Below are 83,893 nucleotides of genomic sequence, written 5' to 3'. Positions count from 1 at the left end.
GTTTCAATCCTCAGTGAGCAGCTAAGCCCACTGCAACGGCCTACAAAACCCACTCGTGTAGAACAGCTTTTCAGGCTTTATCTGCGCGAACCAGGGTTTTGAAGCCCGTCCCCGCAAGGGGGGTAGTCCATAGTATATTCGAATTTTCAAGGTTCCCGAGCCACAAAACGGCCCTGCGCGAACCCCTCCAGGTTTTCACACTTGCTTGGGGTTCGCACTAGATCACCAGCGGGTCGTCAAAGTCCTGGTAGCGGTCCTGGCCATGCGTGCGCAAACACTTGTCCCGTCCACCAACCAGGGTATAGATACGAAGGCTATCCTTGTCAGGTTCAATCACCTTGAGCAATTTAGCCTCCATCTCCTCTAGCTGAGCCCGAGTGACGCGGCATTCGAACACCGACATCTGGACCCGCTGGCCATAGTTCTTACAAACCTTGGCCACTCGAGCCAGCCGTGCTTTCCCCTCCTCGGAAATTGTGTTTACATCATAAGTGACCAGGACATCCAGACGCTCCATCCTCAACCCCTACTTGCCTATGAACGGTGGATACTCTGGCAGATCGCCCCGCAAATAGCGGGCAAGCAGGCGAGCCTGAATGTGCGGCAGGAGACCGATGGGCACCTGCTCTTTGAAAAGCGGATGTTGCACCGTTTCCTGACGACGCTTCTGGAAAGCAACAATCACCTCCTTACGACCCTCTTCCGAAAGCAGCACCGCCCCACCAGGACGCTCCTCGAAGTGTTTTGAAGTCACTTGCTTACGGTTGATCAAGGCTAAAGCCAACCGATCCCCCCACCAAGCACGGAATTCCTCGATCAAGTCGAGAGCTAGGGCATTCCTCCCCGGACGCAGGGCATGCAGGAAGCCCACCTGTGGGTCCAGGCCCACCCCCTCCAGAGCTGCTGTACACTGGGTAGTGAGCAGAGCATAGATGAAGCCCAACAACGCATTTACCGGATCGCGCGGAGGACGTTTATTACGCCCATCAAAGCGAAACTCGCCCGAGAGCAAGAGGTCGCCAAAGGCCGCAAAATAAGCACTAGCGGCCTGACCCTCCAGGCCCCGCACCTCATCTACCGTACGGGCCTGGGGCAGCATTCGCAAAGCGGCCTCGTGCCCGGCTAAGGCAGCGCTCAAAGCCTCGGTCTCCCCCCGCTCGCGCACCGCCCGCTGGAGCACCAAACGGCTGTTTTTGAGCTTGGCCTCCACAAAGCGCCCAGCCAGGTAGAGGGTGCTTGAAGGATTGTCGAGGGCCCTGTGCTGAGCCCTTCTAAGAAGCACATTACCCGAGACCGGCCCCGCCAATCGCCCCTGAAAGCGGCCCGATTCGGTAAACCAGGAGACCTCGAGGCCCTCTTCAGCACAACGGTGGAGTAAAAAGGGCGAGATGAGCACGTTGCCAAAGGCCGCGACCCCGCCCAGGTGGTGCAACGGAACGTTCCTTAGGGTTACCTCCTCGTGCTGGATGCGCAGCGTATCGCCCTCGAGGCGCAGGTAAACCCCTTGGGTTTGTATATAAAGGGTGTTCAGAAGCTCACTGGTCATGGTTGCTGGGCCTGCTGCTCTAGGAGCGCTTGGGGCACGTGGGGCATACAGATAGAGATAAGGGAGCAGTGCTTGCAGCGCTCGTCGGCGGCAGGGGGAGGCAGGCGGTCTTGCTGCATGAGTTTACGCAGGGCGCTTGCAGTAGCCAGGGTAGTGGCGCGCAGCTCCGGGCTAAGGGGCACCACCCGCCGGCGCTGGCTGGCTTTGGAGAAAAGGGCCCCTTCCGGCACGCCCACCCCAAACATCTCTTCCAGACACAAAGCCTGGGCGCAAAGCTGCACCTCAGCGGCCCGGCGGGCCAGCTCCTTGGGCCAGCGCTTGCCCACCTTGTACTCCACCGGATAAGGCGTACCATCCACGAACTCCACCACATCCGCCCGACCTACCAGCCCCAGCCACTCCGACCAGATGGGCAAGGCCCGCTCCACCCAGACCCCCTCGCGCAAAAGCCCCTCCGGGATGTCGGCCTGCTCGTGGGCCCGCGCGCCGCGCAGGGTGTACTCGTTGTCCTCCCACTCGCCTTCCAGCAGAATCAGCGCGGCCCGGCGGGGGCAGTAGGTGTACTGGGCCAGGGCGCTGATGGGCAGGGGCTCCAGCTTCTCGGCTGGAGCGGGGTCGGTCTCGGGCAAAAGTTCGTCGAGCTCGTCCATCTAACCCTCCCAGGGGGTGAGGATAACGCTGCTCATTGGTCTAGCATCTCCTGGATCTTGGCGTGTTGCGGATTGCTTAGCTTCCAAATCCTCCAGTCCTGAAGGTGCTTCTTGATAGCCTCCAGCACGGGCTTGCGCATCGCCGGAGGTTTATCGGCCAGCTCCCGCAGGAAGAAATCCAGTTCTCCTCGCTCGTTGTTCGGCTTGATGCCCTCAATACGCCTGCGGTAGCTTTCCAACATCTCCTGGCCTAGCTCACTTTCGCTCTTGGGCCTCTCCGGTAGCTTCACCGTAAAGTACCCATACCCCGCGTTGGTCTTACCCCCAAGACCAAGATTCTCCAAACCCCAGGCCAGCAGCTCGGCAGCTTTGTAGGGCCAGTCCTGGGCGTCTTGGGCGGGGCAGGAGATGGGAATGTGGAATTTGACTCCTGGCTTGACCGACAAAAAGGCAACTGGGTTGGGGTCGTCGAAGTCGGTGGGCCAGACCGCGCCTTTTTTCCCGTAGTAGTCGCGGTGATGCACGGTGATTACGTCGAGCTGGAAAGGCTGGGTGCTGGTTGGCTCGAGCCAGCCGTCCCAGTAAACCAGGTAGGCCGCATTGCCTTGGGTTTTGCGCTTTGGGTCTGGCCCTTTGCCCAAGAGTACCGCTTTTTCTGCCTCGTTCAGGCCAAAGCGTTCGGCCACCCGCTGCAACAGCCCTTTGAGGGCGCTGCCGGGCAGGTAGGGCACCCCGTAGGTGTGGTGGATGGTCAGGCCGTTTTCGATGGGGCTCGAGTTCCCTAAGCCAATAGCCAGAGGCGTGCGGGTGGTGGCCTCGAGCCAGACCCCATCCTTCAGGGTCTCCCGCCAGCGCGTGAAGGCGTGGCGGTACACTTCGGGTACCTGGCTTTGGGCGATGTGATCGAGCAACTTCTTGGCCGAAGAATGGTCCTCGTCATGCTGCTTCAGGTAGCGCTGCAAGGCCAGCCCGGCGTGGGTGGGCGGAGGAAGGATAAGTCTACTGGCCCTCATCGCGGCCTCCCGTGTGTACGCCCAGCACGCTAGCGGCGAAGCGCTTGAAGTAAACCCAGGCCGCAAGCACCCGCCGGGTGTGGTGCATGTAGGCGATGGCATCAGTATTTTGCACGGCCTCGAGTGCGTTTTTTACTCCTAGGATGCTTGCCACGTGCTCGAGCAGCTTTTGATGCGCCTTGGCTCGGTTGCCCTCACCTGCCGCTTTATCCGCGCTGAAGGCCAGCGCCTGGCACAGCCCGCTCTGGCGCACCAGGATGGGGAAGTTGTGGCAAAGACCGCCGTAGATGTTTTTGAACTCGTCGTCCTCCCTCTCCAAGCTTTGCACCAGCTCGAGGGCTTTCTTCATGTCCTGCTGCGCACGGGTAACCAAGCTCATCCCTCACCCCCCAACCGCCGCAACAGCCCCCGCCCCACGCTGGCCTGGCCGCCGAGCTGGAGGTAGGGCCGGTTGAGCTCCTCAAAGCCGCTTTTGCCGATGGCGAAGCTCGAGAAGACCGCCTCGGCAGGGATGGCCTCCTCGTACCAGAGTCCACCCTGCTCCACCGTTTTGGAGTCAGAATTGAGTCGTACTCTGGCGATAATCTCCATGCCCATCTCGCAGAAATAGGCAAACACGTCGTTGGAAACCAGAGCAAAGCGCCTTTGGAAATAGGCCGCCTCGGGGCCAAAGACCATCTGACCAAGTTCTTGGGCCAACGCCTCGGCCTTTCCTTGCTGCGCGGTGAGGTCGATGTCCTCGAGGATGACCTGCTTTTTACCTTTTTCCTTGTCCTCGAATACAATTTCGGTCTTTTCTGGCAACAGGGCCTCGGTCTGCTGGGGTCTGGGAATAGGAGCCTCTAGTGCGGGTAGCCCCAATGCTCGCAAATCCCGATTGAGGCGCTCGAGCACCAGCGGGCAGGTCAGGAAGGCAAAGGTGCCCGCATACGAGCGCACCGGCAGGAATAAAATCCGGGCGTCGGTTAGGGTCAGCTCGGCAGCCTGGCTGATGTCTTCCTCCTCCCCGGAATCCTTTTTCTTCTTCCTCCCAGCAAATCCAAAAACCTTACGTGCGGCCAAGGCAGCCTCACTTTCGTCCTCCGCATCCATGCCGCGCCCGTCGCGCAGCACCCCCTTGAGGCTGCTGGCCGGAATCACCGGGAAGCCCGTGGCCGCCTCGCGGGCTACCGGAAGGTCGATCACGCTGCTAGAGTCCTGCCCCGTGCCAGGGTGCACAGGTGTGAGGGCCTGCCAAAAGATCAGTTTCGCCTTCATCCTTACCACACTCCCCATAGCGCAAGGCCAAAGCCGTCCTTGCGGTCTTGTTCGTTGTCGCTCACGGGCCTGAGCCAGCTTTCCAATAGGTCGGCGGGGTTGCCGTCCTCTACCTCAAAGAAGTACACGCTGCCCGCCGGCACCATCCAGCGCACCGCCTTGGGCCGGTTTTGCCGCAGGTTCCAGCCGCTTACCGGCTCGCGCCGGCCCACCGCTGCCGCAACCAGCTTCAGCTTTACCTTGCTCAGGCCACGGGGCAGGTGAAACTCGCCCGTACCCGACTTCTCAATCCAAGCGGGCTTCCAGCCGTGTGCAAAGAGCGCCGGGGTAGCCAGTACCAGCCGTACCTTAGCGCCCTTGCCTAGACCGGCAAAGTGCTCTTTGATGGACTTTGGGCAGTCAAACCAGGAGTCAGAAAGGCTTTCCTTCACCTCCACCGCTACCGGGCGCCGCTCGCCCCCCAGATGGCCGATGGGGACTGGAACTTGGCCGTTGGGCAACGAAAGCCGCACCCGAAGGCTGGCGGGCTGGTAGTCCTCTGGGCTTTTGCCCATCTCCAAGGGCCGGTAGGCCACGCTGAAAAGCTGCCCTTCCCGGGCCTTGCCCTTCTGCGGGTCCATGGCCACGTGCACCCGGGTCTCGGTGGGGAGGCCCGGGATTTTTTCGGGCACAAAGTCCTCTCCCAGAAGCCAGCGCTCCATGTCCTTCGCTGTCCAGAAGTTGTAGCCGCTCTCGGGCTTGACATCTTGGGTGACTTGGAGGGGTTGAAGCTCCTCTGGCAGGTCGCAGCCCGCGCCCTCGGGTGGGATAAAAGGCCGGAGCTTCATCACCTTAGGCTTATCCCCCTTCTTGTAAATCACCGCATCGCGCGGGGCCGGAAGCAGAATTTCGCTGCCGCGGATCAGAAGCGGCCCACAGACTTGCAGGCCGTGCAGGTTCTGAAGCTGCTCGTAGTCAAAACCCTTGCCCATGGCCAGACCGATCTGGGTGCGCACAAAGCCGGCCAAGGTGCTGGGCAGGGGCAAGGGCAGGCTGCGGGCAGCGGTCTCGCTGCCGTCGGCGGCACTAAAGGGCCGGCCATCGCGGAAGAGCAGTGGGCTTAGGGCGTGGATTTCAAGTACCCGTTCCGGCATGGGTCTCCTCCTCTTTAATGCCGCTCAGGAAGCGGGCGATGATGAGCTGCTCCACAAAGGTTAGCAGTTGCTTGCGGTAGCTCACGGGTCTAGGAATTTTTAGCTCTCGGGCTTCCTTACGGGCCAAGACCCGCTGGGCCTCCTTGTAGAGGTACTCATCTAGCATTTCGTCTTGCCACTCCAGCGCCAGCTTATATAGCTCGTGGGCTAGCCCGCGGGCAATCTTGTGGTTTTTATAGGCAGCGAGCAGCTCGTCCCATATAAGGTCGGCCCATCGCTGAACCACCGTTACCGGGGTGCCCCCTCGAGTGTGCAGCGCTACCGCCAGGGCGTTGCGCCCCCCGTTCTTGGCGGCTTTTTCTGCATTTCGGGCATTCTCTAGGGAGATGGAGAGGGGCTCCCGGTAGTGCACGATGGCAATCCCCGCCGAGAGCGTGCCCTTCACTTGGTGCCGGAAGGTTTCGGAAAGCTCCTGGGCGCACTCCACCGCCCGGTTCACCGGCAAAAAGGCCAGCACGTCGTCGCCCCCGGAATACACCATGAAGCCGCGGTACTTGGGGACGATCTCCCGGGCTTTCTGGGCAAACTCGTCCAGGGTCTTTGAGAGCTGGCGGTGGGCCTCGCGGTTGTCCTGGCGGCTGATTAGTTCGCCCATACGGTCGCCGTCCGCGACCAGGATGGCGAAGTAGGGCTGGGGCTCTTGGATGTGATCGTCTTCCTTGCCATAGCGCTCATCCGGTTCAGCTTCCGGTTGCCAGGAGCGCCTGGCCATGATGTGGGTGTCCACCACCTTGTCCGACTTTAGCGCCCCGTAGCAGCGCTTGAGCAGCGAGATGGCATCGAGGTACTCGGTGGGCTTGATGCGCAGGGGCCGGTAGCCTCCGCCTTCTAACCGGACGCTGGCCTCGCCCCACTGGCGCGGGTCTATGACGGCGGCTCGAGCGGGGTCTAGCGGAGACTTCGGTACCCCGTCATCGTTTTGTTGCGTGGGACTGAAATCGCGTAGGGCCTTGCGGCCCGCCAACAGGCGCTCCACCGCCAGGCGGGCGCTGGAGTATTCACTCTCTTTCTCTAGGGGCACCCAGGCGGCGTAGAACTCGAGGAAGTGGTCAAGCTGCTCTTCAGCTCGGCTTTGGTCTATCTGGCTTCGGTACTCCTGGGACAGTTTGTCGATGGTTTCTTTCCAGAGCTGGTGTAGCTTTTCCCGAACCGCCTTTTTTACCCCTTCAGCCAACCCCTTGGGGTCGCCGTCTACCTGGGCCAGAATCTTGTTGGCGCCGTCAGCCTCCTTATCAGCCGGGAAAATCAGCTCCACGCTGTTGTTGGCCAAGTACCGTGCGGCTACCTTACTCAACTCCTGCAAAATCTGCGACCCCGCGTACAGGTCGGCGGTGCGCCGGGCGGCAGTGATGAAGTCCTGCACGGGGCCGATGGAGATGGAGAGGAGGTAGATCATAGGCGTATCTCCGTAAGCTGTCGGAAGTGAATGTGAGCGGCCTTGCGGACAGCCTCGATGGGCACAGCGGCCTCGAGCGCCTGTAGCACCGGGTCGTCTTCAGGAATCTCCAACGCTAGCTCTTTACCGTTGACCCTGATACGGCTAGGTGCAGGCGCTTGCAGAATAATGACCGCAGGTCGCACGTTACCATCGGCGAAGGCTATGGGTTTGAGGATTACCGGAGATGCCATGCGCTTGCCCTGAGCATGGACAGCCTCGAGGGTTCCCGCGAAGGCATCCGAGTTGCGAAAACGCTGATACACGATGGGCAGGCCATACGCGGGCTTAACCAACGCGATGCGCCCATGTTCTTGGCGCAGGGACTTCAGGGTTTGGTGGTCGCGCCACTTTCCCCCGGCCATGGGGGTATAGGGCATGGTTTTGCCGCTCACGGGGTCTTCGACGAAATGCCCCTTACGAAAACGTGCCCAAAACCGGCCCAGTTCCTGCCAGGCAGCGTGACCTTTGTAAAGGTCTTGGTTCCCCGGTTTGCGCGGCTGGCCCAAACAAATCACCGCCCCAGCTAGGGTGGCGTGCTCAGGGTTGTTGGCAGGGCCTGTGGAAAACCAAGATTTGAGCTGATCGGGGCTCGAGGGCAACCATTCCTTGGCATTTTCGGTGACCTCGAGGGCTCCCACCCCCCGCCGGGTGCGGGCCCCGATGCCGCCAAAAGCGATCCAGGCCCGGATAGCGCGCCGCAGGGCCTCTTGCTCTTCTTCAGAAAGTTTAAAGGCGATCTCAAGGGTGAACTCCACCCACATCAGTCCGCAGGCCTCAGGTAGGTTTTCGCTTTGGTTGGGGTTGAATGGGTGCAGGAAAAAGCGCTCCATGGGGCCGGTTCTGGCTGTGCCCCGGTCGGGCACAAGCTCAGAAGGTCTCACACTTTGACCGGACGAATGAGTAAAAACGCGCAGAGCCACCTTTCCGTACTTCTCTGCGCTCCCCCAAATCGCTTCCTCGGCTTCGAACAGCTCCTTCGCCGAGCCGTATTGCGCTCCCGCCGTAGCCCGCCACCAAAACCGCAGGTGCCCCCGCACGCTCGCTGCCCGTACCGGGTTGGCCGGGTCTACCTCGCGCGGGGTGGCGCTGCCGCCGAACATGGGGGTAATGGTCTTGAGCTTCAGCGTCCAGGTGGTAAGCTCGGGCTTTTTGAGCTCCGGTGGGGGAAGGGGAACCGCCCTAGGCATTGGCCCCTCCCATCCAGGCGTCAAACCGGGCCTCGTCCCAGGCGTCTAGCTCGAGCATCCGCACCCCCTTGGGGAGCTTGGTGGGGTCGGCTTTCACCTCGTAGTCGGCAAAGCGGCGCGGGGGCCTGCTTTCCTCCAGAAGCCGGGCGGAGACTACCTGGCCCAGATCCAAAAGGCGGTGCGCGGGGGCGCAGCCCAGCATGGCCTGGCGCTTGTTCTGCTCGGGGTTATTGGGATCCGTGCCCACATGTTGGAAGAGGTAGAGCCGGCGGGTGGACATCAGGCCCTTGGAGGCGCTGCGGTCGTGCTCAAACATGTTCATCAGGGCTTCCACCAAGAGCTTCAGGTCGGCCTGGCTGAAGCCGGTGCCCTGGGCCAGGTGGGCGCTGATGAAGCCCTTGGCCAGGTAGAGGCCGTAGGGCACCTGGCTCTTGCGGCCCATGGTGCGCAGCTTGTCCTCGGGCTGCTCTTTCTCCCAGCGCAGGTAGTCTTCCAGGGTCTTGGCGTTCTTCACGTCCTCGGCCACCGCCCCCCGGGTGATGCTGAACTCGGCAGGGAAGATGGGGCCCAGGCTACGGGCAAAGGTGATCTGCACCGGCCCCCGCACCTGGCCGGCGTTGGCCCCGGTGCTCATCACCGCGCCAAAAGTGCGCACATCGAAGAAGTTCTGGCACATCCAGCGACGGGCGGCTTCCACTTTGTCCTTGGTTTTTGCTCCCGTAAAGCCGCCGGTGCGCTCGTGGGCCTCGAAGATGGGACGGTTCAGGTTGGTGCCGTGCTGGACAAAAATGGGGGCCCCGGTGGCCTGAGCGTAGTTGCGGATGCGCCGCTTCAGGGCCACGTCGCTCACCAGGCCGTGGCCGTCCTCGGGGTCGATGCGCGGGGCGTTGCCCGAGTCGGGGTCGCCGTTGGGGTTGCCGTCTTGCACGTCGAAGAAGAGCAGGAACTCGTAGCGGTTCTGGATGGGCTGGGACATGGAGTATCTCCTTTCGGGTTAGGGCTAGCCCTGGAAAAGGGGGTCTTGGGCGGTTTCGGGGCCGGAGGGCTTGTCGTCCTTTTTGACCCGGCTGGCCGCGAGCTGCTGGTAGTAGCCCAGGGCAAAAAGGCTCTGCTCTTCCAAGCTCAGGGTGCGGGGCAGGGTGGGGCCCAGGACCTTCCAGACCTCGGCGAGCTGGGTGTTGAACCAGTAGGCCAGACCGGGCGAGTCCTTGGCCAGTTTGCTCAGGTGGTGCTGCGAGAGCCGCGTGAGGCGGCCCAGCACCATGGCCGGGGTGCTGCTGGCCGCGCCGTAGTAGCGCTGCACCACGCCGGCGTTGATCTCGGACTCGGCGGAAGCCTCCTGAATCTGGGCCAGCAGGCACATCAGGCGACCACAGTGGTAGGCCGGGCTGGGGTGGTTGGGGTCTAGCGCCATACCTATCGTTCCTCCTTTTCGGATGTGATAAGCCTTCAAAAGCCCCATGCGGGCGTAGATGCGCCCCAGGGCAGCGGCATCGGACTCTTTGGCGCTGAGGGCCTTGGTAAAGTCCCCCTTCATCACCTCGGCGATGTGGGACTCCATGATGCGGGCTAAAGCGCCGTAGGGAATGGGCAGGCTGGGGTTCAAGGCCGCGCGCCAGAGGGGGACTTGCAGGGTTTTGATGGGCTTGAGGTAGTCGTCGAGCTTTTGCTCGGGGGACTTGGGGCGTTGCAGGCTTAGGAAGAGGCGGTTCAGACCCGGCAGACTGGCAGCCCGATCGCCGCTTCTGCGCACGATGGCGAGGTGCTCAAACCACGTCTTGACCGCGGTGATGAAGTCTTCTAAGGAACCCGTCTGCCAGTCGCGCACCATCACCCGCCCCGAGGCCGGGCTCAACGCCGCGGCGAAGAAGCGGGCGCCCTGCAGGCTGGGCGGAGCCTCACCGGTTTTGAGGGCTTGGAGTACCTTGCGGGCGCGCTCCAAGGCCTGGGCTTCCTCGGCCTCGCTGCTGCTGGGGGCGAAGAGGTCGCGGAAGAAGTCGTCTTCCTGGGGGATGGCCCGGTCGTACCAGACCACTACCTTCATCTCGCCCAGAATCTGGGCCTTTTCCAAAAGTGCATCCAACCCAGCCCGGTAGGCGGTGGCGGCCAGCTCCTCCACGGCAGCGTTCTCACCCTGGGAGAGACCGTAGGACTCAAAGGCGTCTTTATCGTAGGTGACCAGGGCGTGCCCAAAAGCACTGCCGCCCAGCTTGGTTACCTTGGGGTGGGTAGAGGCCGGTGACACCAGTTCCCCGCTGGCAAACGAACGCATCCCGCCAGTGCTCTTTTGCGCGGGGAAGGCCTGGGCGCGGAACCCCCGCCACCAGCCGTGCCAGTCGGGGTAGTCCAGCACGCATTGCCCCTGGATGAAAAAGGAGATTTTGTCGGTGGGCTTGAGTTTATCCGAGCCCTTTTTCTGGGTTTGGGCCTCGAGCTTCTGCACCATCTGCGCCATCTGCGCCGGGTCGGAGAGGGCCTGGGCGATGGGCAAAAGCAGGGGCACCTCTTTTGCGGCGAGCCCGATGAGCAACCGGAAGGTCTCTCCCTTTTGCAGGTTCTTCTGGTGGTCCTCGGGGTTTTTGACCCTCCCCTCCTTATCCCGCTCCGGCAACCCGAACACCACCGCGCAGGTATCGGCCAGGAAGTGGGCGGCCTGCTCGGCGGTGTACCCCATGGCCCTGAGCGCGTTGGGCATTCCGATCATCTCGGGCTGGGAGAGGTCGGGGGCGGGTTTGGCCTGGTTAAGGGGAATGAGCTCGGTGAACGCTCCTTGGGAGCTCACCCCCACCAGCCAGCGGATTTCCTTCTGGGTGAAACCCGGTTCCGCACCCAGCCCCTTTTGCCGGGCATACTCCACCAACTGCGAGAGCATCAGCCCACCCCCTTGCGCACCCGCTCGTCCCAATAGGGGGGCACCTCGAGCACCCCCTCCACCACCTCGGCCTCGAAGAGGCTCACGCTGGGCTTTTCGCCCTTGTCGGTGCGGAGCGGAGCCCCCGGCTTGGAGAGGTCGAAGACGTCGTAGAGCATCCAGCCGATTTTTTCGCTGTAGGGCACGGGCTTGGCCTCCTCGCCCTCCACCAGGCGGAAGTAGCCGGTGAACTCGCGGCAGCCCAGGTAGGGCTGGTAGACGCACTGCCCGGCCCGGGCCCGGCGCTCAAAGCTGTGCTCGATCTTCTGGCGCAGGGCGGGGTCCTCGCGGTAGAGCACCGCGTGGGCGGTCAGGCGGTAGCCCACGTCCTTGAGGGCCATGGTCTGGCGCTGGGTGCGGCCCTTGGTGTCCTGGCCGGTTTCTTCCTTGGTGGCATCGGCATAGAGGGGCTCGAAGGTGCTGGGGTCTCTCATCCAGCCCTGGACGCTGCGCAGGCTCACCTTGTCCTTCACCTCGTTGCGCATCAGGGCGATGTAGCGCACCGGACGCAGCACCTCGATGCGCTCCATCTGCCAGTACATGAGGGGCTTTTTGCTCTGTGGGTCGAAGTCCAGGTAGATGGCGTCGAAGATGCCCCGCGCGGCGCTGGGGGTGATGACGGGGTAGCTGAAGCGCTCGACCTTGAACTCGGGCCGGGTAAAGCAGGCCAGCTCGCCCCAGACTTCCAGGCAAAAACTTCGCATGAAGCCTCCTTTCAGGGTTACAATCTAAGCAATGTCCCCGAAAACTCCCGGTTTATACGACCAACCCCACCTCACCCCCTTCCTCGGGCGTGAAGCCCAGCCTTGGGTCGTAGAGGGCCTCCTCCGGGCACAAGTACCAGTCGGGGGCCTCGCCCCGCCCGTAGCGCAGGAAGACGCGCTCGAGGAAGGGGGGCGGCCCCCCTTTGGGCAGAAAGAAGGGCACCGTGTAGGGCCTGGCGCGGTGAATCCAGTCGGCGGCGATGCCCCGGTCGCGGGCCACCTGCATAAGCGCCTTGGCCTCGTTGTTGTAGGGCACCACCACGTTCACCGCCGGCGACTCGATGATGCGGTAGCGGCGGGCAAGCTCGGCGTAGTTTTGGGTCAGGATGAAGTTCTCAATCTCCGGGTCGCTCAGGCTTTGCAAGCTGTAGAGGCTCTGGTAGTAGCGGCGGAAGGTGGTGGGGGTGAGCTCGAGCGGCCCTTCGGCCTGCAAGGCCCGGGTGAGCTTGGCGGCCTGGGCGTAGGCTTGGTCGGGGTAGGCCTCGTCCTCGGGCAAGAAGACCACCAGCCGCCCTTCCTTGCGCAGGCCGTGCCGGTTGACCCGGCCCGCGGTCTGGGCGATGGCCTCGAGGGGCCCCAAGGCCCGGTAGCCCACGGGGAAGTCGAGCTCTACCCCGGCCTCCACCACCTGGGTAGCGATCAGGCGGCAGGGGAGGCCTTCGCTAAGCCGGGCCTGCACCTCCCCCAGCACCTGTAGCCGGTGGGCCGGGCACAGCGCGGTGGAAAGGTGAAATAGCCCCTCCAGGCCCTGCGCCTCGGCCAGGCGGAAGAGGGCATGGGCCTGCCGCTTGAGGTTGAGCACCACCAAAGCCTGGGGGTCGGCCTCGAGCAGTGTCAGCAGATAGGGGAAGGGGGTGGGGTTCTTGAGCCACCAGTCCACCCCCACCCGCTGGCTCTGCTGGAAGAGCACCTCGGGCGCAGGGGCTATCTCCACCGGCTGCCAGCCCTGGGGCTCGCCCGCTCTGACCTGTTCGTGCAGGGTATCGAAGGCCGGCTGGGTGGCGGTGGCGAAGACCACCACCGCGCCGTACTTCTCGCTGGCCAGGCGCGAGAGGGTTTTGAGGGTTGGCACGGCCAGGTGGGTGGGCAGGGTCTGCACCTCGTCAAACAAGAGCACGCTCCCGGCCAGGTTGTGCAGCTTGCGGCAGGCCCCGGGGCGGTTGGCGTGCAGGCTCTCCAAGAGCTGCACGTGGGTGGTGAGGACGATGGGGGCCTCCCAGTTTTCGCTCAAGAGGCGGCGCTCGAGCTCGGCCACATCCTGCTCGTCGGAAAGCTCTTTACGCAGCGGACGGTAGGCCAGGCTGTGGTCTTCGAGGATGTAGTGCGGGCCAAAATCGGCGAAGAGGTCGCGGTAGATTCCGGCGGTCTGGTCGAGGATGGACAGGTACGGAAGCACCACCACGATGCGCCGTATGCGCGGGTCGCGCAGGGCCCGCCTGAGGGCGAAGCGCAGCATGGCCAGGGTCTTGCCGGAGCCGGTGGGGGCGGTGAGGGTATAGAGCCGGGTGCTTTGTTCTGCAGCCATCGCGCAGGCCTCGGAGACCTGCTGGCGAAGCTGGCGGATGGATGGGGGCAGTTCCTCGTTGCGGGCCAGTGCTTGGAGGAGGGCCTCGAGCCGCTCGAGCGCCCTTTCGGCCTGCAAGGGGGGCGCAGAGGGGCGCGCCTCCCCCCGCATGTGCTGCTCGGTGTCCAGGAAGTCGGCGTCTACCAGGGCCGAGAAGAGCATGCGGGTGTCCAGCATGGCGGCGGCGCTCTGGGCTATGGCAATTTGCCCCTGGCTGGGGGGTGGTAACTCTATGCCATCGGCCAGAAAGCGCTCTTTGAGCCGCTCGAGGTTGGCCTCGCTCAGACGCAGCTCGGGTGGGAAGCCCTGGCCGTCCTCCCGCAGTTTCATCTCCTTGAGGCTCTCCTTGGCCCCGCTCTGTAAGCCGATATGGTGCCCCTGGATGGCCAGTGCTACCGCGGGTAGGCGGTATTCAAACAGCGCCACGTGGGCCCCGGCCGACCAGTGGTCGAGGCCTTTTTCCTTGCCCTCCAGGCGACGCTGGAAAAGGTCGCCATACTTGCCCAGGTCGTGCAAAAGCCCGCCCAGGCGACCCTTCTCCGACTCGCCAAAGGGGGCGGCTTTTTCTGCTGCCCGCCGGGCAACCTCGGCTGCATGCTCGCGCATGGGCTGCCAGCGGGCGCGGTCTTGGTGGGTGTGGGCCCAGTAGGTTTTGGGGGAAGCCAAGCTTTGGGCGTCGTACTGCGCCAGCAACTGCCGGGCCTCGGCTAACCAAGTCTGCCGCAGCTTTTCCGGCTCCAGCACCTCTACCCGGGGCCCCCAGCTTTGCACCCACGACAGCAGCTCGATGGGGAAACCCTCCTCGTCGGTGCCTACCGTGACTTCCACCACCAAACTGCCGTCGTCTTGCTGCTGTAGCTCCCTGAGGTTGGGATAGCCCCCCTCCCGGATGCGCTGAACAGCCTGTGGCAGGAAGCGCAGCTTCACCCGGAGCGGCTGCCCCCCGCCCCCCACGATGCCCCAGGCGTTGGAGAGGTACTCGCGGGGGTCGAAATTAGAGGGGATCTCGTAGGCCTCGGTCGAGCCGACCAGAGTGACAAACCGCATCCGTGCGAGCTTAAAGGTGCGCACTGCGTTCTTGTAGCTGCGCTCACGACCAATGACGTAAACAGCCATGTTGGCCCGTGAGACCTCGATGAAGTAGGTCTCCAGCTCGAATCTGGTAGGATCACGCCGCCCAGGAAGCTGGTACTCGAAGCGAACGAGCTGCCGACGGAACCAGGCGTTGGTGATCTTCTCGAGGTTGCTGCCCTCGAGGCCGGGCCCTCGCGTAGCCATGGCCTCGGCACTGCGCTGCGCAATGGCCCGTGCCGGCTCGGGCAGGCCACGGGCCAGCTTGAGCATGGCCTCGAGGTACTGCTGGTTGTGGCCGGGCGAGTGGTGGTAGAGCATGCGCAAGGCGGTGTGCGCCACCACCTTGTCGATGTCGCTCAGCATAACGCCGGCGCTCAGGGCGTAGGTGTGCCGAATTTCATCGTGCAGCAGGCGGAAGCCTAAGTGGGGCTCGAGCTCCTTGAGATCTTCGAGGTAGTACAGCACCGCCCGCTTCTTGACCCCGAGGGCGGCGGCGAGTTGTTGCGCGGTCCAGGGCTTTAGCTTGAGCAGCTCGAGGATCCGCACCAATCGCAGGGCTTTTTCATGAGAGGCCCTGAGTGATTCAGCATCGCCCTTCTCCATAAGGATCGTGGATATGAATCTACCAACGCCCATCTACCGACCATCCATATCGGCGTGTGATCGATATGAATGCGCAGGAAATCTAAGTCCGTTATCTGAGGTCGCTCAGACAACCCAGGGAGAGATTCCCCGTCGCTCCTGAACCCAGTTGGCGTAGTGACCCACCATGAACTCGCCCGCCCCTTGGGAAGGCTGGTCCCGATAAACCCACTCGGCAGCGGGGTCAAGCCGGTAGATACCCCCTTTAACCTGAACACTCCCCTTCCATCCCAGCACTTCCCGCAGCCGCTCGGCGGTTTCCCAAAGAGCTTTACGGTCTTGGGGTCGGTTCCCGTGGTAAAGCTGGTCGAGAAGGTGCTCCACCCCGGCGCTCCCGCCGTTCTCCAGCAAAAACACCAGCAGTTCTCCCGGCCTGCCGGTGGGGTTTATCGGCACCGGACGGCCATTCACCTTGACCTCGAGCGAGCCGAAGGGGTTGACTTCCACCCAGTGCTTCTGCTGCCCCAGTTCCGGCAGGCCCAAGGCGGCCCTCAGCTCGGGGAAGCAGTGAAGCTCCTCCCGCACCCAGAGGTTGGTGGGCTCGAGGCCACCCAGAAGGGAGCGGGCAGCTTCCGGTGCCCCAGCGCGGTGCTCGAGGGCCGCTTGCACAACCGTCAGCACGATCTTTCCGCGCTCACCCAGCGAAAGCGTTTGGCCCAGGGCCTCCCGGGCTCCGGTTGCGTCCCCCAACATCAGCCGCGCCGCGGCGATGTCGGCATTCAGCCAACTCGTCGCCGGAGAAGGGTCAAGCTCCAGCGCCAGCGTGAGCTGGGCCAGGGCCTCCTCGAGGCGACCCAGCAGGCGCAGGGTATGACCGTAGCCCCATAGGGCCTGCTGGCGGTCATCCCGCTCACAGGCCACCCGAATGGCTTCCCGATAGCTGCTCAGCGCTCGTTCCCACTCCCCGAAGGAGCGACGAACGGCGCCCAGGCCGCACAGAGCCCTGGCATGGAATTCCCGCGCCACTGCCTTGCGGCTGAGGCGGACGGCCTCGAGCAAATGCCCCTCGGCCTCCTCCGGGCGGTCACCGATGAGGGCCATCCCCAAGCTGTGTCGGGTCCAGGCCAGGTAGTACGGGTCGTCGCGCAAGTAGGCCAGGGCCTCGGCCCAGACTACCCGCGCCGCGGAGCGCTGACCCGAGAGGTAGAGCAACCCACCTTCGTCCAGCAAACTGCGGCCCAGCGCCGAACCCTTCAGGTACCCTCTCGCCTTCAGAAAAGCCTCGCGCCAGTCGGCCCGACCTAGGCGGAACAGCACTTCCCCCCTGGTACGCCAGTAGAGTCCCCAGTCGACAGATTCACAGCCCTGAAGGGTCTCGAGCTGACACAGGGCCTCCTCACAGCGCCCCTCCCGCAGCAAAGCCCAGGCCCAGTACGTGCGGAGCGCCTCAGGGATCGGTGGGGTCAAGCCACCGAGGTATGCCAAAAGCCTGCCAGACTGCCGAGAACGGCACAGCACCATGGCGTAGAGCCGCTGGAAGGAAGCATCCTGCTTCACAAGATTTTCGGGCAATAGATCAAACAACTGCGCCACCTGCTCCACAGCTTGGTGAGTAGAAGCCTGGCTTACAAGGCCCTCAAGCAACCTGAGCGCTAGGGCTGTTCGAGCGGTCTCCAACAGGGCCGTGAGGCTGACTCGAGCGTCTTCGACGGGAATTTTTCTCACGCCAATCTCATTGTACAAATCGGGGAGGCCAGACGCCTCCCCAATCCAGGCCAACTGCTAGCCGCCGGTACCGATCTTGGGGTCATCGCCGTCGGCGATGACCTGGGGCTGGCTTAGCGCCTGCTGGGACGAAGCCAGTACCAGGCCCACCGACAGGAGCAGCGCCAGTAGAAGGCCCACACCTCCCTTCACCAAGACAGGATGCTTAAAGCCGAATTTGCCGACCGGTTGGGTGAGAGAATCGTTGCTCACGCCCTCACCCTCGCTCCACCCCGCGCATGATCTTTGCGCGGTGTATCAGGTCGGCGATACGGGGCTGGGGACAGGGGTCAAATAGAAAAAGACGCGGTCAGAAAACCGCGTCCCAGACTGGAGCCGGTGGTCGGATTTGAACCGACGGCCGCTCGATTACGAATCGAGTGCTCTACCGCTGAGCTACACCGGCCCGCAGACAGCTATGTTAGTCGCTTTTGCCCCGTGGGGCAAGCGGTGGCTTGACGTGCGCTGCCCCGAAGGGGGATGCTGTGGGCTGCCGTGAATCCCCCTGCCGATACCAAAAGCAGCCGCAAGGACGGACGCGAGCCCCTGCAGATGCGCCCGCTCAGGCTCGAGCTGGGTTACAACGCCTACGCCGAGGGCTCGGCCCTGGTCGAGCTGGGCCTGACCCGCGTGCTGGTGACGGTCTCGCTCACCGATGGCGTTCCGCGCCACGTCTCGGCCAAGGAAGGCTGGCTGATGGCCGAGTACAACCTGCTACCCCGCTCGACCAAGGAACGCAAGGAGCGCGAGCGTCAGAAGCTCTCGGGGCGCACCGCGGAGATCCAGCGCTTCATAGGACGGGCTTTCCGGGCCGCCCTGGACCTTTCGCTACTGCCCAACAAGACCGTGATCATCGATGCCGACGTGCTCCAGGCCGACGGGGGAACCCGCGTGGCCTCGCTGCTGGGCGGGTATGCCGCGCTGTACACGGCGCTGGACCGACTGGTGATGCTGGGCAAGATCGACGAGTGGCCGCTGAGCGAGTTTGCCGCGATCAGCCTGGGCTGGTTCGGGGAGGAGCGCATCCTACTCGACCTCACCCACCAGGAAGACGAGAGCGCCTGGGCCGACCTCACGGTGGTGGCGACAAGAGAAGGCGACGTCATCGAGGTTCACGGCGGTGGGGAGGGCCGCCCGATCCCCCAGGCGATTTACCGGAAGATGCTCGAGACCGGCCTGAGCCAGATGCCCGAATTGATCAAAACCGTTCACGCGCAACTGCGAAAACCCCTATCCTGATGTAAACGGCCATGCGCGTACTGGTTGCCACCAACAAAGAACCCAAGCTCGCCAAACTGCGCGAGTTACTGGCCCCGCTGGGTTGGCAGCTCGAGCCCATCGGCAGCTACGCCGGGCTGCTGCCCACCCCTGACGCCTCCGGTGAAGACCTCACCGAGCGTGTGCCTGTCGTGGCTGCGCACCTCGCCGACCTCAGCGGCTTGCCCACCCTGCTCGACGAGAGCTGTTTCGAGTACACCCACGCCGGGCAGCGGGTGTTTTTCTCCTTGCAATTTGGCCCCGGCTCTTCCGAGGAGGAACGCCGCAACCTGCTATTGCATAAGCTGCGCGGCCTCCCGCCGCAAGAGCGCGTGACCCGCTTCATGACCGTGCTCACCCTGGCCTACCCACAGGGGAAAACCGAGACTTACGTGGGCGAAACCCCAGGGGTCTTGCTGCATAAACCTAGGGGGGAGGGTGGGGTCGGTTACGACCCGCTGTTCCTCGTGCTCGAAGCGGGAAAGACCCTGGCCGAGATGTCCCCTGCCGAGCGCGAGCGCTTCTCTCCCTGGGAGCGGGCGGTGCGCCGCCTGCTGGGGCATCACATCATCGACCATCTGCACCCCACGGTCGAGCTGCCGCCACAAGGGCCATCGGCTACACTCGAGTCGGCTCCAGGAGCGGCCAGGCCCTCCTCGCGCCCTACCCCTATGCGCCTACTGGTTGCGACCAATAACCCTGGCAAGTACCGCGAGCTACGTGAAGGGCTCGCCCCGCTGGGCTGGGAGCTAGCCTCCCTGCTCGACTACCCTTTCAAGATGCCCCCCGAAGAAGGAGCCTCTTTCGAGGACAACGCCATGCTCAAGGCGGCCTTTGCCTGCCGCCAGACCGGCCTGCTGACCCTGGCCGACGACTCGGGCCTCGAGGTCGATGCCCTCGAGGGCGAACCCGGGGTGTACTCAGCTCGCTTCGGAGGGCGCAAGAGCGACCTCGAGCGCAATATCTACCTGCTCGAGCGGCTCAAGGGCGTCCCCGCCGAAAAACGCACCGCCCGCTTCGTGGCGGTGCTGGCAGTGGCCCACCCTCAGGGCTTCATGCAGCTCTTCCGGGGCGTCACCGAGGGCCTGATCCTCGAGGCACCGCGGGGAGAAAACGGCTTCGGTTACGATCCCCTGTTCTTCGTGCCCGAAGCAGGCAAGACCTTCGCCGAGATGAGCCTGGAGGAGAAGGCGCAGTACTCGCACCGGGGCAAGGCCCTGGCCGAGTTGCTCGAGGCCTACAAGGACGGATTCAGAATCCCCGAAGCCAGTTCTTCGGAGTGAACCCCCGCTCCAGGCAGCGGCGGCTTTCAGGCCGCTGGCTTTCTCCTGGCTGAATCCGGCGTACTCCCACCTGCGTATCTGCGGGTGGAGGTGTTTATGAAGGTAAAACCCTGGACGTGGGGAGTCTTTTTGGGAATAGCCACGGTGGCCGCCCTGGCCCAGATGCAGGGCCAGGGGCCTCAGATCCGCTATGCCGAGCTTTCGGGAAGCGGGAACCTCAAGGGCACGGCGGTGATCCTCACCTGGCCCAGCGGGGATCACGAGGTCTTCCTGCGCCTCGAGGGGCTTAGGCCCAGCTCGGGGGTCTACGTCAACCATATCCACTCCAACGCCGCCGGCAACGCCCGTTGCCAAGCCCAAAACGGCGATAAACTCATCGGGCTGGCCAACCTTCAGCCCGACGACAAGGGGGTGGCCCTGGCCTACACCCGCCTGCCCGCCAGCGTGAAGTACCCTGAGGGAGAGACCTACGTAAATGTCCACGCCAACACCCCCAATCCGGTGGGGGCCAGCATTGCCTGTGGTCAGGTAGAGGAGGCGAAATAGCCCAGGCCGACCCGGCCTGGGCAAGCTGAGGGGGATGCCCGTGCGGTTGGCTTTGTCCTTGGCCCTGAGTTTAGCCCTCACAGGATGCCCCAGCATCCCGCACACCGCCCCTTCCGACTCCGGAGCCTTCGACACCGAAACGCTGGGGCAGAGCCAGACCTCGGCGCCGGCACCTTCCCCTACCACTGCGCGATCCATCCCAGGATGAAGGGCACCATCATCGTCAAGCCCTAGAGGTGAGTTATGAAGCGAACGGTAATCTGGCTTTGTGCGGTCGGGCTGGCCCTTTCCCTCCCCATCGCCCTGGGCCGCCCCCCCTACCGCCTGGCGGCCATCGCCCAGCTCCACCTGACCCCCGACCAAGGGGATACCCGCAGCGTCACCTGCCAGTTCTGCCACGTCAACCCCGGCGGTGGCCCCCCCTGGAACCCCTTCGGCGAGTTGGTGCGCTCGAACTTCAGAGGTAGCATCAATCAGGCCCTCTACGACGCGCTCAGGGCCATGAAGGACTCCGACGGAGATGGCTACCTCGACGTGCTCGAGGTCTTCGCGGGTACCTGGCCGGGTAACCCCGACAGCAAACCCCTGGTAGACCCCACCTTCCTCAAAGCCAACTTCGAGAAGGCGGGCGGGGTGGACCTCTACAAGCCTGCGCAGTAGGCCCTGGCGAGGAATGCTGGGGCTTGGCCCGGTCCAAATCCGCCCTGAGAATCGGAGCGGGCTGGGTATACTGCTTTAGTAATGAGGGTCGAGGTCTCCTTGTTGGATGTGGCGGTCTTTTTCGTGATCGCCCTGTCGCTGGCCTACGGGGTGCGCAAGGGTGCTCCGTTTGCCCTCGCGGCGGTGCCCGCGCTGGCGGTCTACGTGGTGCTGGCGCAATTCCTGCCCATACACGAGAACCCCTGGCTAGGCACCGTTCTGGCCGTGATTTTAGGAGTCGGTTCAGGTGCGCTGTCCCAGCTGGTCCCCCTACCCCGCTTCTCCAGCATGACCGAGGGCGTCATCGGGGGAGTGGGGGGGGTGATCTGGGGATTGTTCCTTGCAGTGTGCATCTGGGTGTCCTTCCCCGCGCAGTACAAGGCTTCCACCGGATCGCTGCAATATCCCTCCGATCGCATCTCCGACCTTGTCGCCCAGAGCATCGAGGACAGCGGCTTCGCCCAGCCCCTGTTCAACTGGGTTATCAAGAACCCGGCCATTCAGCGGATCTTCCCGCCGAATTTGCAGTGATGGCTGATGGTCGATGGCCAAACGCAGGTCGTGCATCATAAGGCGCCTTGTCGGAACCACGATAAGGGTTTTTGAATCCCGCTATCAGCCTTCCGCTTGTTCCTCCAGCAGCAGGCTCTCCCAGCTCTGCCGTTGGCGCAGCACCTCCCACTCCTCGCCCGTCCACAACAGCTCGAGCGGCCTGGGGGTGTCGAGGTAGTTGCTGCTCATGCTGCTGCCATAGGCCCCCGCCTGCAAAATCGCCAGGGCATCGCCCTCCTTGGGGGTGGGCAGGGTCAGGTCCTTAGCCAGGATGTCCCCACTTTCGCAAGCAGGTCCGGCTAGGTCGAAGCTTTGAAGGGCTCCCCCCTTGTAAAGAGGCTCCACCGGATGCTGGGCACCATACAGCATCGGGCGTAGCAAGTGGCTCATCCCCGCGTCCACCAGCAGGAATTTGCGTCGGGTTCGCTTGAATCCCCAGGTGCGGGTGACCAGCACCCCGGCTTCGGCCACCAGGTAGCGGCCCGGCTCGAGCCACAACTCCACCCCTAGGCGCTCGGCCAGCCCGAGCGCTTCCGGAGCCAAGCGGGTGAGGTCTAAACCCAGGCCAAAGCCCCCGCCCAGGTTGAGCACCTCGAAGGGGCCGTGTTCCTGATACAGCCGCTCCATGAGCGCGTATCCGGCGTGGAAGTCCTCGACGCGCTCGAGGGCCGAGCCCAGATGCACGTGCAGCCCCAACACGTCGAGGTCTCCAGCCCGCGCGATCTTGAGGGCCTGCCTTATGTCCTGCGGCAAGATGCCAAACTTGCTCTCACCCCGCCCGGTGGCCAGGTGATCGTGGGTGAGCACCGGCAGGTCGGGGTTGACCCGCAAGATGACATGGCTGCCGGGCAGGTGTCGGGCCACCCGCTCGGCGTCGGGCAGGGAGTCCAGGCCCAGGATGGGCACGCCGATCTCCTTGAGCTCTGCGAGCATGGCGGGGGTCTTGAGTGGCCCGTTGAGCAAGACCTCCTTACGCTTGAAACCGGCGGCGTAGGCTCGGCGCACCTCCCCCAGGCTCACCGCCTCGAGAAAGACCCCCAACCCCAGCAACCGCCGCAAGATGCCCAGGCGAGGGTTGGCCTTCATGGCAAAGAACAGCTCAGCCTGGGGAAAAGCCGCCCTGAAGGCGCTCACCCTAGCCTGAATCGAAGTCAAGTCGTAGGCATAAAAAGGCGTCTCGTAGCGCTCGAGGGCCGCTTGCAGCGCCTGGCGAAATCGAGGGTTGAGGGCGCTCATGCGTCCCAGATTACCCGAGCATCCTGAGAGCGATGTGCCAAATGCACGGGTTGTGCGAGAATACGGCCATGCTCATCGGCGTCGCTGCCCAGTACCGCACCACCGGCGAACTCGTCCGCAGCAAGATCTGGGGCCTGCTCGAGCCCTACGTCAGGGCCCTCGAGGCCCAAGGAGCGGATGTGGTGGTGATTCCGCCCCAGGCCCGCCCGCTCGAGATCGCCCGCAGGCTCGACGGCATCCTGCTGCCCGGCGGGGTAGACATAGACCCCGCCCACTTCGGCGAAGACCCCATCCCCGAGATGGGCGAGGTCTCGCCCGAGCGCGACACCCTCGAGCTGGAACTGGCCCGCTACGCCGCCCAGCGCCGCATCCCCTTGCTGGGCATCTGCCGGGGCATCCAGGTGATCAACGTGGCGCTGGGTGGCAGCCTTTACCAGGACCTACCCGCCCAGGGCTTTAAAGCCATTCAGCACTACCAGAAGTCGGAGTCGGGGGTGCTGGGGCACAGCCTCGAGCAGATCTCCAGAAGCCCGCTGGAGGCTTTGTTCCCCCGACGCTTCCGGGTCAATTCCTACCACCACCAAGCCCTCAGGGACCTGGCCCCCGGCCTGCGTGCAGTCGCCGTCGCCCCCGACGGTGTGGTGGAGGCGGTGGTGCTCGAGGATCACCCCTTCTACCTGGGCGTGCAGTGGCACCCCGAGCTCTTGCCCGAGCAGTGGGACATCTTCCGGGCGTTCGTCGAAGCAGCCGGTGTGGTCAATCGCCAAACGACGTAGGGCATACGGTACGATACCCCCGTGAACCTCGGTTTTCTCGCCTCAGGACGGGGTAGCAACCTACAAGCGGTGATCGATGCCTGCAAGCGCGGGCGGCTTTGTGCCACACCACGGGTGGTGATCTCCAATAACAGCGCTTCGGGGGCGCTAGAGAAGGCCCGTCAGGAGGGTATCCCCGCCTATCACCTCTCGAGCCACACCCACGGCGAGGGGCTCGACGAGGCCATCTTGAAGACCCTGCAGCGGCACGAGGTCGAGCTGGTGGTGCTGGTGGGCTACATGAAGAAGCTGGGGCCGCGAACCCTGGCGGCCTACCGCAACCGCATCGTCAACATCCATCCAGCTCTGCTGCCTAAGTTCGGCGGGCAGGGAATGTACGGGATAAACGTGCACAAAGCGGTGATCGAGGCGGGCGAGCGCGAGAGCGGCGCGACGATCCACCTCGTAGACGAGGAATACGACCACGGAGCCATCCTGGCCCAGACCCGCGTCCCCGTGCTCCCGGACGACACCCCCCAGACGCTGGCCCAGCGGGTGCTCGAGCGCGAGCACGCTTTCCTGGTCGAGACCTTGGGCAAGATCATCAGTGGAGAGATCCGCCTCGATTGACCCACAAACCCTCTGGAGGTTCGAATCATGCCCTTTCGCCTCGAGACCCCCCGCCTGATCCTGCGCCGTTTTGAACAGCACGACCTGGAAGCCCTCATCGCCTACCGCTCCGATCCCCAAGTAGCCCACTACCAGAGCTGGGACGCGCCCTACCCCAGGGAGAAAGCCCTGGCTTTCCTCGAGTGGGCTACGCAGGCCCAGCCCACGCCGGGACAGTGGTTCTACGCGGCCATCGAATCCAAGGGCAGCGGCGAGACCCTGGGTGAGTGTGCGTTTTTGTGGCTCGAGGACGGCCAGCAGGCCCGAATCGTCGTCACCCTGGCCACACAGCATCAGCGACAGGGCTATGCCCGCGAGGCGCTGCAGCGGCTGCTGGAGTACCTCTTCGAGGACTTGAAGCTGCACCGGGTGCACGCCAGCTCCGACGTGGAGAACCATGCCGCCTGGCACCTGATGGTCCAGTTGGGGATGCGGCTGGAGGGGCAATCGGTCGAGAGCCGTTGGCTCAAGGGCCGCTGGAGCAGCGAGTACCACTACGCCATCCTGCAGCGGGAGTGGCGCGAGCGGCGGGGTTGAGCGGCATAACCCGATCGGCACGAATGTAAGCGGGTGGTTCTGGCAAGCGGCCAGGGGCAAGATGCCGTATCTATAAGCGATATGACGCAGGGTAAGGAGGGAGCGGGGTGCCCAGTATTGACAACCCCAATCACCACAGCTAACATAGCGGTTGCTGTTCGGGGCTGTGGCGCAGCTGGGAGCGCGTCTGAATGGCATTCAGAAGGTCAGGGGTTCGAATCCCCTCAGCTCCACCAAAAGACTCCGGCCATGCGCCGGGGTTTTTTCTTTTGGGCTTGATATATGAACCAGCAGCCGCTATAGTTGATCGTTGGCTGGGCTAAAAGCCCAAGGCTTGCCATTGCCAAGCCTGCGCGGAGGAAGCTTAAATGTTCGCAATCATCGAGACCGGAGGAAAACAATACCGGGCCGAACCTGGCGCGAAGCTGCGCGTGGAGAAGCTCGAGGCCGAAGCAGGTCAGACCGTCGAGTTCGACGCCCTCCTGCTGGGCGGGGAAAAAACCGTGGTGGGCAACCCCATCGTGCCCGGTGCCAAGGTAGTGGCTGAGGTGGTGGGTCACGGCAAGGGCAGGAAGATCCGGGTGATGAAGTTCAAGGCCAAGGTGCAGTACCGCCGTAAGCGGGGCCACCGCCAGCCTTACACCGAGATCGTGGTCAAGGAGATCCGCGCTTAAGCGCCCGTAGGCGGTGGCCCAACTGCTATCCGCTACGGACCATCGGCTACAGGCACTCTGAAGGAGCTTGTTATGGCACACAAGAAAGGTCTGGGTTCGACCAAGAACGGGCGCGACTCCCAAGCCAAGCGCCTGGGCGTGAAGAAGTTCGGCGGCGAGGTGGTGCGGGCCGGTAACGTGCTGGTGCGCCAGCGCGGCACCAAGTTCCGCGCGGGAGCAGGCGTGGGCATGGGCCGCGACTACACCCTCTTCGCCCTGGTGGATGGGGTGGTGGAGTTCGCGGACAAAGGCCGCATGGGGCGCTTCGTCTCGGTGAAGCCCGCCGAAACAGCCACCCAAGCCTAAGCTTGGCGAAGGCCGAAAGCTGAAGGCCGCCAGCCTTTAGCCTTCGGCCTCGAGTTTTTAGTCTTGTAGCCATGTTCAGGGATACGCTCGAGATCACGGTCATAGCCGGGCGCGGGGGTGACGGGGCCATCAGCTTCTGGCGCGAGAAGTACATCGCCAAGGGCGGCCCCGACGGGGGCGATGGGGGCGACGGGGGCTCGGTCATCCTGCGGGCGCTAGGGCAGGTGGACTCCCTTTCCACCCTCTCCAAACGCATCTACCGCGCCGAGGACGGCGAGCACGGCCTGGGCAAGGGCATGGACGGGCGCGCAGGCCGCGATCTGGTGGTGGAGGTGCCGCGGGGAACGCGGGTCTTCGATGCGGAGAGCGGGGAGTTGCTGGCCGACCTGGTCGAAGAAGGCCAGAGCGTGGTGGCGGCCCAGGGCGGTCAGGGTGGGCGGGGCAACCGCCACTTTGTCACCCCTACGCGCCAGGCGCCCCGCTTCGCCGAAGGGGGTCTGCCCGGTGAGAAGCGGCGGCTGCGGCTGGAGCTGATGCTGCTGGCCGACGTGGGCTTGGTGGGCTACCCCAACGCGGGCAAGAGCAGCCTGCTGGCCGACCTCACCGCGGCCTCGCCAAAGGTGGCCGCCTACCCCTTCACCACGCTGGCTCCCAACCTCGGCGTCATCGAGCGCGCTGAGGGCGAGCGCATCACCATGGCCGACATCCCCGGCATCATCGAGGGGGCTAGCCAGGGCAGGGGGCTAGGGCTCGACTTCCTGCGCCACATCGGGCGCACGCGGGTGCTGCTGTACGTGCTCGACGGCAGCGACAAACCCACAGAAACCCTGCGCACGCTGCAAGGGGAACTGCGGGCTTACGACCCCGAGCTCCTGAAGCGGCCCTCGCTGGTCGCGCTCAACAAGATCGACCTGCTCACCCCCGAAGAGGTTGGCAGGCTCGAGGCCGAGCTCGCCACCGTTGGCCTGCCGGTGCTGGCCATCTCGGCGCTCAGTGGGGAGGGCCTCGAGCCGCTGGTCGATGCCCTCTTCGCCCTGGTGCAGGCCGCGCCAAAGCCCGTCCTCCAGACCCCCGCGCCCCCTCCCCCACCCGACACCGGCATCCGAATCGAGGAGGTCGAGGAGGGGGTCTTCGAGGTCAGGGCCCCGCAGCTCGAGCGCCAGCTCTCGCGCATGAAGGGCGAGGTGAGCGAGATGGCGGGGTACTTACAGGATTTGTTCAGGCGCTATCGTGTAGAATCGGCGCTCGAGGCCCGCGGTGTCCGCGCGGGCGACACCGTAAGGCTCGCCGGGGTGGAATTCGAGTACATCCCGGAGGTGTGAGTACGCGGCAAGCTCTTAGCGTACGACCCCTACCGTTCGACACTTAGCGTTTAGCCTTCGGCATCGGTCTTATGCGCATCGGTATCTTCGGCGGCAGCTTCGACCCCATCCACCTGGGGCACCTGCTGGCGGCCTCGGAGGCGGCAGCGGCGCTGGGGCTCGAGCGGGTGCTCTTCGTCACGGCGGCCCGTCCGCCCCACAAAACGCCGGTGGCCCCGCCCGAGGCCCGGCACGAGATGGTGCTGCTGGCCACCGCCCGCGACCCCCGCTTCGAGGCCAGCCGCCTCGAGCTCGACCGCCCCGGCCCCAGTTACACCGTCGATACCCTGCTCGAGGCTCAGCAGCGCCACCCGGCTGCTGAGCTTTTTTTCATCACCGGAGCCGATGCCTACAACGACGCCGACTCCTGGTACCAGGCCGAGCGCCTCGACGACCTGGCCCACCTGGTCGCGGTGACCCGCCCCGGCCACACCCCCGAGATCCACCCCTTCTTCCGGGAGCGCACCCGCCTCCTGGAGATTCCCGGCTACGACGTTTCCAGCAGCGAGATTCGCAGGCGGCTGCGCGAAGGCCGCACAGTGCGCTATCTGCTGCCTTTGGAAGTGGAGGTTTACATTGGCAAACACGGCTTTTACCGAGTGGGCTGAACGGGTGCGCCAGCTGGTCAGCCCCGAGCGCTTCGCCCACATCCTGCGGGTGGCCGAGCTGGCCGAGCGCATCGCCGCGGCCAACGGGCTCGAGCCCGAACGGGCTTACCTGGCGGGCATCCTCCACGACGCGGCCCGCGAGTTCGCCCCCGAGCGCTTAGCCGAGCTGGCTCCCCCGCAGAACGAGGTCGAGCGCGAGCACCCCAAGGCCCTGCACGGGCGGGCCGGGCGGCGTCTGGCCGAGGAGTGGGGCATCGAGGATGAGGAAGTGCTCGAGGCTATCGAGGGTCATGTCTACGGCGCACACCCCAAACACGCCATCGCGATGGCGGTTTATGTGGCCGACGTGTCGGAGCCGGGGCGCGGGGTCAACGCCGAGATCCGCGATCTGGCGCTGGGAGGGCAGTTGCTCGAGGCCTACCGCCAAGCCGTGCGCAGCAAGGTCGAATACCTTCAGCGCAAGGGCATTCCCGTTCATCCCCGCACCCTCGAGGCCTACCGGGAGCTGATCAGCGAGCCCAGACCAGGCTTCAGGCTTTAGCCTCATCCCTTCTTTTTCACGATTGGCAAGGTTCTATCGGCTATGTTTGTCGGGAAACGTCCATGCGCCGACCTCGAGCTTCCCTGATCCTTCTGAGCCTGGGCTTCTTCGGCCTGGCGGCGGCTATCCATTTTGCCCCTACCCCCGGCGACTTGCGCTACGGTGGCGGGGGCAGCGGTTTTCGGGCGGGTGGTGAGCTCGAGATGAACCTGGTGATCGCCGCCCGTGACATCGAATATTGCGGCTACCACACCCCTTGCGGGGCGGGCGAGCGCACCGACACCATCTTCTACGCTGCCGTCAGGGGCAGCGAGGTGAGCCTGCTGGCCATACCCCGCGACCTCTACACCCCCCTGACCGGTGGCAAGATCAACGGAGCCTATGCCAGGGGCAAAGCCCAGGGGCTGGTGGACGCCGTCGAGGAAGCGCTGGGGCTGCCGGTGGATCACTACCTCATCCTCACGCTCGACGTGGTCAAGGTGCTCGTGGACGCGGTGGACGGGGTGGACGTGGTCTTGAGCGAGCCCATGAAGTACAGCGACCGCGCCGCCGGGCTCTACATCGACTTTCCCGCCGGTCCCAACCACTTCGACGGGGCCGACGCGGTGAAGTACATGCGCTTCCGCCACAGCTACGGCAGTGATTACAGCCGCCTCGACCGCATCAAGGACCTGTTGAGCCACGTCGCCGAGAAGATCAAGCAGCCTAAATACTGGGGCCGCCTGCCGGGGCTGGCCAACCAGGTCTGGAGCAGGCTCGAGACCGACCTCAGCCTGCAGGACGCGCTGGCCTGGCTCCCCTATCTGCGCAACGTCTCGCTGCGCTCGGCCACGCTGCCCACCTACGAGGACGGCTTCTTCCTGCGTTACGATGAGCAAGAGCGCAACCGCTTCCTCAACGATTTTCTCTCGCTCAAGCTCGACCTGCTCACCGGCATCGCTCCCGAGGGCAAGGTGGCGGTGCTGGCGCCCACTGCCGCAGATTCGGAGAGCGCTCGGCAAAACGGCACCGACCCCCTCGAGGGCTTCCGTCGCCTGGGCCTGCCCCTGCCCGAGGTAGCCGAGAACACCCTGGCGCTGGGGCCGGGGGTCTACATCCGCACCGGCAGCAGCTCGGTCGAGGTGGGCCGCTATTACGCGGAGTTGCTGCACCTGCCGCTGTTCACCCGTTACCAGCTCAGCCCCTCAGGCTACGACGCCCTGATCGTGCTGCCCAAATGTGGTTCCTGCGGATAGCGCTTACGGCTGCTTCTTGCCGCAAGGGCTATTGGTAGGAACCACCCTCCGGTCCGAATGGCGGCCAACATGAAGCTGGGATCAGGCCGTGCCGACAGGAGTACGGCCCCGCAATTGCACGTCGATGTTGCAGATGTGCCCTACCAGCCAGTTCTTCAGCGTCCCGTGCAGTTCGCGCAGCATCTCGACGCTGGCCCCTCCACGCGCTTTGTGCTGCTGGGTGAAGTCGGCGTAGAGGGCCAGGAAGCGATCGTGCGCCTCCTTGTTCTTGCGGGCGATGGGGCAACCCCGCAGCGTCATGCACAGCTCCTCGTAGGCGAAGTGGGTGTTGACGTAGCTCTCCAAGAACGCCAAGAGATTGTCCACCTCTTCGCGGTTTGGGGGGCTGCCGGGCGGGGTGGACTCGAGCAGGCGCTCGAGGCGGTTGACGTAGTCGAAGAGGTTGCGGTGCTGCCCGTCGATGCGCGCTTCGCCGGTTTCATAGCTCGCGTTCCACTCGATCGCCATAGTCACGCTCCAACGAGCCGAGTGTAACGAGCATGCCGGAGAGGAATGTCCCCGGTTGGCATGCTTTGGCTATCGACCATCCACCACCGATGTACCCCGACCCTCGACAGCCTCCTCCTTGTGCAGCTCCAGTGCCCGCTCAGCCAGGCGCTCACCGGCCTCGGCAAAGGGATGGAAGATGCAGTTCACTCCTGCTTTCTCGAACAGCGGGTCCTCCTCGAGGTGATAGCTGGTCACGGCGATCAGGCCGGGGAACCCCCGGCGACGCAGACCCTCCACCGCACGCAGCTTGGCCTCGAAGTCGGGCATGGTCAGCAGCACCCCCCTGATCCCCGAGAGCTCGAGCCGCTCCCACAGCTCGGGGTCCTCGGCGTCGCCGTAGAGCACCCGGCGGCCCTTAGCGCGGTGGGCCTCCAGCTTGGCCGGGTCGGCGTCCAGCCCCACCACCCGCTCCCCTTCGCGCTCGAGCAGCTTATAGGCCGCCCCACCCGTGCGTCCCATGCCCACCACCAGCCAACGGGCCTGCCCCAGCCGGGTGGGCTCGCGGTCGGGGTGGTCGCCCGAGCGCTCGAAGCGCAGCAGGTAGGGCTCGAGCCGGTCGTACAGCCGGTGGACCCGGCGGTTGAGCGGAGCCGCCAGCACCAGCGAGGCCGCCACCACCAAGGCCAGCAGCGTGCCCCAGGACTCATCCAGCACCCCATTGCGCACGGCGGCGCTCGAGGTGATGAGGGTAAACTCACTGAAAGTTCCCAGCGCCACCGCCGAGACGAAGGCCGTACGTGCCCGCAAGCCAAACAGCACGAACAGCACGAAGAAAATCGCCAGTTGCAGCGGCAGCGAGAGCAAGATCAAAAAGCCCACCCCCAACAGCTTCAGTTCAGGGAAACCGCCCAGCCCGATCTCGAGGAAGAAGGCCACCAGGAAAGCTTCTTTCAGACCCCACACTGTACGCGAAAGCTCGGTGGTCTGGGCGTGGCCAGCCAGGAGGGCTCCCATCAGCAAAGCCCCCAGCTCACCCGAAAGCCCCACCGCCTCCGCCAGGCTGCCCCCACCCAGGGCTAGCCCGACCCCGAAGAGCAACAGCAACTCGTCGTGGCCGCTCTTCTCGAGCACCCAGACCACCAGCGGCCGCAACAGTGGCAATAGCAGCAGCAACAAGGCCCAGGGCGTGGGGGTCTTGACCCCGGCCAGCGCCAACAAGGCCACCGCCACCAAATCCTGCAAGACCAGGATGCCCACCACCACCCGCCCGTGGTAAGTGGAGAGTTCGCGCTTTTCCTCCAGCAGCTTGATCGCCAACACCGTGCTGGAAAACCCCAGCCCCAGCCCCACGTACCAGGCCGCGCTGCCCAGCCAGTGCCACAGCAGCAGCGTGGTCAGGCTCCCGGCCAGCAACAGATGTAGGCTCCCCACCCCCAGCACCTCGGGGCGGAACAGGCTGGCCAGCCGCAGCTTCAGCCCTACGCTGAACAACAGCAGCAGCACGCCCGCGTGGGCCAGCTTGTGCAGAAAATCCCCGCCGTGCAAACCCAGCGCACCCAGGCCAAACCCTGCGGCCAGGTAGCCCACCAGGGGCGGCAGCCCCAGCGCACTCGCCCCCAAGCCCAACACATAAGCTCCCAGCACCCAAAGGGCTTCCATGTAGCGAGTTTATCGGGTAGGCCAGCAATCGGAAAATGACCCGAAGCGGCTTGGCAAAGCGCACACATTTCTCCGGCTCAACTGCGCTACACTAGGGGCAGATGGTGAAAACACTGGATGCTACCCGGAAGATCGAGTTGATTCGCCAATCCCTGGAAGACAAGAAGGCCGAAAACGTGGTGGCTCTGGACCTACGGCAGGCATCCGAGAGCCTCGATTTCTTTGTCATCGCCTCCGGCACCAGCCGTCCCCACCTCGAGGCCCTCGAGCGCGCGGTGCGCGAACGCCTGGAGGACGAAGGCCTCTTTCCCCTCCACGTCGAAGGCCCCAGCCAGCGCTGGATCCTGCTCGATTACGGCGAGGTGCTCGTGCACATCATGACCCCCGAGGCCCGTGAGTACTATGACCTCGAGGGCTTCTGGACCGACGCTCGGCGCCTGAGCGCCTAACCCCGCTGCCTCCCTCCACGCTTTTTGGCTCTCCCTGCGCTCAAGCGCTGAGCAAGAACTGGAAGGCCACCATCGCCGTCACCGAGAGGGTGAGGGCGGTGGCTACGCTGGAAGCCGGGGCGTCCTCGAGGGCCTCGGGCAGGATCTCCGCTATAGCCAGCCAGATCATGGCCCCCGCTGCAAAGCCCAGCCCAAAGGGCAGCAGCGGTTTGAAGGCCTCGACAAACAAGAACGCGGGTACCGCCATGAGGGGTTGGGGAAGAGAGGAAAACACGCTCCACCAGGCGGCCTTGAGCACCGAAACCCCTTTGGGCACCAGCACCAGGCTGATCGCCAGGCCCTCGGGGATGTTGTGCACCGCGATGGCCAGGGTGATGAACAAGCCCAAAGCCTCTCCTCCACCGAACGAAACCCCCACACCCACCCCTTCGGCAAAAGAGTGCACGGTCATGATCCCCACCAGCAGCAGGGCCTTACGCGAATCCAGCGCACCCAGGTTGCCCAACTGAATGTCGTCGTAACGGCCCAGGAAGCGGTGTGCGGCCAGGATGAAGGCCAGGCCCGCGAAGACCCCCAGCAAGGTGCGCGCGAGGCTGTAGCTTACCCCCTCATAGATCAGGCCAAAGCTGGCCGCCAACATCAGCCCGGCCGCTACCGAGTTGGCAATGCCCAGCGCCCGGCGGCTGAGGCCACGCCATAACAGAAAAGGCAGGGCCCCCAAACCCGTGGCGATGGCGGTCAGCAGAGCGTAGAGGAATACACTCAGGGTCATCGGCTCCACCTCGTCATCTTATTGCAAATGATTATCAGTTGCAATAAGGACATACGTCACCTGTCCCAAGGCGCACTGCCTACGATGCAAGTCCGATCACCTTCGGCCTTCAGTTGCAGTTTACACACACATATAGGCGGTATTCGTGGGGACCGCTCAGGCCAACGGCTACCGATTTTGCGGTGGGAACACCCGCTTCAACCAGGCGTTCACGTCCTGGGCAACCTCGTCGGCCCTGGAGTCGAGCAGGAGGTCGTGTTCGCTGTCGTAGGCCTTGTATTCCTTGCTCGAGCTCCCCAGCAACTGGTAGAAGCGCCTGACCGCTGCTTCGGGGATGGTGCTGTCGTGCTGGGCCTGGAGCACCAGCGCCGGAGCGGTAATCCGGGGCAGCAAGGGGGGAACCTGCCGGCATAGCTTGAGCACCTCCACGAAGGCGCCGGTGGGGAAGTAAGGGTAGTTGGGGTTGTTCTTCTTGCGCTGGGGGTCGCGCACCGAGTTGGTACCCTTGAAGGTCGGGATCACCCAGCGCAGGTAAGGGGCCAGGGGGGCCAGGGGGTTGACGAAGCCCAGGGCCGGCACCATCGCCACAAATGCCGAAGTGCCCTCCTCGGCGGCAAGCTTGGCCCCGACCAAAGCGCCCATCGAGAGCGTCACCAACGCCCTGGGCTCGGGCAGCGAGCGGTAGGCCTCCAGCGCCACCCGATACCAGTCCTCCCAGCGCACCCCCACCAGGTCTTCCGGACGGGTACCGTGGCCGGGGAGCGTGGGCTGCAGCACGGTATAGCCCGTCTGACGCAAAACGTCGGGGAGTGGGCCCAAGGTGAGGATGGGGTGCGAGGTAAAGCCATGCAAGACCAGAACATTGGACATAGCTTAAGAATACCGCCCGAGAGCCCACCCACACCCACCGCCAGGGGGCGAGGGCATCCGCTGGCCCTTTCGGATACCTCCCTCAGCCTAAGCGATACCCTCATACCAGATTCGGTCAGTTCGTTCCCGAATGGGAACGAACTGACCCCGAAGGGAGTGCTCTAGGATTCAAAAAGATAGCCTCTGAAGGTCTTTGGTTTGGGTGATTATCTTTTTGAATCCGGTATCACACGTCTGAGCCTGTGAGGATGGTCGTGCGAAACTCCAACCAGACGTAGTTGGTTGTGGGTAGTTCATTGAGGCCTACCAGAGGAAGGCCCCAGGAGGCTGATCCAAGGCGCAAATGCCCTGGGCGCAGGCGCTATACTGGCCCTTTGGGTATTCGTATGCGCGACGCCCTCGAAGCCCTGGAATTTCAGCGCGTTCGCCAGGCCCTGGCCGAGCGGGCCTCGACCCTGATGGGTCGGGAGGCTGCCCTGCGCTTTGGTCCTAAGATCAGCCTCGAGGAGGCCCTGGCTCAGCAAGCCACCGTCGCCGAGGCGGTGGCCTACAGCTATCGCCTGGGAGGCATCCGCGACCTGCGACCGGCGCTGGCGGCGGCGCAGGAGGGGCGACGGCTGGAGGGCATCGACCTGCTGAGCGCGGCGCACAGCCTCGAGGCCGCCAGCGAGCTCAAGCACGAGCTCCTGAAGATCGGCGAGCGGCTGTCGGCCCTGGCGGCACGCATCGGCGAGCACACCCTGTTTCGTCGGCGGGTCAGGGAGTGCTTGGATGACGGGGGTAACGTGCGCGACTCGGCCAGCCCACGCCTGCGGGAGATCCGCTCCTCGCTGAGTCCCCTGCGCGCTCGCATCCAGGAGCGGCTCTACAGCATCATGGACCGACAAGCCAGCGCCATCCAGGACCGACTGATCACCATCCGACGCGACCGCTACGTGATTCCGGTCAAGGCCAGCTTTCAGAACCAGCTTCCCGGCATCGTGCTCGACCAGTCGGACAGCGGGCTCACGGTCTTCATGGAGCCCGCCAGCATCGTGCCGCTCAACAACCAGCTCGCCAGCTTGCGCCTGGAGGAAGAAGCCGAAGTAAACCGCATCCTCTTCGAGCTGTCGAGCCTGCTGGCGAGCGACCCCGAGTTGCCGGCGACCCTCGAGGCCTTAGTCGAACTCGACTTAGCCCGCGCCGCCGCCAACTTAGCCCAGGACTGGGGCCTAACCCGGCCCCGCTTCGAGCCAGGCACTTACCGGCTGCTCCAGGCCCGCCATCCGCTGATCCAGGGGGCCGTGGCCAACGACATAGAACTCACCGGCGAGCACCGCATTCTGCTGCTCACCGGGCCCAACATGGGCGGCAAGACCGCGCTGCTCAAAACGCTGGGCCTGGCCGTGCTGATGGCCCAATCCGGGCTCTTCGTGGCAGCCCAGAGTGCGGTGCTGGACTTCCCCACCCAGCTCTTCGTGGACATCGGCGACGAACAGAGCCTGCAAGAAAGCCTCTCGACCTTCGCCGCCCACCTGCTCAGGCTCAAAGAGGTGCTCACACACGCCGATTCTCAGAGCCTGGTACTCATCGACGAGCTGGGCTCGGGCACCGACCCCGAGGAGGGCGCGGCGCTGTCGCAGGCCTTCCTCGAACAACTCCTGGCGCTGGGAGCGCGGGGCCTCATCACCACCCACCTCACCCCCCTCAAGGCCTTCGCCCAGGAGCAGCCCGGCATACGCAACGCCTCCATGCGCTTCGACCTGGAGAAGCTGCGCCCCACCTATCACCTGACGGTGGGCTCACCAGGTCGCAGCTACGCCCTGTCCATCGCGCGGCGGCTGGGCTTCCCGGCTGAGGGCGTGAAGCGGGCCGAGGAACTGCTGGGGCCGGAAGGGGGCCGGGTGGAGCGCCTGCTGGCGGCCCTTGAAGCCGAGCGCGAGGCCGCGAGGAGCGAGCGAGAGAAGGCCGCAGCCGCCGCCAGCCAAGCCGAAGCCCTACGGCAGAAGCTCGAAGAGCGGCTGGGCGAGCTCGAGGCCCAACGCGAAAAGCTGCTCGAAGAGGCGCGCGAGAAGGCCGAGCGGGTGGTACTCGAAGCCCAGCAGCAGGTGCGCCAGGCCCGCGAAAAGGCCAGAGCCCAAGGCCAGGGCCAGGCCCTGCAGGAGCTGCTGCAGTTGCGCAGCCGCTATCATAAAGCCCCCAAGGGCCAGCCTCCCCCCCAACCGGGCCTCCAGGTCGGCGCGGTGGTAGAGGTGCCCGATTACGGCAAGGGCAGCATCGTCGAAATCCGCGGCAGCGAGGCCGTGGTGCAGATGGGCGCGGTGCGCATGAGCTTCCCCCTCTCGAGCCTAAAGCCCAAGGAGGAGGAAAAGCCCAAGGGCTCAGGCAGCAGCCGCCAGCGCTCGAGCTTCGACACCGAGCTCAACCTGCGCGGCCTGAGTGTCGAGGAAGCCCTCATCGCCGTGGACGATTACCTCGAGGAGGCCAGGGCCGTGGGGGCTACCCCCCTGCGCCTGCTCCACGGCAAGGGCACCGGGGCTCTGCGCAAGGCCCTGCGCGAAGCGCTCAAGCGCGACAAGCGGGTGCAGAGCTTCCACGACGCCGTCCCCTACGAAGGGGGCCACGGGGTGACGGTGGTGCATTTGAAGTAGGGTGCGTGGCCATGGTTCGCCGCATACCTCCAGACCAACGGCATTTCCCTTGACTCCAAAGCTCATTCAGTCGGGCAAAGCCTAGAGCGCTCTTCACAAATATCGAGCCATCCGGGACTAAGAATCCTTTGTCCTAGTGGCCGCCGGGATGGGCGGCCACGTCTGTGAAGAGCGCTGTAACAGCCTCATGACACACCCTCTCTTATGACCAGCTAGAATGGGTTCACGTGAGTTCCAGGAGGCGACGTGAAACGAGTGCTGGTGTGGACAATGGTGTTCATGGGCCTGAGCCTGGCCCAAGTTGAGGTGAGCTTTTGGCACGCGATGGATGGGCCGGCGGGGCGGGCCATCGACGAATTCGCACGAGAGTTCAACAGCCGGCAGCGCGAGTACAAGGTGACGCCGCGCTACGTGGGCGACTACCGCGAGGCCGAGAGCAAGCTGGTGGCGGCGCTGCGCTCGGGGTCGGGGCCCACCCTTTACCAAGCGGAGGTGGTCTTCTTTCCCAAGCTGGTGGCCGAAGGTTCCGCGCTCGCCCTCGACGAAGCGGTAGCCAGTGTGCCCAAGGCCCTTACTGACGACCTATACGAAGCGGCCTGGGACTACGGCATCGTCGGCGGCAAGCGTTACGGGCTGCCCTTCAACACCTCGACGCCGGTGCTGTTCTTCAACGAGGACCAGCTGCGGGCCAAGGGCCTAAAGGTGCCGGGCAACTGGGCCGAGTTCGGCAACGTAGCCCGCGCCCTCACCAGCCGCTCCTCCAAGGGCTTTATCGCCCTCTCCGAATCCTGGACTTTCGAGGCCATGGTGACCAGCCGGGGTGGCAACCTCGTCACCCCAAGCGGCAGGCCGGCTTTTAGCTCCAAAGAGGTCGTGGAGGCGCTGGAGTTCCTCCAAAGCCTCAGCAAAAGCGGCTCCATCACCGCCCGCAACCTCGCCGAGAGCACCTTCGCCCAACTCGACTTCGTACGCACCAAGGGCATGATGGTCTTCGCCTCCATCGCTAACTGGCCCGCCGCCGAGAACTTCTCCTTCGCCTTCAAGCTCGGCGTGGCCCCGGTGCCGCGCGAGCCGGGCGGCAAGGTGCCGCTAGGTGGAGCCCAACTGGTCGTGATCAAAGGAGCTAAGCCCGAAGAACTCAGAGGCGCAGTGGAGTTCTGGAAATACCTCATGGAGCCGGAGGTCATCGCCCGCTGGGTGCAGGCTTCGTACTACGTACCCCTGCGCAAATCCGCCACCCCGCTGCTGGAGCAGTTCTACCGCGAGAACCCCTACCGCAAGGTGGCCTTCGAGCAGATCGCCTACGCCCAGCCCCGTCCCCGCGTACCGCAGTTCGCCACCTGGCGCAACTTCCTCGAGGAAGCCCTCGAGCGCGCCCTCAAGGGAGGAGTCCCGGCACGGCAGGCCCTCGAGGAGGCACAGCGCAAGGCAGAAGCGGTGCGTTGAGGAAAAGCGACGAATGCGCTGCGCACAAGGCGCCGTAGGCGGTATCCGTAGAATCGCTCTAATCATCAAAGCGCATAGTCGATGACCACCGGGGCATGATCGGAGAGCAAGGGCTCGGGGTGGATGCGCGGGCTATGGGCCACCCCTGCAAGGCCCGGCGTGCTGAAGTGGTAGTCCAGCCGCCAGCCCACGTTCTTGGCCCTGGCCTGTCCGCGCTGCGACCACCAGGAGTAATGCACCGCCTCAGGGCCGACCAGCTCGCGAAAAACGTCTACGTAACCTGTGTTCAGCAAGTCGTCGATCCAGGCCCGCTCCTCGGGCAGGAAACCGGAGTTCCGTTGGTTGGACCTCCAGTTCTTGAGGTCGATAGGCTTGTGAGCGATGTTGAAGTCGCCGCAAACGATGTGCTCGCCCTCGAGCCCCCCCAAGAAGGGCAGAAGCTCGTCCAGGAAGCGCATCTTTTCAGCCTGACGCACCGGCCCAGACGAGCCCGAGGGCACGTAGACCGAGACCACACTGTAGCCATCGAAGACGGCCCGCAGGAAGCGCCCCTCGCGGTCGAAGTCGGAGCCCATGCCCACCTGGAGGTCTTTGGGCTTTTCCCGGCATAGCAAAGCCACCCCGCTGTAGCCCGCTTTCTCGGCGGGATGCCAGTAAGCGTAGTAGCCCTCGAGTTTCCCCAACTCCCGCGGCAGCTGCTCCGGCAGGCAGCGCACCTCCTGCAAGCAGATGACGTCGGGTTCCTGGTCTTTGAGCCAGTCCGCCAGGCCCTTGGCTACCGCCGCACGAATCCCGTTGACGTTGAGGGTGACAACCCGCATGAAGGACAGATTACGAGCCTGACATGACTATTCGCCAACCTAGTGAGGCAGCCGCTTTTGCAGCAGGCCGTAAGTGAAAGTTCCCAGCAGCGCCCCCAACAGCAGCACCGCCACGCTCAGGAAGCCGCTACCGATGAGGGCGTAGATGGGACCGGGGCAGGCCCCCACCAGCCCCCAGCCCAGACCAAAGATGGTTCCACCATAGATGTAGCGCCGCCAGCCCGGCTCACGCTCCTCGACCCTCAGGGCCCTCCCCTGCTTGTCCTTCAGACCCAGACGGCGGATGAGCCACAAGGAGACCATCCCGGTAAGCACCGCGCTGCCGATCACCCCGTACATGTGGAATGAACCAAAGCGGAACATCTCCTGGATGCGATACCAGGAGGAGATCTCCGAGCGGATGGCGATGACCCCAAAGGCCACCCCCGCCAGGAGATAGGGAGTGTAGGCCAGGACCTGGCTAAAGCGCCGCGAAGGATGCGTGGGTTTGAGCGCCTGTTGCATGGGTTACCTCAGAATCAGGGGCAGGAGCCAGTGGGCCGAGACCAGCCCGCCGATGAAGAAGCCGATCACCGCGATCAGTGAGGGCAGTTGCAGCGCCGAGAGCCCGGTGATGGCGTGACCCGAAGTGCAGCCACCCGCCCACCTCGAGCCGAAGCCGATCAGAAAGCCCCCACCCAGCAAAAGCAAGAGGGTTTTTGGGTTCAACAAAGAGGCCAGGCTGAAGAGTTCGGGGGGCATGTAAGCCTGGGTGGCCTCGAGGCCCATCCTCTGCAACTCGGCGGTCACCTGAGGGTTGATCTGGGGAGGGTGGCTGTTGGGCCACACCACCCCTGCCAGGAAGCCCCCAATCACGACGCCCAGCACGAAAGCCAGACTCCAGGCTTCAGCACGCCAGTCGTAGTGGAAAAAAGGCACTCGACCTCGCACGGCGATGGCGCACAGGTGCCGCAGACTGGAGGAGATTCCGAAGCGGCGGTTGCCAAGGAGCAGCAGTAGGGGAACCGTAAGGCCAATCAGAGGACCGGCCACGTACCAGGGCCAGGGTTGCACGAGCCAGCTCATAAACCATATACTGCCGCAAAAGTAAACAACAATTGTAAACTAGTATGAATTCTCCACAGGGCATGAGGCGCAAGCTGCCCGGTACAGCGGGTTGGGAAACCTCCTTTCGTATCGACGCGCTAGCCGATGATCTCTTCGGGCTTGAAGAAGATGCCGATCTCACGGGCGGCGCTTTCGGGGCCATCGGAGCCGTGGATGATGTTCTCGTCCACGGTAGTGGCGAAGTCGGCGCGGATGGTGCCGGGAGCGGCCTCCCAAGGACGGGTCGCGCCCATGAGGCGGCGCATCTCGCTGATGGCCTGGGGGCCTTCGACCACCATGGCCACCACGGGTCCGCTGGTGATGAAGTTGACCAGCCCCTCGAAGAAGGGTTTGCCCTTGTGCTCGCCATAGTGGATCTCGGCGGTCTCGCGCGAGATCACCATCTTCTTCATGGCAACGATCTTGAAGCCCTTGCGCTCGATGCGGCTGATGATCTCGCCGGTGAGGCCACGGCGCACGCCATCGGGTTTGACCATGATATAGGTGCGTTCCATACCGCCCAAGAGTCTACCGGCCTAAGCAGGTCGTGGGAAGGGGCGGCGGCAGGATGGGGTAAGGGTGGGGGTTTTGCGAAGAAGGCTACCGCTGGACCTCGAGCTCGAGCTTGACGTTGCCCCGCTTGGTCTGGCCAAGCATCCGCTTTACGCGCAGCACCCCCAGCCCCTCGGCCACCAGGGTGTCGCCCTCCTTCACCTCGTCCTTGGCGCTCACCGTTTTGCCCGCGATCCTGACCCTCCCGGCCTTGACGCCCTGGGCGAAGTAGCTGCGTGAGACGCCGAAGCCCTTCGAGCCCACCGCGTCCACGCGCAAGCTGGGCACCACCACGCTGCGGGTGCGCTCACGGGACTTGGGCAGCTCCTCCGGCAAGGCCTCCCGCACCGTGAACCCAGCCTCCAGAAGGGCCTTGATCCCTTTGGGCAGCGTGACCAGCAGGAAAGTCTCCCGGGCTTCCTCGAGGTCGCCCAGCAGGCCGGGCTCGAGCACGCCGCGCAGCCGGTCCTCCAGGGCCTCGAGGTCGCCCTCGAAGCACAGCACGGCGACTTTGGTGGGGTCGGAGACCCTGGGCACCTCGGGTGGAAACAGCACCGCCACCTGGCGAAGGGCCATGGGCAGGCCGCCAAAAAACTCCACTTGCAGGCCCTCGGCCTTGGCCAGGCGGCGCAGTTCGTCCTGCTGGTCGGGCTCGAGGAAGGGGGTCTGCACGACCCGCCCACCGCGGGCCTTGCTCACGTAGCTCTGCATAGGCTCGATGATAACAAGTTGTGCGCCTAAGGGCTCTCCAACGAGTGGCCCGTGTTGTGCTCGGTTAGAAAGCTCTCAGCCAATCCCCAGGCTCTGCTCAAGATAATCCGAGGGTTGTGATAAAAGCCTGGCTTCGCGGACGCCCGCTTGATCTTTCTATCTAGTCAGACTAGACTTATGAGGTGGAACGCACCTGGCAGCTTCAAGAAGCCAAGGCCCGCTTCTCCGAGGTGGTGGAGCGGGCGCTCGGAGGCGAACCCCAGGCCGTGACCCGGCGGGGCCGTCCTGCGGTGGTGGTGCTAGACTGGGCCACCTATACCCGCCTGCGGGGGAAGGAAGCCTCCCTCCTCGAGGCCCTCCGTCCTTCGGAGCCCCTCACCGACGAGGAGGCCGAGACCCTCTTCAACCGCTCGCCGGTGGAGTACCGGGAGGTGGGCCTCTGAGCTACCTGCTGGACACCAACGTGGTCTCCGAGGCCGCCCGGCGTCAGCCCCACCCCAGGGTGGTGGCCTGGCTGGAGGGGCTTTCGGTGGGGGAAGCCTACCTTTCGGCGCTGACCCTGGGCGAGCTGGTGCAGGGAGCCGTTCGCACCCCCGAGCCGCGCAGGCCGGTGCTGGAGCGGTGGATCGCGGACCTCAAGCGCCGCTTCGCCGGGCAGATTCTGCCCCTGGATGGCGAGATCATGGAAACCTGGGGCCTCCTGAGCGGCCAGGCCCTGAACGAAGGCCGCCCCCTCTCCCCTCTGGATGCCCTGCTGGCCGCCACCGCTCTGCGGCGCGGGCTCACCCTGGTCACCCGCAACACCGCCCATTTCCAGGGCCTGCCCCTTCGGCTCCTGAACCCCTGGGAGGGCTGAGCAAAGGCAAAGGGCCTGCCTGTTATACCAGATTCGGTCAGTTCGTCACCGAATGGGAACGAACTGACCCGACCGAAGGGAGTGCTCTAGGATTCAAAAAGATAGCCTCTGAAGGTCTTTGGTTTGGGTGATTATCTTTTTGAATCCGGTATTATACCAGATTCGGTCAGTTCGTCACCGAATGGTGGCGCCGCCCCGCCAAGGCGGGGCGGTCGACCGTCAGGGAGGGGTGTGCCCTGGGTTTTGGTTTTGCAGAGTATCTTTTTGAATCCGCTATTATGCGACCACGCGGGCCTTCAGGCTTTGGGCCAGGGCGTCCAGGTCGGCCTGGAAGCGGTCGAGGGTAGAGGCTTCCTCAGGCCTCAACCCCAGATGGGCTTTCTCCAGGACCTCCTCGAATTGCTCTACCGCAATTGCATCCTCCGGTCGGGTGAGTAGTTCATGGGAGCCATTCGCTTCACGCTGAGGTCGTGAGGCACTCATACCCGGCCCCCGCCCTGCCGCCAGAGCTGGGCGTAGAGCCCCCCACACGACAGCAGTTCGGCGTGACGACCCTGCTCGACCACCCGCCCCCCCTGCAACACCGCGATCTTATCGGCGGCCTGCACCGTGGAGAGCCGGTGAGCCACCACCAGCACCGTGCGCCCCGGGCGAACGGCCTCGAGCGCCTCCAACACCCGCGCCTCGCCCCTGGGGTCGAGGGCGCTGGTAGGCTCGTCGAGCAACAGGATGCGCGCACCGCGCAGCAGGGCCGCGGCCAGGGCCAACCGCTGGCGCTGGCCCACCGAAAGGCCACCCCCCTCCTCGCTCAGCTCGCTGGCCAAGCCTCGGGGCAATTCGTCCAGCAGGTACACCTGGCGCAGAACGGTCGCCATGGCCTGGGGAGATGCCCCCGGAGCCAGGGCCTCGAGGTTCTCCTGCACGGTGCCGCCAAACAACAGCGGTTCTTGGGGAACCCAGGCCACCTGGGCCCGCAGGAACGCGGGGGCATAGGCTTGCAACGGCCTGCCATCCAGCAGCACTTGACCCGAGTCCGGGCGGTACAGGCCCAGCAGCAAGCGCAGCACCGTGCTCTTCCCCGCCCCCGATGGCCCCACCAGTGCGGTGAGGGTGCCGGGCTCGAGGCTGAGGTCCAGGCCGCTGAGCACCGCCTCGTCGCCATAGGCAAACCATACCTGCCGCAGCTCGAGCCGTCCCTCGAGACCCTCGGGACTCAGGGAGCCCGCGGGAATGGCCCCCCTCAGCCGCAGCAGTCCCATCACCCGGCCCGCCGCCCCCTCGGCCTGCGAGAGCAGCATCCAGCCGCGCGAGAGGGTCTGGAGGGGGGTGATGGTCAGGGCCAGCAAGGTCAGGTAGGCCGTGAGATCGCCCAGGCTGAGCTTTCCTGCTTCAACCTGCCCCACACCCAAGAAGAGCAGCAGCACCACGATCGCGCCCGTCGCGAGCTGGGAGAGGGGCAGGTAGAGCGAGCCGGTGAGCACCCGCTGCAACCCCATGGCGAAGTGGCGCCGACTGTGCTGGGCAAAGCGGGAACGGGCGAAGTCCTCCAGCCCCAGCGCCCGGATGAGCTCGAGCCGCCCAAAGCCCTCGGCCATGCCCCCGGCCAACCGCTCGGCAGCCTGCTGGGTGCGCTCGCTCTGAAGGGTGACCCGGCGGCCCACCCAGCCCAGCAGCAACCCTAAAACGGGCAAGCACAACAGCAGGTAGAGCGTCAGTTCGCCGTAACGCCAGAGCATCTGCCCCAGCAGGGCCAGCAAGGTAAGGCCTTGGATCAGCACCGTGCTCAGGCCGAAGAAGATGAAGCTCTCGAGCTCGCGCAGGTCGGCCAGGATGCGCCCGGAGAGGGCGGCGGGGGAGGCCTTGAGCTGGGCGAGGTCAACCCGTAGCAGGTGCTCGAGCAGCCGCTCGCGCAGCTCCTTGGGTAAGCGCACCGAGAGATAACCCACGCAGGCTTCCTGCAAGTACCCTCCTACGGCCAGCACCCCGAACAACCCCAGGCCCAACCCCAACAGGCGGGGCAGCTCGCCAAAACGCCCCTGGGCCAGCACCTCGTCGAAGAGGGGTTTGACCAGCCAGACCGGAAGCAGGGCCTGAGCCAGTGCGGGGAGAAGGGCAAAGGCCACCGTGAGCAGGAGGTGGGGCCAGTACGGATGCAGCAGCCGAAACAGAAAGGGAACTCTCATGCGACTCCAGTAGAATCTACATCGCATCACGGATCTAGGCACCTGGCATACTCCAGCAAGGCCATCCCTACACCTAGGCCGCATTTTTAGGAGAATGGTAGCGATGAAACGCGTATTGACCTCTCACGGCCAGATCCTCGTATTGGGCCAACCTCACAGCCGCTCCACCGACGTCATTGACCCCATCTCGACCTACAACCTGGGACCGGGTCATGTGGTCATCACCCGCATCGGCTTCGCCCCGGACAAGATGAGCCAGCGAAGAAGGCAACTGCAAGACGTGTTCAAGCCGGTGGCACCGGGGGAAGAGGTGGTGGTGCTGGACCGGGAGATCTACCAGCAGTGGATCAGCGAGCTGCGGCCAGCCGAGCGCGCCGACTTCGAGACCACGCTGGTGATGGCCGAACCCAAGGGCAACGACAAGGTGGCCATCCTCGAGTTCGTCGTCGAGGCCCTCACCCCCCAAGGCCCCACCAGCATCGAAACCACGGTGCTCATCAGCGTAGAAGACGCTTTTCTGAGGGTTTTCCCGCGTTGAGGGTCGGCGGTATTCGTGGAACCGCTCTAGCTATCGCCCCTCAAGCGCATACCCCAGCCTCGCCTCGAGCCCGGCCTTGACCCTGGGCCAGTCGTCGTCGGTGATGGAGTAGACCACCGAGTCGCGGATGTGCCCGTCTGGGGTGATCGCCGCCTTGCGCAGCACGCCCTCGCGTACCGCGCCGAGCTTTTCCATGGCCCGCTGGGAGCGTTCGTTGCGCACGTCCACCGTGAACTGCACGCGGACGGCGCCCAGGTCCTCGATGGCGTGGCGCAGCATGAGGTACTTGCTCTCGGGGTTGACGAAGGTGCCCTGATAGGGCCTGACGATGAAGGTGCCGATCTCGAGCTTGCGGTGGGCCTCGGCGATGCCCACATAGGAGATACGCCCGGCGAAGTCCTCATCCACCCGGATGGCCCAGTTCATGCGGCCCGGTTCGTTGTTGAGGTACCCGATGTACTCCTCGTAGCCTGCCACATCCCCCGCCGGCGGGGCTCCCCGCGACATGTAGGCGAACAGCTCGGGTTCGTGGTGCTTGGCCCACAACGGCGCGTGGGCGGTGGTCAGGGGCTCGAGGCGGACATAGCGTCCTTGAAGCACGACGGGCTTGACCCACATACGCCCTTCAAGCTACCACCCAGCCCCCGGTATGAAGGAGAGCTAAACCCCGAGCCCGGCAAATCACCGCCCAGCGGCTGGAAATGCCCTAAACTGGGGGCAAATGATCCGAATCGGCATCCTGGCAGTGACCGAGCGGGGCAACATGAACGGGCGGCTCGAGCAGGTGCGCGGTGTTCTGGACGAACTGCTGGGCCAGACCCCTTTCTCGGTGGTCGCCTTCGAACTCGTCCCCGACGAACCGGCCCAGATCAAGCGAATCCTGCGCCTATGGGCCGACCGCGACCACCTGGAGGTGATCTTCACCACCGGCAACATCCGCCTCACCCCCCGCGACCACACCCCCGAGGCCACCCGCGAACTACTGGAAAAAGAAGCCCCCGGCCTGGCCGAGCTGATCCGCCGCGAGAGCTTCCAGCACAACCCGCTGGCGGCCCTCTCGCGGGGCGTCGCCGGCCTGCGCGGCCAGACCCTGATCGTCAACCTGCCGGGCGGCCCGCAGGGAGTTCGGCAGGCGCTAAGCGCGCTTTTGCCCCTATTGCCCACCGCCGTGGAACAGGCCACTGGTCGGGAGATCGAGATGCAGGGAGCCGAGTTCTAGCGCAGGCAGCACAGCAGCCGCGGTGGTCGAAGGCCCTCGATCCTGCGGTAATTTAGGGTATGTTTCGCTCCAGCCGCACCCCCCAACCCGGCGTTTTCCTGCAGATGGACGCGGCCAAGGCGGCTGCTAGGGCCTCCGGCCTGCGGGTGATCGACCTCTCGATTGGCGCTTCCGACCTACCGCCGCCCCCTGAGGCCCTGCAAGCCCTGCGTGAAAGCATCGACGACCCCGGCACCTACGGCTACTGCCTCAAGAGCGGCACCCTACCCTTTCTCCGGAGCGCCACCCGCTGGTATGCCCGGCGCTACGGGCTCGAGCTCGACCCTGAGCGCGAGGCGCTGAGTCTGATCGGCTCACAAGAAGGGCTGGCCCACCTGCTCTTAGCCGTGGCCGACCCCGGCACGGTGCTGCTGATGCCCGAGGTGGCCTACCCGCCCTACTTCGGAGCGGCCAGGGTGGCTGGCCTCGAGGTCTTTCCCATCCCCCTGGGCCCCAACCTCCTGCCGCTGTTAGGGGCCATCCCGCACCAAGTCGCCGCGCGCGCGCGGGTGCTGCTGCTGAACTACCCCAACAACCCCACCGCTGCCGTCGCCGACGAAGCCTTCTGGCTCGAGGCCCTGGCCTTTGCCCAAGAGCACGACCTGCTCTTGGTCCACGACAACCCCTACCTCGACCAGCTCTACGAGGGCAAGGCCGTGTCGCCGCTGGCCCTGCCAGGAGGAAGGGAGCGGGTGGTGGAGCTTTTCAGCTTCTCCAAGAGCTTTCACTTAGCCGGCTTCCGCCTGGGCTTCGCGCTGGGCAGCGCCGAGGCCTTGGCCTCGCTGGAAGCCCTCAAGGGCCCCATCGACTTCAACCAGTACCTCGGCATCCAGCGCATGGGCATGGCCTGCCTCGAGCTGCCCGAGGAGCGTTTAAAACAAGAAGCGCTCATCTGGAAAGCCCGCGCCGAGGCGATGGTTCAGGCGTTGGGTGAAATTGGCTGGCACTGCAAGCGGCCCCAGGCCTGCATGTACCTGTGGAATCGCCTACCCGCAGGCTTGGGCCTGGACGACCTCGAGTTCTGCTTGAAGCTGGTCGCCGAGACCGGCGTGGCCCTCAACCCTGGCCGCAGCTTCGGCCCCGGCGGGGTGGGATATGTGCGCTTCGCGCTGGTGCAGCCCGAGCCCGTGCTGCGCGAAGCCGCCCGGCATATTGGAGAGTTCATCCGCCGGCACACGCGAGATTGAGCACCCATGTCGCCCTGGGCCGTGCTCGCTGCCGCCATGACCGCCGGGTCGGCCATTTCGGCCATCGGCTTTGTCTACCCCACCCTCACGCCCTACCTACGCGACGACTTAGGGCTGTCGCTCACGGCTGTGGGCCTGCTCAACACCTTCATCTACCTGGGCACCATGCTGGGCGCACTGCCGGCGGGCTGGCTGACCGACCGCTTTGGCAGCCGCCAGGTGCTGATCCTGGCCTCGCTGGCGGCAGCCGCCTTGACGCTACTGATCCCGCTGGTAGCGCGTGAGCAAGCGCTGTTCCTGATGCTTTTGGTGCTGGTGGGCCTGGTAGTGGCCTGCTCCACGCCGGCGGGGTCGCAGGCGGTGGCCCAGGCTTTCCCTCCCCAACAACGCGGACTGGTGATCGGGCTGCGCCAGATGGCCGTGCCGCTGGGCGGAGCGCTGGCCTCGGGGTTTTTGGCTCCGATAGCCGAGTACTTCGGGTGGCGCTGGGCCTCGGGGGTGGCGGGGTTGGTGGCGGTGCTGGCGGGCTGGCTCACCTCGAGGCTCTACCGCGAGAACGTTCGCCGGGGGCCGCAAGCCCGCACGGGCCGCTCGGGCTTGCGGCGCATCCTGGCCGAACGCAACATCGTCCTGGCAGCGGTGGCCGGGGTCACGCTGCCCACGGGACAGTTCATCATGATCACCTACCTCATCCTCTTCCTGCGGGAACGCTTCGGCATCCCCGAATTGCAGGGGGCAGCCTTGCTGACGGCGGCCAACCTGGCCGGGGCGCTGAGCCGGGTCTTCTGGGCCGGGCTCTCCGACCGCCTGGGGGGGCAGCGCAAACCCCTGCTGCTGGGCATCGTGGGGCTGGCGACCTTGTGTGCGCTATCGCTGAGCTGGCTACCCATCAGCACCCCGCTGTGGCTGAAGGCTGGCGTGGTGGTGCTGTACGGCGCAACAGCCCTGGGCTGGCAGGGCCTGCACTTCTCCCTCCTGACCGAGCTCTCACCCCCAGGCCTCGAGGGGCGGGTGGTGGGCTTGGGGCTGGTGTTCACCTCCATCGGGATTGCCGCGGCTCCCCCCATCTTCGGTTTGGTGGTCGAACGCAGCGGCAGCTACGCCACAGGCTGGCTCTTGCTCGCAGGCGTCTTCGCCCTGGGCCTGAGCCTGCTGGCGCTGGTGCGCGAAGAGCCAGGTCACTGATCGCGTTTCTCACCCCTGCGCCTCGCGCGGTGAGGCGCAACCCGCCGCACTGGGGATGCGTGAAAACCTCAGCAAAGACCCCTCCCTTCGGTCGGCCATCCCGATACGCCCCAGATGAGGCAAAATCAAGCGAAGGGGGCTTAGCAGACATGAGGGCTGTAGCAAGGCTGGCTCGAGACCTCCGCCGTGCTCCCCCTCACGGTCTGGGAGCGTAGGCTAGCTAAACTGGGGGGGTGCGTTTAGGAATGGTGGCCTACGCCAGCCTAGGAGGTAGCGGGATCGTCGCTACCGAGCTGGCCCAGCGTCTGGCCCGGCGTGGGCACGAAGTCTGGCTCTTCGCCACCGAGCGCCCCTTCCGCTTTGACGAGAAGAGCGGGGTGCGGTTCTGGAAGGTGGAGATGCCCTACTACCCGGTCTTTCCGGGGCCGCTATACGAGCTGGCCCTGGCGGGGGCCCTCGAGCGGGCCATGCGGGAGGTGAGGCTCGAGGCCATCCATACCCACTACGCCATTCCCCACGCCGCCGCCGCCTGGCTGGCCAGCGAGGGCCACATCCCCACCATCCACACCCTACACGGCTCCGACGTGAGCATCCTGGGCCAGGACAGCGTTTACCGCAACGTCACCGCCAAATTTCTGCGCCGCGCCTGTGCCGTCACCGCCGTCTCCTGGAACCTGGCGCTGAGGGCCAGGTGGGCCTTCGGGGTCAAGCCCAGGGTGATCTACAACGCCGTAGACATCGAGCGCTTTCGCCCTTTTCCCGAACGCCGGGGCGAATACGCCGCCGAAGACGAGTACCTCCTCGTCCACGCCTCCAACTTTCGCTCGGTCAAGCGCGTACCCGACATCGTGCGGGCTTTCTTCAAGATTCGCCAGCGGGTCAAAGCCCGCCTGGTACTGCTGGGCAAAGGTCCCGAGGAAGCCGAGGCCAGGCGGGTGGTGGAGGAGCTGAACTTGGGCCGCTACGTGAGCTTTCTGCCCCCCAGCCCCCACCCCGAGTACGTCATCGGGGCCGCCGACCTGTTCTTGCTGATGTCGGAGGAGGAATCCTTCGGACAGGCTGCGCTCGAGGCCCTGGCCTGCGGAGTTCCCGTGGTCAGCACCCGCGTGGGCGGCATCCCCGAGCTGATCAACCCGGCGGTGGGGCGGCTGGTGGAGTTGGGCGACCTCGAGGCCTACGCCAGCGCCGCCGTCGAAGTGCTCACCGCCGACGAGCTCCCCCAAATGCGGCAGATTGCCCGCCGGTACGCCGCCGAGCGCTTCCACCCCGACCACATCACCGCCCAGTACGAAGCGCTGTACGAAGAAGTGCTGGTGGCGCGATGAGCGCTGAAGCGCAGTGGCTGTACGCTGCACACCTCGATCGATTTAGAGCAGGGCGATATTCCCACCCCGATTGCGCTAGACTGTTCACATGGGAAACGTATTGAGCAAGGTCGCCCTGTACCTCGGTCTGCTGCTATTGCTGCTGGCGGGGATCTTCCTGATTTGGAACGCCATTGACCTCAACAACCTGGCCACGGCGGCTTCGGTGCTCAACCGCCCCTACCACAACCCCATCGGACGGGTGCTGCTCACCGCCCTGCTCGCCCTGGGAGCCGGCTTCCTGCTGGGCCTCAGCCTGCGCCTGGGCAGCCGCCCCCAAAGCTGAGCGGCTGCGACCTCCAAACCCCCGCGCTGCCGCGGGGGTTTTGTTGCCGCCGACATCGGCCTCGATTGCCGAAGACCTGTAGCGCGGGCGTATTGTGTGCGACGTAGAACTCTTTAGGAGTACAGTGTAGAGACCATGCTGGTCAAGGACGTCATGAACAGCCCGGTGCTGACCGTGCCGGAGGAGCTGAGCCTGCAGGAGGCGCACGAGCTGATGTACGCCAAACGGGTGCGCCACCTGCCGGTAGTGCGCGAGGGGCGGGTGGTGGGGGTGATCACCGACCGCGACGTGCGGCTGGCCTGTAGCCCGCTGGCGAAGGACTCGGCGGCCTCACCCAACACCCCGGTGAGCAAAGTGATGAGCCATCCCGTAGTCACCGCCGACCCGCTCGACCCTGTGGAAGAAGCGGCCCGCACCATGCGCACGCGCAAGATCGGCTGTCTGCCGGTGCTCGAGAACGACGAGCTGGTGGGCATCGTAACCGGCATCGACCTGCTGGACGCGCTGCTCAAGCTCACCGGGGTGGAAAAGCCCAGCGGGCGCCTCGAGCTGCGCCTGCCCGACGAGCCCGGTCAACTGGCCCTGCTCACGGGCTACCTGGCCGACCAGGGCGTCAACGTACACTCGCTGCTGACCTACCCCGAAGACCCGTTGTGGGTGCGCAGCGTGTTGCGGGTCAACACCCAGAACACCCGCGCCCTTGCCGAGGAGCTGCGCCAGCAGGGGCTCGAGGTGCTGTGGCCGCCGGAAAAACCCTGGATGTAGGGCATGGTGCCGGTCGTCTATCACCCCGGTTATCTGAAGTATTCCTTCGGCCCGCAGCACCCCTTCAGCCCGCTGCGGCTGGAGATGCTGCTGGACCTGCTGAAGAGCCTGGGCCACCCCATCACCCCCCATGCGCCCCCCAGGCTTCACGCGAGGAGGTGCTAAGCGTGCACTCCGAGCGCTTCGTGCGGCGGGTGGAAGCAGCCAGCCAGGGCGAGGAGTCCCCCGACTTGGTGCACTACGGCCTGGGCACCGGCGACACCCCGGTCTTCCCCGGCATGGACGAGGCAGCCCGCTGGCTGGTGGGTGGAGCGCTCGAGGCCGCTCGCTTGGTCCTGGGTGGAGCCGGGGAAGTGCTGCACTTAGGCGGCGGTCTGCACCACGCCCAATACGACCAGGCTTCGGGCTTCTGCGTCTACAACGACCTCGCGATAGCCATCCGCCACCTCACGAAAGCGGGGATGCGGGTGGCTTACATCGATATCGATGTGCACCACGGCGACGGGGTGCAGTGGATCCACTACGACGAAGCCGAGGTGCTCACCCTCTCCTTCCACGAGTCCGGGCGCTACCTCTTTCCCGGCACCGGGGCCATCCACGAGATCGGGCGGGGAGCGGGTGCGGGGCGCAAACTCAACGTGCCGCTGGAACCCTTCAGCGAGGACGAGAGCTACCTCGAGGTCTTCCAACAGGTCAGTGAAGCCGCCCTCTCCTGGTTCCGCCCCGACGCGCTGGTCATCCAGTGCGGAGCCGACGCCCACTTCCAAGACCCCCTGGCCGAGCTGCTGCTCACCACCCGCAGCTATGGCAAAATCTTCCCGCTGCTGCGGCAGTACGCCCGCGAGTTCGCCGCAGGCAAGGCCATCTTCACCCTGGGCGGCGGCTACAGCTTCGACGCGGCGGTGCGGGTGTGGGCCCTGCTCTATCACGTCCTGCAAGAGCTCCCCCTGCCCGACCAGCTGCCCCAGGACTGGCAGGACCGCTGGGCCCCTCGCCTGCGCGAACCCCTGAGCCCCACCCTGTACGACCCCGAGCGCTGCTACCCCGAAATCCCCCGCAAGCCCCAGATTGAACAGCACAACCGCCAGATCGCGCGGCGGCTGTTGGAGACGGTACAGCCATACTGGAAATGAAGGCCAGGGCCTACAGTGCTGCACTCAGCCTGCCTCCCGTGGCAGGGTTCGCCCAGCTCTGGGAGGTCATCCGCGAGGAGCTGGAGGAGGTGCTCGAGCTCCGGCCCTCCCCTGCGGCGCGGCTGGAGGAGCTGGCCCTGGCCCACGACCAAGGCTATCTGCACCACGTCTTTGGCGAGGGGCTCTCCCGTGCCGAGTCGCTCAGGCTGGGCCGCCACTTTAGCCCCGAGCTGCTCCAGCGCGCCCTGTACTCGGCCGGTGGCACGCTGGCGGCGCTCGAGGACGCTTTGCAGGGGGGCCTGGGGCTCAACCTGGGCGGTGGCACCCACCACGCCTACCCCGCCCACGCCGAGGGCTACAGCCTGTTCAACGACGTGGCGGTGGCCATCGCCAAGGCCCGCGCCGAGGGCTTTGGCGGGCGGGTGCTGGTGGTCGACCTCGACGTGCACCAGGGCAACGGCACGGCGGTGTTCTTCCAGAGCGACCCCTCGGTGTTTACCCTCTCGCTCCACGCCCAGCACAACTACCCCCAACTCAAAGAGCGGAGCGACCTCGACGTGGCCCTGCCGGACGCCACCGGCGACGCGGAGTACCTGGCGGCGCTCGAGCCCGCCCTCGAGCGCGCCTTCGCCTTCCGCCCCGACTTGGTGTTCTTCAACTCCGGCGTGGACGTGCTGGCCGGGGATCGCCTGGGTCGCCTGGCGCTGAGCTTAGACGGCCTGATCGAGCGAAACCGGCGCGTATACCAGAAGGTGCGAGAGAGCGGCGCGGCCCTGGTCGTCGTTGGGGGTGGAGGCTACCACCCTGACCTGCGGCTGCTGGCGGAGGCCAGGATCCAGACCTACCGCCTGGCCGTGGCCGAGCTTTGGAGCGTCACCAGGGGCGGGTAGCGACCTTCAGGTTCACACCAGACTCCTCCCGCCCCCCTTGCCAGGGAGGGAACAAGGTGTCTTGCCCGCGCCCAGCGTTCCCCTAACCCGCCCACAAACTCACGAAGCCGAACTTCTCCACGTCCACCAGCCCCTTGTCGGTGAGCTTGAGCTTGGGGATGACCTCGAGCGGCAGGAAGGCCACGTGCATCATGGGGTCGTGCAGGGGGGTGCCCAGCTGCTTGGTGGCGGCCAGCAGGCGCTCTATCTGGGCGCGGACCTCGGGCATGGGCCTGTCGCTCATCAGCCCGGCGACGGGCAGGGGGGTGAGGGCCAGCACTTCCTCACCCAGCGCCACCGCGTAGCCCCCACCCGCCTCGGCCAGGGCCCGCATCGCGGTGCGCATGGATTCGTCGTCGGCCCCGGCGCAGGTGAGGTTGTGGCTGTCGTGGCCCACGGTCCCGGCGATGGCCCCGCGCCGCAAACCCAGCCCGTGCACGAAGCCCAGCCCCACCCCCTGCCCGCCGTAGCGGTTGACCACCGCTAGCTTGAGCAGGTCGCCCTCGGGGTCGGCCTGGGCCAGCCCACCCACGATGCGGGCCGGGCGAACGCGTTCTTCGGTCACCACCTTCCGCGGGATGACCCCGATGGCCCGCACCCAGCCCCCCTGAGCCGGGATGTCCAGCGAGACCCGGCTGAGATCGACCCGCACGGTGTTGCGCACCTGACGCAAGTCGGCCTGCGGGTGCAGCCACTCGCCCACCGGCTCGCCGTGCTCGGCCACCCAGCGCCCAGCCGAGTAAACCCGCTCGGCGCGGAAGTCCTCCAGGCGACTCGTCACCACCAAATCGGCCCGCCGTCCCGGCGCGATGGCCCCCCGGTCGCGCAGGCGGTGGGCGTTGGCAGCGCCCAGCGTCGCCATCTGGATGGCGGTGACCGGGTCCAGCCCGAGCTTGACGGCCCGCCGCACCACGAAGTCGAGGTGGCCCTCGTCGAGCAGGTCTTCGGGGTGACGGTCGTCGGTGCAGAAGGCCATGCGGGGCGCGGTCTTCTCGTTGATGAGGGGCAGGAGGGCCTCGAGGTCGCGGGTCACGGTGCCCTCGCGCACTAGCACGTGAAGCCCGGCCCGCAGCTTCTCCAACGCCTCCTCGGCGCTGGTGGACTCGTGGTCGGTGGCGGGCCCGGCGGCGGCGTAGGCCTGGAGCCACTTGCCGCCCAGGCCGGGCGCGTGCCCGTCGATGCGCTCCCCCTGGAAGGCCATCAGCTTATCGAGGCACTGCGGGTCGCCGAGCACCACACCGGGCACGTTCATGAATTCGGCCAGGCCCAGGAGGCGGGGATGCGTCCCCCACAGCTTCAGCAAATCCGCCGCCTCGAGCACTGCCCCGCTGCTGGAGAGCGGGCTGGCGGGCACGCAGGAGGGCAGCATGAACAAGCAGTCCAGCGGGAGCCCCTCGGAGGCCTCGAGCATGAAGCGGATGCCCTCGAGGCCGCACACGTTGGCGATCTCGTGGGGATCGGCGACCAGGGTGGTGGTGCCCCGGGGCACGATGACCCGGGCGAGCTCATAAGGCAGCGAGAGCGTGGACTCGATGTGGATGTGGGCGTCGATGAGGCCGGGTACCAGGAAGCGCCCCCCCAGGTCGTGGACCTCGCGGCCCACGTAGCCCTCGCCCACCCCGGCGATGAACCCTCCGGCGATGGCCACCGCGGCCGGGTAGATCTCCCCGGTGAAGACGTTGAGCACCCGCGCGTTGCTCAGGACCAAGTCGGCGGGGGTATCGCCCCGCGCGACCTCGAGAAGGTGAATCAGCGTTTGGCGCTGCATAGCGCATTCTAACGGGAAATTCCGGCACGGAAATAGCTTGGCGAAAACCGTCCTCGAGCCCACCTTGGGCCTATGTCCCTGGGTAAAGGGCTAAAATCGGGGCATGGTCGGTACTGCCAGCGGCACCCAGATGCTCGACTACCTGGGCCTTTACGAGCTATTCACCCCCGAGGAGCGCGAGATCCAGCGCTCCTCCAGGCGCTTCCTCGACGACGTGGCCCTGCCCCACATCGGGCAGTGGTGGGAGGAGGGCACTTTCCCCACCCACCTGATCCGGCGCTTCGGGGAGATGGGCTTCCTAGGCCCCACCATCCCCACCGAGTACGGCGGGGCGGGGGTCTCGAGCGCGGCCTACGGCCTCATCGCCTACGAGCTCGAGCGCATCGACTCCGGCCTGCGCAGCTTCTGCAGCGTGCAGAGCTCGCTGGTGATGTATCCCATCTACGCCTTCGGCTCCGAGGAGCAAAAGCGCGAATACCTGCCCCGGCTGGCTACGGGCGAGCTGGTGGGCTGCTTCGGTCTCACCGAGGAGGGTGGCGGTAGCGACCCCGACGGCAACATGAAGACCCGCGCCCGCAAGGACGGCGAGCATTACGTGCTCACGGGTAGCAAGATGTGGATCACCAACGGCAACCTGGCCCACCTCGCCATCGTCTGGGCCAAGGACGACGCCGGCGTGGTGCGTGGTTTCATCGTGCCCACCGACACCCCCGGCTTCAAGGCCAACGAGGTGAAGCACAAGGCCTCGCTGCGGGCCTCGGTGACGAGCGAGCTGGTGCTCGAGGAGGTGCGCGTCCCCGCCAGCGCCATGCTGCCCGGCGTGCAGGGGCTCAAGGGACCGCTCTCCTGCCTGACCCAGGCTCGCTTCGGCATCGCCTGGGGGGCGCTGGGGGCGCTCGAGGCCGTCTACACCGAAGCCCTCGGCTTCGTCCAGACCCGCACCACCTTTGGCAAGCCCATCGGCAGCCGCCAATTGGTGCAGGAGAAGCTGGTGCGCATGCTCAGCGATCACAGCAAAGGCCTGCTGGTGGCCTGGCGCTTAGCCCAGCTCAAGGACACGGGCAAGCTGCGCCCCCAGCAGGTGAGCCTGGGCAAGCGCGACAACGTGCGCGCCGCCCTCAACGGGGCGCGGGCCGCGCGGGAAATCCTGGGCGGCAGCGGCATCACCCTCGAGTACCACGCCATCCGCCACATGCTCAACCTCGAGACCGTCGACACCTACGAGGGCACCCACGATATCCACACCCTGATCCTGGGGCGCGACATCACCGGCCTCAGTGCGCTCGAGTAGAGACATCGGCCCTCCACGAACGCTTTGACATGGCGGGATGAGCAGTTCTACGGTTATGATACCGGATTCAAAAAGATACTCTTCAAAACCAAAACCCAGAGGCTATCTTTTTGAATCCCAGAGCACTCCCTTCGGTCGGGTTAGTTCGTCACCGAATGGTGACGAACTAACCGAATCTGGTATGACCTGGTATTCTAGCCGCCGATGGACAGAGCCGAACTCCGGGCGCGCGTTGGGGGGCGGATCACACGGTGCGACTGGCAGGACTTCCGTGAACTGGCTGAAGCGTATGGGTTTACACTGCTCATTTGGAAAGGGAAGCCGCAGGCGCTTTGTGCACGAGCCTGGGTTCGTGGTAAGCGTCCACGAGCCACATCCCGCCAAACGTCCCGTGAAAGCGCTCCTACGTGCAATAGATCGACTGGAGGTACGATGAAAGTGCAGATTAACGTCGAATACCACCCCGAATACGAAGGGGGGTTCGAGCCGTACGTGGCGAAAATTCTCGAGTACCCCGAGCTTCAGGGTTACGGCAGCACTGCGGAAGAGGCGATTCAGGACGCGCTCGGCTTCCTCGAGGAGCACCTGGGCAAGCGGCTGAAGGTCGTGAGGGAAGAAGTGGCCCTCGAGCTGGCCAGCTAGACCGTGGGCGCGCTCACCGGCCTCAAAGTCCTCGACCTCTCCCGCATCCTGGCGGGCCCCTTCTGCACCCAGATGCTCGCCGACCTAGGGGCGGAGGTCTGGAAGATCGAACCGCCTAAGGGCGACGACACCCGCAGCTGGGGACCGCCCTTCCTCGAGCCCGCCGAACCCGCTGGCTGGAAGCTAGGGGCGGGAGGCGAGAGCGCTTACTACCTCTCGGCCAACCGCGGCAAGAAGAGCGTGGTGGTCAACCTCAAGGACCCCCGCGGCCAGGCGCTGGTGCGGGCGCTGGCCGCCCAGGCCGACGTGCTGGTGGAGAACTACAAGACCGGCGACCTGGCCCGCTACGGCCTGGACTACCCTACCCTGGCCCGGATCAACCCCCGGTTGGTCTACCTCTCCATCACCGGCTACGGGCACAGCGGCCCCCGCGCCCAGGAGCCCGGCTACGACGTGGCGATCCAGGGGCTCATCGGCATCATGTCGCTGACGGGCGAGCCGGAGGGGCCGCCGATGCGGGTCCCGGTGGCCTGGGTGGACCTCATGACCGGGATGACCGGGGCCATAGCGGTGCTGGCGGCGTTGCTCGAGCGCGAGAGAAGCGGCCAGGGCCAGCACATCGACCTCGCCCTCTTCGACACCGGGCTCTCGGCCATGGCCAACCTGGCCCAGAGCTACCTGGTCAGCGGCGTCAACCCGACCCGGCTGGGCAACGCCCACCCCCAGATCGTGCCCTACGGGGCCTTCGAGGCCAGCGACGGCTGGTTCATGCTCACCGTGGGCAACGACGAGCAATACCGGCGCACCTGCGAGGCCATCGGCCACCTCGAGCTGTGGGAGGACCAGCGTTTTCGGAGCAACCAGGGCCGCGTATGTCACCGCGCAGTTCTGCTGCCGCAGCTCGAGGCCATCTTCAAGAGCCGCCCCCGCGCCCACTGGCTGGGCGCGCTCCAACGGGCTGGAGTCCCCGCCACCCCGGTCAACAGCCTGGCCGAAGCCTTCGCCGAACCCCAGGCCCAGGCCAGAAGAATGCGGGTGGAGACCGAGCACCCCACCTTGGGCCTCATTCCCCTCATCGGCTCCCCCCTCTCCCACTTCTCGCGCACCCCCGCGCAGATCCAAAGCCCCCCTCCCCTGCTGGGCGAGCACACCCTCGAGGTGCTCGCGCGCGTGCTGGGCCTGAGCCGCGAGGAAGTCGATGGGCTCGAGGCCGCAGGGGTCGTCCGGCAAAACCAGCAAAAGAAGTAGGGGCGCACCGCCGAGGACCGGCATCGGTGCGCCCCCGATTTCCAAAAGCTTTACTCCACAACCCTGACCCGCACCGAAGGGCCCTCACCCTCCCCAGGGCGGCGCACCTGGTAGATGTGCTCACCCACACTGGGCGGGCTGGGCAGCATCAGCGACCAACCGCCATTCTCGCCCACCCGCACCTCGGCGATGCGGCTAGCGTTGTCCCAGACCTCGAGGGTCTCCCCCGCCCTGCCGGTGCCCTGCAAGCTGAACTCGCCCGCCCGCAGCTCGGCTCCATCGGAAGGAGAGGTGATGGTGAAGCTGGCGGGCAGGGTCGTGGACGCGGTAGTGGGGCGCGAAAGCGCGGCGAAGGGCGTGGGGCTGAAGAGGCGGTAGCCCAAGCCGGGCAGGATGCCCAGCAGCACCACCAAAGCGGTGGCGACCATCAATGGCCACGCCGCCAAGCGTCCGGTAGCCAAGCTCAGGCCACCCGTACCCTGACCTGCCAGGACCGGAGCCCCGACCAGCGGGGCGGGAAGGGCGGCTTCCTCCTCGGCCCTGGCCTCCGGGCCGCGGGCGACGACCAGGTTGAACAAGCGCAGGTAGTAGTAAGCGGCCACGGCTGAGGTGATGAGGGCCAGCACCAGCAGGCCCCACTGCTGGGCTTTGGCAGCCTCGAGGAAGACCAAGAGCTTGCCCCAAAAACCCGCGAAGGGCGGCAGGCCAGCCAGCGAGAACAGGCCCACGCTCATGGCCACACCCAGCAGCGGCTTGCGGTAGAGCAACCCGCGCAGGCGCTCATAGGGCACGTCTCCCTGCGAAATGGCGGCCAGCACCGCGAAGGCCAGCCCGGTCGAGAGCAGGTAAGCCAGCAGGTAGAAGCCGATGGCTGCCGTTGCGGTGCCGCTGTAGAGCCCCAGGCCCACGTACCCGGCGTGGGCGATGGAGGAGTAGGCCAAGAGGCGCTTGCTCTCCTGCTGGGCCAGCGCGCCCAGGTTGCCGAAAATCACGGTCAGGGCGATCAGGGCTCCCAGGCCCAGGCCCCAAAGGCCCTGGTCCTGTACGTTCAGCACCCGCACCAGCGCGGCGAAGCCCGCGGCCTTGACCGCCGTGGCCATCATCAGCGAGACGGTGGTGGGGCTGCCTTGGTAAACGTCGGGAGTCCACCAGTGGAAGGGCACCAGGCTAACCTTGAAGGCCAAGGCCCCCAGGATCAGCAGCAGCGCGGCGACGTACAGCGGCCCCGAGCCCTGGGCCCCGGCGTTAAAGGAGCCGGTGGCGCCGAAGTGCAGCGCGATGCCGTAGAGGAAGATGGCCGCCGAGAGCGCTCCAAGCAGGAAGTACTTCAGACCCGCCTCGAAGCCGCGCTCGTCGCGCTGCCAGGTGGCCAGCACGTACAGGGGCAGCGAGAAGACCTCGAGGGCGATCAGCAGCACCGGCAGGTTGGGCGAGGAGGCCATGAAGTGCATCCCCGCAGCCGCGTACAGCAGCAAAAGCGAGAACTCCCACTTCTCGCTCCTGCCGATGAGCAGCGCCCACAACACGCCCAGCAGGGCCACGAGGGTGAAGCTCTGGGAGATGGGGTCGACGACGTAGAGCCCGCCGAAGGCCGTCTGGCGCTGGCCCCAGGTGAAAAGCAAGGAGGCGATAGCGGCCGCCACGCTGCCCGTCGCCAACCAGCGACTGACGCGAGCGGGCACGAAGAAGCCCAGCAGGGTGAGTGCCGTGCTGGCGGCCCCCAGGATGTAGAGGGTGATCACGCTCCACCTCCCAGCAGCTTGACCAGCGCTTCAGATAGAGGATGGATCATCTGGGTAAACATCTTGGGATACACGCCCGCCAGCCCGACCCCTACCACGATGGCTGCAGCAAAAGCCCACTCGCGGGGGGTGAGGTCGCTCACCACCCGGTTCTGCTCCTCCTGAAAGAGGGCCTGGTAGGCCGTGAGGGCGTAGGCCGCCGCCGCAATCACCGCGGTAAAGGCGACGAAGGTGAGCCAGGGGCTGATCTTCCAGGCCCCCAGCAGGGCCATGAACTCTCCGGGGAAGCCCGACAAACCGGGCAGGCCGATCATGGCCATGACCAAAAACATCGTCAACACGCTCAGGGCAGGGGCGCTTTTGGCGATGCCCCGCACCGGGCCGATCTCCAGGGTCTCGGTGCGATCGGCGATGCGGCCCACCACCAAGAACAGCCCACCGGTGTAGACCATCGAGGCCGCCAACAGGAACAAAGCCCCCGTGACCCCCTCGGCGTTGCCGCTGAACAGGCCTAGAGCGCCCAACCCCATGTGACTGACGCCACCGTAGGCCAGCAGGCGCTTCCAGTCTTTGGCGGCGAAGGCCAGCCAGGCCGCGTAGATCGCACCAAAAGCCGCCACCACCAGCAGCAGCCCCTGGAATTGGGCGAAACCCTCGGGTGCCAGGGGAATGGCCCACTTGAAGAAGGCGAAGAGGCCCACCTTATACAGCGTACCCATGGCGTCGGCCAGGCCCGAGGGGTGGTTCTCGGCGTGGAAGGAGGGCAGCCACGCGTGCAGCGGAAAGAGGGGGGTCTTGACCGCAAAGGCGATGAGGAAGCCCAAGAAAACCCAGCCTGCCACGCTCCCGCTCACGGGGTGAGCCGCCAGATCGCTGTAGAGGAAGCTGGGCGAGCCACCCAGGTAACGCACCGCGAAGACCGCCGCCAGCATGGGCAGCGAGCCCGCCAGGGTGAACAGGGCAAAGGTGTAGGCCGCCTTGAGCCGCTCGCGCCCGCCGTAGAGCCCCAACATCAGCAGCGAGGGGATCAGGGTGGCCTCGAAGAAGACGTAGAACAATACCAGGTCGTCGGCGGCGAAGATGCCCAGCAGGCCGCTCTCCATCAGCAGCGCCCAGCCCAGCATGCGGGTAGGCGCCTTGGCGATGAATACCGCCAGCAAGGTGGTAAGGGCCACGGCCAGCCACAGCACCAATCCCACGCCGTCCAGGCGCAGCGCGTAGTACATCTGGATGGGCTCGAGCAGGGGCGTCTGGAAGGTATAGGCCCCACCTGAGGCTCGAGCGAAAAGCCAGGCCGCGATTAGAAAAGTGACGCCCGAGGCGGCCACGGCCAGCCTGCGGCCTAAGCTAGGCCAGATCAGCAGGGCGATCCCCGCCAGCAGGGGGAGGAACAGCCCAACATGCAATAGCGCGTCCATCAGCGGATCACCCCTACGAGGACCAAGAGCACAGCGGCAATCAGCAGACCCGCGGCGTAGAAGCGTAGGTAGCCGGTCTCGAGCCGCGCCAGCAGGCCGCCGAGGTTGCCGGTGACGCTGCCTAGCCACCAGAAGCCGCTCAGCAGGCCGCCGTCGGCGTCGAAGAGGATCTTGGCCAGGCCCTTGAGCGGCCTGACCAGGAGGGCGTTGTAGACCTCGTCGGCGTAGAAGCTCCTCAGCGAGGCTTCCTGGAAGCGGGTGAACCAAGCCGGCAGCTTGCCCGCCGCCTCAGCCTGGAAGAAGCGGTAGCCATAGTAGAGGGCTCCCAAAGCCACCACCGCCGAGATGACAATCAGCGCCCACTCGTCGAGCACGGGCAGCTTCTCGTGCTCGTGGTGCACGATTACCTTGTTGAGCCAGGGCTCGAGCAGGTTCTCAGACTGCACCACATAGGGCAGGCCCACGAAGCCGGCGAAGAGCGAGCCCAGGGTGAGAAGGTGGTTGGGCCAGGTCATCACCGCCGGGCTCTCGTGAGGGTGTTCGTGACCGCGGTACTTGCCCATAAACACCAGCACGAACCAGCGCATGGAATACAGCGCCGTCAGGGCAGCGGTGAGCAGCATCACGAACCACAGCAGCGCGGAATACTCGTAGGAGGCAGCGAGGATGGCGTCCTTGGACCAAAAGCCCGACAGCAGCGGCAGGCCGCCCAGCGCCAGCGCCCCTACCAGGCCGTGGATGCGGGTCTGGGGGAGGTAGCCCCACATCCCGCCCATCTTGCGCACGTCCTGCTCACCGCCCAGCGCGTGGATCACCGCGCCCGAGGACATGAACAGGAGGGCTTTGAAGAAAGCGTGGGTCAGGACGTGGAACATCGCCACCCAGTAAGCCCCCACCCCCGCGGCCACGAACATGTAGCCGAGCTGGGAGAGCGTCGAGTAGGCCACGATGCGCTTGATGTCGGTTTGGCCGAAGGCGCACAGCGCGCCATAGAGGGCGGTGAGCATGCCGATGAGCACGACCCAGAAGGAGACGTCGGGCAGGTCGAAGTAGAGGAAGCTGTTGCGGCACAGCAGGTAGACCCCAGCCGTGACCATGGTCGCAGCGTGGATCAGGGCCGAGACCGGGGTTGGGCCCGCCATCGCGTCGGGGAGCCACACCATCAAGGGCACCTGGGCGCTTTTGCCGATGGCTCCGACGAACAGCAGGAAAGCCGCCAGCGACACCGCCGCGACGTTGATCCCAATGGCGAATTCCCCCTCCGGGGCGATCAGCTCGCGCAGCTCGGAGATGGAGAGGGTGCCGAAGTGGGCCCACAGTACCCCCATGCCCAGCAGGAAGCCCAGGTCGCCGATGCGGTTGACGATGAAGGCCTTGCGGGCCGAGTCGGCGTTGACCCGTTCGGTGTACCAGAAACCGATGAGGAGGTAGCTCGCCAGGCCCACCCCCTCCCAGCCGATGAAGACCACCGGTAGGCTGTCGCCCAGCACCAGCACCAGCATCGCCGCGATGAAGAGGTTGAAGTAGCTGAAGAAGCGGCTGAAGCCGGGGTCTGAGTGCATGTAGCCGATGGCGTAGACGTGGATCAGGAAACCCACCCCCGCCACGACCATGACCATCAGGCCCGAGAGGTTGTCCAGCGCGAAGGACAGAGGAACGCCGGGGAGCCAGTCCTCCACGGCCCACTTAGCCCCGCCCTGAGCCAGCAAGGCTAGGCCCAGCAGGAGACTGCCCAGCACTAAAGCGCTGGCCACAACACCCGGCACGGGCTCCGCCATGCGCCTGCCCCACAGGCCCAAGACGGCGAAGCCCAGCAGGGGCAGCAGGATAATCAGCGGTAGCAATACGGTCTCTTGCATACTTAGCCCCTCAACCCCCTCAGCTCATCGACACCGGTGGTCTCCCGGCGGCGGAAGATGGCCACGATCAGCCCCAGCCCCACCGCCACCTCGGCAGCGGCGATGGCGATGACGAAGAGCGTCACCACCTGGGCCTCTAGGCTGCCCCACTGCCTGGCGAAGGCGATGAGGGCCAGGTTGGCGGCGTTGAGCATGAGCTCGATGGAGAGAAACACCAAAATCGCGGTGCGCCTCGAGAGCACCCCGTAGGCCCCGATGGCGAAGAGCAGGGCAGAAACCACCAGCCAGCTCATCGTCCTACCAACTCCTTCTCCTCGGAGGCGGGCTTACTGGCCTCCGGCACGATGCGCTCAGGCTCCACCAGCACCACCGCGGCGATGGTGGCCACCAGCAGCAAGAAGCCCACCAGCAGCAGGGCGTAGAGCCATTTCTCGGGAGTGTACAGCAGCGGCCCCAGGGCCTGGGGCAATCCCCCGTTCAGAACGCCGGGGTTGGCGGGAGCGCTGAAGCGGCCGAGGGCGTAGACCAGCACCCCTGCCAGCGCGACGGAACCCAATATGGCCGGGATCTGAAGCCCCGGCAGGAGGTCCTTGCCCACGTTGGCCTGCGCCGCCGAGAGCAGCATGATCACGAAGAGGAACAGCACCACGATGGCCCCGGCGTAGACGATGACCTGGGTCATGGCCACGAAGCGGGCCTCGAGCCCCACGTAGACCGCGGCGATCACCAGGAAGTTGGCGATGAGGGCCAGCGCAGCGTGAACGGCGTTGGAGGTGCGCACCACCACCAAGGCGCTAAGGATCAGCAAGGCCGCGGCGAGCAGCTCGGCGAAGCTCATCTCTCCCCTCCCGCTTTGTCTATCCCTAGCTGCCGCGCGATGGAGGTGTAGCTGGGGTCTTTGGCCTTCGGCGCGTCGAGGCCCTCGAGTTCGGGTCGCACGTAGGGCACCGCGTAGCCCCGCCTGATCGGCTTGCCGGTGTAGGAGGCCTCGCGGCGTTGGGGCTTGGTGCCTTGCACCTCGACGAGCATGTCCTGCTTGGAGTAGACGAAGTCGGAGTAGCGGTAGTCGGCCATCTCGAAGTCGTAGCCCATCACCACCGCGCCGGTAGGGCAGGCTTCCTCGCAAAGGCCACAGAAGATGCAGCGCAGCATGTTGATCTCGTAGACCTTGGCGTAGCGCTCGCCCGCACTCACGGGGTTTTCGGGGTCGTTCTCCGCAGCCTCGACGTAGATGGCATAGGCCGGGCAGGCCGCCGCGCACAGGCTACAGCCGATGCACTTCTCGAGGCCGTTGGGGTGACGGGTAAGCACATGCCGCCCGTGGAAGCGCGGCTTGAGGGCCACCGGGGCCTCGGGGTAGGAGACCGTCACCGGCTTGGAGAACAGCGCCTTGAGGGTGATCCCCAGGCTCTGGGCCAATGCAGTCAGGCTCATGCTTTACCTCCGTTGAGCGCCACGTAGAAGGCCACCACCAAAAACCACACCAGCGCCGCCGGGAACAACCGGCCCCAGCCAAAGCGCATGAGCTGGTCGTAGCGCAGACGGAACCAAGTGGCGCGGATCCAAATGAAGAAGAACAAAAACAGCGCGATCTTGAGGAACATCCACAAGTAGGGGATGTCGGGGATGAAGCCCGGCATCTTCCAGCCACCCAGGTAGATGGTGGGGATCAGCGCCGAGGCGGTGATGAGGTGCACGTACTCGGCCATCTGGAACAGCGCCCACTTGATCGAAGCGTACTCGGTGCTGTAGCCACCCACCAGCTCCTGCTCGGCTTCGGGCAGGTCGAAGGGGGTGCGGGCGGCCTCGGCCATCGAGGCGATGGTGAAGAGCACGAAGGCCGGGAACATCGGCAGGATCAACCAGACGTGCTTGTCCTGCCACTCCACGATGTCCTGCAAGTTCAAGGAGCCCACCAGCATCACCGGGGCCAAGAGGCTCATGCCCAAAGCCAGCTCGTAGGAGATCAGGGCCGCCGAGGAGCGCAGCGAACCCAGCAGCGAGTACTTGGAATTCGAAGCCCATCCGGCCAGGAAGATGCCATAGACCGCCATCTCGCTCACGGCGAAGAGGTAGAGGATGCCCACGTCGAGGTTGATCACCCAAGGGTCGAAGCCGAAGAAGGCGCCCTCAGGGCCGAAGGGGATCAAGCCGAAGCCCACCAGCGCAAAAGTGATGGCGATGACGGGGGCCAGCACGAAGACCACTTTGTCGGCCTTGGTGGGCACGATGTCTTCTTTGAGGATCGACTTGATGGCGTCGGCCAGGGGTTGCAACAGGCCCATCGGCCCCACCCGGTTGGGACCCCAGCGCACCTGGAAGCGCGCCAGCAGGCGGCGCTCGATCAGGGTCATGTAGGCGAATGCGGTCAGCAGGCCGAACACCACCAAAAAGGCCTTGATGCCGACCATCCACAACGGATCAGTCATGCGCACCCTCCACCGGAGCCAGCACCCGGGCCGCCAGACTGCGACCCGACCAGGCCCCCAAGGCAGGCAGATACATTACCCCCGCGGGCAGGCCCTCCACAACCCGGACGGTGGCCCGCTCGAGCCCCACCGGGCTCTCGACCTCGACCACCGCGCCGTCGATGAGACCGTTTTCCCGCGCGGTCTCGGGACTGGCTTCCAGGCAGACCTGCACCACCTTGGCCACCGCCCCTACCAGCTGCTCGCGCCGCCACATGCTGGGGCGCAGGTAGAGCGAACCCGCAGAGGCCGGGCTGCTGAAGCTGGCGGCCTTGCCCGCCCACAGGCTGCCCAGGGGGGGAAGCTTGTACTGGTCGTGCAGGGTCTTAGCGGCCTGGCGCAGCAGCCGTACCGGGGGCTTGAGGCCCGCGGCTTCGGCCAGCAGGGCCAGCGCGGCCACCGCGCCGTCGGCTTCGCCGTTGTTGATGGCCGCGGGCTCTACGGGCAATACCCGGCCCTCGAGGTTGACGGTCTGGCCGCGCTTCTCGTAGGCGGTCTGGTTGGGCAGCACCACGTCGGCGTAGCGCTCGGCCAGGGGGCTCAAGTGGGTCAGGTGCAGCACCCGGAAGCCGGTGGCCTTGAGCTGCTCCTCGGTGGGAAGGAAGCCGTAGTAGGCGGCCTTAAGGCCGCTTTCGGTCCAACCCACGCCGCCCTTGCCAGGGTAGAGGCCCAGCGACTCCAGGCCCCGCGCGTTGGCCGCCGGGGTCATGCACATCACCTTGGCCCCGTACTTCTCGGCCAGAGCCCTGGCTTTGGCCGCGGCCAGCGGGTCGTTGAGCACAGCCGCGCCCAGCACGATCACGGCCTTGCCGGCCTCGAGCCTCTGCCGGGTCCAGGCGACGGCCTCGGGGCTGACGCCGTCGGGCACGGCCTGGCTCTGGCCCAGCAGGGCGGTCAGCAGCGCGGCCTCAGCCCCCGGCGCGTGCACCCCCGAGGCAAAAGCCCACTTGGCCAACCGAGCGGGATAGGCGCTGAAGAGGGCCATCTTCTCCAGACGGCGCTCCATGCGCTCCTTGATGTTGAGGTCGGCGAAGGGCGTGCCGTGGTTGAGCGCAGCGGCGGGCTTGAGCCCCCGGCTGAACTCCGACAGGCGCAGGTGAACGGTGGGGGCCTCTTCGCTGGGATCACCCAGCACCAGCACGAAACCGGCGTCCAGCAGCTCGGCGAAGGTGGTGGCGGGGAAGGCGGTGGCGGGGCTGTTGGTGCGGCCCTGGAAGTCGCGGTGAGGGGTGCCCAGCGCCTCGGCCAGCTCCACGGCGGCCAGACCCTCCTCGAGGGTGGCGTTGCCGCCGAGGTAAAGGCCGATCTCGTGCTTGGCAACCCCGGCCAGCCCAGCCCTGATGGCGGCGAGGGCCTCCTCCCAACTGGCCTCCACCAGCTTACCGTCGCGGCGCACCAGCGGGCGGGTGAGGCGGTCCTGGCTCACCCACTCGTGGCCGAAGCGGGCGGCGTCGGAGATCCAGGTCTCGTTGACCTCACGGCGCTCGGCGGCGCGGATGCGCTCGAGCACCCCGCTGCGGGTATCGACGATGATCCCCGCCCCCGAGGCGTCGTCTAAGGAGGTGGTCTCGGTGGAGTCGTACTCCCAGTTGCGTGCGCGGAAGCGGGCGGTCTGGTCCAGCAGCGCACCCACCGGGCAGATATCCACGATGTTGCCGGTGAAGTTGGAGGGCAGCCCGTCGTCTTCGGTGTTGATGAAGGTGTGCACCCCGCGCTCGATGAAGTCGAGCACCTCGTCGCCAGGGACCTCCTCGAAGTAGCGCACGCAGCGCTTGCAGTGGATGCAGCGTTCGCGGTCGAGCACGATGAACTCCGAGAGCGAGTGGTGCTTGTCCACGTGCCTGCGGGTCATCTCGTAGCGGGTGTACATGGGAAGTTCCATGGGATTGGGGTGATAGAACTTCTCCACCAGCCCGTACTCCACCGTGCGGTCTTGCAGCTCGCAGGCCCCGCCCTTGTCGCAGGTGGGGCAGTCGAGGGGATGGTTGAAGAGGGTGAGCTCGACCATGCCCGACTGGGCGTGCTTGACCTCGTCGGAGAGGGTGTCGATCACCATGCCATCGGTCACCGCCGTGATGCACGAGGCGACCAGCTTGGGCATCCAGAAGATCTTGGGGTTGCCCTTCTCGTCGAGAATCCAGTTGCCATCGGGCCCCTTGCGCGGGCTGCCGGTGCGTACCAGGCACATCCGACAAGCCCCCACCGGCGAGAGGTGCTTCTCGGCGCAGAACAGCGGCACGTCGTAGCCCGCGTGGAATATCGCGTCCATGGCGGAGGTTCCGTTGGGAACCTCGATCACGCGATCGTTTACAGTCACTTTAGCCATCCGTCACCCCAATCAGGCCCAGCGGCTTCCCACCCGCTCGAGCGCCTTCTTGTTCTCCACCACGTCCACGAACTGCTCGCGGAAGTGCTTGAGGCTGCCGCGCACCGGCCAGCAGGCCGCGTCGGCCAGGGCGCAGAAGGAACGCCCCTCGATCTGGTTCAAGAGGTCCTCCAGCAACTCCACGTCGCCCTTTTCCCCCTGCCCGGTGCCCATCTTCTCGAACAGGCGCACCATCCAGCCCGAGACCCCCTCGCGGCAGGGGGTGCACTTGCCGCAGGACTCGTGGCCGTAAAAGCGGGTCACGTTCCACATCGCGTCCACCATGCTCATGCTGGCGGGGATGCCGATGACCCCACCCGTGCCCAGCAGCGAGCCCTTGGCCGCGATGGACTCGTAGTCCATGGGGGTGTCGAGGACCTCGTCATTCCAGGGCAGCGGCGGGCAGGAGGAGCCGCCGGGGATGATGGCCTGGATGGGCTCGGTAGGCCCCCCGGCCCAGTCGTAGAGCAGTTCGCGGAAGGTGGTGCCCAGCGGCAACTCGTACACGCCGGGGCGCTTGAAGGGCCCCGAGACCTGGAAGAGCTTGTGGCCCTTCGACTTCTCGGTGCCCATGCTGGCGAACCAATCGGCCCCGCGCTGGATGATGTGCACCACGCTGCACAGCGATTCGACGTTGTTGATGGTCGTGGGCTTGCCCCACAGCCCGGCCTGGGCCGGGAAGGGCGGCTTCATGCGGGGGTTGGCCCGCAGGCCCTCCAAGGAGTTCATCAGCGCCGTCTCCTCACCGCAGATATAGGCCCCAGCCCCCCGGTGCACGTAGAGGTCGAACTCGAAGGAGGTGCCGAAGAGGTTCTGGCCTAAGTAGCCGCGCTCGCGGGCCTCCTTGATAGCCGCCACCACGCGGTCGTAGGCCCGGCGGTACTCGCCGCGGATGTAGATGTAGCCCTTGGTGGCTTGGATGGCGAGCCCCGCGATCATCATGCCCTCGATGAGCTGGTGGGGGTCGTCCTCGAGGAGGTAGCGGTCTTTGAAGCTGCCCGGCTCACTCTCGTCGGCGTTGCAGACGATGTAGTGCTGCTTGCCGGTGTTCTTGGGCATGAAGCTCCACTTGAGGCCGGTAGGGAAGCCCGCTCCCCCGCGTCCGCGCAACCCGGAGCGCTTGACCTCCTCGATCACCGCGTCCTGGCCCATGGCAATGGCCTTCTGAATGGCCTGGTAACCGCCGTGCTCGAGGTAATAGTCCAGCGTCCAGGATTGGTCCTTGCCCACGTGCTTGTACAGCGTCACCTCGAAGCGGGGATCCTTGCCCGAGACAATGGGTCCGTTGCTCATGCACCCACCTCGTCACCCCGGTTGTGCACCACGTGCCCGACCTTGCCGGGGAGCTGAATCTCCTCCAAGCGCTTGCCCTGGCGCAGCCCCTCCAACAGGGCGCGCAGGCGGGCCTTGGTCACGCACTCAACGTAGGGCTCGTCGTTGATCTGGATCACCGGCGCGGTGTGGCACGAGCCCAGGCACTCCACCTTCTGAATGCTGAAGAGCCCGTCGTCGCTCACGTCTCCGCGCAGGATCTGCAGCTCATTTACCAGCTCATCCCACAGCTCGTCGGCCCCGGCGATGGCGCAGGAGAGCGTGGCGCAGACCTGGATGTGGTACTTGCCGGTGGGCAGGGCCTGGTAGTAGCTGTAAAAGCTCATCACCCCGGCCACCTCGGTGGCGGTGGTACCTACCAATCGCGCGATCTCCTCCTGGCGCTCGGGGCTGATCCAACCCTCATCCTGTTGAACCCGGCGCAGCAGGGGCATCAAGGCCGCGCGGCGCTCGGGGTACTGGCCGAAGACCTCAGCCAGCCAATCCTGTTTGTCGTCGAAGAATCCCATTTTGCCTCCGTCTTAGGTCTTACGTCCCACGCGCTCAGCACCCACGCAGGACCTAAGACTCACCGATCCACGTCCCCCATCACCGGGTCGAGCGAAGCGATCACCGCCACCATGTCGGCCACCTGCACACCCCTGCAGGCGTAGGAGAGCGACTGCAGGTTGACGAAGCTGGGGGCGCGTACCTTGACGCGGTAGGGCATCGAGCCACCGTCGGAGACGATGTAGTAGCCCAGCTCGCCGCGGGCGCTCTCGGTGGGCACGTAGACCTCGCCCAAAGCCGGGTGGAAGCCCTCGGTCACCAGCTTGAAGTGGTAGATCACCGCCTCCATCGAGGTCTCCAGCAATTCCCTGGGCGGCAGGGAGATCTGCGGGTTGGGGTCGCGGATGGGGCCGGGACCGAGGCCCTCGAGCCGCTCCACGGCCTGGCGGATGATCTTGACCGACTCGCGCATCTCGAGGATGCGGATGACCATGCGGTCGTAGACGTCGCCGCCCTGGAGCACGGGCACGTCGAAGTTGTAGCTCTCGTAGCCGGCGTAGGGGTAGGCCTTGCGCACGTCGTAGTTCACGCCGCTGGCCCGCAAGCTCCCGCCGGTAAGCGAGAGGTTGATGGCGTCCTCAGCCGGGATCACCGCCACTCCCTTAGCCCGCTCGTAGAAGATGGGGCTCTCACGGAAGAGCTTCTCGTACTCGTCGATGCGGTAGGGCATGACGGCGAGGAACTTCTTGACCTCGCCGAGGAACTCCTCTGGCAGGTCCTCCTTGAGGCCGCCGATGCGGATGTAGTTGTGGTGGAAGCGCTGCCCCGAGACCCACTCGAAGAGGTCGAGCAGCGCTTCGCGCTCACGGAAGGCATAGAAGAAGGGCGTGAGCGCGCCGAAGTCCAATAGGCCCGTGCCCAAGAACACCAGGTGGGAAGCGATGCGGGAGAGTTCGTTGAGCATCACCCGGATGACCTGGGCCCTGGGGGGGACCTCGGCCCCTACCAGCTTCTCCACGGCCAGGGCATAGGCCAGATCGTGGGCGAAGGAATGGAGGTAGTCCATACGCGGGGTGTAGGTGATGCACTGCGTATAGGTACGGTTCTCCATGTTCTTCTCGAAGCCGGTGTGCAGGTAGCCGATGTGGGGGGTCAGGCGCAGGATCTGCTCGCCCGAGAGGTCCACCACCACGCGCAGTACGCCGTGGGTGGAAGGGTGCTGCGGCCCGACGTTGAGGGTCATGATCTCCGACTTCAGCTCGGGCGCGCCCTGGATGTCGGCGCCGAAGCTGGTCTTAGAGTGCAGCTCGTCGTCGGGGCGGATGGGTTCTTTGAGCATCAGTTACCCCCTTCCTTCGCCGCTTGGTGTAGGGCTGCGGGCCCTTCGTTCGCCTTCTGGATCTCCTCGAAAACGTCCCGATAGCCCTTGCGGCTACCCCCACGCCAGCCGGTCATGCCGGCTTTGTCGCCGGAGAGCCCGGCCCGGAAGGCGTCGGGGTCGATGAAGCGGCCTTCCTTGAAGAGGGTGGGGGTCTCGCCCAGCGGGAAGTCCTTGCGCAAGGGGAAGCCCTCGAGGTCTTCGGGGGTGAGGATCTTGCGCAGGTCCGGGTGACCCTCGAACTTGATGCCGAACATGTCGTAGACCTCACGTTCGAGGAAGTCGGCCCCCATCCAGAGATCGCTGAGCGTGGGCAGCACCGGATTGCTCTCGGGGACGAATACCCGCACGAAGAAGCGGCTGCCGTCGCCACTCTTGTAGCCCGGCAGCGACACCAGCTCATAGACCACGCAAAAACGCTCCGTCTTCTTCTCGGGGTACTTCAGGTAATCGATGCCGACGATGTCGGCGAGGTAGTTGAAGCCCTGGGTCTTCCAGGCCTCCATCTGGGTCTTGAAGAGGGTGCGGGGCAGAGTGACCCAGGTGTTGCCATGAGCCTGCTCCACCGGCCAGCCGTGGTTCTTGGCCTGCTCGAGCACCTGCTGCAATCGCTGCATCACTCCTCCTTAGCGCTTCCAGGCTTCGACCGGAGGCAGCCTGCGCCCCAGGTCGTCGCGGGCCTGGCCCCGGATCTTCTTCTGAAGTTGCATCACCGCGTAGATCAGGGCCTCGGGACGGGGCGGACAGCCGGGCACATACACGTCCACCGGAACCACGCTATCGACGTTCTGCACGATGGCATAGTTGTTGAACATGCCTCCCGAGCTCGCACAGGCCCCCATGCTGATGACCCACTTAGGGTCGGGCATCTGGTCGTAGACCCGCCGCATCACCGGGGCCATCTTCTTGGAGAGGCGCCCGGCTACGATCATCACGTCGGCCTGGCGGGGCGAGGCCCGGAAGACCTCGGAGCCGAAGCGACTGAGGTCGTTACGGGCGTCGGTGGAGGCCATCATCTCGATGGCGCAGCAGGCCAGGCCAAATGTCGCCGGCCACAAGCTGTTGGAGCGCCCCCAGGCCACCAGCTTCTCCAAGGTAGTGAACAGGATGCCCTCGTTCTCGAGCTCCTGCACGTCTTTGCTGAACAAATCTGCAATCGTCGGCATTCGGTTTCCTCCGGGAAGCGCCTTAGGTCATAGGCGAGAAGAAAGCGCCTAGCGCCACCTCATCACGCCCTTCCACCACTCGTAGACGAAGCCCACGAACAGCAGCACGGTGAAGACCAGCAAGCCCAAGAAGCCCGCGATCCCCAAAGACCCGGCGCTCACCGCGTAAGGCCACAGAAAAGCTACTTCCACGTCGAAGATGATGAAGAGCATGGCCACGGCATAAAAATGCACGGGGAAGCGCTTGACCTCCCCAGCGGGATCGTTGCCCGACTCGTAGGGCATCAGTTTGGCGCGGCCCGGCTTCTTCGGGCCCAGCACCGCTCCTACCACCACCGCCAGGATGCCGATAGCTAGCGCGACGGCGATATAGACCACCACCGCCAGGTATTCACTGCTAGGTGACGCTGTCATCCGCTTCTTGCCTCCTCGCTCGTGCCTCAGTTCACATGATCAAATGCAAACCGAGAACACTACGCGTTTTTATCTGGCCTAGTTTACACCTTCACATGCACCCCACAAGCCGTAGGGGGTTGCAATGGCTGGTCGTATACAGGATGCCGAGCGCTAAACGCCCAGCAAGGGGTCTGGAGGATAGCCCCTCCCCGCGCGGAGAAGGTTATCGACTCAACGCTTCCCTCACTCAAAGCGCTTATCCACCAGCGGCGGCCCTTCCAGCGCCGGGTCGGCCTCGAGCCCGTCGAACTTGAGGCCGGTGGCCCGGCGCAGGGCCTCCTCGAGGCCCGGTGGGACCGCCGCCGCCTTGAGCCGCAGGTAGAGCCGGTCGGTGCCGCCTTCGCCCCGCTCCACCACCACCTGGGCTCCCCCGCTGCGGGGGTCAAGGCCGAAGGCCATCAGCAGGGGGGCGAGTTCGGTGGGGTAGAGCTTGACCCCCTTGACCTTGACCATCAGGTCGGTGCGGCCAATCACCCCTCTGGGTAGCACGGTTTGCCCATTGGCCCGCTGGACTATGGCCAGGTCGCCCGTGCGGAAACGGATCATGGGCATCAGGGTGCGCGAGAGCGCCGTGACCACCAATTCGCCCTTCTCGCCGTCGGGGGTGGGCTCGAGGGTCTCGGGGTCGAGCACCTCGATGATGGCCATCTCGGGGATCTCCACCAGGCCCTTTTTCTCCAGGCCCTCCCCGGCCACCACGCCGAGCTCGGAGGTTCCGTAAGCGTCCACGGCCACGCCACCGATCGCCGCCTCGAGCTGCTCGCGGTAGCCCGGCACACTGGTGAAGGGCTCACCCCCAGCCAGCAGCAGCTCGAAGCGCCCCCCAGCTCGGGCGATCTTCATGGCGAAGGAAGGGTTGCAGACCAGGACTTCAAAGCCGTATTGCTGCTGAAGCTGGGCGATGCGCTCGGCGTCGCCGGGACCGTGCGGCAGCACCATGGCCCCGGCGCGCTGCAGGGCCTCATGGAAGAGCCAGCCGCCGGCGAAGATGTGGTAGCCAAAGGTCACCAAAGCCCTCTTACCTCCCACGCCCAGCCGTCGCATCTGACCAGCGAGGGCTTGGGCCTGGTACTCCACATCCTCGGCACCAAGGTACTCGGGCATCCAGCCCATAGCCGGACTGGGGGTGAGGTGCATCAGGGCCGCGCCCTGGGGTGGGTGCGGGTTGGCCTGGAGGTAGGCAATCCACTCCTGGCGGGTCACCGGGGGCACCTGGCTGAGGCCCTCGAGCGTGAAATTCTGGGCATCCAGCCCCTTCAGGCGCTGGGCGTACACGGGATGCCGCTGGGCAGCGGCGATGACTTGGCGCAGTCGCTCGAGACGGTTCATGCTTGGCTCCTTTTGTGGGCCGATTATACGCAGGAAAGGCCATGGCTTTGTGGCCTGGTGCGAATGGCCTGCCCCCACAGCGAAAGCAGCCGCACTGGTGAGTTTGCCGGTGAAAATCCAGCAAAGGGCCTCTGGCACAGGCGCATAAATGCCTGTACAAGTACATCCCTACTGCCATCTAATGCCAGATTCGGTTAGTTCGTCTCCATTCGGTGACGCCGCCCCGCCCTGGCGGGGCGGTCGACCGTCAGGGAGGGGTGTGCTCTGGGTTTTGGTTTTGCAGAGTATCTTTTGGAATCCGGTATAACCAATGCCCCCTCCCCTGCTAGGGGAGGGGGTGCTGATCGCTACGGGGTACAGGTGTCTCTACGGCGCTGTACTTAGTCGAAAAGGTCGAAGAGCTGCTCGAGCTTGCTCTTCCTGCGCCGCCGCTTGTAGTCGTCGTAGCCGTGATCGGTATCGTGGGTGCGGCGGTATTCGGAGCTCTGACGGTAGCGAGGGTCCTGCTGGCGGTAGGCCTCGAGTTCGGCCTCGTACTCCCGCTCGTACTCGCGCACCTGGCCCAGCAGGCGTTCCATCTCGCCCGGATCAAGCCAGACACCCCGGCACTTGGGGCACACGTCGATGTGGACTCCATTGCGCACGACCTCGTTCATGCCTGATTCGCATCCCGGAACGGGGCAGGTGAGTAGGGGCATCGCTTACCTCCGCCTTCAATACTGCAGCAAGGGCCTCGACACAGACCAGGGGGTCGCCCCTGGTTCATGCCGGGGTTTTGCGTTACCCTGGTGAGTAAAGTTTTCTCGTGCAGGGGTCACGAACCTGGCATACCCCTGAGGCCTCGAGGCGGGACTAATGTCCTTGCCCTGGATTTGTGGTTGCATAGTCTGTGCTGGGGTAGTTGGCTTTACGGAGACCTTAGCGTTTCACCCTTACCCTGAATCCATCGCCCATGAGCCTGTCCCACTCCCTTTCCAATCGCCCGCGCCTGCTGTGCGTAGGGATCAATCACGCCTCGGCGCGGCTGGAGGTGCGTGAACGCTACGTGCTCTCCAAGCCCGCGCAGGCTCAAATCCTGCTCAGGGCCAGAGAAAACCCTCCCGCCGGCCTGCAAGAAGTCGCCGTGCTCTCCACCTGCAACCGCACCGAACTCTACGGCGTGGGCGGAGCAGAGATGGACCTCAACACCCTGCTGGGGCTGCTGGATCACGTCCAGGTAAGCCGGCGCGACTTCAGCCATCACGGTTACGCGCTCGAGGACCGCGACGCGCAGGAGCACCTGCTGCGCGTGGCCGCCGGGCTGGACTCGCAGGTGCTGGGCGAAAGCGAGATCTTAGGGCAGGTGCGACAGATGCTCGAGCTTGCCCAGGAGATCGGCAGCCTGGGGCCGGTGCTCTCGAGGCTGCTGCAGCAGGCCCTGCACACCGGCAAGCGGGTGCGGCACGAGACCACCCTGGGTGATGGCGTTCTCTCCCACAGCAGCCTGGTAGCCCGCATGCTCAACCACGAGGCGGCCACCCTGAGCTCACCCGCGGTGCTGATCATCGGGGCGGGCAGCATGGCCCGCTCGGCCCTGCTGAGCCTGGAGCGCGCCCGCTTCGGCGCGATCTGGGTCGCTAACCGCACGCTCGAGCGGGCCAGTCTGCTGGCCGAGCTGGCCGATGCCGAGGCCATCGGGCTCGAGGCCATCGACCAGGTCCTGTCCCATGCCGACTTCGTGATCTCGGCGGTGAGCGTGCCAAAACCGCTGCTGTGGCCCGAGCAGCTAGGCGGCAGCGAGAAACCCCTGGCCCTCTTCGACCTATCCCTGCCCCGCAGCATCCATCCCTCGGTGGCCGAGCTGGGCCTGCGGCTGCACACCCTCGACGACCTCGAGACCATCCTCCGCGTTCACCGGGCCGAGCGCCAGGCCGCCATCCCTCAAGCCGAGCGGATCGTAGAAGAGGGGCTGAACGCTTTCGCGGGCTGGCTCGAGGCCCGCGCAGTGGTGCCCACCGTGCAGGCCTTGCGCAAGCGTTTCGAGGAGCTTCGCCAGGCCGAGCTCATGGCCCTCCCCCCCGCCGAGCGGGCTGTGGCCGAGCGGGTGACCCACCGGCTCATCCAGAAGCTGCTGCACCAGCCCCTGACCCGGCTGCGCGAACTGGCCGAGCGGGGGGAGGCCGAGCCCTACCGGCAGGCCCTACAGGCCTTGTTCGAGCTGGAGAGGAAATGAAGCTGATCATCGGCACCCGAGCCAGCCGGCTGGCCCTGTGGCAATCCGAGCACATCGCCCAGCGGCTGCGCGAGCTGCACCCCGGCCTCGAGGTCGGGTTGCTCACCCTGAGCACCCGCGGCGACCGCGAGTTGGAGAAAGCGCTGCCCGAGATCGGGGGAAAGGGGCTTTTCACCGCCGAACTCGAGGCCGCGCTCGAGCGCGGCGAGGCCGACCTGGCGGTGCACAGCCTCAAGGACCTGCCCACCGAGCCCGATCCCCGCTTTGTCCTGGGAGCCATCCCCGAGCGGGCTTCGCCTCTGGAGGCCCTCATCAGCCGCAGTGGACTCCGGCTGAACGAGTTGCCCCGCGGCGCTACCGTGGGCACCAGCAGCCCGCGCCGGGCGGCCCAGCTCCGGGCCGCCCGCCCGGATTTGCGCGTCGAGGGCCTGCGCGGCAACGTGCCCACCCGCATCCAGAAGGCCCTCGACCCCGACGGCCCCTACGACGCCATCCTGCTGGCGCTGGCCGGACTCGAGCGCCTGGGTTTGCAGGGCCAGGTCACCGAAATCCTCCCGCCCGAGGTGGTGCTCCCCGCGCCCGCCCAGGGGGCGCTGGCGGTGCAGGCCCGCGCCGGGGACGAGGCGGTGCTCGAGCTCTTGCGGCCTCTAGACCACCGGCCCACCCGCCGGGCCGTGGAGGCCGAGCGGGCCTTCCTGCGCACCTTGGGCTCGGGTTGCAGCCTGCCGGTAGGGGCGCTGGCGGTCGAGGAGGGCGGCCTGCTGCGCCTGAGGGGGCGCGTGCTGCGGCCCGACGGAAGCCAGTCGATCACCCACATCCTACAGGGCGACGACCCCGAGCGTCTGGGAGCCGCCTTGGCCAAGGCCGTGCTGGCCCAGGGGGCGGCGGAGTTGCTGGAGGGGGCGTGGGCCTGAAGGGCAAGCGGGTGGTGATCACCCGCCCCCCCGAGCAAAGCGGGGAGCTGCGGGCGAAGCTCCTTCAAGCCGGGGCCATCCCCATCCTCTTCCCCACCCTCGCCACCGAGGCCATCCCGCCCAGCCCCTCCCAGCCCGCCCCCCAGCACCTCCGCCACTACGACTGGCTGCTGTTTACCAGCGCCAATGGGGTGCGCTACGGCCTGGAGTACCTGGCCGCAGCCGGGCTGGCGCTCGCCCCGAGCCTTCGCATCGGGGTGGTGGGGCAGGCCACGGCTGCAGCCCTCGAGCCCTATGGCCTCAAGGCCGACTTGATCGCCCAGAAGTCCAGCGCTGAGGGCCTGCTCGAGGCCTTGCGCGCCTTGGGTCCCCTGGCCGGAGGACGTTTCCTGCTGCTGGTGGCCGAGGGAGCCCGTGACGAGCTCTTCGAGGGCCTCAAGGCCGCGCGGGCCTTCGTCGAGCGCATCCCGGTCTACCGGACCATCCTGGGCCAGCCCCGCCCCGAGGCCCTGGCCGCGCTGCGCAAAGGCTTCGATGCCGCGGTGTTCGCCAGCCCCTCGAGCGTGCGGGGCTGGGTGGCCTTGGCCCCCGGCATCGTCCCACCCAAGGTCGTCTGCATCGGCCCCACCACAGCCCAGGCTGCGCGGGAGTGCGGGCTGGGAGTAGACTGCGTAGCCGACGCCCAGAGCGCCACGGGATTGCTCGAGGCGCTGGAGAAAGTGTTCACGGAGGTCGCTTAGGATGCCCTTTCCTGCTCAACGCATGCGCCGCCTGCGGGCCAGCGCAACCCTACGCCGGATGGTGCGCGAGACTCCCCTCGCCCCCGACGACTTCATCTATCCCCTTTTTGTGGTGCACGGGCAGGGTGTGCGCCGCGAGATCGGCTCGATGCCGGGGGTGTTCAACCTCTCGGTCGACGAGGCCGTGGCCGAGGCCCAGGAGGTCTACGGCCTGGGCATCCCCGCGGTGATCCTCTTCGGGCTCCCCCAGCACAAAGACCCCATCGGCCTGGAGAACTTCGCCCCGGACGGCATCGTGCAGCAGGCCATCCAAGCCATCAAGAAGGCGGTGCCCGAGCTCGTGGTGATCACCGACGTGTGCTTGTGCGAGTACACCGACCATGGCCACTGCTTCGTCATCCGCGAGGGCCGCTTCGACAACGACGCCACGCTCGAGATCTTGGATAAGGTGGTGGTCTCTCACGCCCGGGCTGGGGCCGACATCGTGGCGCCTAGCGGGATGGTGGACGGGATGGTCGCCACCATCCGCTCTGCGCTCGACCGGGAGGGCTTCGGCATGACGGGGGTGATGTCCTACGCGGTGAAGTACGCCAGCGGCTTCTACGGTCCCTTCCGCGAAGCCGCCGATAGCGCCCCCGCCTTCGGCGACCGCCACTCCTACCAGATGGACCCTGCCAACGCCCGCGAAGCCCTGCGCGAGGCCCGCCTCGACGTGGAAGAGGGGGCCGATGTGCTGATGGTCAAGCCGGGCCTGCCCTACCTCGACGTGCTGCGCCGCGTACGCGAGAGTTTCGACCTGCCCCTGGCCGCCTACAACGTCTCGGGAGAGTACAGCATGGTCAAGGCCGCCGCCCTCAACGGCTGGCTCGACGAACGGCGGGTGGTGCTCGAGACCCTCACCGCCTTCAAGCGCGCCGGGGCCGACCTGATCCTGACCTACCACGCCAAGGACGCTGCCCGCTGGCTGCGCGAGGGCTGAAGCATGAACGAGTCCGTACGCAACTCCCGCTTCCTCAAGGCGGTACGCCTCGAGCCCACCGACGCCACGCCGGTGTGGTTCATGCGCCAGGCCGGGCGCTACATGCCCGAGTACCGCGCCCTGCGCGCCAAGACCACCATGCTGGAGGCCATCCAAGACCCCGCGCTGGCCGCCGAGATCACCCTGCAGCCCATCAAGGCCTTCGACCTCGACGCGGCCATCCTCTTCAACGACATCCTGACGCCGCTGATGGGGATGGGCCTCGAGCTCGACTTCGTGGAGGGCAAGGGTCCGGTGATCGGCAACCCCATCACCAGCCTGGCCGACATCGCAGGGCTCATGACCCCCCCCGCCGCCGAGGCCATGCCCTATACCGCCCAAGCCATCCGGCTCGTCACCGCCGAGCTCGACGGGCGCGGCCTACCACTCATCGGCTTCGTGGGCGCACCCTTCACCCTCGCCAGCTATGCCCTCGAGGGCGGGGGCAGCCGCAACTACGAGAAGACCAAGCGGCTGATGTACCACCAGCCCGAGGCCTGGGCCAGCCTGATGGACAAGCTCGTGCACGTGCTCGAGGACTACCTGCTCTTCCAGGCCGAAGCCGGGTGTGCCGCGCTGCAGATCTTCGATTCCTGGGCCGGGACGCTCTCTCCCCGCGACTACGCCCGATTTGTGGCCCCCTACAACGCCCGCCTCATCGCCGCCGCCCGCGAGAGCGGGGTGCCGGTGATCTACTTCAGCACCGGCACCGGAACCTTGCTGCGCACCATCAGCGCCCTAGGCAGCGACGTGGTGGGCGTGGACTGGCGCATCGGCCTCGACGAGGCCTGGGCCCAGATCGGTCACGACCGGGCCATCCAGGGCAACCTCGAGCCCCTCCTCCTCCAGGCTCCCTGGGAAGAGCTACAGCGGCAGGCTAAGGCGGTGCTCGAGGAGGCCGCAGGCCGCGCGGGCCACATCTTCAACCTCGGCCACGGCATCCTGCCCCAGACCCCACCCGACAACGTAGCCCGCCTGGCCGACTTCGTGCACGAGTTCAGCGCGAAGGGGGTTGTGCGGTGAAGATCGTACGTCCTGCGCCAAACGCAATACACCTCGGCCCCAGACCCTTGACCCTCGACTATGACTAAACTCAGCCACGAACGCTCCAAGACGCTGTTCGAAGAAGCCCAGCGCTTCATCCCCGGCGGGGTCAACTCGCCCGTGCGGGCCTTCCGCGGGGTGGGCGGGACCCCCGTGTTCATCGCAAAAGCCAAAGGCCCCTACCTGTGGGACGTGGACGGCAACCGCTACATCGACTTCGTGATGAGTTGGGGCCCGCTGGTGCTGGGCCACGCCCCCGAGGCGGTGGTGAGGGCCGTGCAGGCTCAGGCCGAGCTCGGCACCAGCTACGGCGCGCCGACCGAGCTCGAGACCCGCTTAGCCCGCAAAGTCACCGAGCTGATGCCCGGCGTGGAGATGCTGCGCTTCGTCAACAGCGGCACCGAGGCCACCATGAGCGCCCTGCGGCTGGCGCGGGCTTTCACCAAGCGCGACAAGATCGTGAAGTTCTCCGGCCACTACCACGGCCACGGCGACATGCTGCTGGTGCAGGCCGGTTCCGGCGTGGCTACCTTGGGCCTCCCCGACAGCCCCGGCGTCCCCAGCGGCGCGGCCCAGGATACCCTGACCCTCCCCTTCAACGACCTGGGTGCCCTCGAGGAGCTCTTCGCCCGCTTCCCCGAACAGATCGCGGCGGTGATCCTCGAGCCCGTCGCGGGCAACATGGGCCTGGTGCGTCCCAAGGCGGGCTACCTCGAGGGCCTGCGCCGCCTGACCCGCGAGCACGGCGCCCTCTTGATCTTCGACGAGGTGATGACCGGCTTCCGCGTAGCGCTGGGCGGAGCCCAGGCCCACTACGGTGTCCAGCCCGACCTCACCACGCTGGGCAAGGTGATCGGCGGGGGCCTGCCGGTGGGGGCCTACGGCGGACGACGGGAGATCATGCAGTGGGTGGCCCCGGCGGGCCCCATGTACCAGGCCGGGACCCTCTCCGGCAACCCCCTGGCGATGGCCGCCGGGATCGCAACGCTGGAGGAGTGGTCCCGCCCCGGCGTGTTTGAAGCCGCCGCCGAAGCCGCCCGCACCCTCATCGAGGGCATCGCCAACCTGGCCCGGCGGGCCGGAATTCCCCTCCAGGCCGACCAAGCCGGCACCATGTTCGGCTTCTTCTTCGCCGAAGAGCCCGTGAACGACTACGCCTCGGCCAAGACCAGCGACGTACAGCGCTACGCCAAGTTCTTCCACGCCGCCCTCGAGCGCGGCGTCTACCTCGCCCCCTCGCAGTTCGAGGCCGGCTTCACCTCGGCGGCCCACACGCCCGACGTGGTGGCGCAGGCGCTGGAGGGGCTCGAGGGGGCGTTTAGGTCGATGGTCGATAGCTGATAGCCGAACGCGGGTCGTACGTCCTACGTCGTACGCCAAACGCAAGACGCCTTGAGCAAGGGGGGCTGGGAAAGGATAGCTTCCTACTTCCTGCCTCATACCGGATTCAAAAAGATAATCACCCAAACCAAAGACCTTCAGAGGCTATCTTTTTGAATCCTAGAGCACTCCCTTCGGTCGGGTCAGTTCGTTCCCGAATGGGAACGAACTGACCGAATCTGGTATCACACCGCCCCCAGCCCCCGCTCCAAGTCTGCCCGCAAGTCCTCCAGGTTCTCGATCCCCACCGACATGCGCAGGAAGCCGTCGTGCAGGCCCAGGGCTTCGCGTTCGGCAGGGGCGAGAAAGCGGTGGGAGCTGGTGGCGGGGTGGGAAAGGGTGGTGTGAGCCCCGCCCAGGCTCAAGGCCATACGGACGTGCTCGAGGTGGTGCAGCAGGGCGTTCACGGCGGCGCGGGAGGGCTCGAGCTCGAAGGATAGCATCGCGCCGAAACCGTTCCTCAGCACCCTCTTCGCCGTCTCGTGGTCGGGGTGGGAGGGCAGGCCAGGGTAGTGGACGCGGCGCACCTTGGGGTGAGCCTCGAGGAAGCGGGCGAGCTCGAGCGCATTGGCCGAGGCCCGCTGCATGCGTAGCTCGAGCGTGTGAGCCCCGCGCACCCCCAGCCAGCACTCGTGGGGGTTGGAGACGAAGCCCATCCGCACCGCCACCGCCCGGACGGGCTCGAGCAACTCCTTCTGGCCCGCCAGCCCGCCCAGCATCGCGTCGGAGTGGCCGCCGATGAACTTGGTCAGGCTCTCCATCACCACGTCCACGCCGTGCTCGAGGGGGCGGCAGTGGTAGGGCGAGGCGAAGGTGTTGTCCACCAGCACCTTCGCCCCGGCCCGGTGGGCCAGCTCGCTCAGGCGGGCCAGGTCGGGGACGCGCAGGCGGGGGTTGGAGGAGGTCTCGAGCACCAGCAGCCGTGCCCCCTCGAGTTCGCGCCCCATCCCCTCCCAGTCGGCGAGGTCCACCGTCACCACCCGCACCCCAAAGCGCCCCAGATCGCGCAGCACGCCCAAGGTGCTGCCGTAGAGGTCCTGTGAGGCCACCACCTTGTCGCCCGACCTCAGCAAGCCCAGGAAAGCCGCGCTCAAAGCGCTCATCCCGCTGGCGCAGGCGATGGCGGCCTCGGCGGCGTGCAGCGCCGCGAACAGCGACTCCAGCGCCCGGTGGTTGGGCGTGCCGTTGCGCCCGTAGATGGTCCCGGCCCGCCTCCCCTCGTACACCGCGTCCACCTCGTCGAGGTCGCGGAAGGTCCAGGAGGCCGACTGGTAGATGGGCAGCGAGAGCGGGTCGTTGAGGGGCTTCTCGGCCTCAGCGGCGTGCAGCGCCAGGGTGGAGAGCAGGTCCATGCCCTATGCTATCGCGTCCTCCAGTGTCCTCAACCGCGCCTGGAGTTCCTCCCAGGTATCGGCCCGCAGGTTGACGTGGCCTACCTTGCGCCCCGAGCGCACCTCCTTGCCGTACCAGTGCAGGTGGGCCTCCCGCACCCCCAGCACGCGGGCGAAGTCGGGCCGAAAGCCGATGAGGTTGAGCATGGCGGCGTGGCCGCGCACCGCGGTCGAACCCAGCGGCAGTCCCAGCGCTGCCCGCAAATGGTTCTCGAACTGGCTGGTCTCAGCGCCCTCGAGGCTCCAGTGGCCCGAGTTGTGCACCCGAGGGGCCATCTCGTTGGCGATGAGCTCCCCCTCCACCTCGAAGAGTTCGATGGCCAGCACGCCCACGTACTCCAGCCGCTCCAGCACCCGCCGGGCGTAATCCTCGGCCCGGGTCTGCAACTGAAGGGTCAGGCCGGGCGCAGGAGCCAGGCTCTTGCGCAGGATTCCGTCTTGGTGGTGGTTCTCGACCAGCGGATAGAAGGCCAGTTCGCCGCTCCGCCCCCGTACGGCCAGGATCGAGAGCTCGCGCTCGAAGGGCACGAAGCCCTCGAGGATCAGCGGCTGCCCGCCCAGTCCGTCCCAAGCCCCCTCCACGTCCTCCGGTCCGCGCAGCACCCGCTGCCCCTTGCCGTCGTAGCCCAGGGTGCGGGTCTTGAGCACGCAGGGAAAGCCGGTACACTCGACGCCCTGCAGCAGGTCGGCGCGGGTGAGTACCGGGTAGAAGGGCGGGGTGGGGATGCCCAGGCTCTGAAAGAAGGTCTTCTCCACCAGCCGGTCCTGGGCGGCCTCCAGCGCCTGCGGCGGCGGGAAGACCGGCACGCGCTCGGCCAGGGAGCGGGCGGCAGCCACGGGTACGTTCTCAAACTCGTAGGTCACGAGCTCGAGGCCCTCCGCAAAGCGGGCAAGGGCTTGGAGGTCGTCATAAGCCCCCACCCGCAACTCGGCCAAGTGCCCAGCCACAGCCCCCTCGACGGTGTCAAAAAAACGGAAGCGCTGGCCCAGCGGGTAGCCCGCCAGCGCCAACATCCGGCCCAACTGTCCAGCCCCTAAGACCCCGATCACGAAAAGGCAGTCTACCCCATGGGGCTGGCCAGTTGGAGGCGATCCCGAACCGCCTGGCTGGAGGTACAGGTCTCGGGGTTTCCTCAGAGCCTCGGGTCAGCGTGCTCGAGCACGTCTGCCGTCTGTCGGGCCCGAAATTCCCTCAGAGCCTGAGCCACCTCTGGATACTTATTGCCCAAGATGCTGGCCGCCAGCAAAGCCGCATTGACCGCTCCTGCTGCTCCAATGGCCAGGGTTCCCACGGGAATGCCCGCGGGCATCTGTACGATCGAGAGCAAAGAGTCCAGGCCATTGAGGGCCCTGGATTGAACCGGCACCCCCAGAACCGGAAGGGTGGTTTTAGAGGCCGTCATGCCGGGCAGATGGGCCGCCCCTCCCGCCCCCGCAATGATCACCTCGAGTCCCCGCGCCTCGGCAGTCTGTGCGTACTCAAACAACAGGTCCGGTGTGCGGTGGGCCGAGACCACCCTGGTCTCGTAGGGAATCCGGAGACGCTCGAGGGTCTCCACTGCATGCCGCATGGTTTCCCAGTCCGACCTCGAGCCCATAATCACGCCGACCAATGGGAGCATGAAGGGGATTGTACCAGTAGAGACCTTCAAAACAAAAAGCCACCCAGGGGTCTGGGTGGCGGAGATGAAGATGACCGGACAGAAAAGTGGAGCGGGAGACGAGACTCGAACTCGCGACCCCAACCTTGGCAAGGTTGTGCTCTACCAACTGAGCTACTCCCGCGCGGGCAGTGCCTCGCACTGCACACCGCATTCAGTTTACAGCCGATAG

General features: G+C 65.7%; 84 protein-coding genes, 3 tRNA genes and 2 pseudogenes. 39 read left to right on the top strand and 50 right to left on the bottom strand.

Annotated features, from left to right (window positions below; all coding sequences use genetic code 11):
- Positions 1 to 217: 217 nt before the first annotated feature.
- The 16 genes from cas2 to B047_RS0103560 all read right to left on the bottom strand — a co-directional run bounded on the left by cas2 (position 218) and on the right by B047_RS0103560 (position 17,349).
- Complete coding sequence (gene cas2 / locus B047_RS0103635) at positions 218 to 517, bottom strand: CRISPR-associated endonuclease Cas2 (RefSeq protein WP_018465594.1); 300 nt, start codon at positions 515 to 517, stop codon at positions 218 to 220.
- Positions 518 to 526: 9 nt separating this feature from the next.
- A complete protein-coding gene (cas1c, locus tag B047_RS0103630) occupies positions 527 to 1,546 on the bottom strand; it encodes a type I-C CRISPR-associated endonuclease Cas1c (protein WP_018465593.1) in 1,020 nt (339 codons plus the stop codon).
- Positions 1,543 to 2,196, bottom strand: coding sequence for a CRISPR-associated protein Cas4 (gene cas4 / locus B047_RS0103625; RefSeq protein ID WP_018465592.1), 654 nt, complete (start codon positions 2,194 to 2,196; stop codon positions 1,543 to 1,545). Before cas4 ends, cas1c begins: the two co-directional genes overlap by 4 nt.
- 32 nt (positions 2,197 to 2,228) lie before the next feature.
- Positions 2,229 to 3,209, bottom strand: a complete 981-nt coding sequence (gene cmr6, locus B047_RS0103620) for a type III-B CRISPR module RAMP protein Cmr6 (RefSeq protein ID WP_026234549.1) — start codon at positions 3,207 to 3,209, stop codon at positions 2,229 to 2,231.
- The gene (gene cmr5 / locus B047_RS0103615; protein ID WP_026234548.1) at positions 3,196 to 3,588 is read right to left on the bottom strand and encodes a type III-B CRISPR module-associated protein Cmr5; all 393 of its coding nucleotides are present in this window, start codon (positions 3,586 to 3,588) and stop codon (positions 3,196 to 3,198) included. The genes cmr6 and cmr5 overlap by 14 nt, the downstream gene beginning before the upstream one ends.
- Entirely contained in the window at positions 3,585 to 4,466 is an 882-nt protein-coding gene (gene cmr4 / locus B047_RS0103610) for a type III-B CRISPR module RAMP protein Cmr4 (protein ID WP_018465589.1), read from the bottom strand. Before cmr4 ends, cmr5 begins: the two co-directional genes overlap by 4 nt.
- A 2-nt stretch (positions 4,467 to 4,468) precedes the next feature.
- Entirely contained in the window at positions 4,469 to 5,599 is a 1,131-nt protein-coding gene (cmr3, locus tag B047_RS0103605) for a type III-B CRISPR module-associated protein Cmr3 (RefSeq protein WP_018465588.1), read from the bottom strand.
- The gene (cas10, locus tag B047_RS0103600; RefSeq protein ID WP_018465587.1) at positions 5,580 to 7,055 is read right to left on the bottom strand and encodes a type III-B CRISPR-associated protein Cas10/Cmr2; all 1,476 of its coding nucleotides are present in this window, start codon (positions 7,053 to 7,055) and stop codon (positions 5,580 to 5,582) included. The genes cmr3 and cas10 overlap by 20 nt, the downstream gene beginning before the upstream one ends.
- Complete coding sequence (gene cmr1, locus B047_RS0103595; protein ID WP_018465586.1) at positions 7,052 to 8,284, bottom strand: type III-B CRISPR module RAMP protein Cmr1; 1,233 nt, start codon at positions 8,282 to 8,284, stop codon at positions 7,052 to 7,054. The genes cas10 and cmr1 overlap by 4 nt, the downstream gene beginning before the upstream one ends.
- Positions 8,277 to 9,260 carry a type I-C CRISPR-associated protein Cas7/Csd2 gene (gene cas7c / locus B047_RS0103590; protein WP_018465585.1) on the bottom strand — a complete coding sequence of 328 codons (984 nt, stop codon included), beginning with the start codon at positions 9,258 to 9,260 and terminating at the stop codon, positions 8,277 to 8,279. Before cas7c ends, cmr1 begins: the two co-directional genes overlap by 8 nt.
- A gap of 24 nt (positions 9,261 to 9,284) precedes the next feature.
- The gene (gene cas8c / locus B047_RS0103585; RefSeq protein ID WP_018465584.1) at positions 9,285 to 11,156 is read right to left on the bottom strand and encodes a type I-C CRISPR-associated protein Cas8c/Csd1; all 1,872 of its coding nucleotides are present in this window, start codon (positions 11,154 to 11,156) and stop codon (positions 9,285 to 9,287) included.
- Complete coding sequence (gene cas5c, locus B047_RS0103580) at positions 11,156 to 11,899, bottom strand: type I-C CRISPR-associated protein Cas5c (RefSeq protein WP_018465583.1); 744 nt, start codon at positions 11,897 to 11,899, stop codon at positions 11,156 to 11,158. Before cas5c ends, cas8c begins: the two co-directional genes overlap by 1 nt.
- A 52-nt stretch (positions 11,900 to 11,951) precedes the next feature.
- Positions 11,952 to 15,200 (bottom strand): CRISPR-associated endonuclease Cas3'', encoded by a 3,249-nt coding sequence (locus B047_RS0103575; protein WP_018465582.1) that lies wholly within the window; start codon positions 15,198 to 15,200, stop codon positions 11,952 to 11,954.
- 105 nt (positions 15,201 to 15,305) lie between these two features.
- Positions 15,306 to 16,904, bottom strand: coding sequence for a tetratricopeptide repeat protein (locus B047_RS0103570; RefSeq protein ID WP_026234547.1), 1,599 nt, complete (start codon positions 16,902 to 16,904; stop codon positions 15,306 to 15,308).
- Between the two features lie 57 nt (positions 16,905 to 16,961).
- Entirely contained in the window at positions 16,962 to 17,084 is a 123-nt protein-coding gene (locus B047_RS18515) for a hypothetical protein (protein ID WP_275052677.1), read from the bottom strand.
- A 190-nt stretch (positions 17,085 to 17,274) separates the two neighbouring features.
- Positions 17,275 to 17,349 (bottom strand) — tRNA-Thr (locus tag B047_RS0103560).
- 74 nt (positions 17,350 to 17,423) lie between these two features.
- Here B047_RS0103560 and rph point away from each other — a divergent pair.
- The 6 genes and pseudogenes from rph to B047_RS0103535 all read left to right on the top strand — a co-directional run bounded on the left by rph (position 17,424) and on the right by B047_RS0103535 (position 21,259).
- Entirely contained in the window at positions 17,424 to 18,182 is a 759-nt protein-coding gene (rph, locus tag B047_RS0103555; RefSeq protein WP_018465579.1) for a ribonuclease PH, read from the top strand.
- 11 nt (positions 18,183 to 18,193) lie between these two features.
- A pseudogene (locus tag B047_RS18300) lies at positions 18,194 to 18,745 on the top strand (non-canonical purine NTP pyrophosphatase); the annotation flags it as partial.
- A 126-nt stretch (positions 18,746 to 18,871) separates the two neighbouring features.
- Positions 18,872 to 19,483, top strand: a complete 612-nt coding sequence (rdgB, locus tag B047_RS18295; RefSeq protein ID WP_026234545.1) for an RdgB/HAM1 family non-canonical purine NTP pyrophosphatase — start codon at positions 18,872 to 18,874, stop codon at positions 19,481 to 19,483.
- A 96-nt stretch (positions 19,484 to 19,579) separates the two neighbouring features.
- On the top strand, positions 19,580 to 20,029 hold the full coding sequence (locus B047_RS0103545; RefSeq protein ID WP_040779258.1) for a hypothetical protein: 450 nt from the start codon (positions 19,580 to 19,582) through the stop codon (positions 20,027 to 20,029).
- A gap of 243 nt (positions 20,030 to 20,272) precedes the next feature.
- Positions 20,273 to 20,689: a thrombospondin type 3 repeat-containing protein gene (locus B047_RS0103540; protein ID WP_018465576.1), complete on the top strand. Its 417-nt coding sequence runs from the start codon at positions 20,273 to 20,275 to the stop codon at positions 20,687 to 20,689.
- 81 nt (positions 20,690 to 20,770) lie between these two features.
- Positions 20,771 to 21,259 (top strand): hypothetical protein, encoded by a 489-nt coding sequence (locus B047_RS0103535; RefSeq protein WP_018465575.1) that lies wholly within the window; start codon positions 20,771 to 20,773, stop codon positions 21,257 to 21,259.
- Positions 21,260 to 21,343: 84 nt separating this feature from the next.
- On the opposite strand, the gene lysA is transcribed toward B047_RS0103535, so the two are convergent.
- The gene (lysA, locus tag B047_RS0103530) at positions 21,344 to 22,516 is read right to left on the bottom strand and encodes a diaminopimelate decarboxylase (RefSeq protein WP_018465574.1); all 1,173 of its coding nucleotides are present in this window, start codon (positions 22,514 to 22,516) and stop codon (positions 21,344 to 21,346) included.
- A gap of 68 nt (positions 22,517 to 22,584) precedes the next feature.
- Here lysA and B047_RS0103525 point away from each other — a divergent pair, with 68 nt between their 5' ends.
- The 10 genes from B047_RS0103525 (at position 22,585) to B047_RS0103480 (ending at position 29,241) form a co-directional block, all read left to right on the top strand.
- Positions 22,585 to 23,292, top strand: coding sequence for a gamma-glutamyl-gamma-aminobutyrate hydrolase family protein (locus B047_RS0103525; RefSeq protein ID WP_018465573.1), 708 nt, complete (start codon positions 22,585 to 22,587; stop codon positions 23,290 to 23,292).
- A gap of 21 nt (positions 23,293 to 23,313) precedes the next feature.
- Positions 23,314 to 23,901: a phosphoribosylglycinamide formyltransferase gene (gene purN / locus B047_RS0103520; RefSeq protein WP_018465572.1), complete on the top strand. Its 588-nt coding sequence runs from the start codon at positions 23,314 to 23,316 to the stop codon at positions 23,899 to 23,901.
- Between the two features lie 27 nt (positions 23,902 to 23,928).
- Positions 23,929 to 24,477 carry a GNAT family N-acetyltransferase gene (locus B047_RS0103515; RefSeq protein ID WP_018465571.1) on the top strand — a complete coding sequence of 183 codons (549 nt, stop codon included), beginning with the start codon at positions 23,929 to 23,931 and terminating at the stop codon, positions 24,475 to 24,477.
- Positions 24,478 to 24,637: 160 nt separating this feature from the next.
- Positions 24,638 to 24,713 (top strand) — tRNA-Ala (locus tag B047_RS0103510).
- A gap of 132 nt (positions 24,714 to 24,845) precedes the next feature.
- The gene (gene rplU, locus B047_RS0103505; RefSeq protein ID WP_018465570.1) at positions 24,846 to 25,151 is read left to right on the top strand and encodes a 50S ribosomal protein L21; all 306 of its coding nucleotides are present in this window, start codon (positions 24,846 to 24,848) and stop codon (positions 25,149 to 25,151) included.
- Between the two features lie 72 nt (positions 25,152 to 25,223).
- Positions 25,224 to 25,496 (top strand): 50S ribosomal protein L27, encoded by a 273-nt coding sequence (gene rpmA, locus B047_RS0103500; protein ID WP_018465569.1) that lies wholly within the window; start codon positions 25,224 to 25,226, stop codon positions 25,494 to 25,496.
- A 71-nt stretch (positions 25,497 to 25,567) separates the two neighbouring features.
- Entirely contained in the window at positions 25,568 to 26,818 is a 1,251-nt protein-coding gene (gene obgE, locus B047_RS0103495; protein WP_018465568.1) for a GTPase ObgE, read from the top strand.
- A 71-nt stretch (positions 26,819 to 26,889) separates the two neighbouring features.
- The gene (gene nadD / locus B047_RS0103490) at positions 26,890 to 27,465 is read left to right on the top strand and encodes a nicotinate-nucleotide adenylyltransferase (protein WP_018465567.1); all 576 of its coding nucleotides are present in this window, start codon (positions 26,890 to 26,892) and stop codon (positions 27,463 to 27,465) included.
- 4 nt (positions 27,466 to 27,469) lie between these two features.
- Complete coding sequence (gene yqeK / locus B047_RS0103485) at positions 27,470 to 28,006, top strand: bis(5'-nucleosyl)-tetraphosphatase (symmetrical) YqeK (protein ID WP_018465566.1); 537 nt, start codon at positions 27,470 to 27,472, stop codon at positions 28,004 to 28,006.
- Positions 28,007 to 28,068: 62 nt separating this feature from the next.
- A complete protein-coding gene (locus B047_RS0103480) occupies positions 28,069 to 29,241 on the top strand; it encodes an LCP family protein (protein ID WP_018465565.1) in 1,173 nt (390 codons plus the stop codon).
- Positions 29,242 to 29,322: 81 nt separating this feature from the next.
- Here the strand turns inward: B047_RS0103480 and B047_RS0103475 are convergent, their stop codons facing one another.
- Together B047_RS0103475 and B047_RS0103470 are read right to left on the bottom strand one after the other, a co-directional pair.
- Positions 29,323 to 29,748 carry a bacteriohemerythrin gene (locus tag B047_RS0103475; RefSeq protein WP_018465564.1) on the bottom strand — a complete coding sequence of 142 codons (426 nt, stop codon included), beginning with the start codon at positions 29,746 to 29,748 and terminating at the stop codon, positions 29,323 to 29,325.
- A gap of 69 nt (positions 29,749 to 29,817) precedes the next feature.
- Positions 29,818 to 31,389, bottom strand: a complete 1,572-nt coding sequence (locus B047_RS0103470; protein WP_018465563.1) for a cation:proton antiporter family protein — start codon at positions 31,387 to 31,389, stop codon at positions 29,818 to 29,820.
- Between the two features lie 101 nt (positions 31,390 to 31,490).
- Between B047_RS0103470 and rsfS the strand changes: the two genes are divergently transcribed.
- Positions 31,491 to 31,838, top strand: a complete 348-nt coding sequence (gene rsfS / locus B047_RS0103465) for a ribosome silencing factor (protein WP_018465562.1) — start codon at positions 31,491 to 31,493, stop codon at positions 31,836 to 31,838.
- Between the two features lie 40 nt (positions 31,839 to 31,878).
- Here rsfS and B047_RS0103460 read toward each other — a convergent pair whose 3' ends face one another.
- Together B047_RS0103460 and B047_RS0103455 are read right to left on the bottom strand one after the other, a co-directional pair.
- Entirely contained in the window at positions 31,879 to 32,610 is a 732-nt protein-coding gene (locus B047_RS0103460) for a ZIP family metal transporter (protein ID WP_018465561.1), read from the bottom strand.
- A gap of 168 nt (positions 32,611 to 32,778) precedes the next feature.
- Positions 32,779 to 33,480 carry an alpha/beta hydrolase gene (locus B047_RS0103455; protein ID WP_018465560.1) on the bottom strand — a complete coding sequence of 234 codons (702 nt, stop codon included), beginning with the start codon at positions 33,478 to 33,480 and terminating at the stop codon, positions 32,779 to 32,781.
- A gap of 386 nt (positions 33,481 to 33,866) precedes the next feature.
- Between B047_RS0103455 and B047_RS0103450 the strand changes: the two genes are divergently transcribed.
- A complete protein-coding gene (locus tag B047_RS0103450; RefSeq protein ID WP_018465559.1) occupies positions 33,867 to 36,110 on the top strand; it encodes an endonuclease MutS2 in 2,244 nt (747 codons plus the stop codon).
- A 246-nt stretch (positions 36,111 to 36,356) separates the two neighbouring features.
- Positions 36,357 to 37,556, top strand: coding sequence for an ABC transporter substrate-binding protein (locus B047_RS0103445; RefSeq protein WP_018465558.1), 1,200 nt, complete (start codon positions 36,357 to 36,359; stop codon positions 37,554 to 37,556).
- 65 nt (positions 37,557 to 37,621) lie between these two features.
- Here B047_RS0103445 and B047_RS0103440 read toward each other — a convergent pair whose 3' ends face one another.
- From B047_RS0103440 to B047_RS0103420, 5 genes are all read right to left on the bottom strand, one after another.
- On the bottom strand, positions 37,622 to 38,377 hold the full coding sequence (locus B047_RS0103440) for an exodeoxyribonuclease III (RefSeq protein ID WP_018465557.1): 756 nt from the start codon (positions 38,375 to 38,377) through the stop codon (positions 37,622 to 37,624).
- 39 nt (positions 38,378 to 38,416) lie between these two features.
- Positions 38,417 to 38,881 carry a DUF6691 family protein gene (locus tag B047_RS0103435; RefSeq protein WP_018465556.1) on the bottom strand — a complete coding sequence of 155 codons (465 nt, stop codon included), beginning with the start codon at positions 38,879 to 38,881 and terminating at the stop codon, positions 38,417 to 38,419.
- A gap of 3 nt (positions 38,882 to 38,884) precedes the next feature.
- The gene (locus B047_RS0103430; RefSeq protein WP_018465555.1) at positions 38,885 to 39,442 is read right to left on the bottom strand and encodes a YeeE/YedE family protein; all 558 of its coding nucleotides are present in this window, start codon (positions 39,440 to 39,442) and stop codon (positions 38,885 to 38,887) included.
- 119 nt (positions 39,443 to 39,561) lie between these two features.
- On the bottom strand, positions 39,562 to 39,978 hold the full coding sequence (gene ndk / locus B047_RS0103425; RefSeq protein ID WP_018465554.1) for a nucleoside-diphosphate kinase: 417 nt from the start codon (positions 39,976 to 39,978) through the stop codon (positions 39,562 to 39,564).
- Between the two features lie 85 nt (positions 39,979 to 40,063).
- Positions 40,064 to 40,726, bottom strand: coding sequence for a S4 domain-containing protein (locus B047_RS0103420; protein WP_018465553.1), 663 nt, complete (start codon positions 40,724 to 40,726; stop codon positions 40,064 to 40,066).
- A gap of 182 nt (positions 40,727 to 40,908) precedes the next feature.
- Here B047_RS0103420 and B047_RS0103415 point away from each other — a divergent pair, with 182 nt between their 5' ends.
- Both B047_RS0103415 and B047_RS0103410 read left to right on the top strand, forming a co-directional pair.
- Positions 40,909 to 41,169 (top strand): type II toxin-antitoxin system Phd/YefM family antitoxin, encoded by a 261-nt coding sequence (locus B047_RS0103415; RefSeq protein WP_018465552.1) that lies wholly within the window; start codon positions 40,909 to 40,911, stop codon positions 41,167 to 41,169.
- Positions 41,166 to 41,582 (top strand): type II toxin-antitoxin system VapC family toxin, encoded by a 417-nt coding sequence (locus B047_RS0103410; RefSeq protein ID WP_026234541.1) that lies wholly within the window; start codon positions 41,166 to 41,168, stop codon positions 41,580 to 41,582. The genes B047_RS0103415 and B047_RS0103410 overlap by 4 nt, the downstream gene beginning before the upstream one ends.
- 276 nt (positions 41,583 to 41,858) lie before the next feature.
- Here the strand turns inward: B047_RS0103410 and B047_RS18290 are convergent, their stop codons facing one another.
- Both B047_RS18290 and B047_RS0103400 read right to left on the bottom strand, forming a co-directional pair.
- Positions 41,859 to 42,065: a hypothetical protein gene (locus B047_RS18290; RefSeq protein ID WP_245533692.1), complete on the bottom strand. Its 207-nt coding sequence runs from the start codon at positions 42,063 to 42,065 to the stop codon at positions 41,859 to 41,861.
- A complete protein-coding gene (locus B047_RS0103400) occupies positions 42,062 to 43,765 on the bottom strand; it encodes an ABC transporter ATP-binding protein (protein ID WP_018465549.1) in 1,704 nt (567 codons plus the stop codon). Before B047_RS0103400 ends, B047_RS18290 begins: the two co-directional genes overlap by 4 nt.
- 103 nt (positions 43,766 to 43,868) lie before the next feature.
- Here B047_RS0103400 and B047_RS0103395 point away from each other — a divergent pair, with 103 nt between their 5' ends.
- Complete coding sequence (locus B047_RS0103395) at positions 43,869 to 44,303, top strand: hypothetical protein (RefSeq protein WP_018465548.1); 435 nt, start codon at positions 43,869 to 43,871, stop codon at positions 44,301 to 44,303.
- Between the two features lie 30 nt (positions 44,304 to 44,333).
- Here the strand turns inward: B047_RS0103395 and B047_RS0103390 are convergent, their stop codons facing one another.
- On the bottom strand, positions 44,334 to 44,921 hold the full coding sequence (locus tag B047_RS0103390; protein ID WP_018465547.1) for a GNAT family N-acetyltransferase: 588 nt from the start codon (positions 44,919 to 44,921) through the stop codon (positions 44,334 to 44,336).
- A gap of 103 nt (positions 44,922 to 45,024) precedes the next feature.
- Between B047_RS0103390 and B047_RS0103385 the strand changes: the two genes are divergently transcribed.
- From B047_RS0103385 to B047_RS0103350, 8 genes and pseudogenes are all read left to right on the top strand, one after another.
- Entirely contained in the window at positions 45,025 to 45,522 is a 498-nt protein-coding gene (locus tag B047_RS0103385; protein WP_018465546.1) for a MogA/MoaB family molybdenum cofactor biosynthesis protein, read from the top strand.
- A gap of 59 nt (positions 45,523 to 45,581) precedes the next feature.
- Complete coding sequence (locus B047_RS0103380; protein ID WP_018465545.1) at positions 45,582 to 46,748, top strand: aminotransferase class I/II-fold pyridoxal phosphate-dependent enzyme; 1,167 nt, start codon at positions 45,582 to 45,584, stop codon at positions 46,746 to 46,748.
- A gap of 6 nt (positions 46,749 to 46,754) precedes the next feature.
- Entirely contained in the window at positions 46,755 to 47,933 is a 1,179-nt protein-coding gene (locus tag B047_RS0103375; protein ID WP_018465544.1) for an MFS transporter, read from the top strand.
- 245 nt (positions 47,934 to 48,178) lie between these two features.
- Complete coding sequence (bshA, locus tag B047_RS0103370; protein WP_018465543.1) at positions 48,179 to 49,258, top strand: N-acetyl-alpha-D-glucosaminyl L-malate synthase BshA; 1,080 nt, start codon at positions 48,179 to 48,181, stop codon at positions 49,256 to 49,258.
- Between the two features lie 88 nt (positions 49,259 to 49,346).
- Positions 49,347 to 49,583 (top strand): hypothetical protein, encoded by a 237-nt coding sequence (locus B047_RS0103365; RefSeq protein WP_018465542.1) that lies wholly within the window; start codon positions 49,347 to 49,349, stop codon positions 49,581 to 49,583.
- 135 nt (positions 49,584 to 49,718) lie between these two features.
- A complete protein-coding gene (locus B047_RS0103360; protein ID WP_018465541.1) occupies positions 49,719 to 50,348 on the top strand; it encodes a CBS and ACT domain-containing protein in 630 nt (209 codons plus the stop codon).
- 3 nt (positions 50,349 to 50,351) lie between these two features.
- Positions 50,352 to 51,481 (top strand): annotated as a pseudogene (locus B047_RS16180) (acetoin utilization protein AcuC).
- Entirely contained in the window at positions 51,478 to 52,371 is an 894-nt protein-coding gene (locus B047_RS0103350) for a histone deacetylase family protein (RefSeq protein ID WP_018465540.1), read from the top strand. Before B047_RS16180 ends, B047_RS0103350 begins: the two are co-directional and overlap by 4 nt.
- 82 nt (positions 52,372 to 52,453) lie before the next feature.
- On the opposite strand, the gene ade is transcribed toward B047_RS0103350, so the two are convergent.
- Complete coding sequence (gene ade / locus B047_RS0103345) at positions 52,454 to 54,178, bottom strand: adenine deaminase (protein WP_018465539.1); 1,725 nt, start codon at positions 54,176 to 54,178, stop codon at positions 52,454 to 52,456.
- A 130-nt stretch (positions 54,179 to 54,308) separates the two neighbouring features.
- Here ade and B047_RS0103340 point away from each other — a divergent pair, with 130 nt between their 5' ends.
- The 3 genes from B047_RS0103340 to B047_RS0103330 all read left to right on the top strand — a co-directional run bounded on the left by B047_RS0103340 (position 54,309) and on the right by B047_RS0103330 (position 57,359).
- Positions 54,309 to 55,469 (top strand): acyl-CoA dehydrogenase family protein, encoded by a 1,161-nt coding sequence (locus B047_RS0103340; RefSeq protein ID WP_026234540.1) that lies wholly within the window; start codon positions 54,309 to 54,311, stop codon positions 55,467 to 55,469.
- Between the two features lie 432 nt (positions 55,470 to 55,901).
- On the top strand, positions 55,902 to 56,111 hold the full coding sequence (locus B047_RS0103335) for a hypothetical protein (RefSeq protein WP_018465537.1): 210 nt from the start codon (positions 55,902 to 55,904) through the stop codon (positions 56,109 to 56,111).
- Between the two features lie 3 nt (positions 56,112 to 56,114).
- The gene (locus B047_RS0103330) at positions 56,115 to 57,359 is read left to right on the top strand and encodes a CaiB/BaiF CoA transferase family protein (RefSeq protein ID WP_018465536.1); all 1,245 of its coding nucleotides are present in this window, start codon (positions 56,115 to 56,117) and stop codon (positions 57,357 to 57,359) included.
- A 50-nt stretch (positions 57,360 to 57,409) separates the two neighbouring features.
- Here the strand turns inward: B047_RS0103330 and B047_RS0103325 are convergent, their stop codons facing one another.
- The 16 genes from B047_RS0103325 to B047_RS0103250 all read right to left on the bottom strand — a co-directional run bounded on the left by B047_RS0103325 (position 57,410) and on the right by B047_RS0103250 (position 74,059).
- Positions 57,410 to 59,101: an NADH-quinone oxidoreductase subunit N gene (locus B047_RS0103325; RefSeq protein WP_018465535.1), complete on the bottom strand. Its 1,692-nt coding sequence runs from the start codon at positions 59,099 to 59,101 to the stop codon at positions 57,410 to 57,412.
- Positions 59,098 to 60,519: a complex I subunit 4 family protein gene (locus tag B047_RS0103320; protein WP_018465534.1), complete on the bottom strand. Its 1,422-nt coding sequence runs from the start codon at positions 60,517 to 60,519 to the stop codon at positions 59,098 to 59,100. The genes B047_RS0103325 and B047_RS0103320 overlap by 4 nt, the downstream gene beginning before the upstream one ends.
- The gene (nuoL, locus tag B047_RS0103315; protein WP_018465533.1) at positions 60,519 to 62,378 is read right to left on the bottom strand and encodes an NADH-quinone oxidoreductase subunit L; all 1,860 of its coding nucleotides are present in this window, start codon (positions 62,376 to 62,378) and stop codon (positions 60,519 to 60,521) included. The genes B047_RS0103320 and nuoL overlap by 1 nt, the downstream gene beginning before the upstream one ends.
- Positions 62,379 to 62,380: 2 nt before the next feature.
- Positions 62,381 to 62,671 carry an NADH-quinone oxidoreductase subunit NuoK gene (gene nuoK / locus B047_RS0103310; protein ID WP_018465532.1) on the bottom strand — a complete coding sequence of 97 codons (291 nt, stop codon included), beginning with the start codon at positions 62,669 to 62,671 and terminating at the stop codon, positions 62,381 to 62,383.
- On the bottom strand, positions 62,668 to 63,216 hold the full coding sequence (locus B047_RS0103305) for an NADH-quinone oxidoreductase subunit J family protein (protein ID WP_018465531.1): 549 nt from the start codon (positions 63,214 to 63,216) through the stop codon (positions 62,668 to 62,670). The genes nuoK and B047_RS0103305 overlap by 4 nt, the downstream gene beginning before the upstream one ends.
- On the bottom strand, positions 63,213 to 63,812 hold the full coding sequence (nuoI, locus tag B047_RS16175; protein ID WP_040779155.1) for an NADH-quinone oxidoreductase subunit NuoI: 600 nt from the start codon (positions 63,810 to 63,812) through the stop codon (positions 63,213 to 63,215). Before nuoI ends, B047_RS0103305 begins: the two co-directional genes overlap by 4 nt.
- Positions 63,809 to 64,807 (bottom strand): NADH-quinone oxidoreductase subunit NuoH, encoded by a 999-nt coding sequence (nuoH, locus tag B047_RS16170; RefSeq protein ID WP_040779152.1) that lies wholly within the window; start codon positions 64,805 to 64,807, stop codon positions 63,809 to 63,811. Before nuoH ends, nuoI begins: the two co-directional genes overlap by 4 nt.
- The gene (locus B047_RS0103290; RefSeq protein WP_026234539.1) at positions 64,800 to 67,172 is read right to left on the bottom strand and encodes an NADH-quinone oxidoreductase subunit G; all 2,373 of its coding nucleotides are present in this window, start codon (positions 67,170 to 67,172) and stop codon (positions 64,800 to 64,802) included. The genes nuoH and B047_RS0103290 overlap by 8 nt, the downstream gene beginning before the upstream one ends.
- A 12-nt stretch (positions 67,173 to 67,184) precedes the next feature.
- Positions 67,185 to 68,504: an NADH-quinone oxidoreductase subunit NuoF gene (gene nuoF / locus B047_RS0103285; protein ID WP_018465527.1), complete on the bottom strand. Its 1,320-nt coding sequence runs from the start codon at positions 68,502 to 68,504 to the stop codon at positions 67,185 to 67,187.
- Positions 68,501 to 69,052 (bottom strand): NADH-quinone oxidoreductase subunit NuoE family protein, encoded by a 552-nt coding sequence (locus B047_RS0103280; protein WP_018465526.1) that lies wholly within the window; start codon positions 69,050 to 69,052, stop codon positions 68,501 to 68,503. The genes nuoF and B047_RS0103280 overlap by 4 nt, the downstream gene beginning before the upstream one ends.
- Positions 69,053 to 69,111: 59 nt before the next feature.
- Positions 69,112 to 70,275 (bottom strand): NADH dehydrogenase (quinone) subunit D, encoded by a 1,164-nt coding sequence (gene nuoD, locus B047_RS0103275; protein WP_245533704.1) that lies wholly within the window; start codon positions 70,273 to 70,275, stop codon positions 69,112 to 69,114.
- 95 nt (positions 70,276 to 70,370) lie between these two features.
- Complete coding sequence (locus B047_RS0103270; protein ID WP_018465524.1) at positions 70,371 to 71,027, bottom strand: NADH-quinone oxidoreductase subunit C; 657 nt, start codon at positions 71,025 to 71,027, stop codon at positions 70,371 to 70,373.
- A gap of 9 nt (positions 71,028 to 71,036) precedes the next feature.
- Positions 71,037 to 71,576: a NuoB/complex I 20 kDa subunit family protein gene (locus tag B047_RS0103265; RefSeq protein WP_026234537.1), complete on the bottom strand. Its 540-nt coding sequence runs from the start codon at positions 71,574 to 71,576 to the stop codon at positions 71,037 to 71,039.
- A gap of 48 nt (positions 71,577 to 71,624) precedes the next feature.
- Complete coding sequence (locus B047_RS0103260; protein ID WP_040779149.1) at positions 71,625 to 71,990, bottom strand: NADH-quinone oxidoreductase subunit A; 366 nt, start codon at positions 71,988 to 71,990, stop codon at positions 71,625 to 71,627.
- A gap of 225 nt (positions 71,991 to 72,215) precedes the next feature.
- Positions 72,216 to 73,361: a phenylacetate--CoA ligase family protein gene (locus B047_RS0103255; protein WP_018465521.1), complete on the bottom strand. Its 1,146-nt coding sequence runs from the start codon at positions 73,359 to 73,361 to the stop codon at positions 72,216 to 72,218.
- Between the two features lie 380 nt (positions 73,362 to 73,741).
- Positions 73,742 to 74,059 carry a TFIIB-type zinc ribbon-containing protein gene (locus B047_RS0103250; protein ID WP_084784923.1) on the bottom strand — a complete coding sequence of 106 codons (318 nt, stop codon included), beginning with the start codon at positions 74,057 to 74,059 and terminating at the stop codon, positions 73,742 to 73,744.
- 254 nt (positions 74,060 to 74,313) lie between these two features.
- Between B047_RS0103250 and hemA the strand changes: the two genes are divergently transcribed.
- From hemA to hemL, 6 genes are read left to right on the top strand one after another with little or no spacing between them, the layout of a single operon-like run.
- Complete coding sequence (gene hemA / locus B047_RS0103245; protein WP_018465519.1) at positions 74,314 to 75,573, top strand: glutamyl-tRNA reductase; 1,260 nt, start codon at positions 74,314 to 74,316, stop codon at positions 75,571 to 75,573.
- A complete protein-coding gene (hemC, locus tag B047_RS0103240; protein WP_018465518.1) occupies positions 75,570 to 76,487 on the top strand; it encodes a hydroxymethylbilane synthase in 918 nt (305 codons plus the stop codon). The genes hemA and hemC overlap by 4 nt, the downstream gene beginning before the upstream one ends.
- Positions 76,478 to 77,227 carry a uroporphyrinogen-III synthase gene (locus tag B047_RS16165; protein ID WP_018465517.1) on the top strand — a complete coding sequence of 250 codons (750 nt, stop codon included), beginning with the start codon at positions 76,478 to 76,480 and terminating at the stop codon, positions 77,225 to 77,227. Before hemC ends, B047_RS16165 begins: the two co-directional genes overlap by 10 nt.
- A gap of 1 nt (position 77,228) precedes the next feature.
- Positions 77,229 to 78,206 (top strand): porphobilinogen synthase, encoded by a 978-nt coding sequence (gene hemB / locus B047_RS0103230; protein ID WP_026234536.1) that lies wholly within the window; start codon positions 77,229 to 77,231, stop codon positions 78,204 to 78,206.
- A gap of 3 nt (positions 78,207 to 78,209) precedes the next feature.
- Entirely contained in the window at positions 78,210 to 79,268 is a 1,059-nt protein-coding gene (gene hemE, locus B047_RS0103225; protein ID WP_018465515.1) for a uroporphyrinogen decarboxylase, read from the top strand.
- Positions 79,269 to 79,328: 60 nt separating this feature from the next.
- Positions 79,329 to 80,630 carry a glutamate-1-semialdehyde 2,1-aminomutase gene (hemL, locus tag B047_RS0103220; RefSeq protein WP_018465514.1) on the top strand — a complete coding sequence of 434 codons (1,302 nt, stop codon included), beginning with the start codon at positions 79,329 to 79,331 and terminating at the stop codon, positions 80,628 to 80,630.
- Positions 80,631 to 80,854: 224 nt separating this feature from the next.
- Here hemL and B047_RS0103215 read toward each other — a convergent pair whose 3' ends face one another.
- The 4 genes from B047_RS0103215 to B047_RS0103200 all read right to left on the bottom strand — a co-directional run bounded on the left by B047_RS0103215 (position 80,855) and on the right by B047_RS0103200 (position 83,845).
- A complete protein-coding gene (locus B047_RS0103215; protein WP_018465513.1) occupies positions 80,855 to 82,021 on the bottom strand; it encodes a trans-sulfuration enzyme family protein in 1,167 nt (388 codons plus the stop codon).
- A 3-nt stretch (positions 82,022 to 82,024) separates the two neighbouring features.
- Positions 82,025 to 83,110, bottom strand: a complete 1,086-nt coding sequence (locus B047_RS16160) for a 5-(carboxyamino)imidazole ribonucleotide synthase (RefSeq protein ID WP_018465512.1) — start codon at positions 83,108 to 83,110, stop codon at positions 82,025 to 82,027.
- A gap of 83 nt (positions 83,111 to 83,193) precedes the next feature.
- Positions 83,194 to 83,682 (bottom strand): 5-(carboxyamino)imidazole ribonucleotide mutase, encoded by a 489-nt coding sequence (gene purE, locus B047_RS0103205; protein WP_026234535.1) that lies wholly within the window; start codon positions 83,680 to 83,682, stop codon positions 83,194 to 83,196.
- 87 nt (positions 83,683 to 83,769) lie between these two features.
- Positions 83,770 to 83,845: transfer RNA gene (locus B047_RS0103200), tRNA-Gly, on the bottom strand.
- Positions 83,846 to 83,893 lie beyond the last annotated feature (48 nt).

The sequence above is a fragment of the Calidithermus timidus DSM 17022 genome, assembly GCF_000373205.1.
Classification (GTDB): Bacteria; Deinococcota; Deinococci; order Deinococcales; family Thermaceae; genus Calidithermus; species Calidithermus timidus.
This window is presented reverse-complemented; position numbering and strand designations above follow the sequence as displayed.

Excerpts from the sequence above, each read along its gene's own strand:
- cas2 (WP_018465594.1), bottom strand. The coding sequence starts at position 517 with ATGGAGCGTCTGGATGTCCTGGTCACTTATGATGTAAACACAATTTCC.
- cas1c (WP_018465593.1), bottom strand. The coding sequence starts at position 1,546 with ATGACCAGTGAGCTTCTGAACACCCTTTATATACAAACCCAAGGGGTT.
- cas4 (WP_018465592.1), bottom strand. The coding sequence starts at position 2,196 with ATGGACGAGCTCGACGAACTTTTGCCCGAGACCGACCCCGCTCCAGCC.
- cmr6 (WP_026234549.1), bottom strand. The coding sequence starts at position 3,209 with ATGAGGGCCAGTAGACTTATCCTTCCTCCGCCCACCCACGCCGGGCTG.
- cmr5 (WP_026234548.1), bottom strand. The coding sequence starts at position 3,588 with ATGAGCTTGGTTACCCGTGCGCAGCAGGACATGAAGAAAGCCCTCGAG.
- cmr4 (WP_018465589.1), bottom strand. The coding sequence starts at position 4,466 with ATGAAGGCGAAACTGATCTTTTGGCAGGCCCTCACACCTGTGCACCCT.
- cmr3 (WP_018465588.1), bottom strand. The coding sequence starts at position 5,599 with ATGCCGGAACGGGTACTTGAAATCCACGCCCTAAGCCCACTGCTCTTC.
- cas10 (WP_018465587.1), bottom strand. The coding sequence starts at position 7,055 with ATGATCTACCTCCTCTCCATCTCCATCGGCCCCGTGCAGGACTTCATC.
- cmr1 (WP_018465586.1), bottom strand. The coding sequence starts at position 8,284 with ATGCCTAGGGCGGTTCCCCTTCCCCCACCGGAGCTCAAAAAGCCCGAG.
- cas7c (WP_018465585.1), bottom strand. The coding sequence starts at position 9,260 with ATGTCCCAGCCCATCCAGAACCGCTACGAGTTCCTGCTCTTCTTCGAC.
- cas8c (WP_018465584.1), bottom strand. The coding sequence starts at position 11,156 with ATGCTCTCGCAGTTGGTGGAGTATGCCCGGCAAAAGGGGCTGGGTGCG.
- cas5c (WP_018465583.1), bottom strand. The coding sequence starts at position 11,899 with ATGCGAAGTTTTTGCCTGGAAGTCTGGGGCGAGCTGGCCTGCTTTACC.
- B047_RS0103575 (WP_018465582.1), bottom strand. The coding sequence starts at position 15,200 with ATGGAGAAGGGCGATGCTGAATCACTCAGGGCCTCTCATGAAAAAGCC.
- rph (WP_018465579.1), top strand. The coding sequence starts at position 17,424 with ATGCTGTGGGCTGCCGTGAATCCCCCTGCCGATACCAAAAGCAGCCGC.
- rdgB (WP_026234545.1), top strand. The coding sequence starts at position 18,872 with ATGCGCCTACTGGTTGCGACCAATAACCCTGGCAAGTACCGCGAGCTA.
- B047_RS0103545 (WP_040779258.1), top strand. The coding sequence starts at position 19,580 with ATGAAGGTAAAACCCTGGACGTGGGGAGTCTTTTTGGGAATAGCCACG.
- B047_RS0103540 (WP_018465576.1), top strand. The coding sequence starts at position 20,273 with ATGAAGCGAACGGTAATCTGGCTTTGTGCGGTCGGGCTGGCCCTTTCC.
- B047_RS0103535 (WP_018465575.1), top strand. The coding sequence starts at position 20,771 with ATGAGGGTCGAGGTCTCCTTGTTGGATGTGGCGGTCTTTTTCGTGATC.
- lysA (WP_018465574.1), bottom strand. The coding sequence starts at position 22,516 with ATGAGCGCCCTCAACCCTCGATTTCGCCAGGCGCTGCAAGCGGCCCTC.
- B047_RS0103525 (WP_018465573.1), top strand. The coding sequence starts at position 22,585 with ATGCTCATCGGCGTCGCTGCCCAGTACCGCACCACCGGCGAACTCGTC.
- B047_RS0103515 (WP_018465571.1), top strand. The coding sequence starts at position 23,929 with ATGCCCTTTCGCCTCGAGACCCCCCGCCTGATCCTGCGCCGTTTTGAA.
- rplU (WP_018465570.1), top strand. The coding sequence starts at position 24,846 with ATGTTCGCAATCATCGAGACCGGAGGAAAACAATACCGGGCCGAACCT.
- rpmA (WP_018465569.1), top strand. The coding sequence starts at position 25,224 with ATGGCACACAAGAAAGGTCTGGGTTCGACCAAGAACGGGCGCGACTCC.
- obgE (WP_018465568.1), top strand. The coding sequence starts at position 25,568 with ATGTTCAGGGATACGCTCGAGATCACGGTCATAGCCGGGCGCGGGGGT.
- nadD (WP_018465567.1), top strand. The coding sequence starts at position 26,890 with ATGCGCATCGGTATCTTCGGCGGCAGCTTCGACCCCATCCACCTGGGG.
- B047_RS0103480 (WP_018465565.1), top strand. The coding sequence starts at position 28,069 with ATGCGCCGACCTCGAGCTTCCCTGATCCTTCTGAGCCTGGGCTTCTTC.
- B047_RS0103475 (WP_018465564.1), bottom strand. The coding sequence starts at position 29,748 with ATGGCGATCGAGTGGAACGCGAGCTATGAAACCGGCGAAGCGCGCATC.
- B047_RS0103470 (WP_018465563.1), bottom strand. The coding sequence starts at position 31,389 with ATGGAAGCCCTTTGGGTGCTGGGAGCTTATGTGTTGGGCTTGGGGGCG.
- rsfS (WP_018465562.1), top strand. The coding sequence starts at position 31,491 with ATGGTGAAAACACTGGATGCTACCCGGAAGATCGAGTTGATTCGCCAA.
- B047_RS0103460 (WP_018465561.1), bottom strand. The coding sequence starts at position 32,610 with ATGACCCTGAGTGTATTCCTCTACGCTCTGCTGACCGCCATCGCCACG.
- B047_RS0103455 (WP_018465560.1), bottom strand. The coding sequence starts at position 33,480 with ATGTCCAATGTTCTGGTCTTGCATGGCTTTACCTCGCACCCCATCCTC.
- B047_RS0103450 (WP_018465559.1), top strand. The coding sequence starts at position 33,867 with ATGCGCGACGCCCTCGAAGCCCTGGAATTTCAGCGCGTTCGCCAGGCC.
- B047_RS0103440 (WP_018465557.1), bottom strand. The coding sequence starts at position 38,377 with ATGCGGGTTGTCACCCTCAACGTCAACGGGATTCGTGCGGCGGTAGCC.
- B047_RS0103435 (WP_018465556.1), bottom strand. The coding sequence starts at position 38,881 with ATGCAACAGGCGCTCAAACCCACGCATCCTTCGCGGCGCTTTAGCCAG.
- B047_RS0103430 (WP_018465555.1), bottom strand. The coding sequence starts at position 39,442 with ATGAGCTGGCTCGTGCAACCCTGGCCCTGGTACGTGGCCGGTCCTCTG.
- ndk (WP_018465554.1), bottom strand. The coding sequence starts at position 39,978 with ATGGAACGCACCTATATCATGGTCAAACCCGATGGCGTGCGCCGTGGC.
- B047_RS0103420 (WP_018465553.1), bottom strand. The coding sequence starts at position 40,726 with ATGCAGAGCTACGTGAGCAAGGCCCGCGGTGGGCGGGTCGTGCAGACC.
- B047_RS18290 (WP_245533692.1), bottom strand. The coding sequence starts at position 42,065 with ATGAGTGCCTCACGACCTCAGCGTGAAGCGAATGGCTCCCATGAACTA.
- B047_RS0103400 (WP_018465549.1), bottom strand. The coding sequence starts at position 43,765 with ATGAGAGTTCCCTTTCTGTTTCGGCTGCTGCATCCGTACTGGCCCCAC.
- B047_RS0103395 (WP_018465548.1), top strand. The coding sequence starts at position 43,869 with ATGAAACGCGTATTGACCTCTCACGGCCAGATCCTCGTATTGGGCCAA.
- B047_RS0103390 (WP_018465547.1), bottom strand. The coding sequence starts at position 44,921 with ATGTGGGTCAAGCCCGTCGTGCTTCAAGGACGCTATGTCCGCCTCGAG.
- B047_RS0103385 (WP_018465546.1), top strand. The coding sequence starts at position 45,025 with ATGATCCGAATCGGCATCCTGGCAGTGACCGAGCGGGGCAACATGAAC.
- B047_RS0103380 (WP_018465545.1), top strand. The coding sequence starts at position 45,582 with ATGTTTCGCTCCAGCCGCACCCCCCAACCCGGCGTTTTCCTGCAGATG.
- B047_RS0103375 (WP_018465544.1), top strand. The coding sequence starts at position 46,755 with ATGTCGCCCTGGGCCGTGCTCGCTGCCGCCATGACCGCCGGGTCGGCC.
- bshA (WP_018465543.1), top strand. The coding sequence starts at position 48,179 with ATGGTGGCCTACGCCAGCCTAGGAGGTAGCGGGATCGTCGCTACCGAG.
- B047_RS0103365 (WP_018465542.1), top strand. The coding sequence starts at position 49,347 with ATGGGAAACGTATTGAGCAAGGTCGCCCTGTACCTCGGTCTGCTGCTA.
- B047_RS0103360 (WP_018465541.1), top strand. The coding sequence starts at position 49,719 with ATGCTGGTCAAGGACGTCATGAACAGCCCGGTGCTGACCGTGCCGGAG.
- B047_RS0103350 (WP_018465540.1), top strand. The coding sequence starts at position 51,478 with ATGAAGGCCAGGGCCTACAGTGCTGCACTCAGCCTGCCTCCCGTGGCA.
- ade (WP_018465539.1), bottom strand. The coding sequence starts at position 54,178 with ATGCAGCGCCAAACGCTGATTCACCTTCTCGAGGTCGCGCGGGGCGAT.
- B047_RS0103340 (WP_026234540.1), top strand. The coding sequence starts at position 54,309 with ATGCTCGACTACCTGGGCCTTTACGAGCTATTCACCCCCGAGGAGCGC.
- B047_RS0103335 (WP_018465537.1), top strand. The coding sequence starts at position 55,902 with ATGAAAGTGCAGATTAACGTCGAATACCACCCCGAATACGAAGGGGGG.
- B047_RS0103320 (WP_018465534.1), bottom strand. The coding sequence starts at position 60,519 with ATGGACGCGCTATTGCATGTTGGGCTGTTCCTCCCCCTGCTGGCGGGG.
- nuoL (WP_018465533.1), bottom strand. The coding sequence starts at position 62,378 with ATGCAAGAGACCGTATTGCTACCGCTGATTATCCTGCTGCCCCTGCTG.
- nuoK (WP_018465532.1), bottom strand. The coding sequence starts at position 62,671 with ATGAGCTGGCTGGTGGTTTCTGCCCTGCTCTTCGCCATCGGGGCCTAC.
- B047_RS0103305 (WP_018465531.1), bottom strand. The coding sequence starts at position 63,216 with ATGAGCTTCGCCGAGCTGCTCGCCGCGGCCTTGCTGATCCTTAGCGCC.
- nuoI (WP_040779155.1), bottom strand. The coding sequence starts at position 63,812 with ATGAGCCTGACTGCATTGGCCCAGAGCCTGGGGATCACCCTCAAGGCG.
- nuoH (WP_040779152.1), bottom strand. The coding sequence starts at position 64,807 with ATGACTGATCCGTTGTGGATGGTCGGCATCAAGGCCTTTTTGGTGGTG.
- B047_RS0103290 (WP_026234539.1), bottom strand. The coding sequence starts at position 67,172 with ATGGCTAAAGTGACTGTAAACGATCGCGTGATCGAGGTTCCCAACGGA.
- nuoF (WP_018465527.1), bottom strand. The coding sequence starts at position 68,504 with ATGAGCAACGGACCCATTGTCTCGGGCAAGGATCCCCGCTTCGAGGTG.
- B047_RS0103280 (WP_018465526.1), bottom strand. The coding sequence starts at position 69,052 with ATGGGATTCTTCGACGACAAACAGGATTGGCTGGCTGAGGTCTTCGGC.
- nuoD (WP_245533704.1), bottom strand. The coding sequence starts at position 70,275 with ATGACCCTCAACGTCGGGCCGCAGCACCCTTCCACCCACGGCGTACTG.
- B047_RS0103270 (WP_018465524.1), bottom strand. The coding sequence starts at position 71,027 with ATGCAGCGATTGCAGCAGGTGCTCGAGCAGGCCAAGAACCACGGCTGG.
- B047_RS0103265 (WP_026234537.1), bottom strand. The coding sequence starts at position 71,576 with ATGCCGACGATTGCAGATTTGTTCAGCAAAGACGTGCAGGAGCTCGAG.
- B047_RS0103260 (WP_040779149.1), bottom strand. The coding sequence starts at position 71,990 with ATGACAGCGTCACCTAGCAGTGAATACCTGGCGGTGGTGGTCTATATC.
- B047_RS0103255 (WP_018465521.1), bottom strand. The coding sequence starts at position 73,361 with ATGAACCGTCTCGAGCGACTGCGCCAAGTCATCGCCGCTGCCCAGCGG.
- B047_RS0103250 (WP_084784923.1), bottom strand. The coding sequence starts at position 74,059 with ATGCCCCTACTCACCTGCCCCGTTCCGGGATGCGAATCAGGCATGAAC.
- hemA (WP_018465519.1), top strand. The coding sequence starts at position 74,314 with ATGAGCCTGTCCCACTCCCTTTCCAATCGCCCGCGCCTGCTGTGCGTA.
- hemC (WP_018465518.1), top strand. The coding sequence starts at position 75,570 with ATGAAGCTGATCATCGGCACCCGAGCCAGCCGGCTGGCCCTGTGGCAA.
- hemB (WP_026234536.1), top strand. The coding sequence starts at position 77,229 with ATGCCCTTTCCTGCTCAACGCATGCGCCGCCTGCGGGCCAGCGCAACC.
- hemE (WP_018465515.1), top strand. The coding sequence starts at position 78,210 with ATGAACGAGTCCGTACGCAACTCCCGCTTCCTCAAGGCGGTACGCCTC.
- hemL (WP_018465514.1), top strand. The coding sequence starts at position 79,329 with ATGACTAAACTCAGCCACGAACGCTCCAAGACGCTGTTCGAAGAAGCC.
- B047_RS0103215 (WP_018465513.1), bottom strand. The coding sequence starts at position 82,021 with ATGGACCTGCTCTCCACCCTGGCGCTGCACGCCGCTGAGGCCGAGAAG.
- purE (WP_026234535.1), bottom strand. The coding sequence starts at position 83,682 with ATGCTCCCATTGGTCGGCGTGATTATGGGCTCGAGGTCGGACTGGGAA.